We start from the raw sequence: 113,972 nt of genomic DNA, 5'->3' as shown, positions 1-113,972 counted from the left end.
GTTAGGATGAAACATGAATACGATGAGATAGCAAAGGGTATCAGGAAGGCTGCCATGATGCTGGTGGAGGAGATAATGAGTGATAGGGTTGTAACGGTGCACCCTGATGCATCCATCTCTGATGCAGCTGAACTCATGGACCGTCATGATGTAAAGAGGCTTCCTGTGGTTGAAGATGGTGAACTGGTGGGTATCATAACAAGGGGCGATATAATAGGCGCATTTGTTAAGTGATGAAATCTGAATCGGTGTCTTAATGAAGAGGATAGCGATCTATGGTAAGGGTGGTATAGGTAAGTCCACGATTGTATCGAATATGGCCGCTGCCTATTCCTCCGAGCACAGGGTACTCGTTATAGGCTGTGATCCAAAGGCTGATACAACCAGGACACTCTACGGTGAAAGGCTCCCTGCGGTACTTGATATACTCAAGGAGAACCGTAAACCTGACGCCTCTGAGGTTATCCATGAGGGTTTTGGCGGTGTCAGGTGTGTGGAGTCAGGGGGCCCTGAACCCGGTGTTGGATGTGCCGGGAGGGGTGTGATCGTTGCAATGAACCTCCTTGAAAAACTTGGAGTATTCGAGGAGGAGATTGATGTGGTCATATACGATGTACTCGGTGACGTGGTCTGCGGGGGATTCGCGGTGCCACTCCGTGAGGAATTTGCAGATGAGGTCTATATAGTAACCTCAGGGGAGTACATGTCCCTTTACGCTGCAAACAACATTGCAAGGGGTATAAAGAAACTGAGGGGTAAACTTGGAGGTGTCATATGTAACTGCCGTGGCATCAGAAATGAGGTTGATATTGTCTCTGAATTCGCCTCAAGGATAGGTTCACGTGTTGTTGGTGTGGTTCCAAGAAGCCCCCTTGTCCAGGAGAGTGAAATTGAGGCAAAGACCGTGATTGAGAGGTTCCCTGAATCTGAACAGGCAGAGGTTTACAGGAAACTGGCAGATGAGGTTTACCTTAACACTGAATTCTCGGTACCTGAACCCATGGACCCTGAGGAGTTTGAGGAGTTCTTTAGAAACTTCAAAGGAGATGATTGATATGGAGAGATATGTGCAGCTTGGACTCTTCCACCTTCTGGTGGGTGCTGTGATAATCCTAATGGGAGTCTGGGCACTGTACCCTGCAAGTACCCTTGGGTCTGAACCCGGGTGGCATGCAGCCCTTAAGATCATATTCGGAGTCCTCATGCTGGGGGCTGGAGTGAAGCTTTTGAGGTCCTAGATTTCATCCCATCTTTTCAGGTCAGCATGCAGGTCCCTGAAGGCCCTTTCAACGGCCTTTTCAGCTTCCTCCCTTGTTTCGAAGTGATGGAGGTGTGATCTGCATCTGCAGTCGGAGCATCCGAAACCCTTCACAGAGTGGTCTCCCTCAAGTTTTTCTGAAACTGCACATTCAAGTCTCCTCTTATCTGTGGAGTAGAGAACCCCCACAACCTCTGCATCACTCAGGAGGTGGTCTATGTGCCATCTCATCCTCTTTTCAGTCCTCAGATGTCTTTTTATTCTGGCCTCCAGTGAACCAAAACCTGATCCAACATACACGTAGTAGCCTGGAGGAAACCTTATCCTGCCGAGGCTTCCGATTCTGGTTTCAGTTCCGCTGCACCTTATGATAAGGCAGTAGGTACCCTTCATGGTGACTTGGCCTCCTAATATCATTCATAGAACCCCTCCATAAATAGGGCAGTAGGTACCCTTCATGTGACTTCATAATAATTTTAATATTTATTTTATCAATCAACGTCACTCATCATAGAATCCAGTAATAAATCCATCTGTTATTATCATTGCAAGAAATTTTTAGTAAAATTTATATTTTTTCATAATTTAATTATATTCTGGTTTCTGCAGGGCACCCAGGTATTGGGGGTGATACCATGGCAGTGGCAAAATGGTTGCTTTACATAATTGGTATAATACTCGTACTCATGGGCATACTGGGTTACCTTGGGATCCCGTACCCGGCCCTCAAGGACCCGGTATGGCACGCTGCCCTTAAAATCATCGTTGGGCTTGTAGCCCTATGGGGAGGTACCAAGGCAGAGTAGATTTTGCCATTTGAACTTTTTTTGCGGGGCCCTGCAGGGACCTCAAGTTCACGTGGTGGTGGAATGGCTGAGGTCAGGTACACTCTGAGGGCGAAGGGTCACCCCAACGTCACTGCAGAGCACAGGACAACATTTGAGGTCACAGCTGACCCTGAAATAGGTAAAACCGCAGACTGTATAATAGGTGTTTCATCATCGGATTCTGTTTCAACAATTCCTGATGAGATGAGGTCTGCCATAGCAGGGGAATCGTCGCGTGTGAGGGTCGTGCTGCGCACTGAAAATGGTTTTGATGAAATAATTGGTTACGGACACCCCGACCTCACTCTGGATCACCCAACGGATATCGTGTGCCGTAAAAGCAATTACATCTGTGGCAGAACACTCATGATAGGGGCTGATAAGGCTGCATGCGACCTTGACAGAAGGTTAGTGAAGGATCTAATGGAGGGCAAGGACCTCACTGTTGAAATAATAGTTGAATATGATGATTCTGATTAGTTCCGGTTGTTTTTTAACAAATAATAGTTGAATATGATGATTCTGATTAGTTCCGATTGTTTTTTAACAATTGCCAGTTTTCCAATGAATTGGAATTCAGATGGAATTTTAAAGTGCTAATCATGAAATAGGAGTGCAGGGGACGGGATTCGAACCCGCGAAGGGACTCCCCCACTAGGCCCTCAACCTAGCGCCTTTGACCGCTCGACCACCCCTGCATGGGAAAAATCAGTGCTTAACGGGGAGTGGAACAAATTATCTATGTTTTACTATTTAAACTTTGCGGTCTGATGGGGAAAAGAGAGCAAATCATTCTTTAAGGATGCAGTGAAAAGAAATCGTTTATGAGTGCAGCTTCAGAATCAATGGAGGTGATTATTTTTGTCCTGTCTTAGAGAGGTGGGAGATGATCTCCTTGTGGATATTGAAGTCTCCCCTGCTTCAGGTAGATTCGAGGTCAGATCTTACAATGAGTGGAGGAAGAGAATTGAGGTTAAGATAAGGGCACCCCCAGAGAAGGGCAGAGCCAACAGGGAGATAATAAAGGAGTTTTCATCTGCCTTTAACACGAAAACTGATATAGTATCAGGTCATAAAAGCAGACATAAAACATTGAAGATCCATGGAATGGATGCTGAGACATTCAGGGGTCTTCTGGAAGAGAAATTTGGACTTATAGTTCCATGATGATGTTAACTTTATATAAAAAAACCTAAAATTGGATTCATCTTTCCATAGATTGAAGATTTTAACTGTATAGAAAAACTTTATTATATTATCATAAAAAAATAAGAAGTTAAGGTTAGAAATAGAAAACTTTATTAATTACCATAAAAAAAGAATTAAGTGGAGGTTAGAAATGATTTCTACCGTTACAACGACAACAACCACCACCGTAACCACCGCTGATGTAATGACATACAGCATAATAGCAGTGATTGCACTGATCGGTTTCCTTGCTCTCAAGGAGATTTTAAGCTCGGACGAAACAGGAAACGAAACAATAAAGGCCATGGTTTCGGGGTCCAATGTGGCAATCCTGCCGCTACTCATAGTATTCGCAGCGATCGTAATATACAGGGTTCTAACAATAGTCTAGGGGGTTTAAAATGAACAGAAACGCTTTAATACTGGTAATTGTGGCTATTCTTGTCATAGTGGGCGCAGCAGCCCTTATGACCAGGAATCCAACGGTGGCACCCCCTGCAGCAGGCGACACACTTCTTGCAATGAGCAACCACGCTACTGACCACCAGGTACATGCCGTGGCAGTGGCGGAGAACGTATCAAAGGCTGATGGATCACTTACAAACATTTACATTGACTCATGGACCCAGCCTGGCGGAAAGGTCTCAGTGGACCTATCCAAGGAACTTGGCTACAATGGATCCTTACCCGCCGGAACAACATTCACCATGAAGATGTGGCTTGATCCGCACGGAAACAAAACAGGAAACGCAACACTCAATATGACAGTCAATGCAGGCACAGAGGATAAAATATCTGATGAGACAAACGCTTATCTCCTCACAGCTTCACACGTATTCTATTCATTATCCAGTATAACATCAAACCAGGTTAACATAACACAGGATCCCACAAAGGGCGCTGAGTTCCTCAAGGGTATAAGGTCAGTTTATGTTGAGCTTCTCATCACAGTAAACGCGGACGGAACCGTTACAATAACACAGCTGGCACCTCCGGTTCTATGCACACTTGCAGCGGGTGGTTAAAAAACTTTTTTTCTTTTTATTAAATGGAGGTTTTTTCATGAAGGCAGTTATACCAGCAGCTGGTCTTGGGACCCGTTTTCTTCCTGCAACCAAGGCACAGCCCAAGGAGATGTTACCGGTATTTGATAAACCAACAATCCAGTACGTTGTGGAGGAGGCTGTGGCTTCAGGCATAGACGACATCCTCATAATAACAGGTAAGGGTAAAAGGTCAATTGAGGACCACTTTGACCGGTCCTTTGAACTTGAATATTTCCTCAGGAAGAACAACAAAAAGGAGTACCTTGACGAGGTTGAGGCCATCTCGGACCTTGCAGACATATACTTTGTGAGGCAGAAGGAGCAGAAGGGACTGGGGGATGCGATATACTGTGCGAGAAAACACATAGATGGTGAGGACGCCTTCGCTGTTCTCCTTGGTGATACAATAACCTCATCTGATGTCCCATGCACCCGTCAGCTCATGGACATATATGAAAGGTACGGTGCCTCTGCCATTGCCGTTGAGGAGGTCCCAAGGGATAAGGTTGAAAGGTACGGTATCATTGATGGGAGGGAGGTCAGCGCTGGAATCTACAGCATAGAGGATATGGTAGAAAAACCCGCCGTCAGTGAGGCTCCATCGAATCTTGCCATAATGGGAAGATACGTTCTTGAAAGTGAAATATTTGATCACATAGAGAACGTTCCCCCAGGATTTGGGGGTGAGATCCAGCTGACTGATGCCATGAGGGAACTTAAAACAGTCTATGGCTGTGTTTTCAGGGGCAAAACCTATGATATAGGTAACAGGGTTGACTGGCTTAAGACATCCCTTGAATTTGCCATGAGGGATGATGAGATAAGGTCAGAACTGGTTGATTACCTCAGGGACCTCATTTCCAAGTACTAAAAAAAATATAATTTTTTAAGGTCCTTTTTTACTCATAGAAACGGCATTACAAGGAAGAGTATGGAATTTGATATCCCGTGTGATACCGTTATACCTGCAATACTCCTTGTTCTCTGGAATACAATACCATACACCAATGCAACGCTGAACACAAATATAAGGTCGTAACCGGATTTCCAGCCCACATGAAGCGCCGTGAATAGTAGTGATGCATAGAGGAGCCCTGGAACCTTTCCCATAACATCTTCGGCGTTCCTCTGAACAATACCCCTGAAGAGGAGTTCTTCAGCAAGTCCAGTCCCTATGAGCATAACAGTAAAGCCCAGAATAAAATTCTGAACTGAGAGATGGGGGATGAGGGCCTCTGGCCTGAGTATCTGGTATTCAATGTACCCCATTGGAAAACCTGTAAGTGCAACTGCAACCTGCCACCGTAACCTCCTTAAGTTCAATCCTGCATCGTCCCTTGTGAGTTTCTGGGTTCTCATGAGGGCTGCTGATGCTGCAAAAAGCGGAACCGCTATTATTATGTACCAGTAGAGGTGCTTTACAACTGTGAGGGGCATTGAAAGTCCCACGATCCTTATGATGGGAAGCATCATCATGGCGGCAAGGAGAACCTTCATCTTTTTCTTTGAGAGTGATGAGTGGATAAAGAGGGCAAAGAGAAGCACTGTGTGAATCACAAGCCCCAGTTTCATGCTTATAAAGGTTGTTGTGTACTCTGCAATAACGAGGATGGAAAGGTATAGGAGGAGCACCGAGGTGTTGTACCTGAGGAACTCATCACTGAGCTGATCCTCCAGCTCCTTCATCTTTGCATATGCAACAAGTACCTTGACCTTCTCCTGGTTCCTTAGACAGATCTCATTATAACGTTTATATGCATCAATCGCCTCATCATGCTTCCCGAGCCTTTCAAGAACCCTTGCACTGTGTAGAACAGCCTCTGATTCATTTTTGAGATCGCTTACCCTTCTGAAACCTGACGCTGCAAGGTTGTAGAACCACCCTGCCCTCTTCAGTTTACCCTTCCTCTCATAGATTTTACCCATGCAGAATGATACATCAGCCTCGCGCGGGTCGTGTTCCTCCCTGTAGAGTTCAAGGGCGTTCCTGTAACTCTCAAGGGCGAGATCAGTCTTCTGAAGTTTATGGTATTCTCTCCCCATTTTGAAGAGTGTATCAGCGGTTCTTTTCACGTCCCCTGCCTCTGCATACTCCTCGGCCCTTAGATTAAGGTACCTGATCCTGTCAATGTAATCCTCTGGTCTGAGAATCCTTCGCCTCTCCAAGTTACCACCTAATTCTTCATGACCATCCTCTGAAATAGTTCCCCATCAACGTGAAGGTCCAGCTGTCCGGCTGATGGAAGGGAAGCCTTTTCGAACTTCTTAACGTCCTGCAGCATGCTCATCTCGAGTATGGCCTCCATTGACCTCACACCATGCCTGTACTCTGGGATCCTGAGGAATGCATTCAGCACCCCATCATCGATCCTGAGGCGTCCGTCCCCATCAAAGAGGTGTGGGGTCTTCCTCTCAAACATGGACCTTAAGAGTATTGCCCTCCTCAGCATAAAAAATTTGTCTCGCCTGTGCTGTGGATCGGGGCCGATGATATTCACATAGCCCCGGAGCCTGCTTATGAAGTCCCTCACCTTGGCTTCCCTCAGAATTTCAGGGTCCTGTGACTCGAACTCCTGGAATGTGCTGCTTGTACCACCGGCAAATACAAGTATGGATTTACCCAGGGGGTGCATGCTGTCCCCCTCCCGGAACTCCCCGTCCTGCATGGGCGCCAGGAAGTACCTGATCCATCCAAGCCTTTTACCCATCATGGGTGAGTCGAATTCGTCAAAGAATGCCTGGGGAACCATACCCTCAAGAACCACATCCCTTATCTGATGAAAGGCGTCTATGAGGTCATCCTCATCCCTGAACTGGGATATGTTGAAGTTCAGGGGTTTTATTCTCTCAGGATCCACACTTGCAGCCAGCTGGCTCACAGCGAATGACTTACCAGCCCCTGGAGGACCAAAAACCCCGATACAGAGGGGTCTTTCAGGGTTCTCATTTTTCATGTATTCCATCAGGAGATTCCTTATGCTCTGATAACCCTCAATTTCCCTCCGGTCCGCTGTTATGAGTTTACCAAAGTGTGCAACAGGAAGTGGACATTTTCTTCTCCTGTAACCGTTTATCACGATGTACCTTGAAACGGCCTCTATATCAAAGAGTGGTGGTGAGTCGGCGATTGTCCAGAGACCCTTCGAGTGGTGGGGTATGTCAACGGCGCCGATATCCTCACCCCCTGAACTGAATATATCACCTATGGGGTAGTCAGGTTCCTCAGAAAACCCCAGGGAAAGGAGTTCAGCGGCAGCAGCCATCCCTCTTCTCACCGAGTTATCAATTCCGAGTCCTTCGCTCAGTGCCGATGTGAATCCCGCTGTGAATGCGCATCCACATCCCTGCATTTTACCTGGGGCCCTCTCGATGAGGTTGCCCTCGAATATCTGTGGGTGGTAGAATAACCTGGCATCACCCCTATCATAGTATATGGCGCCCTCCAGTCCAACGCGGACGATCATCCTGAGGTCCTGTATGTCCTTAAGTGTCGGGTTGTTTTTCATCTGCCACATGAAGTCCTCTGCTGTCCTCTCCCAGGAGAGTCTCCTGCTTATATTGGCACCGTACTCCCTGAGGTCCTCCATGGTTATTATGAGGATAAGGTTTTCTCGCTTCCTTTCAAGGAGGTGCTCCCAGAGGCTGCCGCTGAATAGGGGGGATGACATTTTGAGTACTGTGGTTGGGTCACCATCAATTATGGATGAGGGCCATTTTTCCTTCATTTCTCTGAAACCATTTCCCGCATCATCGATGACGACAATATCTGCATCATCGTCCCTGAATCTGAATGGCATCGATGGGAGACCATCATCTGGTCCTGTGTAGCCCATGAATCTCTTAACGTGGTAGCCGTCACCTGAGGGCTTTAACTCTGCAAATGAGTGTATGAACTCTGAAGGATCCGTTTTTTCAGGTCTGCACGATAGTGATGGGTGGTTGACATCCATAAGGCTCCTGAGCATCCTTGCGGTGAGGAGGGCACCACCCTCAAGTGCCCTTCTTTTGAAACCCAGGTGGGTTTTCCAGTTGAACATGGAACCCCCAGCGTCCTGCCTGACAGGCCACTGGATCCAGTCAACTGTTACATCCCCTGTTACGGTAATTTTCATCTCAATCACCTTGAGAATTATAAGGACACATCAAATCATTTTTTTGCAGTTCTATGCCAGTTCCATGCTGTTTTGATGATTTCCTCAAGTTCAGTGAAAACGGGCCTCCACCCGAGGATTTCAAGTGCCCTTTCTGAACTTCCAACAAGTTCTGGAGGGTCTCCCGGCCTTCTTTCATCCTCCACAGCCCTTATACTGGCACCTGTAACCTCTCTGCAGGTTTCTATGACTTCCCTCACAGAGAACCCGTTCCCGTTTCCAAGGTTGAATACGCCACTCCTTTCACCTTCAAGGTATTCAAGGGCTCTCCAGTGGGCGTCTGCAAGGTCCATAACGTGTATGTAGTCCCTTATGCATGTCCCGTCTGGTGTGGGATAGTCTGTCCCGAAGATCCTTACAGAGTCCCTCAGACCCATTGCGGCATCCAGTACTATGGGTATGAGGTGGGTTTCAGGGTCGTGGAGCTCCCCGATTTCCCCTTCAGGGTCTGCACCTGCTGCGTTGAAGTAGCGGAGTGATACATAGCTGAGGCCATATGCATCACTGTAGTCCCTGAGTACCTCCTCAACCATGAGTTTGGACCTTCCGTAGGGGCTTATGGGGTTGAGGGGGTGTTCCTCGGTTATAGGGATTTCGGATGGGTTGCCGTAGACGGCGCATGTTGATGAGAATATAAATTTGCTGACACCATTCTCCCGCATGGAATCAAGGAGGTTCAGGGTATTCATCACGTTGTTCCTGTAGTAGTCCCCTGGTTTCTGGACAGATTCCCCCACATCTGTGAACGCCGCAAAGTGCATAACTGCCTCAACATCGTATCTGGTTAAAATCCTTCCAAGAAGTCTCCTGTCGCCCAGGTCACCCTCAATGAATCTGCCCCACTTTACAGATTCTCTGTGCCCCTTTGTGAGGTTATCCAGGATGAGGGTTTCATATCCCCTCTCTGAGAGGAACTTATTGACATGTGAACCAATATAACCTGCTCCACCGACTATGAGTATCATTGTTACACCACACATCAAACATATCTGTTGGGGAAGCAGATAAATATTGATGCCGGGTTCTAATTAGGTTATGACTCTCTTATTGATTTTTTTCTGGTATTCTGCACTGTTTTTATCCATCCAGACTTTTCCTTAAAATTATTTTATTGGAAAATCCAACATATCTTTGAGTTACATATCCTCAGAGGTGATGTATTGAACTACGTGCTATTTGCGCTCCTTGCAGCATTGATGTTTGGTCTGGCTCCAATCTTCAGCAAGATAGGACTTGAGGGCGTTAACCCTGGTATCGCGCTTACAATAAGAAGTTCTGTTATAACAGTGGTCATGCTAGCATGGGTCATGTTCAGCGGGGGCCTGGATGCTCTCTCAGATGTGGGTCCAAGGGGATGGTTCTTCCTGGCACTGGATGGTATATCAGCAGCACTTCTGGGACAGCTATTTTATTACTATGCACTCAAATCAGGGGAGGCATCAATAGTTGTACCCGTGGTTGCGGCATTCCCCATATTCACCCTCATAGTTGCGGCTTTCCTGCTGGGTGAGAGGGTAACGGCGGCGAAGGCCATCGGGTTGTTAATGGTTGTTGGGGGCGTGGTGCTTGTCCGGATGTGAAGTGGAGTAACACATTTTAGATAAATTTTTATCATTTGACGCATAACTATAACTCAAGGGGAGGTCTTTTATGGAGATAACTGAGAAGATGGTTGAAGGGGTTCGGGTTGCCTACAGGGAGTGTTCTGGTAGCTATGACCGTATACCCCAGTACATAGCTGAGGTTGCAGAGTGGGTCATAGGGAATGGACTGCAGATGATGGGACGTGTATACGGGACCTACTATAACAGTCCAGAGGATGTAAGTGAGGATGAACTCGTCTATGAGATTGGGGTCTCCATTGCAGGTGAGGCGGAGCCGTCTGAAAAAATTAAGATAAAGAATTTACCTGCCCACAGGGTCCTTGCAACACTTCATGAGGGGCCATACACTGAGGTGGGTCCTGCAATCCATGCCTTAATCGATTATGCCACTGAAAATGGCTATGAAATTGCAGGTCCGGTAACTGAGATCTACCTCAACAGTCCACTGGAGGTGGATGAATCGGAACTTCTCACAGAGGTTCAGATTCCTGTCAAAAAACCTGATTGATTCATTTCCCCCCTTTTTTTATGATTGATGGGTTCTTTCTTTTTTATAAAATAAATTTTGGCCCTGATTTTAGAATGTTATAAAATAAATTAGATCTGGAGGGGTATCTCCACAGGATTGGAAGTTAAACTGTGTTTTCCCCTTAAGTCAGTGTAGGTTACGCCGAAACCACCTATGAAGTATGGGCTTGTTAGTCTGGCTTCTTCCCCGAATTCAATCTTAATCTCTTCCTCGGTGGGTATGTAGATCTGTGCCTCGAACTCCACCTCTTTTCCCGCGGCTATAACATCAAAGAACCTTTCAAAGTCCTGTGATGCGATCGTAACGTTCTTTGCTGGTCCTGTACCTTCATTTTTTATCCTGCATTTAATGGTGACATTTGTACCTGGCTTTGCAGACTTGGGGCCGATCTGGGTTGCAATGATTTTGGCTGCACCTGGGGTATTATTTTTTTTCTCACTCAAATTTTCATTTTCTTTAAGTCCCATGTTATGCGTGCTCCCTGTTGGGGTGAAGAGGTAAACACCTGCTGAGACACCTGCAATGAGAAGCACAGCAATTAAAGCAACGATTTTCGTATCCATCTTACCGTCTCCAATGTTAATAATTTGTAAAAGGGGCACATATAAGTGTTTTGATCTAGGTAAGGCTGATATGGTTGAACATACATACAGTGTAATGTGATTTAAAATGAAAATTGAAGAACCAATTAAAACAACAGTTGAAGAGCTCCGCAAGCTCCTGGATGTGAAGAACCTTGTGGGTGAGGCAATCGAGACAGAGGATAAGGTTCTAATACCACTCATGAAGATGGGCGTCGGGTTCGGTGCCGGTATGGGTGAGGGAACATCCTCTGAGTCTGAGGGGGGCTCTGGAAGCGGTGCAGGTGCTGCTGCTGGAGCTGAACCAGTGGCCATGATAGTTCTCCTTAAGGGTGTTGAGGGCCCGGAGGGTGTTAGGGTGATTGACCTCAGATCAGGGAGCACAGGGCGGATCATACAGGAACTTGGATCCACCGTTACAGATATAATACGGGAGATTTCAGATAAAAGTGAACCTGAAACTGAGAGCGAAGAATGAGATAGCCCATGAATATCCTCCTCATAATCATCTCATTTTCACTTGCAGCCGTTTTGCTGGCCCTTATATCAAGGTATACTGTTATCATGAGGATTGTCAGGGATGGGGGGAGAACCGACTTCAGAATAGGGGTCACTCTATGGAGGGTTAGAATTTTAACCAGAAGCTTTAATGGGGGAAGTAAGAAGGGGGATGGGGGTGCAGTGAAGCCTGCAGCCATGAAATGGATTTTCAGAAGTACCTGGAGGGCAAGGAGGTACATAATGGACCTTTTAAGGACCACAATATCCTCCATAACCATAAGGAGGCTCGGGATAAGAGTTTCAGTGGGAACCGGTGATGCATCTGACACAGCAATCATTACAGGTTACCTCTGGACCCTTTCAGCACTGACATCCTCCTTAAGGAACATTGAAATAAATGCGGTCCCGGATTTCCTCAGTGGAGATATGAACGGAAAAATCGAACTTGAAATGAGCATCAGGCCACTGAAACCTGTCCTGGTTTTTACCATGTTTCTCCTTAGGAAACCATTCAGGGACCTTGTTATGGGATTCAGGAAATTATAATGAACTTGTGAGATTTATGCGGATTTTTGATTGCTTTGTGGATTTACAGGAATTTCATGTGGTGGTGGTCAATGAAGATTGTTGATTTCACGTATTCGGCTGAGGCCCTGAACGTGGATGGAAGGGTTATTGTGCCTGTATTCAGGTTAACCTTCGCTTTAACCGGAAAAACTATAAATGCCGTATCAGTGGAACCTATAATGTGTATCTTTATTGAGGATGATCTGAGATACCCTGTTCTGTTAATGGATGACCTTTTAAGTCCAGGAGGAGATTGCATTGAAGAGTGAGCGTATATCAGACTTTTTAATGGTCGCCTTTCTGTTTTCATGGATACTCTGGATACCCGTTGCAATGATCTCAAATGGCTTCACATTTCCTGAACCCATTCAGTCCTTTCTCAGAAGCCCCTACAACCCTGCAGCCTTTGGGCCAACCCTTGCTGCAATCATCCTGACCTACAGGTACGGGGGAAGGGATGAGCTTGTCGCATTCCTGATGAAGGGAATTAAACGTGATTTCCCGAGGATCTGGTGGGCCATAATCCTCCTCCTCTTCCCGGTTATAACGGCTCTTTCACTTTACCTGGGTGTCCTCTGGGGTGACCCACAGCCATTCCTCTACTGGACCTCTAACCCCATACTTGTTCCCATGGTGTTCCTCTACATCCTCTTCCTTGGAGGTCCCCTGCAGGAGGAATTCGGGTGGAGGGGGTATGCACTTCCAAGGCTCCAGGAGAGGCACTCCCCCATCTACGCGGCAATAATAATTGGGATCATCTGGGGCCTCTGGCACATACCCCTGTTCTTTATACAGGGCAGTATACAGTCACAGGTACCATTCTGGAGCTTCATGATCCTTATAATATCTGCCTCGGTGATATACACCTGGGTTTACAACTCAACAGGGAGCATACTGGCTGCCATGATAATCCATACAACCGGTAACCTCTCCTACTTCCTCTTCCCTGTTCAGTCGACCATCGCAGGGGGAGTGTTCCTAATGATACTCAATGTATCCGCAGCCCTGGCGGTGCTCCTCTTTGCAGGATCAGAGCTTAAAACAGACTTCAGTTAAAACAAAAAAGGAATTTGGGGGTTTCAGTACGGGTTTGGACCTGTAACCGTTGGGTTGTCCTCTATCTGGGTCCACTCGGTGAATGAACCCTCATATATCCTCACATCGGGGTATCCAAGGTACCACCTGAAGAGCAGGAACTCGTTGGTGGCCTCCCTTCCGGTTCCACAGGTGCAGATGATTTTCTTGTCTGGTGTTGCCCCCACAGACTCCACTATTTCCCTTATTTCATCCTCTGGTTTCAGAAGTGTCTTGTTTTCATCGTCCATGAGGCTGGCCCATGGAAGGTTAACCGCACCCGGGATGTGGCCGGGTTTTATCCAGGGCCCCTGACCCTCATAGACCTCTGCTGGTCTTGCATCAAGTACCAGGACGTCATCATCATCCTTTATACTCTTGAACTCAGGGTACTCTATGTAGAAGTCCTCCTGCTCTCTAACAGCAAAATCTGATTCATCCACCTCAGGGAAGACCTTTGTAACCTCTCCCCCGGCTTTTTTCCACTCTGCAAATCCCCCGTTCAGTACAAGGACCTCTTCGTGTCCGAACCTTGCAAGGCTGTAGGCAACCATGGTCTGCTCGAGTCCGTCACCCCATCCCTTGACTCCGCCGGTGGCGGTGTATACAACGGTTTGTCTGTTTTCAACACCGGCCTGTCTGAATATTGCTTCTGCGGCTTTCCCAGGGATGTACATCGCAGGTGCAATACCGTGGGGCTCCCTGAAGAGGCCCTCGTTGAGGTAAACTGCCCCTGGTATGTGCTCAAGTATGTAGTCGTGGATGTTGGGCTGGCAGTCGATTACTGCAACATCCTTCAGGTTCTCCATGAGCCATGCGGGTGTCACCCACCTTACGCGGCCATCTCCCCCACCATATGGTTCCATATGAATCACTCCTAACATCTGATATGTAGATTATGTTGCATGGTGGATATACACCTTTTCATTGAAATTATGGAAAAATTAATGGAGATGCCGCTAAGGGATGAATAATTTTCAATCCCCATGGCAGTTTTTCAGTCCCCGAACCTTTTCCTGTAGTAGAGTAGACCTTCAGGTTCCCTCCCCATCAACCTCCCTGTTAAACCCTGATTCAGAAACTCGTCCACAACGCCCTCAAGAACCTCGAGCCTTTCCCGGGCATCGTCAAGGAGGCCCTTGGTTATCTCTATCCTGTGCTTGAGGCGGTTGTTCTCATCCTCGAGTTCCTGGATGTTCCTGAGCTTGAGGTCAAGCTTCATGACCTGGAGCCTGTTGACCTCCTCCTGCAGTTCCGACTTCTCGGACCTCAGCTCATCGACACGTCCCCTGCACTCGGCGAGCTTCAGTTCAAGTTCCCTTATCCTTTTATCCTTCTCCTTTATCTCAAACTTCAGTTCTTCAATTTTCTCTTCATGATCCATGAAAGGCCTCCTGTTACAGAAGTGATGATGCTGGCATAACTCCTCCACCTTCGCCACCCTACTAGTTAGAGGAGTGATGATGCAACACTCAGGTATATCAGTGTTGTTGTGAAGTCACTGAGTATGGTTGCAAGGGGACCTGTTGCAACCGCCGGGTCGAAGCCGAGCCTCCGGAATACCAGGGGGGATGCTGTGGATATGAAGACAGCTGCAAGAACACTGAAAAACATTGATATGAAGACGATCAACCCCAGTGAAGGGTTCATCCTTGTAAGACCCGCCATCAAACCAGCGAAGGCAGAGGAAAGAGCCCCTATCCCTGCCGCCACCATAACCTCCCTTCTAATATAGAGGAGAGGCCTCATTGAGGGGTCCACAGCGATCTTACGTATTATAAGGGCCTCTGACTGGGTTCCGACGGCGTCACTCATGTAAACCATTATGGGTATGAATGATGCCAGTGCTATGAACTCTGATAGGAGGTCCTCAAAGCTCCCTATGAGTGCCGCTGTGATGGTACCTCCTATGACCCCCACCACCAGCCAGGGTACCCTTGACCTCACCATGTTCAGTGCCCCTGGCTCCTGGTCGATGACCCTGTGGAATACTCCCCCGAAGTGCAGGATGTCCCGGTCGGCTTCCATCTTCAGTATCCTTATGATCTCATCATGGGTCACCACACCCATAAATCTGCCCTCATGGTCAACCACGGGAATGGCCTTAATTCCATGTGAAAGTGCCAGGTAGGGTATATCAAACGGGTCATCTTCGGGAGTTAAGGATATAATGTCCCTCCGCATGAGGTCACCGAGTTTTCCATCGGTGGAGAGAAGTTCCCTCATGGATGCGACACCCATGAGTTTACCATCCTCAAGGACGTAGACGTAGTCTATGCTGTCATATTCCCCAACTTTTTTCCTTATATTTCTGAGGACATCAGCCGTGGACATGTCTGGGGTGGCTGATGGGATCCTGTCTGTTATTCGAAACTTCATGATACCACTCAGTATCTTTCTGTGTATCCAAGCTCCCTGAACCTGAGGGTGACGGTTAAACCATCTTCTGTTTCAATGTTCATGTCGGCGTCAAGCTGGTCTGAAAGGGCCCTTACAAGGTACCATCCCATGTTACCTGATCCCTCAAGTACCTCTGGGGACTCAACTCCCCTCCCATCATCTGAGACCAAGAGTTCAAAGCATCCATTGAGGCCCCTCAACTCCACCCTTATGTTCTCTGCACCTGAGTGTTCCAGTGAATTGGTGACGAGTTCATTGACTATGAGTCCAACAGGGAGACTTGTCTCGAGGTTGAATTCAAGGTCCTCTATATCTGTCTCGATCATGATAGAGCCCTTCTCCACCTGCCCCTGGCTTATCTTTGAGATAAGGTTCATGAGGTAGTCCTTTATCCTTATGTTTGTGAGGTCTGTTGAGCGGTAGAGGTGCTCATGGACAAGGGCAATGGACCTTATACGGTCACGGCTCTCCCTGAGGACCCTTGAGAGTTCATCTGATTCAAGCTTTCGCTCTGTATGCTGAGGAGGCTTGAGATTATCTGGAGGTTGTTCTTGACACGGTGGTGTATCTCCCGTAGAAGCAGCTCCTTTTCCCTGAGGGACCTGATTATATCGGTCTGGTCCTCCACTATGAGGATGAGTTCATCCCCGACACGTGTAAGCTTGAGGTTTGCATATATGATTTCGCCATCGGCTTTGAGGAGGCGCCGGCTTCCCTCAACCTCTTCATCTGAATCCTCAGGGTGTATGAGTTTCCTGAGGTTTCTTCCCTCAAGATCCTCCTTCTGGTATCCCAGGATGGATTCCGCCCGGTTGTTGCAGTCCCTTATGGTGAGGTCCTCTCCCAGTGAAATTATTGGGCTTGGCGCCAGTTCGAATATCTCCCTGTATCTCTTCTCACTCATCTCAAGGGCTTTTCTGGCCCTTTGAATCTCTGTTATATCCTCACCTGAGATTATGCTCCCGGCGAACTCACCATTTTCCCTCAGGAACCTCACCTGCCATGCCGCGGTCTTTCTCTTACCATTACAGGTCATTATATTTCCTGTCAGGTGGTAACCGTCCTCACCTGAACTGATCTTACTGTTGTAGAGTTCCTCGCGCCACTTACGGTCCTCAGGGGGTACAAAGCCCGTGAACCAGTTTTTGCCCTCAACTTCTCCACGTTCACATTCAAGGATTTCAAGGCCCCTCCTATTTATGAGTTTCACCCGGTTCCTGGCATCCAGCACCATTATGAGGGAGCCGGCCACCTCAAGGTAATTCTCAGTCCTTTTCCTTTCATTCTCAACCTCATTCAGAAGGGTGAGGTTTTCCCTCATGGAGAGGTGCTGTCTTAAGACAAAGAGTACTATGATGACTCCAAGAGATAGAATGAGTTCATTCGAGTGATAAACACCAATTTCAAGGATGCTGTATACTGTTAAAAGGTAGAATAGCACTATAAATATGTGGGGGAGGTATGTGATAATTGAGAGCCTCCTCTCGACATAGACGGGTTTTGACCAGTCCTCCCTGAAGAACTCGTCCACCGCAATCAGGAGTAACAGGTAGCTCAGAGGCCAGAGTAGATCCTGAAGACCTCCAGATAAATCTCCGATCATGTTCTGGTAGACGAATGATATATCCGCAATGATAAGGACGATGACGCTCATGAGGAATATATAGACTGTTTTCGAGCGGAACTTTCCAAGCTTGTTTACAATTAGGTCCATGAGCATAAAAATTATGATAAGGTCACCGATGATGTAGAGTGTTGAGACAGCAAGCTCCAGGAGATTCTCCCCTGCAAGAACTGTTGGCTTCACAAGGAAGACCCAGGCCGCTGATAGGGATGCCACAAGGATTATCATGAGATCCGTGATTGATTTGAGGTCGGAATACCTCCTTACAGGCACACTGAAGATTCCAGCTGCGAATACGGGATAGTATATCAGGTAAAATACGTCGGCAGCTGATGGGAATGGTCTCTGCAGGAGTATGCTTTCAAGTATGAACCAGGTAAGGTCACCCAGGAAGGAGAAGAACTGGCCAGCGGATAAAAGTATCAGGGTAAGGTAGAGGTGGGGATAGACCTTTCTGGCGTAGATACTGGCGTATATAAGTCCCAGAAATGCTGCAAGGTTTGTTATTACAGTTATCAGGGATACAATGTCATTTTTGAAGGCTGAAAACTGTGATATAACCGAAAGAATGATCATTGCTGCGATGAATATCTTGAGGTTTCTGTCCATAGAACACCCCCATATAATAATACATAATAACACAGAACATTTAAGTGTATGTATATTCTGAGGCATCCACTTGCATGTGTCGCTGTTTTATGTGGAGATGGCAGGGTTCAGAGGATCTTTTTTGCATCTGAGGGGGATAATGGTACCTCCAGTGGCCAGGAATCTGAATTCATGGCGGAACTCACAGCTTCCATATGGAGGTTCCTTGATGGTGAGGACGTCCGCTTTGACCTCTCGGTACTTGACTGGGGGGTATGCACAGAGTACCAGCGGAGGGTCCTCCTTGTGGTATCTGACATTCCCAGGGGCTCCACACTCTCTTACGCTGAGGTTGCAGAGTCTGCAGGTGGAAGTCCAAGGAGCGTGGCAGGGGCACTGGCAGGTAACCCCTTTCCACTTATCATCCCATGTCACCGGGTTATAAGAGGCGATGGAAGCCCTGGGGGTTACCAGGGGGGCACCGATCTTAAGAGGCGGCTCCTTGAAATGGAGGGTGTCCGGCTTAATGATAAAGAAATGATTTGAATTGCCCCTAGAAGAGGAATATGATCATTGCAAAGAGGAACATCACCAGGGCTATGGAGAGGGACTGCCGCGCCTTCCTTGGCTTTTCACCGTACCATAGAAGGAATCCTATTAAACCGGCGAGGGGTGAGAATAGGAGTATGACTATGAATTCAAGGGCTGTGAGGCCTTCCATATTTTTGTAGGGGAAAGTACTGTAACCTTCCGCGACATCACCCTCAAGTTTCATACCGCATCTTCTGCAGTATACCGCGTCATCGGCATTTTCGGTACCGCAACGGACGCAGATTCTTCTTTTGAGGTGTCTTCCGCACCCTGAACAGAAGTTACTGTCCTTCGGGTTCTCTGCCCCGCAGTTTACACATACAATTTTCATATTCCCTCTGATGTTATCCAGTTTCTCCTCTCTGATATGGGGCCGGTGTTTTCTTCCGGGCACCTTAATCGCTTGGCACCTCCTATCCTTACTATTAACTTTGGGGTAAAAATTTTTAAAGAACCGCCATCTTCGTAATAGGTAAGTTTAACGCAGTTAATCCGTTCATTCATGTCGGGTTCCATGAGTAACCTGAACCACCAGAAAACTTATATATGATAATTATTTACTTTTTCACCTTTATTATGGGGGTTATGCAGCACACAGGTGGGCGGGGAGGCCCTATCAAAATTAAAGGAGGCTTTGGATGTTTCTGAGACTGGCTGAACTGGATAATGAGAAAAAGCAGGCAATCATGGAGAGGTACCTCAGGCATATAGAGGAGATATGGTTCCGTGATGAGTACATAACCGTCTTCAACACACTCTATGAGGCAGTATTCCTAGAAAAACTCCCCGAACTCATGGACCGTTTCGTAAGGGAGGCAATAGAAGAGAGGTACCATGAGCCGCACCGATCATTCATGTGGTGGATCTATGAAAAGAAGAGGGACTACCTGAGGGACTCGATCTCGGTTGATAAGGAGTACTTCATAGTCATCTCGAAGGCGTTCCAGGAACCGGGCTGGCTGGACGTGGACATGGTATTTGAATTCGTGGACCCCCTTGAAGCCGAATATGAGTTCACGGTGAATGTGATGGGGGCGGTGGTTGATAAACTCACAGAATTCGCAGATAACACATTTGAGGACTTTATGGAAAAAATAGAGCCTGACATATACGTCCTCCACATGGAAGACGATATCCTCCAGGAGATCTACCTCAACAGGGATATGATAAACATTGAACTGGACGATGAACTGAAATTCATATGTGTATGAGCCAGATAGGACGGCCCAGTCAGCAATGGCTTTGAAATATGATGAACTGAAATTTACATGTGAGAGAACTTCAGAAAATACTTTTTTTGAGGCATTCCTCTTTGCCCGGCACATAACTGCAGTGGTACAATCATAACCGCTCCTCATAATGTACGGCGGCAGATTCACTGATGGCCAAAGCTTAAGTTACCCAACCTATTATATTATGAGAGAGACAGATTCTTAGGTGAGGAGTGGTTGAATGGATTACTACCATGATGAGAAGATGCAGGAACTCTTTGAGCTGCTCAAACAGCCAAAGACACTGGATGAGATAGACCTCTCAGTTAACTTCATAAAAAACCTCCTTCTGAAGATCATAGCAACCTACGGTAGCATACAGGTTAACAGGATACATGAGATAACCGGTCTCCATGTGGACATACTTGAGGAGTGCCTCAAGGAGATGGAGAAGGATGAGCTCTGCGCCCCCACAGGCGGGGGCTTCCTCTTCCCCAGTGTAACCTACACCATCAAGAAACAGGGGAGGAAACAGGCAGATAAACTCCTAAGGGAGAACCCGTACATGGGGATGGCACCTGTAAGCTATGACAGCTACTTTGAAATCATGGGCAGGCAGCTTGAGGGAAGATTTCCGATAAGGATCCCCCATGAGGTCATAGATAAGGCCTTCAGTGACGTGGTGGGGAATGAAAGCGCAAAGAAGACACTCATAGAGGCCGCAATAGGTGGTAAGGGATTATTCATCTACGGGCCGCCGGGTACAGGTAAAACCTTCATAACAAGCAAGATGTCAGACCTTCTACCCCCGCTGGTCATACCAAGGTATGTGGAGTTCAGTGAACAGGTCATACAGTTCTATGACCCTGACTTCCACCGTGCATGCCCTGAACAGCCAGAGGACCCAAGGTGGGTTAAGATATACGCCCCCTTTGTCTTCACAGGGTCCGAACTTACAAGTGAGAAACTTGAAACCAGATTTGACCCCAACAAGGGTGTCTATGAGACATCCCCCATAATAAAGGCCAATGGTGGGGTACTCCTCATCGACGACCTTGGAAGGCAGAAGGAGGACCACAACGCCCTCCTGAACCGCCTCATCGTCCCACTGGAGAACAAGAAGGACATGATCTACGTTAAGGGGTCCCCAATAGTCGTCCACACTCACTTCATACCGGCATTTTCAACCAACCTTGACATAACAATAATGGACGAGGCCCACCTCAGGAGGGCACCGCTGCATGTACACCTTGAAAAACCCAGTGTGGATGAGATAGTGGAGGTCTTCAGGCGCAATCTTGAATCAATGGGGGAGGAATACGACCCCGAGGTCCTTGAAAGGTTTGCAAGGGTATACAGGCCGATGACCGAGGGAGGCGAGGGCCTCCAGCCAACATTTGCCCATGCAAGGGATATAGCCCAGATAGCCCAGGCCGTGAGGATAAGGAAGGGTGAGGACAGATTGACCCTTGAAACCATGGAGGAGGCCCTCCAGCAGCATGTCCTTATAGCACTCCAGAGGAGATTCACCCCCATGCTCTTTGAGAGGATAATAAGAAAGAAGGCATGAGTAACTCAGTGGCCCTTTGGGAAAAACTTTTATTGCATACCCCTTAATATATGAGAGGCAGAAATTTTAAGGAGAATCAGTATGACGTGCACCGTTTTAGTTGGAGGAGGATGGGGTGACGAAGGTAAAGGTAAATGCATAACCTATCTATGTTACAATGACAGGCCATCAATAATAGCAAGGGCAGGGGTGGGACCCAACGCGGGCCATTCAGTTGAATTCAGAGGTGATAAGTACGGACTCCGCCTCACACCCTCAGGTTTCTTCCATGAGGATGCAAGGCTCCTCATAGGTGCCGGTGTCCTGGTTGACCCTGAGGTCTTCCTCCATGAAATGGAGTACCTCTCAAAGTACAGTGTGGCAGAGAGGACAGGTGTCGACTACAGGTGCGCCATAATAGAGAAGAAGCACAAGGAGCAGGACCAGTCATCCAGTTACCTCTCCAAGAAGATAGGGAGCACGGGTACAGGGTGCGGACCCGCCAATGCAGACCGCGTCATGAGGACAGCGAAACTTGCACGTGAGGTGAGTGAACTGGAAGATTTCCTTACAGACGTCCCCCTTGAGGTTAACGAGGCCCTGGATGAGGGAGAGGACGTCTTTGTGGAGGGATCCCAGGGATTCGGTCTTTCACTCTACTACGGCACATACCCCTATGTTACAAGCAAGGACACCACCGCAAGCACAGCCGCGGCCGACGTGGGTATTGGACCCACAAGGGTTGATGAGGTCATAGCGGTCTTCAAATCGTACATCACAAGGGTTGGTGAGGGCCCCTTCCCAACTGAGATCAGCCAGGAGGAGGCGGAGGAGCTCGGCCTTGAGGAGTATGGGACAGTCACAGGCAGAAGAAGGAGGATTGGCCTGTTTGACATGGAGATGGCCAGGGAATCCTGCATGATCAATGGGGCCACACAGATCGCTGTTACCTGTGTCGACAGACTCTACCCTCAATGTGAACGTGTCAGGGAGTACTCTGACCTCTCAGCCGAAGTGAAACGTTTCATAGAGGAGATAGAATCCGAAACTGGGGTGCCAGTCACCATAATATCCACGGGTCCATCCCTTGAGGATACCATTGACCTCAGGGATGAGCTGCTCTAATTATTTTCTGGTTAAATCGAGGCTTTTTCTTCTGATTCTCACCCCACCCTTCTCATCCAAGTTCCAGATCATAGTATGACCTATTAATTACTCTGGTTTATGGAACTGGAATAAATTAGTTTACTTTCAGGTAAATTACTCCTGAGTAAATATTCAGTTTTTCCATGAAAGAGTTTGTGACGGGTATCTGGAATGATATGCTGGTTTCTGCCTTCCTGCAGATACACAGGCAGCTTCTACAGACTTATGTAATAGAAATAAAAATATGAAGCTTCTGAATCAGTCCTTCAGGTCTTCAGCACTAACATGTTCACTGTACATCCAGAACTGGTTGAGGGTACCATGGTGCCCGTATCTTATGGCCTCCCTTACAAAGTCCCCTGCCTTTTTAAGGGCATCAATCAGTTCAAGGCCCATCTCAAGGTATGCAGCGGTTGCAGCTGAAAATGAGCACCCGCTTCCATGGGTGTTCCTGCTCTCTACCAGTTCACCCTCAAGGACGGATACGTCACCATCAATGCAGAGCACATTATTACCACCCAGGTGGCCCCCGGTTATTATCACATCACAGATTTCACCCAGAACCCCAGCGGCCCTCACTGCGTCATCCAGGGTCCTTATGGAGACCCCTGAAAGCCTTTCTGCCTCTGCAACATTTGGTGTTGCTATGAGTGCTTCAGGGAGCAGATGATCTCTGAGCGCGTCAGAAAAACCACCTTCAGATAGGCTGCCTCCGGATGCCGCCACCATCACAGGGTCCACAACAACCTGCAGGTCGTACTCTTTGATCTTCTCTGCAACGGTCAGCACTATCTCCTCACTGTAGAGCATACCTGTCTTGGCGTGCAGTATATTCAGGTCCTCCATCACAAGGTCGATCTGCTCGGCAACAAATTCAGGGGGCATGGCCATTACACCCGAAACCCTCCTCACGTTCTGGGCAGTGAGTGCAGTTATAACCCCTGCACCGTAAACTCCAAGGGCAGAGAATGTCTTGATATCGGCTAGGATCCCTGCCCCGCCTGATGGATCAAAACCAGCGATTGAAAGCGCCATCATGGTCTCACCTAGAATGATCTTGAAACCTCAAGCCTGTCGGAACCCCTTGAGGGCCTCACGGTGAAACTGAGCTTTCTGAGGTACTCCCTTGCATGGGTCCCCTCTCCATGGAGTATTATCTCTCCGAGGTCCTCTGCTGTGTTAACGTCAAGTGAAAGGTAGAATGAGTCATACACTGAGACGCTGAGACCCCTACTCTCAGCTTCACTCACATGCTCAAAGAAGCTGCAGTCACCGAACCTCAGCCTCATGGACCCTGGCCTGAATATCAGGGTGTTGGTCCCACCACCCTTGGCAGGGGCTATCACAACATCAAAGTGGGATGCCCTGTGTAGGAGTTCAGTGATATCGGTTTTCCCTATGAGGGGTATGTCTGAGGGTGTTATCATGACCCTCTCAAATTCGGGTATGCAGAACTCAGCAGCCTGTTCCAGGGCACCGTTGAGGTCCTTTCTACCCCTCTCCTCAAGTATATCGACTCCAAGGCTGTAGGCGTATTCAAGGACATCTGCATCCGCACTGATCACCAGCACACGGTCAACGTGTCTCCTGAGGGCCTCTGAAACATCCATCAGCATGGCCCTGAGCAGCCCCTCCCGTTCTGACGGTGAAAGTGTGGGGGATAGCCGTGTCTTTGCATGTGCAAACCTTGAAACCGGTATTATGGCGCAGGTCTTCATTGTCTTGCTCCAATCTGGTTCTTCAGGGCATCAAGTACTGAGAACAGTTTAAAGGGACTTCCTGTCTGGTTGAGGATCGGGCTGGCGATGTTCAGCTCTGAGAGCTGTTCCTCTGTGAGCCCGTACTCATCCATGAGCTCTGACCTCACCGCTGTGATATTCTCCCTGAGCTGGTAGAACCTCATATCCCTCTTTTTAACCATGGCGTAAACCTCTCCACGGTATATGTTGAGTTCATCGCCCCTTGCAAGCACCCAGAGCTTGAGCTGTGTGTTGAACGCCTCAGCCGGATCTGAAGGGTTCGATGATGAGAGGACATCCACCATGAGCGCCGGGGCTTTACCGGCGGGTTCCAGTTTAACCCCCTGCAGGGTCCTCTCCTCGGGTTCCACCGAGTATGCGGGAACATCCTCTGCAGAGCCGGGACTCACATGGGTTTCTGTGGCAATTACAAGGTCACCCGAGGTATTTGAGGCCAGCAGGGTGCCGCTGTCAACCCGTACAGGTTTATTTCCTGTGTTCCTTATTTCCACAGTATTCGGAACGTCACCGGCGCTCCCCTTCTGTATCACCTCTGCACTACCATCGCTGACGGCCGATGCAAGGTCTGGGCCTCCCAGTGTGATGTAGCCTATCCCTCCGCTCAGAAATGCGAAGATGAATATCAGGCTGATGACAAGAAGGATTCTTGCGTTCATCCAATCTCCCATCTAGTAGGTTCTGGCAAGGTATGCCCTGTAGGGGGCGTCTCTACCACAGTTCATGCATTTACCGCTTCCACCCTCCTGTATCCCAAGGATATCCACCCGGACCTTTTCCTCAACATCCATGCCGCACTCCTCATCACCGCACCACATGAAGGATATTATGCCCCTCTTCTCCTCTATTATGTTCCTGGCCTCCTCTATGGTCCCTGCCTCACGGATCTCTGATTCCATCCTCTCCCAGGCCCTGCTCCTAAGGTTTTCGAGGATGTCATCCATGAGATCCCTGAGGGTGTCCTGGATACCTTCAAGGTCTGCTGTTATCTTCTCACCGGTGTCCCGCCTGGAGATGACGGCGGAATTATTTTCAAGGTCCCTTGGCCCTATCTCAACCCTCAGGGGGACGCCCCGCATCTCCCATTCATAGTATTTCCTCCCTGCCCGGAGGTCACGGTCATCAAGGTGCACCCTGAAACCTGCATCCTCAAGCATATCCCTGAGATCCCTGCAGGCCTCCATGACCTCATCTGCGGCCTTTTTGAAGATAACAGGCACGATAACCACCTGGTGGGCTGCAACCTCGGGGGGTAGACATAGACCTGATTCATCCCCGTGGACCGCTATAACCGAGGCTATGACCCTGTCTGATAAACCGTAACAGGTCTGGTGGACGTACTCATGCTCACCCTCAGGGTTTTCAAATTTTATCTCGAAGGTCCTTGCGAAGGTCTGCCCGAGGTTGTGGACGGTTCCTATCTGGAGGGTTTTGCCGTCGGGCATGAGGGTGTCGAAGGCCATTGTGTAGTCTGAGCCAGGGAATTTGTCCCAGGGGGGCCTCTTTGTTATGAGGTAGGGGATTCCCAGGGAGTCGAAGAATTCTCTGTAGATCTCTATGGCCCTTTCAACCTGTTCCTCTGCCTCCTCTGCGGTTGCATGTATTGTGTGGGCCTCCTTGAAGGTTGTTATCTCACGTACCCTTATTAGAGGCCTTGTATGTTTTGTCTCATACCTGAAGGTGTTAACTATCTGGTAGAACCTCATGGGTAGATCCGTGTGTGACCTGACCCAGAGTGCGAACATTGGGTACATGATGGTTTCACTTGTGGGCCTGAGGGCCAGTTTTCTCTGGAGTTTGCTGAGGCCCCCATGTGTAACCCAGTAAACCTCGTCCTCGAAGCCCTTTACGTGTATGGCCTCCTTTGCCAGTTCATCCTCAGGTACAAGAAGCGGGAAGAGAACCTCCTCATGGTCCCTGTCAAGTATCCTCTTCAGGATATTGAGGGTGTTTTTCCTTATCCTGAATCCATGGGGCATCCATACATGCATACCCTTGACCGGATACCTCTGATCTATAATCTCAGCTTCCTCTAAAATATTGTGGAACCATTCACTGAACTCTGTCATTTTTTCACCATGATAACAGTTAGGGTCTTTTCTGATAAATTTCTGCAAAAGTATATTTTCCTCTGGAGATAAACACCAATCAAAAATTATTTTATTACTCCTACTTAAATAATATACTCCATCAGAGGGTTAACATGGATCCAAGGAAAATTCAGCTACCAAGGGAGATACACACAGGGCCCGGTGTTATAGAGGATACCGGGAGGATATGCAGGGACCTCAGATTCGAGGGAAGGGTTATGGTGGTGACAGGCCCCAGAACCCTTAAAATTGCCGGTGAAACGGCTATTGAGAGTCTGCAGAATGCTGGATTTGAGGTTGACCAGGTCACGGTTGGGGATGCCACCATGGCCTCGGTGGCCCAGGTCCAGGATGGCCTCAACGGCACCTCCCTTGTGCTCGGTGTGGGTGGGGGTAAGGTCATCGATGTTGCGAAGATGGCCGCCACGCTTGAGGGCGTGCACTTCATAAGTGTGCCCACCGCGGCATCCCATGATGGGATAGCGTCCCCCAGGGCATCCATAAGGAACGGCGAGGGCACAGCATCCCTTGAGGCCTCCTCACCCATCGGTGTGATAGCAGATACCGAGGTCATAAGGAAGGCCCCCTTCAGGCTCCTTGCATCTGGCTGTGCAGATATAATATCCAATTACACGGCCATAATGGACTGGAAACTTGCCCACAGGCTTCTTAATGAGAGGTACAGTGAATCAGCAGCTGCACTTTCACTCATGACAGCCAAGATGATTATAAACTCTGCCGACGCCATAAAGGAGGGTCTTGAGGAGAGTGCAAGGCTGGCTGTGAAGTCACTCATAAGCAGCGGTATAGCCATAAGCATAGCAGGGAGCAGCAGGCCTGCCAGTGGCTCGGAGCACAAGTTCAGCCACGCCCTTGACATGGTGGCACCTGAACCCGCACTCCACGGCGAACAGTGCGGGGTGGGGACCATAATGATGATGCACCTCCACGGCGGCGACTGGAGATTCATAAGGGACGCCCTGGCAAGGATAAACGCCCCAACAACAGCAGCCGAACTCGGCATCGACCCTGAATACATCATAGAGGCACTTACAGTGGCCCACACCATCAGAAAGGAAAGGTACACCATCCTTGGAGACAGGGGTTTAACCCGCGAGGCCGCTGAAAGGCTTGCAAAGATAACGGAAGTGATATGATTGATAACTCTTATCGGTGAAAAACTTGCAAGGAAGGGGTCAAGGTTCCTCTTCTGTGGACCTGCAGAGGAATGTGAGGATTGCAGGTTCAGGTCAACATGTATAGGACCCCTTGAGGAGGGGAGGCTCTACAGGATAACCGATGTTAAGGACAGGTACCAGAAGTGCCCGGTTCACCTTGGGGAGAAGGTGAAGGTAATTGAGGTTGAAAAATCCAACGTTGAGGCACTCATAGACGCAAAGGGAGCATTTGAGGGATCAGTGATCTCATTCGAGTTCCCTGAATGTGACCTGGAGTGCAGCATGCATGATCTCTGTTTCCCTGAGGGTATCCTGGAGGGTGACAGGTGCAGGATTGTAAAAAATCTTGGAAAACCTGGAAAACAGTGCCCCGGGGGTCATGAACTGAGAAGGGTTCTTTTGAAACCCCTGAATAAAAAAATGAATGGAAGTTCACAATGAATCTCAAGAGGATGGCCGCCCTCAGGGCGGTTGAGGAAATAAGGGATGGAGATATCGTTGGCCTCGGCACCGGTTCAACAACCCACCACTTCATAGTGGAACTTGGAAGGCGCGTGAGGGAGGAGGAACTGGAGGTTATGGGTGTACCCACATCCTACCAGTCCATGTTCCTTGCAGCAGAGTCAGGTATAGGGGTTACAAGTCTTGCAGAACACGACGTTGATGTGGCTGTTGACGGTGCAGATGAGGTGGACCCTCAACTCAACCTTATAAAGGGTGGTGGGGCTGCCCACACACTTGAGAAGATAGTTGACTCCTCTGCAGGGCGATTCATAGTTATAGTTGATGAATCAAAACTTGTTGATAAGCTGGGGGCATTTCCCCTCCCCGTTGAGGTCATCCCTGCAGCCTGCAGACCTGTTATGATGAGACTTGAGTCCATGGGGGCCACTGTATCCCTCCGGTCATGTGAGGGGAAGGACGGCCCCGTTGTAACAGATAACGGCAACTTTGTCCTTGACGCGTCATTCGGTGCCATTGATGACCCGGCAGGCCTTGAGGTGGATCTCAACAGCATACCAGGTGTGGTGGAGAATGGTATCTTCGCAGGCCTTGCAGATATGGTTATCGTGGGGACTGCGGGTGGTGTTGAGGTCCTCAGGCCTAGAGGGTGATCGTTACAATATGCGCGAGGGGTATTATGACGGTGGTGGTTGTTTTACCACCCCTTAATTTTAGTTCAAGGCTTAGATAATCGGTTTCAACCCTCTTGACCTCACCGTAGTACGTCTTCCCGGTTATGAGTGTGATGCTGAGGTAGTCACCGATTGCTGATTTCAGCGTATCCCTGAGGTCTGATCCGCACTTCATAATCTAGGGTTTCATCTAATTCTTTAATGTATTTTTTGATATGCTTGCTGTGAATCCCTGGTTTTATCTAATTTGTATTTTTTTGATAGGATCATAGATCTGGTTCTTATGAACTCCTCAGGGACTTCAGTATCCGGGCCGCGCCAAATAGAAGTGTGAGTATAAGGACTATGACGGCCCCTGATGAGATATTGAACCAGTAGGAAACCCATAGGCCCAGCATAGCTGCAAATATACCTGTGATTGAGGCCTTAACCATGATGTCCCCCATATCGGTACTGAAGTCCCTTGCAACAGCCGCTGGAACCGTGAGCAGTGCCATCACAAGTATTATGCCCGCTGCCTTTATGAGCACAACGACACTTATGGCCACCAGTGAAAGCAGGTAAAGGTAAAAGGTGTCAGCGGGTACACCAAGAACCTCTGCGTACTCCTCATCGAAGCAGAGGGCCACAAATTCCCTGTTGAAAAGGAGGGCACTTGCTATTATGATGAGGTCAAGGAGGAGCATGGTCCAGAGGTCGGTGCTGCTTACCATGAGGATGTTACCGAAGAGGTAGCTGAAGAGATCTGGGGCATAACCAGGGCTGAGGTTCACGAATAGTATACCCAGGGCCATACCGGCTGACCAGAGCATGCCTATCGCGGTATCCTCACTTATATCTGTTTTTCTCGTGATTTTACCCATAAGGAGAGCGGCTGCAACGGTGAAGGGGATGGCCGCTGTCACCGGATTCACACCGAGTAGGTACCCCAGCCCCACACCACCGAATGCTGCGTGTGATATACCCCCGCTTATTGAGACTATCCTCTTGGTCACAACGTAGCTTCCAACTATACCGCAGGCTATGCTGACGAGTACCGCTGCAACCACCGCGTTCCTCATGAACTGGTACTGGAGGATTTCAAGCACTGCAATCACCCCTCCCTGTGTTCATGGAGCACCCTGTGGGGTATCCCATGTGCGATGAGTTCCACTGGACAGCCGTATGCATCCTCAAGGCAGCTGACGGCCTCCTCCACTGTCCCATGGACGAATAGCCGGTGGTTAAGGCACGCCACACTGTCCACGTGCTGGGCGACAGTCCCGATATCGTGGGATACCAGGATCACCGTCATCCTCTCCCTGAGGTCATCTATGAGGTTGTAGAATGAGGTCCTGAAGGCCGGGTCAACGCTTGCAGTTGGCTCATCAAGGAGGAGAAGATCAGGATCCCTTACAATGGCCCTTGCAAGGAAAACCCTCTGTAGCTCTCCCCCTGAGAGCTCACCAATTTTTCTATCCTTGTAATCCAGCATCCCCACCATTTCCAGGGATCTGAGGGCCCTTTTTCTATCATCATCTGTATATGCCTCAAATCTCCTGTATGTGCCCATGAGGACTGTCTGGAGGACGTTTATGGGGAAATCTGTTTTGAAGTGACTCCTCTGGGGGAGGTATCCGATCCTTTCCCGGGCATCCTCAGGATTTTTCCCCAGAACCTTCACAGTCCCTGAGGATGGCCTTATCTGTCCGGTTATGAGTTTCAGTAGTGTTGTTTTACCCCCACCGTTGGGTCCGATCACTGCAAGGATTTCACCTTCAGGTACCTCAAGGTTGATGTCCTCAAGTATGGGCCTGCCATTCACCTGGTAATTGACATCTCTCATCTCAACCGCCAGCATTTCCATCACTCCTTAAGAGCCCTAAGTACCTCCTCGATGTTTCTGGTGTAGTTTCCCCCCAGCGGGTCCACGACGGCAACCCTCGCCCCTATCTCTTCTGCAATGAGTTCTGCATTCCTCCTGCTGAACTGTGGTGATACAATTACAACCCTTATGTTCTCCCTTCTGGCCTCCTGAATTATCAGTGATAATGTTGCCGGGCCCGGTTCCTTTCCCTCCCTTTCAATTGCAACCTGTTTTAACCCGTATTCCCTGCAGAAGTATCCCCAGGCAGGGTGGTAGACCAGTATGCTCTCACCGGTTCTGTTTTTAAGCTCCATTCTGATCCTCATGTCCAGTTCATGCAGCCTTTCAAGGTAGGTGGCAGCGTTTTCCCTGTAGTATCTGCTGTGCTGTGGGTCAATCTCCTGGAGCCCCCTCAGTGTGTTGTTCACCATCAACATTGCGTTTCTGGGTGATGTCCACACATGGGGGTCGTATGGGCTCTCGGCTGATTCATGTGGATCTTCAATGGCTGATGGAATGAACTCTATCCCCTCTGAAGTGTTTATTATCCTCATGCTGGGGTTAAGTGTCCTTATTTTATCAAGGTAGTGGTTTTCGAATTCAAGGCCGGATCCAACAATGAAGTATGCCCTGGCCTCTGACACCCTCCTGAGTGTCTCTGGTTCAGGTTCATAGGTGTGGGGGTCGGCGCCCTCTGGCACCAGGACAACCACCTCTGCCCGGTTCCCTGTAACTGCCTCCACGAACTCCTTCTGTGGCATTACTGTAACCGCAACAATCAGTTTTTTCTGATCCGGTTCCTCTGATGCCTCTGATGTGAAGACGTACATTCCAGACACCGAGAGTATGGTTATGAGTGCAAGCGCACCTATCTTCCATCTTTCCATCCAACCACCCATTCAATCTATGTCCCTGAAAACATATAAAAATTGTTAATATCTGGAGCATAATTTAATAAAATTTAACATAAACTATATAAATTCTTATTAAAATAGAGTGATCCATGGTTGTGGTCAGTGTTTCACTCAGTGAAAAGCTCCTTGCGGAGATAGATGCACTTAGGGATGAGATGGGATTCTCAGGGAGATCCGATGTTGTAAGGGCTGCTGCAAGGCTTCTGATAGATGAGAAAAGAAACATGCAGGAATTGAGGGGAGATATAAACGCAGTTCTCTTTCTCATACACAAAAGAAATGACGAGGACATGGTCACAGAGATAAAACATGACTATGAGGATATAATCAGCACCCAGATACACAGTCACCTCAAGGATGGGAAGTGCCTTGAACTCTTCATAATTGAGGGAGAGTCCTCAAGGGTGAGGGAACTTACAGAGAGGTTCATGGCCTGCGGGAGAATGGCTCACATAAAGCTCTTCACGTTCTGATTTCAGGGGTAACCTAAAAAGAGAATAAAATCTGTGGGATCCGTGGCTGAAATCGGCCTCAGGAAGAATAATGTTAGGATAAGGTTTGGTCAGGGTCTGTATTCGTGGCTGAATCCGGCGTCATAGAGCTTGGAGGCTCTGAAATCCCCTGGATCGAGAACCCTTCCCACGATTATCATGGCTGTCTTTTTTATACCGGCCTCACGCACCTTCCTGGATATATCTGCCAGCGTGCCCCTCACAATCTCCTCATCAGGCCATGAGGCCCTTTTAACCACGGCAACGGGGGTGTCAGGTGGGTAGTGATTCATCAGCCTCTCTGCAACGTCCCCTATCATGTGGACACCCAGGAATATGCACATGGTTGAACCGTGTCTTGCAAGCTCTTCGAGGCTCTCTGAAGGCGGCACAGGTGTTCTCCCGGCAGGACGTGTTATTATGACGGTCTGAGAAATCTCAGGGAGTGTAAGCTCGGCCCCCAGGGCGGCTGCGGCTGCAAAAACGGAACTGACGCCAGGTATAACACTGTATGGAATTCCTTTCTCATCAAGAACCCTCATCTGCTCTCTGATGGCCCCATAAATAGAGGGGTCTCCTGTGTGAACCCTCGCCACGGTTTTACCGGCCCTGCAGGCATTCACCATGATTTCTGTTATCTCCTCGAGGTCCATATGGGCGCTGTTGTGGACCTCTGCACCTGGCGCGTATTCCAGGATCTTTTTGTTTACAAGTGAACCGGCGTATATCACAACGTCTGACCTTTTAAGAACCCGTATGGCCTTCAGTGTTATGAGTTCAGGGTCCCCTGGACCTGCACCTATGAATACAACCTTACCTGTAATTTTTTCCTTAACTTCAGGGTTTTCTGTACCTTTCAGATTATCATCTCCTCTGCATTATTCAGGGTTTACGTCGGGAGCATGGATGACCCTGTGGATCCTATCATGGCCGCGGGTTTATCATTTCTATGGCCCCGTGGGGACATTCCCTGGCGCACCTCTCACAGGCACCGCAGGAGAAGGGATCCACCTCTGCAGTCCCACCCTTCCTTATGGTATTCATTGATAACCTGACAAGTGGGCAGACATCCATGCAGAGGAAGCCACACTCCTCTCCCAGGCATTCCCGGGGGTCGACGCGGGCATGAACCCCGGGCACACCGGCAGCCCTCTTGAAGGCCTCCCTTGTGAGGTAACCTGCAACGTGGAGGTGGGTATCCCCCAGTGCAGGGTCAGCTTCCATGGATGCCAGGCAGGGGTAGTTGTGGAATCCTTCACCTGCAGTCACATCCACCTCAGGGAGGGGAACACCCCTTATCCTCTCTGCAACGTAGAAGGTGGAACCACAGGGGGCGCTTCTTTTAACCCGGACTGCAAGGACGCTCTCCTTCACATCCATCTCCACCTCAGGCTTCCCGAATCCTGATGCAAATGAGTCAATGAATGGGTTTTCTGTAGTATCAAGTGAACAGAAGGGTGATGGGAAGACGGCTGATTCAACCATCCCTGAAATTTCAGATTTAAGACCTTCAGGGAGCTGACCTGGCGCATGGGATTCCACTATGATGGCCTTCGATCCCGATTCAACTGCTATTTCAGCCGCGACGAGGTTAAGGTCACCGAAGAGTCCCGCAGCAACTGTGAGATCTGCATCAGGGATTTCTGGGGGAAGAAGTGATGATGGATCATCCAGAAATTCACCAGAATAATCATCATAATCAAATACAGCCACCATGTCCGGTGCCAGCCCATGGGAGGCGACGGTATTTACCACCCTGGCGCCGTATTCTCCACCGGCCACCATTATGATCCTCATGGAAGCACACCTATCTGTAGAAGAGTATGTATGCAACCACCATGAGGATCAGGGCAAGTACAACCCCTGTGATGGCCATGTTTCTGTCGCTGCCAAAGATTATGGGCACGGGCCCTATCATTACAACTCCCGCAGCCTTAACCTCCCCCTTATCCCTTGTCTGGGAGGCGCTGAGGGCTCCTCCAATGAATGTTAAGAGTATGCCTGTGATTATAAGGATTACTCCGGCGGTTATGAGAATCTCTCCCCTCATGATATCCTCCACTGAATTGTTGTACTCCTATTATCTGGTGTATCTGGTCTTAAAGCTATTGTACTCCTCATTTTATTTAAGTGGCATGTCATGTGTCAGTGGCTGCTAAACCCATGTCTCTGAATGAGATTAGCTGATGATTTTACTCTGGTTCCGCGTATTCAATGGACACGCATTCCCAGGGCTGGACCTCAGTATTTATTGTTGCATAGAGTTCCCTATCAGTGTGCCTGAAGAGGTCCTCACAGCTGAAACTGAGGTCGGGCGATACCTTAACCGGGTAGATCCTTCCCCTGTTACTCTTTACGATTATCTCTCCATCTCTGCTTATACCTATCACAAGCTGTTTTATTTCATTTGCCATATTAAATCCTCCAGCTCCTATACTAATCTGAAAGACCACCTACATAAATCTGGATGACATGGATCCTCTGATGCAGAACGGACCCCTAAATTTTTGTCAGCATAAAATCTCATAGCAGACGGTATTCGACCCTATGGCCCATCTTTCTTCTTTCAATGAGTTCCATGTCAACCATCTCATCAAGGAGGCCGTCATCGGCCACAATCTCATCTTCGGGGGTCCATGAGGGTTCTTCTGCAAGCCTATCATAGACCTCAAGAAGGGACTGTATCCTCTCAAGGACATCTTGATTAACATCTAGGCCCTCTATTTCCCCCTTTATCCTGCGGGCGGTCTCTCTGAGTGTGTCTTCATCTGTGCTGGGAATGATGCACAGGACTCTGACCTCATTTCTCAGGAAGTACTGGCCTCTGTGAACGCTGAATGTGTCCCTCTGGATTATAAGGCCACCGGCATCCTCAACAAATTCCTCAACTTCATGGAAGTTATGGGGTCCCCCGGTGAAGACCACTAGAGAATACATGTAAAGGTTTATGTGCATCAAACTATATCTATACACCAGTTAGTAATATTTATATATAAAAATTTATTAATTACTCTCATGGATTCACATGGAGTTCTGGCAGCTGACGCCGTAACATCAACCTTTTTCATGGTTTTGCTTTTATTCACCATGGTTGCCATTGCTGGTTCAAGGATTGATGGTGTTAACCATGAGGATGGACTTCTTGAACTCCGCATACTCATGGATGATGTGGCATGTGCCGTTGACCTTGCAGTTGCAGGGGGTCCGGGTCGTGAGGTTGTTGTTGAGCTCCCACCACGTCTCAACCACACAGCAGCTTACAGGCTGAGGATCAACTCAACAGGGGTCTATGGATGGGTGGATGGTTACAGGGGATTCTCAAATATGTCCAATGTTCTTATAGTGGACTCGAAGGGTACCCCTGCATCAATTAACCTTGAGGCAAGCAGGAAATATTCAATAAGGAACACCTGCAGGAATAACAGGACCCTTATCATGGTCTCGGAGGTGAGGCTCTGAGTTTAGATGTATCTACGAGGAGTCCCTGGGGGGTTCATCTGTGACAAATTTGAGGGCAGGTCATATCTATGGCTGCACTGAAGGGCAGGTACCCATTGAGTACCTGCTACTTACAGGTGCCGGGCTCCTCATTGCCACACTCATCTCTGTTCAGGCTGGAATGCAGCTTGAACTCCTGGCAGCCCATTCCGCTGCAAAAACCGGGGCCCTGGAGGGGGTTACTACTGACACCCTTGCAGTCTACCCTGCTGTTACCTTTGAGGAGTACCAGAATCAGAAGCCAGCCCTCCTCAGACCGTCTGATGTCAGGGTTCTAAGGGTTGAGATGATTGACGAGGGCTACAACAGCACATACGGACGGAGGAAGTTCCGTCTGAGGGCATGGCTCTCTGGCCCACCTATGGAGCCTTCCCTTAGGGAGTCCCTCTCTGACAGGGTGAACTTCTGCATGAGGAGATCCATCTCACGGACCTTCAGGACAGAGAACCTTACAGGTACCTACCACAACCCTGCCCTTTCAGATCACTACGTTTTCACAACATCTGAGGCGGTGTGGGTTCCTCCTTAGATTACACCGCAGCCAGATGTAAACTGATATAAAGGGTTAACAACATAATTAAACTGTAATACTCATCGCCGGGGACACTTTCTGATACCGGTTACCGAGTCACTGGGGTGTATTGATGGCCAAAACAAAGAAGGAAAAACTGGATGATGTGCTCTCTGCTTTTATGCAGGTCGGTCAGATAAGGGCTGCGGGTATTGTTTCAAAGGAAGGGCTGCTTATAAACGCACGGACACCTCCAGATGTTGATGCCAGGATATTCTCAGCCCTCTGTTCAACCATAATGGGTGCTGCAGAGGCGGCATCAGGGCAGATGAACACTGGCGGCGTTTCTGAGATAACCGTGAGGACCGAGAAGGGTATAATCATTCTCAAACCTGCAGGTGAGAAGGCCATATTCACGGCCCTGGCAGAACCGGAGGCACAGCTTGGTCTGCTGCTCTTTGAAATGGATTCAAGGGCAGCACAGGTCGATGAAATTCTAAGGGAGATGTGAACATGAAGAGGACTTACATCCCGAAACTCGACGACCTCCTGGGCGGTGGAGTGAGGGAGGGGGCTTCTGTGATGTTCTCGGCATCCCCCGGAGTTGACTATGAGGCATTCGGTTACCAGATGCTCAACGGGCGCCTTGATGAAGGTGAGAAGGGGTTTATATTCACCAACGTTGAGGAACCTGAGAGCATAATATATGAATTCAGGTCCTATGGCTGGGACATCGAGCCCCATATTGAGAACGGGGACATGTTCTTTGTTGATGGAAGTTCACCCTTCCTTGGAATGCCATCAGAGGAACGTTACACTGTCAGTGATTACTCAGAGATAAAGGAAACAGTTCTGAGTGCAATAGAGGATATTCCCGGTGGTGTGGGAGTAATAAACTGTCTCTCTGTAATAATAGATTATCTGGGGAACGGTGACACCCTTGAAATTGTAGAGACATGGAACAGGAGGGCCTCTGAACTGGATGTCAACCTTGTCTACCTCTTCACTGAATGGGACTATGAAAGGGAGCTTATGGATAAACTGAGATCACTCATGGACTGTGTCATTGACCTGAGGACCATTGAGGAGAGGGTCATAATAGGGCAGGGGTTCATGGTTGCCCATTCTGACTGGTCCAAGCCCCCTGAAACCATGGTCCTCTTCTTTGTTGTACAGCCAGGCGGCGTTAAGGTCTATGTGCCCAAGATACTGGTTACGGGCCCCTACAATTCAGGGAAATCCACATTCGTAAAGTCAATATCCACAAAGGCAGTTTCTGTTGACAGAAAGGCCCTCTCAGCATTCCCAACAACCATTGCAATGGACATAGGGCACCTCGAGTATAAGGGTTTCATGGCGGATATCTTCGGTACACCAGGACAGGAGAGATTCGACCTCATACTGGATGTCCTCTCAAGGGAGGCTGTAGGGGCATTTATACTTGTGGACTCAACCGCACCTGAAACCTTCGCCAGGGCCAAGGAGATGATAAGAAAGACAAGGGCAGAGGCGATACCTAAGGTTGTGGTTGCCAATAAACAGGATCTTCCAGGCGCACTCTCACCTGATGAGATAAGAACAAGGATGAAGCTTGGAGGTGATGTCCCCATAATACCTGTTTCACTCAAAGAGGGATGGGGAGTGAAGGAAGCACTTGAAACCCTCCTTGGACTTCTCTATGGTGGTTAAATGATTGTTAAAATTCCCTCAGGAATAAGGGGCCTTGATGAACTCATCGGTGGGGGGCGATCCCTGAAAATACTGTTACACTTGTCTATGGGCCCCCAAAGGTTGGTAAATCCATATTCAGTTATGGTTTCACTGCGGGGGGTGCTGAGAGGGGTGAACCCTGTCTCTATATATCCACAGACTATGGTCTGGCGGACCTCAAGAGGAACATGCAGGTTCTTGGTATGGATGCTGAGAGCTACATGGAGAATGAACTTCTATATGTGATAGATGCGATATCAAGCATCTCAGGGCCGGCATCTGATGCTGGCAACACCTACCTTTCATCATCTGTGCATAACCCCACAGATATAATGGTGAAGCTGGGGGTTGCCATAAGGAACATAACTGCAGGCTACAGCATGTTCAGGTCTGTCCTGGACTCCCTTACGACGCTAATGGCATTCAATGATGAGATGCTGATAGTCCGAGTCCTAACAGCATACATAATGAGGATCAAGGACGCCGGTGGAACCGCCATTGTCACCTACACCGAGGGATCTGCAGATCCAAAGGTTGAGACCATGCTCAAGGCGGTTGTGGATAACATAATACACCTCGATGGATCCGAACTCACAGTTGAGGCCATGATAGGAGTGGGAAGGGCCAGCGCCCCCTACACCATAGACGATAAGGGCCTTAAGGTCAACCCATGAGGGATATCATGAGTGAGAACTACACCACAGGTATAGCTGGACTTGATGATATCCTGGGTGAACTGGAGCCTGGTTCAGTTATGCTGGTCACGGGTCCCCCCAAGGCAGGTAAATCTGTACTTGCAACGGAGTTCATCTACAGGGGACTGCAGGCCGGAACCCCGTGCCTTTTCATAGCGGCGGAATATGGTTACAGGGATCTGCAGAGGAATACTATGGCCTTTAACTGGTTCATCCAGACCTTCAGTGATAAACTTCATGTAATTGATCTTCCAACCGGACTTGGGGGTGGTAAACCCCAGGATTCAGGGAACATAAGGTATTCAGCACTTCAGAACACCACAGACCTCATGGTCAAGGTCGGTATAGCCACAAGGAGCCTCTACCAGGAGTCAGGTATATTCCTTTCAGCCTTTGACTCCGCATCAATTCTACTGGCATTCAACCCCCAAGGCTTGTGCTGAGGGTGCTCAAGGCCTACAATAACCGTGTGAGGGAGGCCAATGGAATAGCACTGGTGGCGTATACAGAGGGGGTTGCGGATCCGGAAATAGAGAAGGGGATTCCTGAACTTTTCGATGTGCATATCCGCATGGATGGCTCAATGATATCTTCCAGCACCCCCTCAGGGACCAGGGAGGCGCCCTACAGGATAGGCGAACAGGGTCTTCTGGTGGGCTGATCTGGATCCTGAGGCCCTCCTTTACCTTGCGGAAGCTATTGCATGTGTTCATTAAACTGATGATCTTGATCAGAAGGTCTCTTTACTGATAGATATTTAAATTACGATTCCCATATATTTATCATAATGTCAGGGGCTGTGACGATGATATTAACCATTCTGAGCATATTTGATTTTCTCAAGGGAGATGAGGGTGGCGAATCACTGGAGAAGTACCTGCGTAAACTTGAGGAACTCCTTGAGGAGGAATTTGACACCCTCATAAGGATAGCCAGCTTTTATGCCGATGAAGGGGATAGCCGGGAGGCACTTGATTACCTTGAAAGGGCCTACAAGGTGGCCTCTGACATGAATGACGAGGAGCTCATGGCATTTGCCCTCGACTCCATGGGTGACGTCTACCTCAGTGATAGAAAAATCAAAACTGCAATGGAGTACTTTAAGGAGGCGCTCCGGATTTATAACTCTGTTAACTCACCCCTCAGAAAGGATCTCAGGGAAAAGATCAAGGAAGTCGAAAAGATCAGGGAGGCCATAGATATAGCAAGCCTCAACCGCCTCCAGGAGGAGGCCGAACCAGAAATGGCAGAGGTGGATCTTGGTGCCATTGAGCCATTCCTGGACAGGCTCGTGGAAAGGATTGAATCACTTACAATGTACCAGTCACAGTCCTACGAGGACTCCATATCCCAGATAAGGGAGGCCTACCAGATTGCAAGGGATATTGGCGATACAGCCACAGAGGCGTCATTGCTTCTGCTTCTGGGGGCTTATTCACTTAAAAATGAGGACTTCAGCGAGTCAAGGAAGTACATTAAGAAGGCCGAGGATCTTTTCAAAAAGACAAACAATGACATGGGACTTGCCGTTGCAATGGTCCTCATGGGGGTCCTCGAATTCATAGAAAACAACCCTGAGGGTGTTGCATCAGCTTTCAGGGGGGCTGTTGAAATCTTCCAGAAACTGGATGAGAGGGAGATGGAGTCCGTGACCCTTGAGCTCCTCAACAAACTCTACAGTTTCTGAGGCCAGAAAAGCAGATAATCTTCTCTGAGGTACTTCTCAACAAGCCCTAAAGCCCCTGAAGGATGACTTTGTACCTGAACACTTGAGGTTCTAAAGTTTCTCATTATAAAAATTCTTAGAAGGGGTCCAGAGGGAGTATGAATGCAAGTAGAACCCCAAGGGCCCCGAAGAATACCCCAATTGACCACACTATCATCACAACCCTCTTCTCGGTCATGGGTCTTCTAAGTATCCACCTTATGAGGGAGTTGAATCCCTCAGGGGGTGCTATGAGTTTACCGTCCTCTGAAATTTCTGTGGGCCTGTGCCTGTGCCTCTCAACGACACCTGCACTGTAGAACTTCAGGAGGCCATCTATGATGTTGGGGAGGAGGACGATGAGTGCTATTATCTTGATCCTACCTATAAATGCAACAGAGGCTATGCAGGCCCCTATTATGAGGGTTCCCACGTCCCCGGGGAATACCCTTGATGGGTACCTGTTGTAGATGAGGAACGCCAGGAGTGCCCCCAGCATTGCCATGGTTATTATGGAGACATTGTATTTGCCCATTATGATACATGAGGCGGTAAGGGCCGTCATTGCAATTGATCCAAGGCCAGATTCGATACCATTCAGGCCAGCAAGCATGTTTGTGAGGTTTGATGCTATTGAAACTGCAACTGGCATCATGATCATGTAGAGTATTCCGACGTTTGGGGGGGCCACCCATATTATGGGGAGACCTGCAAGGAATAGAAGGAAGAGTTTTTCACGTGAGGAGAGCCTCACAAGGTCATCAACCATCCCCACTATACCCACGAGTAGTATCACAAGGAGCGTCACCATGAGTTCATAGTGGAGACGCGGGAAGAAGTACATCCCCAGAAACATTCCTATCGTGAACCCAAAGAGTATCCCGATACCACCCATCTCTGCGACGATGGGCTTTGAGATTTTATGTATGTCGTTTCCAACGACGTTGGCATCCTTAAGCTTACTTATAAGCCTTGGCATAACGGTATATGTTGATGTAAATGAGATGATACAGCAGATTATTGATACGATAAGTACAGATGAATATTCAGGTGTAAAGTTCAGAACCATAAAATCACCGGATTTATCCTATAGTATTAACCGCCCACATTTATAAATTTTCAGATAATCAGCCATTCTTGAGTATATAGTATACTGTTCTGAGGGGTATCCCAAGCTCCTCAGAAATCTTTCTGGCTGGAACGCCCTTTCTGGCCATTTCACGGACCCTGAGGCGCGTGTTCTTATCATACTTTCTTTTCTTACCCCTCTTCAGTTTCATATCGCCCTTGAGGTAGTAGACAGTCTTCAGGGGTATATTCGTGATACCCGAAATTTGTTTTGGGGTTTTACCCTCCCTTAAAAGGTTCTGCACCATCTTAACGTCCTTTTCTGTGTACTTCCGGGGTCTCCCGATTCTCTTAACGGGTTCAACCTCCACTCCAAGTTCCTCAAGGGCCTCAAGGTACCTCTTTGATGTACGGTGATAGAGGCTTATGGGGCATGTGATCTTCTTGAGGTCAGGGTTCTTCTCAAGGATCTCAATTATCCGCCTTGAAGTAAGAGGCTGATTCAAATGGATCTTTTCTGCCATAAAACCACTCAATCACCTTTTATAAGGTTGAGAAACATTTTAGCCCTGTCGGTAGATGGCTTACCCAGGTTTTCAATGCTCCTCTCCTCCTCGGCCACGTCCTCCACACTCACATGGAAGAGTTCAGCGCATGTTTCAGCATCAATACCTGCCTCCATGTGCATCACAGCGGCACCAAATGCAAGGGGGTCAGGTTTCATGTGTAGACCCTTCATTTTCTCCTCAATTTCAAATTTTCTCATGAGAACATCCCCCAGGTTCTCAATGTAGACCATTCCACAGTTCCAGTACCCTCTGAGGAGTTCCAGGGCGTCTTCACTGAACTCATCGAAGGTCCTCACCTGTGTCCTGTCAAGTACGGGTCTGAGGTTGGGGAATGGGCCAGAATACTTGGAGCGGCGGTCCAGGGATGTTCCAAGGTAGTAAAAGGCAACGTCCCAGAGAATGAGGTTCACGGGAACATCCCTGAAGATCTCCCTCTTGAGTTCCTCCATTGTCTCAAGGTCCTCCTTTAGCAGGGGGTTCAGGTTACCGTTCTCATCACCAAGACCTGCTTCATGGATTAGCCTGTGCATCCTCTGCAATCGTACCTCACTGAGTTCATCCTCGGAAATCCTGAGATCAGGTGAATATGTTCTGGCATCAAAGACTATCTCCCGGTACCTCTCCACGGCATCGTAATTCCTGAGGTTCTCCCTGTAGACGGCATCCCGTATCTCATCTATTATCTTCTGGGATAGGCCGGCATATGCAAGTGCAAGGGCTGTCCTTGTGTACCTGTCATTCACTATGCTGGATTTTTTCCTGTGGAACTGTATCAGCTCCACCCTCACATTTGGCCCATACCTCTGCCTCAGCATCCTCTCGTAGTCATCGTCCTCACTGTCAAGGGTTATGCGCCTTCTGATCCACCTACCATCCTCAAGGACCCTTATAACCAGGGTGGCCGATCTTACAGCCCCCTTCTTTTCATTTTTAAGTAGCCTCATTATCTTCTTGAGGGCCTTTCTGGCCCAGAGGCTCAGCTCGGACATCTTCACCATGTAATCCCCTGAGAGGGGGAGGTGCGGTATTATCTCCGGCCTGCAGAGTGCCCGTTCATTGAACCTGACCTTCAGGCTATCTGATCCACAGGGGCATTCAACACTCCCCTCCGGGTCATGGAGCTCCACCTCCCCCAGCCGCAGGCTCCTTGAACATTCATGGCATTTGAGGAAAACGTACTCCTCAATGTTACCGAGGGCTATCCTGTGGGATGAGATTGCAGAGTTAACCCTGTCAAGGAGGTTCTTCTTTACAGATGCCTTCATGCGGAAGTACTGGGCGTGCCTCTTTATGTCATGGATGTCCTCAGCGATTTCAGGGGACTGGTGGGTGCTGTACCCGGATATTGACCTGAAGGGGTACTTGAAGCCCCTCAGCTCCATGGCCTCCTTCAGATCCTGAAGCTCCTCAAGGTTTCCCCGGAGGTAGATGTAAAGATTAAGGAGTGCTTCCGGCGACTTAAGATCGTCGTCAGAGATCCTTCTATCCTTTATACTCTCCAGAAACCTTTCTGACCTTGCAATTAGACCTGATTCGTTCATACTATTCTCCAGCCAGGCACAGCATACCGAATTATCAGAAGGTTGTATCACATCTACATTATCCGTTCACCGATACCCGCATCACCGGGGTCCAGTATGTTCAGTGATTCCCCGGTTGCAAGGACCATACCCTCGGATTTAACACCAAAGAGTTTGGCGGGTTTAAGGTTGGCAAGGACGGTAACCTTCCTTTCAAGGAGATCCTCGGGGCTGTACTTCTCTGCAAGGCCTGCAACCACCTGCATTTCCCTTTCACCCACGTCTATCATGAGTTTGAGGAGTTTATCTGACCCCTCTATTCTCTCAGCTGATCTTATAACACCCACCCTGAGGTCCAGGGCTGCAAAGTCATCGATTGTCACGGTTTCAGACACACTATCCTCCTCCTTGATGAGTTTTGATTTCTCCTCTTCAATTACCTCATCGGGTATCTTTGAGAAGAGGGGCCTGGCCCTCTCTATGACCCGGCCGGGTTCAAGTTCATGGAAGCCCCACGGTTCATCCTCCATGTTCATGATGGAGAGCACCCTTTCTGCTGAGGACGGCATGAAGGGCATTAGGAGTTTCCCGAGGTTGGCCGCAAGGAGGTTGCATAGGTAGAGGCATGTTGAGGCCCTCTCAGGTGACTCCTTAATGGCCCTCCATGGTTCCTGATCGTTGAAGTACTTGTTACCCTTCTTTGCAAGTTTAATCACTGACATCATGGCGTCCCTGAACTGGAAGTTCTCCAGGAGCTCACCCACAGTATCTGGGGCTTTTTTTATGGAGTTGAGGAACTCCTCGTCCTCTGCTGTGAGTTCTGATGGTTCAGGCACCCTGCCATCAAAGAACCTCCCTGTGAAGGAGAAGGTCCGGTGGAGGAAGTTTCCAAGGACATCCGCCAGTTCATCGTTGACCCTCCTCTGGAAGTCATCCCATGAGAAATCGGTGTCCCTGGTCAGGGGGGCGTTGACTGTGAGGTAGTACCTAAGAAGGTCCTTATGGAATCTTTCAAGGAAATCTGATGTCCAGACAACCCAGTTCTTACTGGTGGACATCTTTCTCCCCTCAAGTGAGAGGTACTCCCCGGCTATTATGTTCTCAGGGGTTCTGCACCCGTAGGCCATGAGGAGGGCTGGCCAGAATATGGCGTGGTGGTATATTATGTCCTTTCCTATGAAGTGAACTGCACCTGCATCCCAGTAGTCCCTCCAGGGCTTTCCGGTTTTTCTGCTCCAGGCTGCAGCAGATGATATGTATCCAAGGAAGGCCTCACCCCAGACATAGATTATCTTACCATCATTTCCCTCAAGGGGTACAGGGACCCCCCAGTCCATGTCCCTTGTGAGTATCCAGTCCCTGAGGCCCTCCTTGAGCCACTGCAGGGCGTAGTTCTTAACATTTGAGGGCATGTCTGATCCCTCAATCCATTCCCTGATCTCATCCTGGAACTGGCTGAGGCGGAAGAAGTAGTGCCTTGAATCCCTCACCACGGGCTCTGACCCGCACACCATGCACAGGGGATCCTCAAGCTGGAGGGGTTCAAGGTGCCTTCCACAGCTCTCGCAGTGGTCTCCACGGGCACCCTCACCTCCACAGTGGGGACAGGTCCCCTCAACGTATCTATCCGGGAGGAAGCGCTGACAGCTGTTGCAGTAGAGCTGTTTTATGTCCTTCTCGTATATGTAACCATTCTCATAGAGTTTCAGAAAGAAGTTCTGGGCTATCTCGTAGTGCAGATCATCGGTGGTCCTTGTGAAACTGTCAAAGGATATGTCGCATTCCTCAAGGTCACGTTTTATCATCTCATTGTACCGTGTGGCAACTTCAATGGGTTCCAGGCCCTCACTCTCTGCCTTGACGGCTATGGGTGTTCCGTGTTCATCTGTGGCGCACACAAACAGGACGTCGTCACCCCGCAGCCTCCTGTACCTTGCATATATATCCGCGGGTATGTAGGTTGACCTCAGATGACCGAGATGCGTTGGCCCATTGGCATAGGGAAGTGCGCAGGTGATAAATACTTTGCTCAACTCAACTCCTCCTTGAATCATGAAACGGATTAGAATAAGATGAGTAATATCATTAAGATACAGTTTAGATTTACGGTTTACCTCTATATAAATTTATGTGAGGGAATTTAAAACCATCTCCATTTTCATGGAACCAGTTCAGGGGCCCCTTCAGAACATCAAGGTTTATATGTGCCTTTTCATGGCTTCTGGGCTGAATCCTTGCTGAACTGCTATATTATGGGTAACTGTGAAGGATGGACCCATATCTTTATGGGCCACATAGGTAAACAGTTTAAACATGGTGTCTTCACTTTTCATAAACCCATTCTCAGAGGATGCCAGGGAAATTGTAAGAAACTATGGATCCCCTGATACGGTATTCGAGGCCAGCAGCGCACTCCTGGATACGGTTAAACGTACAAGGGGCCAGAACCTTGATGACAATTCACTTCTCCCTGTGAGCATAGGTGACCTTGCCATCAAGAGACTGGAATGGTACCTCAGGAGGCAGAGGAGGGGTTTTGATCATGGGGACTACGCATACCTCATGAACCCAGGGATAGAGGAGTACGATGTAATTGCATTCTATGTCCTTGCACAGGCGGCAGGGGCGGGTTTCAGAAGGGGGTCACGGGAGGTAAGACTGGTCGTTGAATCTGCAGGGGCCCTTGTGGAGGACCGCTTCAGGGTCCTTGGAAGTGAAAGGGATGAGATAATCGAGGAAGTCCTCATTGAACTTGGATCCCAAGGAACCAGCTGGATGGAACTCTCAGAACTCATTGGATCAGGTAAGCTGAGGCTCACGGACCTCATACTCCACAGGGGGAGAGTGGTGATTGATGAGGACGAATTCCTAATGACATTCCAGGATAGGATAACTGACAGGGACCCCAGGAGTCTCTACGCCGCACTTGTGGGTCTGGAACTCAAGGAGACAATGATATCCCGCATAATAATGCAGAGGACAGAGGACTACATTGCCAGGGTCTCTGAGATGAGCTCCACAGTGGAACCCCATCCCATCATCCTTGAAACAGCAGAAAGGATAAGGGAGACTGTTAATGAGGTCACATCATTCAGAGGTGGGCCGGTTAAATCTGCAGAGCCAGGTAAACTCGTCCCGGACGCATTCCCCCCATGCATAAGGGGAACCCTGGATGGTGTGAAGTCCGGTAACAGGAACGACGCCATCGTCCTCCTCCTCACCTCATTCATATCCTATGCAAGGCTATACCCATCGGTCTTCAGGGACCGGACACCCCTCAAGGTTTCAGACCTTGACCCCGACCTCAGGGTGATCCGGGAGGAGATACTCCCCATAATATATGAGGCAGCAGAGAGGTGTGAACCACCCCTATTTGAGGATGACCCCCAGGAGAAGCTGAACATAACCGCGAAGCTTGGTTTCGGTGTCCATGATGAACCTGAACCCGAACATGAGGGTGAGAGTAAATGGTACACCCCCATGAGCTGCGAGAAGATCAAAATACACCTACCTGACCTCTGCAGACCCGATGAGCTCTGCAGGAGGATCACCAACCCCCTCACCTACTACAACAGGAAAAGGTGGGAGCTCCACAGGGGGAAGTCAGAACAGGAAGGGGAGGATTGATAGGATCTTTGAGGCTGCAACACCCCTTGAGAGGAAGAGATACTACCGTGAAGAGTGGGATGTAAGGAAACTCCCGGACTTCATAGCCAGGAACATCCATATGAGGGAGTTTGGATTTGACCATACAGGCAGGGGCCCCAGCGACAGGTACAGGGTATTCGATGATGAGAAACGCCTTTCAAGGTTCATGAGGGCAAGGTTTCCATTTGCAGCCTACTCCTCCGTTGCATTCTACAGGGAGCCGGGTAAGAGGAGGGGCTGGCAGCGATCTGAACTCATCTTTGACGTGGACGCCAAGGACCTTCCTGTGAGGTCATGTGACTGTGATGGAGTCTGTGAGACGTGCCTTGATGAGGCAAGGGAACTGGTCCTCATGATGGTTGACACCCTCAGGGGTGACCTGGGACTGGGGGACGTGCACGTGGTGTACTCAGGGAGGGGCTACCATATAAGGGTCCTTGACCCTGGTGTCATGGAGCTTGGATCAGAGGTGAGGGCTGAGATCCTGAGGTACACCGCCGGTGCACGCAGGCCCAGGAGGAAATTTATACACAGCGGCCAATCCTATGAGATGGAACACTTCTCCATCCCCCTCGGGTACCACCGGGTCTTCACAGAGAGGGCGAAGCACGTCTTCCTCCATATGAGGGGTGATGAGAGGATAGAGAATGTAACAGCAAGGACGGTCCGTGAAGTTGTGAAGAACAGGGAGCTCCTCCTTGAGGACAGGTGGGGGGAGTTCAAGAGGAGGATAGGCCCAAGGGTCTACCCCCGGCTGGTTGCCGGGGTTGCCGGGATAAACATGAAGATGGTGGACGCCAAGGTCACAATTGACCTCAAGAGGATACTGAGGCTCCCCACATCACTCCACTCCAAGGTCAGCATGATATGCATGGAGGTTAAGAACCCTGAGACATTTGATCCCCTTAAGAGTGCTGTTCCAAAGTTTGTAAGCGAAAGAAAAAATGGAGAAGTATTCTAGAGTTTTCTGCGAACACCAAGGAAATATCCGGTGGCTACAAGGACAATAAATGATGTAAGCCCCAGTGCACCTACAAGAGCTGAATCATCGTTTCTGGCAATTGAACTGTGTTCTTTGTTTATTTCGTATGCTCTGGGTGACGATACTTCTGATATTTTAGAACTTCCTGCGGAGACTTCAAGGGGGGATTTACCTGGTTGTGAGTTAGTGTTTGAATGGTCAGCATCCTCCACACTACTGCTTAAGTCAGCATTGTTAGGTTTTCCGGGTTTATCCTGGTTTTCCTCTGGAATAGTACTATCACTGCATGGTGTCACACCCGCGGTTTTCGCGATAAAAGATGCTTCTGAGGCTGTTAAATGAAGCATGCCCCTACTATATGCCTGGTATAAAACATTAGCTATCATTTTTTGCTGGTCTTTGCTGAACTGGTTCCAAACATCTTTGTTGGAGAAATAGGTTTCCATAATCTCTCGCCATGTTTTACTGTCAATAACGTCTACTAAAGCGTCTGTGGATAAAAGTCCTCTTATTCTAAGTGCAATTGTCGCTCGCCCACTGTAACCCTCTCTAAGGAGCGAATTTTTCCATTCGGGATTGAAGAGTGTGGCTGCAAGATCATCGTATACGGCTTCTCGCATGGTTAAAACTTTTGGTATTCCATCGCCAGTTCTGATGATGTAACTTGTAATTGACTTTCCTGTTAGATATCTTACAACAAAGTTCATCACACCGGATCCTGCGTATAGTGGTGTTGGCAGGCCTGCGGTCACTCTGGGGGTTATGGTCATTGTAGTATCTACAGTTCTGATCAGTTTTTCAAAGATGCTTCTTCCAGCAAGCCCATTAATTCCATTTCCATAGATGTATGAGTTGTATTCAAGGAATGTTTCAGCCAGTTCCTTGTCAGTCCATTCTGTGTTCATTCTCATTAGACGTCCCACGCCAACTCCGTGTGGATCTGCTCCTGGTGGTAAACCGAATATTCTTGATCCTGCAAGGATATTTGCCTGTTCATCTGCTTTGCTAGGATTAATTCCAGTCTTTAATAACTCTGTTTTTATCTCTGTAAATACTGATAGGTAATGTTTTCTAACATAGTTCATCTCTGATGGTTCGTCCAGTAAAGCTATTTTTCTGATACCATCATCTATTATACCAATGACGTGGGGACATAGGTCTCTGAAACTTACTGATGCTTGAATAAGTACGTCTATCCTTGGTCTACCAAGTTCCTGTAGTGGTATAACTTCAGTCCCCACAAGGATTCCCTGGTTATAAATGGGCTTCAGTCCGAGGAGATAAAGTATACTTGCTATGCTCTGACCATTGGTCTGCATAATTTCCCCTCCACGAACATCTATTGCAACGGTTTCAGGATACTTTCCATTGTTAGATTCTTTGTAGCGTCTGAGCATTTCTTCTGTCGCATTTGATCCTATTTTCATCGCAACGGCGTCTGGAACTCTTCGAGGATCAAATGAATATACATTTCGCCCTGTAGGTAATGTGTCTGGTGATCTGATGGGGTCTCCTAGGGGCACCGGCTTGATATATCCTCCATTCAAAGCTTTTATGAGGGAGTTCATTTCAGCTTGGCCACTTGATAGTATTGCTGATTTTATACTTTCTCTCATCGCTGTCCTATTTTGGGGATCAAATGAAATTATAGCACTCACAAACCTCTCTAGGATATCTCCATGAGGACTTTCACCAAAGGTATGCAGACCACTGGATGCCAATGTTTTTTCAAGGGTAACTATGTACTTTTCTAGAGCTTCCAATAACATCTCAAAAGTTGTGGAGGCGGTCATGCCAAGCCTATCAATCAAACCAGTTTTTTTGGCGGTGTTTAATATCTCTGATTTCAATATATCTGCTCTGTTTGTATCATTATTGTTCATTGAGCTTTCATAAGATGAAATGAGATCTTTCAATAATACATAGTCGCCGTAGAGTCCTGCTTCAACAATTGGAGGTGTTAAGTGGGTTATTATAACGGCGTATGATCTCCTTTTGGCGGCTGTGGAGTCCTCTCCTGCAATGTTTCTGATATAAATATGGGGCATTGCTCCTATGAGTGTGTTTGGCCAGTCTTCATCTGTCATTCCAGCGCTGTGTCCTGGTAAAAGTTCAAGTGTTCCATGTGTTCCAAGCTGTATGTAGGCATCAGCTTTGAAATATTTCTGAAGCCAGAGATAGAACGCAATGTATTGATGGGTGGGTGGCAGTGTTTCATTATTAAGAATACTGTTTATGGTTCCACTCCATTTCCATACTGGCTGTGGTGCGACTAGAATATTTCCTAAGATGATTCCCGGAAGAACTATCCTGTTATTGTATACCATTATATTTCCTGGTGGAGGTCCCCACACACTTTCCACTTGGTTTCTTAGGTGCTGGGGGAGCTGCTGGTACCACTTCAAATAGGTATTTCTGTCAACGGTTATTGCTCCTCTTTCTATAAGTTTTCTGAGATCTTCTTGCGTTGGATTGATGATGTTTCTTCCATGAGAATTCATTAAGGCAAGAACAGTCTCATTGGTGAATTTTGTATCTGGAAGGGAATATCCTTCTGTTAAGAGTCTATTAAGTATATTCGCTAGACTTGATGGAAGATTTAATCCTGCCGCTGAAGGCATTGTTTCATCATGAGTATTGTCAATGTATACCAGCGCGATTTTCTTTTCATTATTTGGTTTTCTCCTTAGATTGGCCCATGAAATTGCCCTTTCTGCTAGCTGCCGTACTCCTGGTTCATATGGGGTGAATGTTTTTACTATGGCACCTGTAAGTGGATCCGCTGATGATACCTTTGAACCTCCTATGAGGATTGGTTCAATACGACCTTCGGTTTCTGGAGTTATAACCCATGATGATAATTCGGAGGATAGTCCATATGCATTTTTTAGATATTCCTCGAGTAACATGCTGGTATGAACTGGATTCAATACTGGGACATCAAGTTTCTCCAGCAGGTTCAGTGTTGAATTGAGATCACTTGCGTAACTTGCATGCAGGTGTGCGATTATGCAGTCAACTGATGTATTACCAGTTTCTGTAAAGAATTTTAATGTAGCGTTTGCCCTGCTGCCACTCCCCTCTGAAGCAACAGCAATTACATTGGCCCCTCTCACCTCCAGTTCCCTGATGAGCTTATTGTAAACCTCTAGGTCATTTCCTGTGTAGTACCATGCATGGAATATCAATCCAATCCAGGGGCCGTTGGTTTTATAGTGTCCTGAAGAGCAGTACCAGTTAATGTAATCGTTCCTGGTTGTGAATACACTTGAAATATCTGGATGATAGACAAAGTCCTTTGGCAATGGGATTATTTGAGTTTCATTTGCACTGATATTTATGTGACCTGTTCTTCTGAGAAGCTCAAGAAGTACCCTTCTAAGGTTTTCTTTACTAAGGTCCGATGAAAATACAGAGGAATAACCGAAATTGATGACGTTACATCCTTCGAACACGCCTGAGCATGATGTCTGAAAAATCGAGGATCCATTTTTCATGTTCCTTATCAGAGGGGATATTTGTGATGTTAGTGGATTGTTTACATGAAACATGTAGAGAATGTCGGCGTTTCTGATCTCTTTTCCAAAATTTTCGCGTATACTTGAATTTGCAGCAACATCGTCTGAAGTGAAAATTTTAAGCTCAAAGTTGTAACCATCATTTAGAAGTTCCCTGTACGCATTTTTCATTGGTTCAACGGCTTGCAGACGGGTTGCAAGAACAACAACCTTTGCCGGTTTTAACATTTTACTGTTCTGATTGTCCATAGAGATATTATGTGCTGTGCCATTTTCAGTTATGTTGGTGGCGTTCACTGATCCAACGGCGGCTAAGACAAATAGTAAGATAACCAGCGTAATCAGCATATTTTTCATTTCTTCACCTCCTTTAATTTGTATAAAAGATTAATTTTTAATATATATATAAAATTAATTATTACTAATTTTGATAAAATAAAAAATTTTTAATAAGATTAGAATTAATAATATTATATCTGAATGTTCTATCAGAGGTTTAGGCAGTTCTTGAAAGATAGTAACTACCTTTTAATGGCCTTCCAGGGATTCAGGAAGGCGTCAAGGAACATCAGAAATTCAGGGTCCAGTGATTCAATGGTATTCTCAAGGAAATCAACACTGAAGCCATTTATCAGTTCTTTGCGTATGTGTTTTCCCATTTTGAGCCTTTCAGGTTTTGATAGGAGCCTTTTAATGTAATCAACCGCATTCCTATCCTTCCTGGGGGATTCCACCACAAGCCTTGGGCCCTCAACCCATACTCTCTCATGCCTTTCTGTGAACCTCTCACTGTGTCGTCTGGACCAGACAGGGGGTCCGTATCTCTTTCTGTAGGATGGGAGCGTCCATACCTCCATTTCAATGAGCATAGAAGCGACACTTGATTCGTCGCTCCAGTAGTCGGCCCCAAGAACAGAGAACCCCTCATTCTCCAGGTTCCTGACTATGGAATCAAGGGTCTTCCTGAGCTGGGGGTAGAGGGCATCCGCCGGGACATCAGGCACCCCGGTGGATATCATGATGACCTTTGAGCCCCTTTTGTCAATGGTTTCAAGTATTTCACCGGGATCTGAGGTGTACTGCGGTTTCCTGAAGTATTCGGGTTTCGGGTCCCTCAGGAAATTCCTGGCTGCAGTTACAAATTCAGCCATCCGCTGCAGTGTGAGTGCCGCCGCAACGTTCCTGTTCCTGTCTACAGGGTCAACCACCACAAGGGGCTCCTGGAAGCCCCCACCGCTACCATGGCCCTCGATGTCTATGATGTACCCGGGCCTCCAGGTGAGGGCGCCTTTAAGCACCCCCTCGAAGTCCCCGTAGTGGAGAACCAGGAGCTCTGCAAGGTAACCTGCAAACCCTCCAACCCTGAACTCGGATCCATAGGTCCCTGTTGACTTCATGAACTGTTTGAGGAGAAGAACCTCGTCCATCTGCTCCTCCTTAAGGTTCCTCTGGATATACTCGGTGTGGAGTATGGTTCTGTCAACGGCGGATCTGAGTTCTGAGGCATTGGATATCCTGTAGCAGGGGACGAAGTCCACCTCATAACCATCTATGTGTCCTGTAACGTAGGGGTGTGACGCATACCTCTCCTCGGCATCTCCCCGGAACCTCTCTATGCACAGGTAGCCGAGTTTCAGGCCCTTCTCCTTCAGTTCATCCTCGGGGGTGTCCAGGGGGAAGTGGATGAATATGTCGATGTCGGCGCCACCTGAGAGCCAGGTTCCCTTGGCAACTGAACCCACAAGGAAGGCCTCAGCATCTATCCCCATCCTCGCTGCGAGTTCATTTATACATTCAACAAGGCTCTCTGATAATTCCATGACCCGCCGGTATTCTTCTCCTCTGGGTTTTATACTTTCAAGTATTTCACTGTAGTCCATGTTTATTCACCATGTTATTCCGTTTATACTCTCAGTGCACACTGTCGCATGTCCACCATATCAATTAAAATTAATCAGATTCTGAAGACCTCAAGGTCACTGTAGACTGGTCCCTCTGGTGTGAGCTCACTCCTTTTAAGTGAGACCCTGTCAACCCTCAGGGTCCCGGCATCCACATTCTCCAGCTCATCTATCAGGGCTGCAAGTTTCTCACGGTTCCTCGGACCCTTGACCCGCCCGATGGTCAGGTGGGGTATGTACTCCCTTTCCTTCCGAAATCCTATCCTGGCAAATTCCATGTCCAGGTTCCTCTGCAGCTCTGAGAATACCCCTGGGTTTTCAACACCAAGCCACACCACCCGGATGTAGCGTGGGTTAGGGAAGACACCTGCACCCATCACGTGAAGGTCGAATGGTTCATAGCCCTTCAGGGTTTCCTCAACTATCCCCCTTATCCTCCTCAATTTGCCCTCACCCACATCACCGAAGAATTTCAGGGTGAAGTGGAGGTTCTCAGGTTCAACGAACTTTATCTGGGCATCGGCGCCCCTCAGGATATCCTGTATCTCGCATACCCTTTCCCTTAGTTCATCGTCAGCATCAACTGCAAGGAAGGCCCTGACCTTCATTTTATGATCCTCCGTATTACCTGTCAAGTTTTTTCAGCCTTTCAAGGCTCCTGGCCGGTGTTTCAATGGTGTTGAGTATGTGGAGGTCCACCCTGCCCAGGAGTTCACTGAAGAACCTCCTGCGTAGCCCCATCTTTCTCTCATCCCTTACAAGCTGGTGGGGGTTGCAGAAGTCATTTTCCAGCAGATACTTCAGACCCTCCTCTGGATCCAGCCTCCTCATCGGGGGGTTATCAGGGTTTCTCTCAAGGAGAACAACCTTCTTGAGTGTGGTGGACTCCCTTATCCGCCCCCCGAAGAGCATCCCAACATCTGCAACTCCCCTGGATCTGGCATCCAGTTTCACAGATTCCAGGAGGGAGGAGTACTCCTTCCACACCATCCCTATATCGTCCCGGATGTAGGAGTTCTTCTCGGATGCATAAACGAGGACCCCGTTCTCAAGTAGGCGGGTGAAGAACCAGTCATCTGAAACATAACTGTAGGCCCCATCAAGGAGGAGGCCGTAGGTGAGGGTCGTCTTACCTGTACCAGGCGGCCCTATGATCGCAACTCCCTCCCCTTCACGGTCGAGGGCTGAGCCATGGACCGAGTAGCGGCGGTGCTCTGAATGGTACTCCTCAAAGAAGTCGGCAACCGCTGCAAGGGCTATGCTCTTAACCCAGCCATAGTAGTCACAGTTTTTGATTATGACCGTCTTTGAATTTGCCTCGTAGAGAACCTCCAGGTCACCACCATCTGACACAGCAAATACCTTTGCATGAGGCCTCACATCTTCGCTCATGAATCTGAAGTTGTCCTCCCACTCCTCCTTGAATGACACGTCATCTGTGAGGAGCTTGACGCAGGCCCCATGGAGGCTGGCCTTCCTCTCAAAGAGTCTGAGTCCGGAGAGTTCAGCCAGGATTTCATCCTTTTCGCTGGGGGTTATGAGTCTCACGCTGTACATAGTATCCCATTTTTGGGGGGTTGGTGGGCTGCTGATGGCGATTCAACCCACCATCTGCTGGATTCATTTCTCGATTATGGTCTCTGTTATGGCCATACCGAAGTGCCTTGCAGAGTCCTCAAAGTAGACAAGTACCTTATCACCCTCACTGAGCTCACTCACAGATACAGGCTCACCCCTATCATTCACCAGCCTTATTGTCTCGGCGTTCTGCAGGAGTGTCCTCACCTTCACGCCCTCGTACTCTGCCTCAACAAGCATCAGGGGCCTCTTCTCGATCTTAACCCGGCCGACAACCGCGGTCCTTGACCTCCCGCTCCTGTCAACGATGAGGACCTCATCACCGGTTTCAAGTTCAGAGAGGTACTTTGTCCTGCCACCGGGTATCATGACGTAGGCCTGGACAGGCCCGGCGTTCACTCGGAAGGGCCTTGAAGCCACATACTCGCTTTCAAGGGACTCGCTGTGCACCAGGAAGAGGCCCTGTGAGTAACTGCCCACCAGCATACCCTCACCGACGTCCATCATTGAGCAGGTGTCCACGCAGACCCTGTCACCGGAGCCTAGGGGCTCAACCCGGGTGACAGTGGCGGGCTTGAGTTCATAGGTTTCACTTTCAATCTCCTCGAGGAGCTCTGCTATGGCCTTTATCTGTGAGATGTCCACCGGTTCTATGAGTACACCGTCGGTTCCATGTTCAAGGGTTTCAAGGGCAACCCTTGCCTCATCGGCATCTGCCACCGCAGCCACAAGTTTAACGTCCTCTTCCTGGAGATCCGCTATTATGTTCTCAAGGGGGATTATCTTCCAGTCCTCACCAACGAGTATGAGGTAGTCCACGATACGGCCCAGTTTCCTTGCGAGTTCCTCGTGGGCCTTGCTCCTTATCTCAACGTAGGCCGCAACCTCCTTACCTCCGGATTTAAGCTCAGCTGCCATTTCAAGGTCCCTTGAGTAATCAAGGGTCTCGGGGAGTTCCAGGGTTCCGTCGCCCTCCCCATCCTTTCCAATGAGTACTATGTCCGCCTCGTCCTCAGGGGATATGAGGGTGAGGCTTCCAAGCTTCTTTATCCTCTCGGCATCGGAGGTGTCCACTATGTGGTCTATCCCTGATTCGAGGGCTGCTGTTATGAAGGCCTTCTTCTCATCCCAGTAGGTGTCGGGGGCCATCAGCCATGCGAATTTCATCTCAGTCGCCACCCCTGAGTATCCTGACGGCATCCTCAACTTCAAGGCCGTCATGGACTATACCTGCAATGGCCCGGGTCATATCTGCCGGGGAATCGGCCTGGAAGATGTTCCTTCCAATGGCTACACCGGCACCGCCTGCATCTACGGAGTCCCTGACCATCTGGAGGAGTTCCTCCTCTGTCTCAATCTTCGGGCCCCCAGCTATCACCACAGGGACAGGGCAGCCCTTCACAACATCCCTGAAGGTGTCAGGGTCACCGGTGTAGTTGGTCTTTATTATATCTGCACCCAGCTCTGCACCTGCACGTGCTGCAAGCTTAACAACCTCAGGGTCGTGCTCGTCCTTTATCCTGTCACCCCTGGGGTACATCATGGCTATGAGTGGCATTCCCCAGTCGTCACAGATCTCAGCCACGGTACCGAGCTTTATGAGCATCTCGGGCTCCCTCTCGGATCCCACGTTCACGTGGACTGATACTGCATCGGCGCCCAGCTTGAGGGCCTTCTCAACCGAGGTGACAAGCACCTTATGGTTGGGGTCAGGGCCGAGTCCCGTGCTTGCGGAGAGGTGTATTATGAGGCCTATGTCCCTCCCGTACCCCCTGTGTCCGCTCCTCACCATCCCCTTGTGCATGAGGACGGCGTTGGCTCCTCCGCTTGCCACCTCATCAATGGTCCCTGCCATGTCTATTATCCCCTTAACGGGTCCAATTGAGACCCCATGGTCAAGGGGTACTATGACAGTCCTGTCCGTCTTTCTGTTGATTATCCTCTCAATTCTAATCCTTTTGCCTATCATGGGCACCCTCCTTGTAGATTTTACTGGACCAGAGTTTAAATTCCCTGAGCCTTGGTGGGATTCCAGCGTCCCCACTTGACTCAAGCCATCCATACCCTGAGGTGAATGACTCTTCGGTGATGGATGAGCATACAAAGTCCAGGAGGCCCCGGTTCCTTATGATTGAGGCCCCTGGTTTGAGTGTGGATGACCATATGAAGTACACCTTGAAGGTTGTATCTGGATGATAACCCCCTCCAAGGTCAACGCTGAGCACATCACAGGATTCAATCATACTGCAGACCTCTTCAAGGGTTTCATGGAGGCGAACATCCCCAGATATGAATTCAACATTATCCCTCTCCCTGCTCAGGGCCTCCATAACATCAACCGCCTCTGGGCTGTTATCAACCGCCACCACCCTGCCCTCCTGCACAAGGTCAGATATTATGCGTGTTGAGTTTCCTATGTGACACCCCAGTTCAACAACGGTATCCCCGGGCCTCAGGACCTCCCTGAGGACGTCCCGGTAGATGTTTATATCATATACCAGTCTTATCATGGCCTCACCTGTCTGTCCCCTTCACACCATTCATCCGGGGATCCCTGATGCAGAGATGGGAACAGTGATTAATATAATCTTTTAATTTAAAGTATTTTCCCCCTAAATCCACAGATATGTTCATTATCACCCATAGAACCCCCCAGATGGTCTTCTACCCTTTAACTCCAGCATCACAGAAACCTTGCACCTGAAAAGTCAATTCCATACACATCATCGCCCCCGGCATCAGGGTCCTCTGACAGGGCGAATACCGTGTTACCCAGCATCGCCATGGATGCCCCCAGCGTCCCCTCAGAGAGGGCCTCCAGGGGTTCTCTGAGTTCAGGGGTTATGAGTGAGGTTCCTGTGGCAAACTCACGGGAGAGTTCCATGAACATCCTAGGTGTCGGCTCCCTGAGGAGTCTCCGGATCATCCCGGCACCCATCCGGTTTATCTCCCCAACCTTTGTTTCATCACGGATGACCGATGCCGTGTCAAGCTCCCCAAGGGTCTCTGTTAAGACATAGAGGCCCCTGTCAGTGATCCGGTCTGTCCTCCCGTATCCAGGCGGGCCCTCCCTGGTTCTTATGACTATCCCGCCGGTCATCTCGGCTATCAGGTCCCCCAGTCCTGTTCCAAGTTCCACCTCGGCCTTGTGGGCCACTGAACCTGCAGTGTTGACCGTGACAGGGAGTTCAAGTTCCCTTACAACTGCAAGGACACTTCCCAGGGCGCAGGCCGCGGATGCCCCGAAACCACACCCTATGGGGACATCAACCCTGTGGTGTATGCTCACACCCTCCCTGAATCCTGTTATTTCCCTTAGTATTTCAAGGGAACGCAGGCTAACTGATTCCCCGTTTTCTTTCTTTCCGTTGACCCTTACAACCGTTTTATCTTCGGAACCCCTGACCTTTATGGAGGTTTCAACTCCACGGTCAAGGACGACCCCGGCGCCCCTGGAACCTGTTCTCAGGGGATCATCGACCCTTACAACCTCAAAGAATCCGGTTATATGTGCTGGGACAAAGACTGAGGGCTTCATTTAAATACTTCCCTGGACATACTCTAACTGTTCACTGGTATATTGTAACATAAATATAATGATTTTTAAGGAGGACCTGACATCAGAAAGAGGATCGATCTTCACACCCACAGCCTCCTGAGTGACGGTGAGCTCCTGCCATCTGAACTTGCAAGGAGGGCATGTGTCCTGGGACATGAGGCCATAGCCATCACAGACCACATAGACGCCTCGAATATAAACACCATAACATCCCTAATAGACGCGGTTGAGGATATCGGAGATAACTGGGACATCAGGGTCATACCGGGGGCTGAGATAACACATGCGCCTGTTGAGATAATTGAAAAGCTTGCAGTGAGGGCAAGGGGCCTGGGGGCTGAGATCATAGTTGTGCACGGGGAAACAATCGTTGAACCTGTGATTCCCGGCACCAATCATGTGGCTGTTAGCTGCCCGGAGGTTGATATACTGGCCCACCCTGGCCTCATAACGGTGGATGATGCTGAACTTGCCCGTGAGAATGGTGTTACACTTGAGCTAAGCGCAAGGAAGGGGCACTGCCTGGGTAACGGGCATGTTGCAGGTGTTGCCCGTGAGGTTGGGGTTCCAGTTGTCATTGACACCGACACCCATGCACCTGGTGACCTCCTTGACTATGACATGGCACGCCGCGTGGGTCTTGGAGCTGGACTCGATGAATCAGAGGTTGAGGAAGCCCTTGTTAAGAACCCCAGGAAACTTCTTAAGGGTAATGGCATTATATGAGCTATTATTTTTAATAAATTAATTTTTCTGAGCTTTCCATTTTTCAGTATTGGAAAAACGCGTGAATGATTGGTAAATTAAGGGGATTTAACGGATCTAGAAAAAAGAATTTAATAAGTGAATTTAATGTGTCTTCACCTTCGCCCCGTTCTGAACTTCAGGGTCCATCTCTTCTGGGGGGAATCCACCAGTGCTGCAGCGGGCACCACGAGGGTGTACCACCTGTTTCCTGAGAGTCTGGATAGGGGTTTCACATTGAGGGTGTTGCCACTCACCCACTTTTTAATCCTCACGGTTTTCCCGAACTGGTTCCTGAGTGTTATGCTGTTCCAGTATCTGCCCGGTGTTATGCGACCAGAGAATGTGACCCTGATGAGGGGCCTTCTTGTGGTCATACCCCCCCATCTGGGATTGCTTGAGGTTACACTGGGCCCGGTTGCCGTGTATCTCTGGAGGCTGTCAAGTGCTTTTACCAGAAGACCCGCGTCGCTGAGTTTCCTTGAGTAGGTGTCATAGAAGTATGTTTCATAGATCACGGTATTGTAACCCTGTGACGCTATTGGTATTGTAACATACTGGGGGCTTGTTGGTTTTGGGGGTCTGTAGATTTTCAGGAAATTCATGCGGGCTATTATCTGGTCAGTGTAGTTGATGGTTGCGGTGTTCTCTGATATTATGTCCAGGAATCGTGGATAGGCGTATCCACTGTCATGGTAGTGGTTCTCATGGCAGTCTATGACGAGCATGGGTTTCTCGTTCTTTATATCAGGCACTACGAAGTCCCTTGCAAGGAGCTGGCCGTTCATACGGCCCCTTGAGTAATCATTCACGTCTCGGGTTACGTGGACACTGTAGAGGACATACCTCTTTGTGAGGTTAGATGTCTGGATCTTCTCCCTCACTGCGTTGTGTATACCTGACTCCTGGGGGTGGACGCCTATGATGACTGCAATGGTTTCGTTTGAGTTGAGATCCCCATAGTAATCCTTTTCGACATAGCCGTAGGTCCTGTTTCCAAGATGCACGGCCTGTGAGGATCCCATGAGGGCAAAGACCATTAAAACAATTAAAAGTTTCCATAGATGCTTCATATTGATCAACTGGAACTCATTTAATGAAAAATATGTCAAAGAAGATATATAAATACTGTGATAATGATTAGATCAGCGACCAGATAACATCCTCCCAGAGAAGGAACACAACACCGTGAGCTGTTACCCTAAAAATGTCTTCTCACCAAATACCTTCTGTTACCCGCCATCACAGTATGGACCGTTGACCGTTGAAATAAAAGTAAGGGATAAAAGGAATGATGGCAAATTAATAAGAATATTTCTAATTAGCTGCACCTCTGGAGTTTATATATCTGCACCCATATAACTGAACGCAGTGATCCGACTTTTAATAATTTGATGTCAATAAATAACAAAAAGTTTATATCCTCTCAGAATAAAATAACTCATTGTAACTAATACCATGATGGAGGAAAAAGCCAAAATGAGAAAACTCAGCACATGGAAACTGAAGCTAAGGATGTTCCTGGCAACAGCACTTTTATTTGGTATAATCTACGCCATACTCATAGCAATAGGGGCCCTCATGGGCTTCGGCGGTCCGCTGTTCTATGCCCTGCTTGGTTTTGGCATAGTGTTCCTTCAGTACCTCCTCTCCCCCAAGATAGTGGAACTCACAATGAACGTCCACTACGTCAGTGAGGCAGAGGCCCCCAGACTCCACGCCATGGTGGATGAACTTGCAAGGAATGCAGGAATACCCAAACCCAGGGTTGGAATTGCAGAGATTGCAGTGCCCAACGCCTTTGCCTTTGGGAGAACAAAATCAGACGGCAGGGTATGTGTAACAAGAGGTATACTGAACCTCCTTGATGAGGAGGAACTCCGGGCCGTCCTTGGACACGAGATATCCCACATAAGGCACAGTGACATGATAGTCATGACCCTTGTGAGCGCGGTTCCACTCATCTGCTACTACATATTCTGGAGCACCATATACAGCAGGGACGACGATGCAACCCTGGTTGGAATCGCGGCACTCATAGCGTACTTCCTTGGCCAGCTGATAGTCCTCTTCATATCAAGGACAAGGGAGTACTATGCGGACCAGGGCAGCGTGGAGATCGGCGGCCAGCCACACAAACTTGCAAGTGCACTCTACAAACTGGTTTATGGCTCCGCTGCATTTGACAGGGATGATCTGAAGCAGGTTGAGGGTGTTAAGGCATTCTTCCTCAACGATGTATCCGACGCCAGAAATGAGATAAATGATCTCAGCCAGCTTGACATTGACATGGACGGCACCATAAGCATGGCCGAGCTTCAGAGAGTGAAGTACAGTGGAGTAAAGGTTGGTGTGGGCGCAAGGATACTTGAACTTCTCTCAACACACCCAAACATGCTCAGAAGGATTGAGAGGCTCTCTGAGTTCACCTGATTAATTTTTTATCTTGGAATTCAACTTTTTTTGCAATATGATCTGATTCTTGCAGGGGGACTGTATTCGGTTCTGGAACATATAGCGGATCGGCAGGAAATTGTGAATAAAGCTGTGAGTTCAGCAATGATGCAGACGTTCAAAACAACTTCACTGATGTGAATAAAGCTGTGAGTTCAGCAATGATGCAGACGTTCAAAACAACTTCACTGATGTGAATAGAGCTGTGAGTTCAGCAATGATGCAGACGTTCAAAACAACTTCACTGATGTGAATAGAGCTGTGAGTTCAGCAATGATGCAGACGTTCAAAACAACTTCACTGATGTGAATAGAGCTGTGAGTTCAGCAATGATGCAGACGTTCAAAACAACTTCACTGATGTGAATAGAGCTGTGAGTTCAGCAATGATGCAGACGTTCAAAACAACTTCACTGATCCTCATGACAGGTTTCTTCATCAGCATCATCGTTCCAGGCAAGTAGAAAACGTAGAAAGGTTAGGGAGGAGGTTTGGGGTTTCAGTATTGTAGAAAAGGTAGGGAGTAGGTGTGTGGGTTTTCAGTACTTCTTCACAACACCCACAATGGCTGACTTCGGAACCCATGTGTTGAGTGGTGTCCTGACGATAACCGATGTTGGTGTATAGATGCGCTCAACCTTCTTGTTGTCACTCATTAGGTACACCCTGGTGGGTTCTATCTTACCCACCCTCTTCACGATGAGGCCATACTCTGGGTGCTTGGCTATAACTATATCCCCAACCTTGTAGTCGTCTGTCTTGAGCACTATGAGTTCCTGCCCATCTCTGAGCGTCGGGTACATGGAGTCACCGCTCACAACGGCTGGCATGGGGAGCTGGTCAACACCGAACTGTGACTCAATGGTCACATCAACCTTACTGTAGCCGTAACTCTTTGCTATCTCTGTGACATTGGCCTTTATCGTTTCAACGGTACTGTCAGGGTCGTTGATGACGTCCGCCATGTATTCACCGATCTTCTGCTCCATTTCAGGTGGAGTTTTCTGGAAGAATATGGTGTCTGCCTCGACCGTGATGTTAACCCCGTCAGTCTTTATTGTGATATCAACCGAATTGGCGTTCTCAGTATAGTAAAATGCACCTGCAAAAGCGATGACAAGCACTGCAAGGATAATCAGAACCTTCTTCATCTTCAATCCTCCGGCATGAGTTCATCAATCATTTTCCTGGTGATACGGACGTCCATCTGTCCTGGTGCTGTTGAACGGTCCGCTGATGCAAAGGTTATTGGGGCACCGAAGAGGGCAGCTGCGACCCTCGTGTATTTCCCGGCTTCCCCCATGGATATTGCTATTGTATTGTCTTCCACCGAGAGCAGCTGGAGAACCACGATGGTGTCTGCCATGTTCCGGGGCATGACCGCCACCTTTGCAATGTCCCCAAATTCCTTCTCCATCCGGACTATCCTCAGAAGGGCCTCAAGTGATGGTGTCCCGGTGAAGTTATGGTAGGATATGATGCTCCCGGCGGCAACTGCCGTGACCCTCTCGATGTACTCAGGGTCGGTGCTGAGTTCAACATCAACATAGCGGGCCACCTCGGCAGCGGAGCTCAGGAGTTCTATCCTTTCAGTTTCAGTGCCACTGAAGTGGCCCCCCTCCGTGGGGGACCTGTTTGTTGCTATTACAGGAAAGCCAATATCCTCTATGACCCCTTTCACCTCAGCCCCCGATGCCCCTTTGAGGGCGTCTATTCTGAGCTCCAGGATATCGGCTCCGGCCTCTATGGCCCTTTCTGCGGATTTGATAACAGCTTCACATGTCCTTTCAAAGATGGGGACACAGATCATGGTTTCCATTAATTATTTCTCCTTAGTTTGTGGAGTCTCGAGAACCAATAGTTTACACTAACTTCTATATGTTATTTCTGGTAATTAAATTTTGCATGGGTGAGGTGCGTCTATTTCTATCATAAGCGGCAGTACTCAGGAACTTCCACATTCCACAGGGTTCTGCTGTAACCTATTTATTCCCGCACCTCAAATTAGGTATCAGGTGATTGATTTGAGGATAACTTCCATAGGTGCAGATATATCAGATAATGATACAAGCTGCAGCAGGGAACTTATAAATGCACTGGAGGCCTCGATACCGGGTCTTCTTGACGCGGGTGCAGAGAGCGCAGCACTCACAAACATAACAGGCGACGATGTGGTTATAAGTGCATTTGTAGAGGATGATATGCTGGAGGACGTGAACAGGGCAATAGTTGAGATACTCAGGGACTCATCAGAGAGTCTTGGCGACCTTAAGGGTATATCAGATGAACCTGACGGTGCAGGTGAGGGTATATCCTATGCAGAGGCACTTGTGAGGCAGGATCGTTACCCTGATGCGGTTATACTGGCATTTGACACCTATGGTGGTGAGGAATTCGTGGCTGATGTTGCAAATTCAGCCATACAGGCTGCCGGTGGGATGGATGGCGTTACAGATGTGAGCCAGGAGATCAAACCGGGGGTCCGCAGGATTCCAGGAGTGGGTTACGTTTCAGATAAGACCGATGACCCTGTTGTTGTGGCGACGATAGAGGACATGGAGAGTGTCGGGGTCGTGGCAGGGGCAATGCTGGGGGCAGCCCTTGGACACAAGAACGTGTACCTTGTAAAGAGGGGCTCACCCTCACATGTGATACCCGGAAGTGTAATAGTCTCTGCAACGGCATTCCTCAACGGAAACCTCATCGACCTTTCGGTGCCATTTGAGGAGAGAACAAGAATACTCATGGTCTGAACCTGTGCCTCCCAGGGATTACGATGGGGCTGGAATTGAGGCTTTCAGGTCCAGTGGGTGGGTTGACTGATCACCAAGTATTTTAGATTTCACCAACATAGTATTGAGGGGATTTATCATGATACTGCTTGATGAGGATACCAGATGCCTGGTTCAGGGCATAACAGGTAAACAGGGATCATTTCATACAGAACAGATGCTTGAATATGGAACAAGGATAGTGGCCGGTGTCACACCGGGTAAGGGCGGCCAGGAGTTCCTTGGCCTCGGCGTCTACAACTCGGTTGAGGAGGTCAGGGAGGAGATGGATGTCAATGCATCCATAATCTTCGTACCCGCGCCCTTTGCCAAGGACGCGGCCTTTGAATCCATAAGGCACCTTGACCTTGTGGTTATAATAACGGAGCACATACCGGTCCACGACTCAATGCAGATAATGGAATACGCTGAAAGGATGGGTAAGACAGTTATAGGGCCCAATACCCCGGGTATAATAACACCTGGCGTTGGTAAACTGGGTATAATGCCCACAAACATCTTCACCGAGGGCAACATAGGCATAGTCTCAAGGAGCGGGACACTGACCTATGAATTCGCTGCCCAGCTCACAGAGGCGGGCTTCGGCCAGAGCACCTGTGTCGGGATAGGGGGCGACCCTGTCACTGGCCTGGGATTTGTGGATGTCCTTGAGAGGTTTGAGGAAGACCCCCAGACCGACGCAGTTGTCCTCATAGGTGAAATAGGAGGAGACGCCGAGGAGAGGGCCGCAGAGTACATAGGTGACCACATGTCAAAGCCTGTCTTTGCCTTCATCTCAGGCTCAACTGCACCTCCAGGTAAGAGGATGGGTCATGCAGGGGCCATCATAGAGGGCGGTGCAGGAACCGCGCAGAGTAAAAGGGAGGCCCTTGAAGCCGCAGGTGCGGTGGTTGTTGACAGGCCATCCGCCATTGTCAGGGAACTCAGGCGCATGGAGGGGGCTCTCTGATGTCACTCATGGATGACCTCCTTGAGGGTAAGATAAAGCTCTATGAAATTGAAAGGCACGTACCTGTTGATGAGGCTGTCAGGATAAGAAGGGAGTTCATTGAGAGGGTCTCAGGTGCCAGACTTGAGCATGTATCCCACTATACAATTGACATGGATAGGGCGTCAAGGAGGAACATTGAAAACCCCATAGGCGCCATTCAGATCCCCCTCGGGGTCGCCGGGCCACTGCTGGTTAAGGGTGAACATGCAGACGGCGAGTACTATGTACCCCTTGCAACCTCAGAGGGTGCACTGGTGGCCTCTGTGAACAGGGGCTGCTCTGTGATCACAGGGTCCGGGGGCGCATCTGTCAGGATAACCGGTGACTCTATGACAAGGGCCCCTGTAATAAGGACTGGTTCTGCTGTTGAGGCTTTAAAGCTCAGAGAATGGATCCAGGAGAACACTGATATACTCAGGGAGGAGGCGGAGTCAACAACTAGGCACGGAAAACTCATAAAAATAGATCCCATCATCGTGGCGGGGCCCTACGTTTACCCCCGGTTCGTATACACAACAGGGGATAGCATGGGGATGAACATGGTCACCATCGCCACAGAGAAGGCCCTTGAACTCCTCACAGAGGAAACAGGCGCCCATGTGATTGCCCTGAGTGGAAACCTCTGCACAGATAAGAAACCCGCATCCATAAACCTGGTTGAGGGCCGGGGTAAGAGCATCAGTGCAGAGGTGACTGTACCCGGGGAGATGGTTGAGAGGGTGCTCAAGACAACACCCGAGGCTGTTGTTGAGGTTAACACCGCAAAGAATCTCCTGGGATCAGCCCTCGCTGGGAGCATGGGATTCAATGCACACTACGCCAACATAATAGGCGCCATATTCCTTGCAACTGGCCAGGACGAGGCCCATATTGTTGAGGGTAGCCTCGGGGTTACCGTTGCAGAGGAGAAGAACGGTGACCTTTACTTCTCAGTCAACCTTCCTGATGTGCCCCTTGCAACTGTTGGGGGCGGCACGGGACTTGAGACGGCATCCGAGTGCCTTGATATCATGGGTGTCCGGGGTTCAGGGGGTGTCCATGAGTTTGCAGAGATCGTGGGGGGAGCTGTCCTTGCAGGTGAACTATCCCTCATGGGTGCCCTTGCAGCCGGTCATCTTGCACGTGCGCACAGTGAACTGGGGAGGGGTTAGCCCTCATTGACTGAAATGATGGATGATCAGAGATGGATATACGTGAATTTCTTCATGAGTACATCAACATGAGCCGCTATGTGGCTCTCGGGACACTTGACGGTATACTGGCTGTGATGGGTGTTACACTCACCGCCAGTGGAGTTGCAGGTGCCGGTGGTCTCAGTGTGGACAACCACCTCATAGCCCTGACAGGACTCAGCGGGGGCGTGGCCCTTGCAATGTCCAATGCCTTCGGTTCATTCATAGGTGAGAGGGCTGAAGAAACAAGGACAATGCGTGAGCTTGAGAGGAAGATGATGATGGATGAGGGTAAACTGGATGACACCATCATCCACCAGCAGGCAAGGCGCCGCGTGTACATGAGCATGTTCACACATGGATTCTCAAGCTTCCTCGGCTCCTTTGTACCTGTACTCCCATTTCTTGTGTTATCTGAGAGGATGACAGCAACCATTGTGACCGTTGTACTGTGCCTTGCGGCCCTCCTGGTCCTTGGCGTTTACCTCGGGAGGGTTTCAAGGGAGAACATCTACAGGACGAGCCTTGAGGTTGTTGTGATAGGGATCCTGATAGGTCTTGTCAGCATCTTCCTTGGGGGATCCCACTGAAAAAGATTTTTTGGTAGATGCAGAAGGTTATTAACAGATTTTATTTTTCCTGAAATGCTTTATCCATAAACAATTAACTGTTGGGTCAGAACTTAGCGATTTATAAACCGTAGGCGAGGACGTGATATATGATTTCATTGAGTACCTCTGAGGTCAGAACTTAGCGATTTATAAACCGTATACCCTTTCAACGGTCTCCTGGTGTATCCTGTAGGCGTCCTCCTCGGTGAAGATCCCCTTATTCAGGAATTCAATTGTCCTCCTCGGGACGGTCCTGGGTCCGAGGACCGCGCCTGGTCTGCTGCTATCATCCAGGTAGTCGGTTTCCATGAGGAACCCTGACCCCTTCCTGATACCCTCCCTTATGACATCCCCGGATGCAATGAGGGATGGTGTGAGTCCATGGTTCTCATCCCTTCCTGTCAGGGGACCTGAGAAGTGCTTTATAACCATATGCTTCTTTATACCTGCTTTAGAGGCCATCCCTGCGAATTCCCTGAACTCTTCAGGTCCTGAGGTCTCGGTGTGAAGCTGCACAGGACATGAGGCCTCTGCTGCAAGTTCCATGGCATACACCATCAGCCTGTTGTGGATGGCCATCTCCTCAGGGGGGACAGGGTAGTGGGGTCTTCCAACCTCACCTATTGCAACGGCCCTCCCCTCAAGGACCAGTGACTGGGCATATTCCAGGCCCTCCCTTATCATCTCCTCGGCCCTCTCAGGGTCGTGACCGGCCTCAAGGAGCCTTGATAGCTCCGCCGGGTGGAGTCCCACCACAGCATATGCTTCAACCTCTGTCTCATGGTTGATGATGTCAGCGTACTTAAGCACCGTATCCATGGTTTTACGGTAATCTGTCCCGGCGTTTATGGTCCAGGATGGCTTGTTGGGAATTATCATCCTCCTACCACCGGACCTCTGAAATTTAAGGGCCACGGCTTTCGGCCCCTCACCGTTGATGGGGTCAACGTGTATGTGGTTATCGGTGATTGGTATGTCCAATCTATCACCGCTCCAGGGTTTTCTCGGGTACCTGGTTCATGCAGCCTCTTGGTCTTCTCATCTCACCTTCAAGGCCCATCTTCTCAAGGACGGCCCTGAAGTCCACCTTTGTCTTGAAGCACCCGTCCCTGAGGAGGGGGACACCCTGTGGTGTGAACCTTGAGAGCTTCATCATGGCCAGGTTGAGGTCCTGGTAGCAGGCCACCCCGAGGACCGCCTTGAACCTACGCTCCTCCATTATCTTCTTTATGAAGGTTGACCCCGGTATCACGAATACTGTGTACCCTATGCTCTCGGCCCGCTCCTTGATCTTACCTATTATGCAGCGGTTGCACCCCGTGCAGACAAGCCCTGTCCTGTCAAGCCTTGCCTCACATTTTGGGTTTCTGAGGCAGTGGGGCAACACGAGTGCCTTTTCATGGGGGTCTATTGACCGGAACCTCTTCTCGTTGATCTTGTTCCTCACCTCAACCCCTATCTGGTCCACTATGCGGCTGTTGAGTCCCAGTGTCTCTGAGAACTTCTTGAATGGACCGTAGAACATGTCCACTGTGATAAGGAGGAGTCTGGGAAATATCAACCGGTCCTCATTGAGAAGGAGCCTCCCAAGGAATAGGCTTGAGGCTAGCATCACAATGAGGCCCAGACCCGCGATGAATACCAGCTGCCCGAATATCTGATAGAATTCGTTGATCATAATCATTCACGTTCATGGTTTATGTGCGTGTACTTAAAAATAGTTTCCCTGATAGAATTCGTTGATCATAATCATTCACGTTGATGGTTTATGTGGGTGTACTTAAAAATAGTTTCCCTGATAGAATTCGTTGATCATAATCATTCACGTTGATGGTTTATGTGGGTGTACTTAAAAATAGTTTTCCCGCCTCACCACTCAAGTTTTGTCACCCGCGACCTGATACCCGGTGGCGTGTTTAAGAGTTTAACCAGGCCATTCTCCGAGACTATCTCCATCCCTGAGAGTTCACTCACCGAGCAGAGCAGGTGGTGGTCCGGGTGGGTGCCAGGGGTTATCTCGCAGCTCAGTCTTATTGTATCTGAGGCAGAGACCACCATCTTCAGCCTCCTGGACCCTGGATGGTTCTCAGGGAGAACAACAAGGGGATTTTCTATCTCAAGGAGGAGGTAGGCGAGGGCCATTATACCCCTCCTTGCCTTTTCCCCTGAGCTGAATGCGGATATGACTATGAGGTCATCTGGTTCAAGAAACAGGGCGACCTCGTCATCTGGGGTATTCATGAAGAGGGTTCTCCTCCTGCCGGACGGTATTATGCCAAGTGTACCTGAATCCGACTCCACAAAGAGTATCCTGTCATCCCTCAGATTGAATTCCAGACCACTCACCCTCTAGCCTTCACATTCAACATTATCTGACTGGCATGATGGGCAGATTATCCGCCTTCCAACACCCTTGAACTCGTTTCCACAGTCAAGGCACTTACATTTACGGGTCTTCATCTTCTTGATGTCAATATCAGCCATTGGACCTCCAACAGTGCACATATCTATCACCAGCTCAATTTATCTTTGGCATCCCTTATCTACTTTATCCAGAGGGATTCCTACCCCGGACCCCTATTTTAATACCATCATCCACCATATCCAGATTGATTCCTAAACCAGAACCCCATTTTAATACCATTCCACGTAAAAACTTATTATTGAGAATAAAGATAGAATTATATGGTTATAAAAACCAGGTGAGTTAATGAAGAACCTTATTTTTCCATTCACAGCTATAGTTGGACAGGAAAGGGTGAAAAAGGCCCTTATACTCAATGCAATAAATCCCAGGATAGGCGGTGTACTCATAAAGGGTGATAAGGGGACAGGTAAAACAACCGCCGTGAGGGCCCTGGCAGACCTTCTTCCATCGCTGCGGACAGTTAAGGGCTGCCCCTTCAACTGTGACCCTGATGAACCTGAAGAGGCATGTGAGGTGTGCCGTTCAGGTGACCTGGAGGTGGAGTACCGGAAGATGCGGGTGGTTGAGCTACCACTGGGTGCAACAGAGGATCGAGTGGTGGGTTCCCTTGACATAGGGAAGGCTCTCACAGAGGGTATAAAGGCCCTTGAGCCGGGTATACTTGCAGAGGCCAACAGGAACATACTCTACGTTGACGAGATAAACCTACTGGACGACCACCTGGTGGATGTCCTGCTTGATGCGGCTGCCTACGGTGTGAACACAGTTGAGAGGGAGGGAATATCCCTTCAGCACCCATCAAGGTTCATCCTGGTTGGGACCATGAACCCCGCTGAGGGCGAACTCCGGCCCCAGCTCTCAGACAGGATAGGTATACACATAAATGTTGGCACGGTCACCGACATCAGGCAGAGAATCCTCATAATGAAGCGGAGGGATGAATTCGAGGATGACCCTGAGGGATTCGTTGAGAGGTTCGCTGAAAGTCAGCGGGAACTCAGGGAGAGGATAATGGAGGCCAGGAAGCTCCTTCCAGCGGTCACCATTGACGACGACCTCCTTGAGCTGATAGCAAGGGTCTGTGTCGATGCAGGGGTCGATGGGCACAGGTCCGATATTGCAATCGTGAGGACCTCAAAGGCCATAGCGGCCTTCAACGGCAGGAGGAGGGTCCGTGAGGAGGACGTCGAGGATGCAATAATACTGGTTCTGGGGGAGAGAATACCTGGAAGGACCTATAACCGTGAAAACACGAGAAGGGAGATGCAGAGGGCCCGTGAGGAGATGGAGCGTGAAAGGGAGTCGGAGGAGTCTGAATCAGAAAGTGGTGACTCAGGCAGTGGCCCAGGTGAGGGTGAAGAGGATGAAACCCCTGCAGAGGGTTCACCGGGGGAAGGTAGCAGTGGAGATTCAGGTGCTTCACCTTCGGCATCATCCCTGGGGGCCCTTGCCGCTGACGTGGAGGGCAGGGAACCTGAAACCCAGGACATGGACGTTGATATAAAGAGGCTCCTCAGGATCAGGGGTAAGAAGAAGGAGCGCCTCTACGGTTCAAGGGTTGAGTCAAAGACCACCAAGGGCAGGTACGTGAAGAGCAGGTTCCCCAGGGGCTCAGGTGACGTTGCTGTTGACGCCACACTGAGGGCCGCCGCCTCAAGGGGGGAACTTAAAATAGAACCCGGCGATATAAGGGAGAAGATACGCAAACACGGTGCAAGGGCATCAATCGTCCTGGTGGTGGATATAAGCGGGTCCATGTTCTCTGAGAAGAAGGCCGCCAGGGTCAAGGGCCTCATAGAGAGGTTCATAGAGGACGCCCAGAGGCATAAGGACAGGATAAGTGTTGTGGGTTTCCGTGGAAGGGACGCGAAGGTTATAATACCCTCAACAGCCCGGGCATCATCATTCAGGGATACGGTTGACAGCATAAGGGTTGGTGGTACAACACCAATGGCACAGGGCATAAAGAGGGGCCTTGAGATACTCAGGGAGGAGAAGAGACACAGCGAGTACGTCCCGTTCATGGTTATCCTCAGCGACGGTATGCCAAACGTGGGGGTTGAGAGGAACCCCAAGAGGGAGGCGGTTGAAGCAGCAGCCAGGCTCAGGGAGGAGGATATACCCTCCGCTGTCATAAACTTTGAGCAGGGCTCAAGGGGTGGAAGGGACCTCAACATGGAGATAGCCCTGGCCTCAGGTGGCAGTTACTATGACCTCCATGACCTTGAGGACCCATCCATAGCTGTTCCAAGGATAATGGAGCATGAGAGGGAGATGTTCTAGCAGAGGTTACTTCGGAACACCATCTGGAGCATGAGAGGGAGATGTTCTAGCAGAGGTTACTTCGGAACACCATCTGGAGCATGAGAGGGAGATGTTCTAGCAGAGGTTACTTCGGAACACCATCTGGAGCATGAGAGGGAGATGTTCTAGCAGAGGTTACTTCGGAACACCATCTGGAGCATGAGAGGGAGATGTTCTAGGACAGACCACTTAGGATCCCCTATCCATCCAAATTATTTATACATGGACATTCCAATATCACCCTGATGAGAATCGTGGTATACCATGCAGAGGAGTGTGACAGGAAGAAGTGCACCAGCCTCAAACTGGGGAGGAAGGGAAAATTTAAAATAGTAAATAGTCTCAACCAGATACCCAGAGGTGCACTTGTCCTCAACCCTTTTTCTGAGAAGGCAGTCTCACCCGAGGACCGTGACATGGTCATGAGGAGGGGCATCGCAGCCCTGGACTGCTCATGGAAAAAGGTCAGAAAGTCATCGGTCATATTCCAGACCGCAGGGAACCACAGGTCGCTGCCGTTCCTGGTGGCCGCAAACCCCACCAACTATGGAAAGCCCTGCATACTATCAACTGCGGAGGCTGTGGCGGCAACCCTTTATATAGTTGGACTGAAAGATATAGCGTCTGACATCATGTCCTACTTCAAGTGGGGTCCACACTTCCTGGACCTCAACCGTGAACTTCTTGAAGCTTACTCCCGGGCTAGGGATAGCCGTGAGGTTGTTGAGATTCAGAACAAATACATAGGAGGCTAATTATGGCAAGATTTGAGGAAGCAGAAAACAGACTATTCAATATCAAGATCTGCCTTAAATGTAACGCCAGGAACCCACCAACTGCAAAGACATGCAGGAAGTGCGGTTACAAGGGATTAAGGTACAAGGCAAAGGAACCAAGGGGCTAAACAGCCCCACTCCCCCATTTATTACTTTTCTGAGTGTTCAAAATGAAGGTTGAAGATTATTTCCATGATATTCTTGGGGAGAGGAAGATACACCTTACCCTCATCGACCCTGAGGAGCAGACCCCTGAGGAGGCCGTTGAAATCGCAGAGGCTGCCATAAGGGGCGGTACCGATGGTATAATGCTCGGGGGGTCAACCACCGATTCCAGTGAACTTGATGCCACCGCAGGAGCTCTGAGAAAGAACATAGATGTCCCGATAATACTTTTCCCTGGGAACACCACAGGTGTCAGCCGCCACGCAGATGCGATATTCTTCATGAGTCTCCTCAACTCAAACAACCCCTACTGGATCATAGGTGCCCAGGCCCTGGGTGCGCCAGCCGTTAAGAAGATGGGGATAGAGGCCCTCCCAATGGGTTACCTTGTGGTTGAACCAGGGGGTACGGTGGGCTGGGTTGGAGATACAAAGCCTGTTCCCAGAAACAAGCCGGACATTGCGGCAGCATATGCCATGGCCGCAGAGTTCCTTGGTATGAGGCTCTTCTACCTTGAGGCGGGTTCAGGTGCCCCACAGCATGTGCCTGAGGAGATGATATCCCTTGTTAAGAGGTGCACAGACCAGATACTCATAGTGGGCGGCGGTATAAGGACCGGTGCAGATGCCGCAAGGGTTGCAGGTGCAGGTGCAGATATCATAGTCACGGGTACTGTGGTTGAGAACAGCTCAAACGTTGAGGATAAGATCCGTGAGATCGTTGAGGGTATGGGGTCCCTCTAGTCATATTTTATCTTTTAACTGATCCAGAGTATAGCTGGCATCTAAAATTCAGTTTTTTGATGTTCTTTTCCCAGTAATCCAGGAACTCTAAATTTTGGCCTTTCATTTGATTTTACTGATATTTCGATGGATCAGAGGTCTTCTACTTAAATGGTCCAATCATCAATTCATAAAATGCTTTTTTTAATTTCCCAGGGTGGTTTCTTCAAACTAGATGAATCTCTTCACCACAACTCAGATTCTGCATCTTAATCTGCATTTAAACCATCTATTCACCCAACGAGAATACGGCTGTATTGAGGGCCTTGCCATTTGCCTGAAAGCAAAAACGGTTAACTAATATGCACAATATATATGCCCTTATGAAGAACCATCTGGTGGCCCATATTCTGAACCGTGTTGCTGACTACATGGAACTCAGGGGCGATGAATTCAGGACAAAGGCCTACAGGAGGGCTGCGAGGACGGTTGAATTTCTCGGGGAGGACATAGAGGATGTGGCAGCCCAGGGAAGACTCAGGGAACTCCCCGGTATAGGGGAGAACATCGCAGCAAAGATAGAGGAGATACTATCAACAGGTTCACTCTCACTCCTTGAGAGACTTGCAGGGGAATACCCGGTGGACCTTGACTCCCTGCTCTCGGTGGAGGGTGTGGGTCCAAAGACGGTTAAACTCCTCTACGAGGAACTGGGGATAAAGACACTGGACGACCTAGAAGAACAGGCAAGGAGGCACCGTATAAGGAGACTCAGGGGGATGGGTGAGAAGAAGGAGGCAATGATACTCCGTAACATTGAACTTGCAAGGTCAAGGATCTCCAGAAGACCCCTCGCCTACGTGGTACCCCTGGCATCCATGATAAAATCAGAGCTCCTTGAACTTGAGGGTGTCAGGAGGGTTGAGGTGGCAGGATCCATAAGGAGGGGCCGGGAGACCGTCGGGGACATCGACATACTGGTGACAGCCACCGACCCCCATAGGGTCATGGACCACTTCACCTCCATGGACCTGGTGGAGGAGGTAGTGGTTAAGGGCCCCAAGAAGTCAACCGTGCGCCTCAGGGAGGGCCTTGACTGTGACCTCAGGGTCTTCGACGACGAGGTCTTTGGCGCGGCACTCCTATACTTCACAGGCTCATGGGAGTTCAACGTGGAGCTACGTAGGATAGCCATTTCCTCCTCGATGAAGCTCAGTGAATACGGCCTCTTCAGGGGGGATGAGAGGGTCGCCGGGAGGACAGAGGCCGAGGTTCTGGAGGCCCTTGGCCTCACATACATTGAACCTGAACTCAGGGAGAACCGTGGCGAGGTGGCCGCTGCAGCGGAGGGAAAACTCCCGGACCCTGTAAATCTGTCAGATATCAGGGGGGACCTCCACATGCACAGCCTGTTCAGTGACGGCATCGATGCAATGGAGTACATGGCAGAGTACGCATCCATCCTTGGGAGGGAGTACATTGCCTTCACCGACCATGCAAGGTACATCGACGATGTGGATGCATACCTGAGGGCCGCCGAGCGTATAGAGGAGGTGGAGGTCCTTGCAGGTGTCGAGGTCAACATACTCTATGATGGGAGCCTAGAGGTCCCTGATAAAATCCTGCAGGACTTTGACCTGGTTGTTGCAAGCATCCATGACTCCGGGAACATCACAGAGAGACTACTCAGGGCAATGGAGCATGACCCTGTGGATATAATAGGTCACCCCACCGGGCGCATACTCGGGTCACCTGACCCCCTGGTTGACATGGAGAGGGTGGTTGAACGCGCCTCTGAACTGGGAGTCGCCCTGGAGGTGAACTCCAACCCCCTCCGCCTGGACCTCAGGGACACCCATGTCAGGATGGCGGTTGATGCGGGCTGCAGGATCGCAATAAACAGTGACGCCCACTCAAGGGGTGCCCTTGAGAACATCAGGTGGGGTGTTATAACCGCAAGGCGCGGCTGGGCAGAGCCAGACGATGTGATAAACACCATGGGCATCAGGAAACTCAGAAGGTGGCTTGGTAACTGAAGGTGAGGACATGACGTCAATTCTGATAGTGGAGGACGAGGCACTCATAGCATCGGACCTCCAGATGAGACTGGAGGATATGGGCTACAGGGTCGTTGGGGTTGCAGCCACAGGTAAAGAGGCCCTCAGGCTGATAGCAGAGAAGAGGCCGGACCTTGTGCTCATGGACATAGTCCTGAGGGGTGAGATGGATGGTGTGGATGTGGCCCGGAGGGTGAAGGAACTCAGGGTCCCGGTGGTGTTCCTCACAGCCTACTCTGACCCCGAGACCATAGGGAGGGCCAGGAGGGCCGGAGCCTACGGTTACCTCCTCAAACCCTACGATGACCGGACACTCAAGGTGACGGTTGAAACAGCACTCAAACGGTACCGGGCTGATATAAGGGACCTACTGAAGGTTCCGAAGGAGAGGAAGACAGGGGCAGTCCCCGGTGTCCTTGTGGTGGAGGATGAGGCGATCGTCGCAGCCGACCTCTCCCATAAACTGGAGGATGCAGGGTTCAGGGTAGTGGGGGTTGAGGATACAGGTGAGGGCGCTGTATCAGCGGCCGCGGAACTCCAGCCCGACGTTGTCATCATGGACGTCTACCTCCGTGGTGAGATGGATGGTATAGAGGCCGCCGAGGTGATACAGGGTGAACACGGGATCCCTGTAATATACCTGACAGCCTACTCAGATGACTCGACCCTCGCCAGGATACTGGAGACGGAACCCTACGGTTACCTACTCAAGCCCTTCAGCACCGAGCAGCTGAGGGCCGAGATCGAGGTGGTACTACAGAACATCAGGGACATGGAGGACTACTCAAGGAGGATGCACGAGGTCATCGTCACCAAGGCAGAGGAGATGAAGATAGAGAAGACCGGCGTCTTCTTTGTATCATCGCTGATACTCGGCCTTGCAGCCTACGGCTTCATAACACGGAGCATGACCTGGCTCATGTACACACTCTTCATACCGGTGGTCTACAGTCTCCTGCATCTTTCATTCAGTTACAGGAAACCCGAAAGGCCTGTTTCAGATTCAATGCCCATGGTGAGCATTATAGTCCCCGCCAACAACGAGGAGAACACCATTGAGAGGTGCGTTGAGACCCTCTCATCCCTGGACTACCATGTAAACGGGAGGAGGAACTATGAGATCATAGTTGTGAACGACGGGTCAACGGACCGTACCGGTGAGATCCTCGAGGAACTGGTGAAGAGGTACAGGCACCTGAAGGTTGTGACAAGGAGGGCCCCCTTCGCCTTCAACGGTAAGGGGTACGCCCTCAATGATGGTGTGGCACTGGCCGATGGTGACATCATAGCGGTCTTTGATGCCGATGCCAGGGTTGAACCGGACTTCCTGAGGAATATAGTCCCCTACCTTGATGGTGATGATGTGGCCGGCGCCCAGTCCAGGGTGAGGATGTACAATGCAGATGAGAACCTCCTCACCAGGATGCAGGACCTTGAGTTCGCCATATTCGGCAACGTAATCATGAGGTCAAGGATGAACATGGATGTCCCGGCCTTCCTGGGGGGCAACGGTCAGCTGGTTAAGAGGAGGGTTGTTGAGGAGATTGGGGGCTGGGATGGCTACGCGGTTACAGAGGACCTGAACCTCAGCGTCAAGCTGATGCTCAGGGGCTACCATGTCAGGTATTCCCCGGAGGCGGAGGTCTTTCAGGAGGCCGTGAGTGAGTGGCCGGCCTTCTTCAGGCAGAGGACCCGCTGGCTCACAGGTAACCTGGAGACACTCTTCGTATACCTTGCCCCGATGATTGATGCCCCCATAGCACTCCACAGGAAGCTTGACGCAATATTCTACCTCTTCTCCATGATCTTCATAGGGTTCGTCATGCTGGGGTACATTGTATTCATTCTGAACCTTGCTGGTTTCGGATTCAAGATGGAGGCCCCGTTCATAATAGGCCTCATATCAACCGTGGCGTTCTTCCCCCTCACAATGAGCGGTATAAGGATGGACGGCTACAGCATACCCCGTACCATCCTGTTATCCATTGAGTACTGGGCCTACTGCCTATACCTAATCCCGCTCTTTGTGGCTGCGACAGTTCACATGCTACGGAGGCGCGAGAGGCGCTGGGCCAAGACTGTCCACAGGGGGGAGGGTGAAGGTTCAGAATAATAGTATCAGAGCATTGCGGAGTTTATTCCAGGGAGGGGGACAGGGAATCCTTAAGCCACCATTTATATATTATTAATATTTGAATATGTATTATGAAGAGGGTCATGCTTGCAGTTGCCGAATTTCTGGTGGGGTGGGGTGCCCCTGAGAGGGCCCTCCACATTGCCAGGAGGGTTACAGAGGCTGACCCTGAAAACCTGGCGGCATGGATGCTCCTGAGTAACATAAACCAGAAGATGGGAAGATACAGGGATGCCCTGAAGGCCCTTGAGAGACTGACGGAAATAAGTCCCCATCCACGGGTCTGGCATAAGATGGGCTACATCCACAGTATCCTCGGGGAGGATGAGGAGAGAGACGCATGTTACCGGAGGGCCCTTGAACTCTATGAATCATCCATCAATGAGAACCCCGGTAACGCCACCCTATGGTATGGAAGGGGTCTGATACTTCACCAGTGGGGCGAAGATGAAGGGGCACTGAAGTCATTTGAAAAGGCCACAGCCATTGATCCACTCCACGCCCAGTCATGGGTCTACAGGGGGTTCTCCCTGAATAAACATGGGAGATACCGGGAGGCACTGGAATGCTTTGATAGGGCCATCAGGCTGGATGCAGGGAATGCCCCGGTATGGATCGGTAAGGCAGAGGCTTTTGAGGCACTCGGGAACCAGTGGGCCTCTGAGAAATGCCTTAAAATAGCACTTGATACAGCTAACGGTGTCCCCATCGAGGAGGACCTCCCTGAGTCCATCTACCCATACCCCTTCAGGGCACTCACAGTCATCTCATACGCCTTCACGGCAATCACCCTCGCCCAGTTCGTACTGATAATTTTCAGAGCTGAGTTCGCGGGCACCTTGGTAATGGGAGCCCTTACGGCTGCAGCCATATACATATTACTGAAGGAAAGGCCACGGAGTGAACTGCCAATGGTCCTGGGGGCCCTGATTTTCACCCCATTCGCATTTCTGTATTTATCAATCCGGCAACTGATAAACCCTGAGGATTCAGGGGATCGTATCCTGGCAGCAGTATCCCTTCCCATCCTCTTTGGGCCGCTGATTCTTCTCATGGCGCTTATCCTGCCATACCTGGCACAGGAGAGTAGCAGGGTCATGTACACCCTCACCATGACATGGAAAACCAGAGACCCGCATTTACTTTTCGACTGGACCCTGGAACACATTGATGGGTTTTTGAGTTCCATCCTTTTTGTTCTTGGGCCATGCTACCTGCGTGTAAATGGTGGACATCCACGTGCCCTGAGACACTCCACAATAATGATCTGTGTACTGTTAACCTACGTTTTTATCCTGCTACTCCTTCCACACATCATTTAGTGGTACTGAACATCATCAAAAACAAACTCACACGCAAGGATAGCCTGACTTCCACACATCATTTAGTGGGTACTGAACCCACAGCTACTTCAGATTCTTTTTTCTGAAGATCAGGTAGAGGGGCACACCCCCCATGATCAGGAGTAAGCCGGCGATGATGGTCCCCGGTGTTGTATTCAGGAGGAGGTAAATACAGATAAGGACACCCAGGACACTCTTCACAGGAACCCTAGCGCCATCTCTCCTTCGAAGTATCCCCAGTGAAACGCAGGTTGCCGCGTAGGGGAGCAGAAGGGTTAAAACTGACAGTTCAATGAGTCCAGCCGCCGTACCGGTGAGTGCGGCTGCAAGGGCCGTGAGGTTCTGGACCAGGATGCTGACGTGGGGTGTGCCGAACCTCCCGTGCACCCTGGAGAGGGCACGCGGAAGGAAACCATCCCTGGACATGGCAAAGAGCAGCCTTGCGGTTGAGAGCATCCCGGCCTCCTCTGAACCGGCAATTGAGAACACGGCACCTGCAGTGAGTATCAGGGCCCCAATTCCACCCATAAGGCTGTACCCGGCAACCGTGAGGGGCGCGTTTGAGGCCGCAAGGACACTCCAGGGCACAAGCCCAAGGATAACAGCATTGGTGAGGAGATAGAATAGCATCACAAAGACCATCCCCAGGGTTATGGCCAGGGGTATGTTCCTCTCAGGATCCTTAACCTCATCTGCAGGGACCGTTACAAGTTCAAATCCAACGTAGGCCCAGAACACAAGGACGGTGACACCGCCAAGGGCCCCCAGGCCCATGGGTGCCAGGGGGGTGTAATTACCTGCAGGGGTTGATGGGTTGAGGGCGAGGTACACCGCCCCCAGGATTGCAAAGATGAGTACCGGCGCCACCTTGAGGACCGTCAGGACATCGTTCACCTTACCGGCCCTCCCAACACCGGCAATGTTTATGAGGGTGAGTGAGACTATGAAGAGGACCTTGATGACGGCCTCCCAGATGGCATTCAGGGGGATGAAGTATTCAAGGTAGTAGACGAAGGCGATGGGGAACACCGCTATGGCTATCCACGAGGAAACCCAGAGGGACCATCCGGTTATGAAACCCGCGAAACGTCCAAGGGTCTCACCTGCATAGGCGTAGGGTCCCCCGGTCACAGGGAGTATCCTGGAGGCCTCAGAGAATACAAGTGCAATAACCAGGGCCATGAGGCCGGCCAGGAACCAGGCCAGTATGGAGGCCGGGCCAAGGCTACCCGCACCATAGGCAGCCACGATGTAGATGTCGGCCCCCACTATGGTCCCGATTACAAGGTTAACCGTGTCAAAGAGGGTCAGCTCCCTCCGCAGCCGGGGTTTCATGGATTTAAATTAGAGTGGTTCCACCTTAATATCTTGTTCCCAAAAACCGGATGGAAACATTTATAGATGCAGGGAATAAATGAAAAAATTGGACACTCTAACCTTGAGCTTAAGGTATTAAGATATTACATTTACAGGGGTGGTAGTCTGATAGAGGAGGGATCTGTAATAAGGGGCCCTTTCTGGCCGGAACCGGTCAGGGTGCTGAAGGCAGTGGATGAGGGAGAAAGCATAATAATCTACGGGGTTACAACCAGTACCGGGTCCCCTGTAGCCACCATACTGACCATGGATGACCTTGAAAGGGTTGAATCCGTGAGAACAGCGGACTTCAGGGCCGAGCCCCACGAATTCTTCATGGGCATAGAGGCATACCGCCTCAGAAACGCCTCACTCTTTGACGGCTACCTTGCAATGAACACCTCCCGCATAGACCCCCTCCCCTTCCAGCTTGAGGCCGTATACAGTTACGCCCTCAGGATGCCCCGCATGAGGTTCATGATAGCCGACGACCCCGGCGCAGGCAAAACCATAATGGCCGGGATGATCATAAAGGAACTGAAACTCCGGGGGGCCACCAGGAGGGTCCTCATAGTAACACCGGGCCACCTCAAGGCCCAGTGGCAGCGTGAAATGAGGGAGAAATTCCAGGAGCACTTCACTGTCGTGGACCGATCATACCTTAGGTCAAGGCAGGGCGAAAACCCATGGATGGTTGAGAACAGCTACATAACCTCCATCGACTTTGCAAAGCAGGATGACGTGATGGCATCACTATCATCAACAAGGTGGGACCTTGTGGTGGTTGACGAGGCCCACAAGATGAGTGCAAGGGTCAGATCAGAGAACAGGACAGATGCAACAAGGAGGTACAGACTCGGGCAGATACTCTCCAGGACATCAGACCACATGCTGCTTCTGACGGCAACCCCACACAGCGGGGACCCCGATGCCTTCAGGCTGCTCCTGGACCTCCTCAGACCCGGATTCTTCGCCAACCCTGAACTCATACAGGAGTCAAGGAGGAACAGGGACAACCCCCTCTTCATAAGGAGGGTGAAGGAGGAGCTCAGGGACTTTGATGGGAAGCCCATATTCCCCAGGAGGTACACCCACACCCACAGCTTCAACCTCAGCGACAGGGAGATGGAGCTCTACAATGAGATCTCACGCTACATAACAGAGCAGTACAACCGGGCCATCTCAACCGACAGGAGGGCACATGCCTTTGCAATGATGCTTCTCCAGAGGAGGATGGCATCAAGCATATACGCGGTTATGATGTCCCTCAGGAGGAAGAGGGAAAGGTGCCTCCAGCTCATGGAGGACCTTGAATCCGTCTCCAGGATAGATGTCCCCGGCGACTACAGCGACCTGGAGGAGAGGAAGATCTGGGAGATCGAAAGGACCCTGGAGGGAAGCACACTGGCAGACTCCCTCCCTGAACTCAAAGCAGAGGTGAGGACCCTGGAGGGACTGATAGAGGATGCAGAAAGGCTCCTGAAATCAGGGACCGAGACCAAGCTCAGGGAGCTTCAGAGGATCCTGGAGGAGATAGGCGATGAGAAGATACTCATCTTCAGTGAATCAAAGGACACCGTCGACTACCTCCTTGAGAGGATAGAATCCTGGGGGTACAGTGTGTGCACCATCCACGGTGAGATGAGCATGGATGAGCGCATAGCAGCCGAGGATGACTTCCGGAGGAACCGGCAGGTCATGGTTGCAACCGAGGCCGCGGGTGAGGGTATAAATCTCCAGTTCTGCCATATAATGGTCAACTATGACATCCCCTGGAACCCCAACCGCCTGGAGCAGAGGATGGGGAGGATACACAGGTACAAGCAGAGGAGGGACGTCCACATATACAACCTGGTGGCAGGAAACACCCGCGAGGGCCTCGTGATGAGGAGGCTCCTTGAGAAACTTGAAAGCATCCGCCAGGACATAGGCTCAGATAAGGTCTACGATGTAATCGGTGAGATATACACCGAACGTGACATTTCAGGCATAATAGAGAAGACCCTCAGGGGTGAACTTAGGGACGAGGAGATAGATGAACTCCTCAAACCATCAGAGGATATCCTTGAGAGGATAATGGATGAGCAGCTTGCAGTTGAGGTTGACTACACCCGCATGAAGGACATACAGCGCATAATAAAGGAGCGGAAACTCGCACCGGAGTACGTTGAGGAATTCTTCAGAACGGTATTCAGAAGGATGGGCTGGAAGTACACCGAAAGGAAGGGCCTCTACACCCTCAGAACACCCCGGGAACTTCTCCGCACCTGGAACGATGAACTCAGGAGGAGGTACGGTGCACTGAGGAGGGAATACAGGAACCTCACCTTCAACCCGGGGACAGATGAACACGAGTTCATATCCTTCGGCCACCCCCTCCTGGAGGCCACCATAAGGTACACCGGTAAGAGGTTTGGAGACGCGCTCCTCCAGGGCTCAACCTTCAGGGACCCATCAGGGAGGTACCGGGGAACCATATGGTTCTACCGGGGAAGGGTCACAGATGGAAGGAACGAAACCGCAGGTGAAAGGGTCTTCGCCCTCCACGACACCGGAGAGGAGGTTGTGGAGGTGAGCCCAATGATCCTCTGGGACCTGGTACCAGACAGCCACCCGGTGGAGGATGATGTCAGCGAGGATCGGGCCACTGCAGCCGCAACCAGGGCCGTGATGAGGTACATGGATAAACTGAGGGCCGAGAGGAAGAAGAAAACAGGTATAAAGAGGAAGTACGGCCTGAGGTCCATACAGTACCTCATAGACACCTCCCAGGCAAAACTCATCGAATACTACAGGCGCCTGGAGGAGGGGGAGGACATGGCCCTGGCCATAAGAAACGAGGAGGAAAGACTGGAGGAGTACAGGCACAGAAAGAGGGAACTCGAAAGGGAGATGGAGATGGAGGAGACCCTCACAGCCTCACCCCCCGAACTCCTTGGAATGATACACGTGGATGCCCCTGAGATCCCTGGCAGGGAGGACATAGAGATGATAGGCATGAAGGTTACCATGGAATATGAGAGAAGAAATGGAAGGATACCCGAGGACGTATCAGGTGAGAACCTTGGATTCGATGTGAGGTCAACCTCAGAGTCAGAGGTTAGGTACATTGAGGTCAAGGCCAGGAGTGGAAGCGATAACATTGAACTGACACAGAATGAGTGGCTCAAGGCCAGGAGGTTCAGGGAGAACTACTGGCTCTACGTGGTCTACAGTGCCAGTGAGGACCCTGAACTCATCACCATACAGGACCCCTATGCTAAACTTGACCCTGTGAGGAGAGAGGAAGTCAGGTACATTGTACCTGGTGAACAGATAAGGAGAATTGAGGAGTAGTTTTTCGTATCACCACTGTGAGGAGATAATGGAGGATTATTTTATGGATGAGAGGTTTATTGAGAGGACTTTTCCTGTTGGGAGGGTGAGTGAGAATTCTGCCCGTGAGAAGAATATAAGGCATGGTCATATTTCCACGCTTCATATCTGGTGGGCCCGCCGGCCCCTTGCAAGCAGCCGGGCCACCATCTACGCCAGCCTGATCCCCACTGCCAGTGATGGACTGGAGGAGGTCCGGGTTAAGAGGTTCATTGAGGAGTTGAGTGAGTGGGAGAACAGTTTGAATCAGGGGATGATTGAGAGGGCCCGGAGGGATATAAGGGAGTATAATGGTCGGCCGCCCCGTGTACTGGATCCCTTTGGTGGGGGTGGCAGCATACCCCTTGAGGCCCTCCGTCTGGGGTGTGAAACCTACAGTATGGATCTCAACCCGGTGGCTGTCCTCATCCAGAAGTGCACACTGGAGTACCCCCAGAGGTACGGGTCCAGTGATTCCTGGTCTGACAGTGAACCCCGACTGCTGAGGGATGTTAAGAGGTGGGGTGAATGGGTCCTCAGGGAGGCCAGGGAGGAGCTTTCACGTTTCTACCCGGAGGATGATGATGGCTCAATCCCCGCGGCCTACATCTGGGCCAGGACACTCCCCTGCCAGAACCCTGACTGCGGGGCAGAGATACCACTCATGAGACAGTACTGGCTCGCCAGGAAAAAGAACAGGAAAATAGCCCTCCAACCGCTGGTCACAGGTGAGGGGGTGGAATTTGAGATCGTGGAGGACCCTGACTTTGACCCCTCCAGGGGGACCATCTCAAGGGCCATCGTAACCTGTCCGGTCTGCGGTTCAACCATACCCGCCAATGACACCAGACGACTGTTCCAGGAGGGTGAGGCCGGTGAGAGGCTCATCGTCGTGGCACTCACACACCCCCAGCGGAGGGGTAAAACCTACCGCCTCGCAACAGAAAAGGATCTGCAAGCCTACATGGAAGCCCAGGAATACCTGGAAAAGAAAAGAGATGAACTCATGGACCAGTGGGGAATAGACCCGGTCCCAGATGAGGAAATCCCTTTGATGAGCGGAACTTTTAATGTCCCCATTTATGGCCTTGACACCTGGGGTGATCTTTTCAATGCCCGGCAGAAACTTGCCCTCATCACCTTCACCGAGAAAATCCGCCAGGCCCACCAGAAGATGCTGGGGGAAGGATACCCGGAAGACTACGCAAAGGCCGTGGTAACTTATCTCGCTTTTTTACTGGGAAAACTATCAGACTGGAATTCAAGGTTATCAAGATGGCGCCCTGAACAGGAAAGAGGGGAAGGAACATTTTCAAGACAAGCATTACCAATGATATGGGATCACGCTGAACGCAACCCCTTTTATGGCAAACTTTTTTCGACTGGTGCTATTGGGCGTGTGATTGAAAATTGTTCCCGTATCCCAAGGCTTGATTGGTTTAAACCCATCCCTGAGGTTGTTCAGGGTTCTGCGGTTTCTCTTCCTTTTGATGATGAATATTTTGATGCTGTTTTCACTGACCCACCATATTATAATAATGTACCTTATGCTGATCTTTCGGATTTCTTTTATGTATGGTTGAAGAGGGCATTAGGTGATTTTTATCCTGATTTATTTTTAAGTCCTTTAACTCCTAAAAAACAAGAGATATGTGAAATGAAGTCCTGGGATAAAAAAAGATATGCCTATAAGGACAGAGCATTCTTTGAGGAAAACCTGAAAAAATCTTTCAGGGAGATACACCGTGTCCTGAGGCCCGGCGGCATAGCCAATATCGTCTATGCCCATAAGACCACCCATGGCTGGGAAACCGTTATAAACTCCCTCCTGGATTCTGGTCTGGTGGTGACCGCGTCGTGGCCCATATTCACTGAACAGAAACATAGACTTAGGGCTCAATCTTCAGCGGCCCTTGCCTCTTCTATTTATATTGTGGCCCGTAAGCCTGATTTTGAGAAGAGCACTGGTTATTATGAGGAGGTTCTGGGTGAGTTGAAGGAGGTTCTGGGGGAGAAGCTGGATTACCTGTGGGGTGAGGGTATAAGTGGCCCGGACTTTTTCATCGCGGCCATAGGGGCTGGCCTGGAGGTTATAGGGAAGTACAGTGAGATTCTCAAGTACAATGGCGAGGTGGTCCGGGGTTCCCGGTTACTGGATGATATACGCGCGGTTGCAGCGGATTTCGCCATAAGGAGGATACTGGATAATGGATTCGCCGAGGGCCTCTCATCCCTCACAAGGTTCTACCTCTTCTACCGGTGGAACTTCGGGAACTCCAGCGTGGACTTCGACGAGGCCAGGAAACTCGCCGGCAGCCTCGGCATAGACCTCCAGAACACCAGATCCGGATTCATAAGGATACAGAGGGGTAAGGTCACAGTCCTCGGCCCCGACAAGAGGGGTGAGGACCATGACACCACAGAACTCATAGACGCACTCCACCTCGCAGCCAGACTCTGGAGCCAGGGCAGGAGAGAAGAACTCCAGGACTTGCTCCTTGAAACCGGCTACGGAACCGATGAAAAATTCTACCGGGTAGCCCAGGCCATAATAGAATTCCTGCCAGACTGCAAGGAAAAACAGTGGCTCGAAGGCCTGATTGTGAACAGAGACACCATGATAAAAACCCTCAAAGAAAAAACCAGCCAGAAAACACTCAGGGATTATTAATACATGAAAAACTCAGGATTACTGATAAAAGGAGGATGTTGAAATGAAACCATTTGTGAGTATTGCTGAACCCCATGAGGATATAATGAGGGAAAGAATTCCCCTGGACGTGTTTGCAGCCAACCTGTGGAGCGTCCACATGGGGGATGCGCCGGCCGAGTACGGGGACCCTGAGGTCTTCTTCAGGAAAACCTACATGACCCGTGGACTCAGGAACATAATGGATATCGTTGGTGACAGACTCGAGGGTAAGGGCGGCGACCCCGTGATACAGCTCCAGACACCCTTCGGTGGGGGTAAAACCCACACCCTCATATCCCTCTACCACAGGGCAGGGGAGATAGGTGCCAGGACGGTTGTACTGGCAGGTGACGCCCTGGACGCAGGCGAAACCACACTCTGGGCTGAAATGGAGAGACAGCTCCGTGGGGAGGTGAGGGAACTCTCAGGGATGACCGCCCCGGGTATGGATAAGATAAAGAGGCTCCTGGAGGAAAACCAGCCCGTCCTCATACTCATCGATGAACTCCTGCAGTACACCGTGAAGGCAAGTGGAGTAACTGTAGGGGAGTCCACACTTGCCGGCCAGTTACTGGCATTCATGCAGGAACTCAGCCAGGCGGCATCAGCCCTTGAAAGGGTTGCACTGGTGGTGACACTCCCATCAAGTTCCCTTGAACACTACGATGAAGCGGCCGAGAAGATGTTCCACCAGCTCACAAAGATCCTGGGGAGGACCGAGAAGATCTTCACACCGGTGGAGGACGATGAGATCTACTCGGTCATAAGGACGAGGCTGTTTAGGAGGATAGATGAATCAGCCGCCGGTGAGGTGATAGAGGCCTTCATTGAAAAGGCGGAATCTGAGGGGATACTCCCTGAGGGCATTGATGCGGCAGAGTACCGTGAGGTGTTCAGGAAGAGCTACCCCTTCCAGCCAGAGGTCATAGACGTCCTCTATGAGAGGTGGGGTTCATTCCCCGAGTTCCAGAGGACAAGGGGGGTTCTCAGACTCCTCGCCATGGTGGTGAACCAGCTCAGATCATCCAACATACCGGTCATAAGGCTATCCGACTTTCCACTGGAATCAGGTAACCTCAAGAGGGAGTTCCTCAGGTTCACAGGCAGCAACTTCGAGAGCATAATAGCCTCAGATATAACATCCCCCGATGCCGGCGCAAGGATAATCGACGACAAACTCAAGGGATACGAGCCCTACAGGATAGGCACAAGGATAGCCACATCAATCTTCCTCTACTCCTTCTCAGGGGGCGGGACAAGGAACGGTGCAACCATAAGGGACATAAAGATGGCCTGCCTTGAACCCGAGATACCCATGTCCATCATAGACGAGGCCCTCAACAGCATGATCGAGAGGCTATTCTACATACACAGACAGGTGGACCTCTACTACTTCTCAGGGGAGGCCAACCTCAACTCCATAGTCCTCAGGAAGAAGGAGAACATAAAGGACGAGGAAGTCAGGGAGGAGGAGAGGAGACTCCTGGGTGAGATAACAGGTAAGAAGATATTCAGCGTCTACATCTGGCCTTCATCAACATCCGATGTCCCGGATGACATGAAACTCAAACTTGTTATACCCGGGAATGCAGAGGAATGCAGCACCTTCCTGGAGTACAAGGGTGAAAATCCAAGGGTCTACAGGAACACCATGATATTCCTGGTGGAGGACGACGCCCACAGGCACCAGCTAGTTGACCACATAAAGACAAGACTTGCATGGATGGCCGTGGAGTCAGACCGGCAGCTATCCCTCACAGATGAACAGAAGAGGGAGGTTAAGGATAAGATAAAGGCACTCACAGAGGAGAATCGGGAGAAGATAAGGAACCTCTACAGGATAGTCCTTGTGCCATCATCACGCTCAGGACTCGAAAGGCTGGACCTCGGAATGCCAACTTACGGTGCAGACATCAAGGTGGACTATGAGATAAAGAGTAAGCTCATGGAGGAGGACAAGCTCCTTGAATCCATGGAGCCAGTGATAATCGAGAGGAGGTACCTTGAGGGTGACTACATTGAGACTGAGAGGATACTGAAGAGCCTCTACACCACACCCGGCGCCATGAGGATAACCTCCCCTGAGGTACTGGCTGAAGCAATAAGGAGGGGTGTGAAGAGGGGACTCTTTGGTCTCGGAGTCCTTGACGGCGAACCCCAATGCACCCATCTCGGTGAGGACTGCACTGTATCCCTTAAGCCACCGGAGATAATAGTGAATCCAGAGCTCTGCGAGAGGTGCCCCCCTGACACCATAGAGGTGGATGTCAGTGAACTTGAAAAACTGGCCCGGGAGGAAAGGACAACACGTGAAATACTCGAGGAGTATACAGAGAAGTACAGGGAGAAGGGATGTGAACCTGAAAAGGTTGAGGAGAAACTCAGGGAGACCATAGCTGAGGGTGTGAGGGCCGGCAGATTCAGGGTCGACGGCAGGGAAGTACCAGAGTTCACACCGGATGAGAAACTGCAGCCCCTGGAAGGGGATGAAGAAGGATCAGATAGAGAAGGACCTATCAGGGAAATTGAACTGGAATTCAGCACCTCCCTCGACAACATGTTTGATATCATCAAGATCAAGAAGGCCATCAGTGAGGACTTCATCAAACTGGATGCGGTGGCAGAGATAAGGATAGTGGCCAGTGATGGGGAGATGAATGAGGAGAAGTATGGCAAGATCCTTGAAACATTTGAACAGCTGGGAATCCAGTTAAAGAAGAGTATAAGGAGGTAGACATCCTGGTGGACCTGGAAAATCCACCATCAAATTATTTTTTGATCAGTCAGATTCCCTTTTGTAGATTTTTGTTTTTGCATAGAATCATAGGGATCTATAACATCCAAGGTCCTGTTTTTCAGGTCCCTTACAACAAACCTTCCATTTTCCTCATAGACATTCACATCCTGAAATGTCTCATGGAATCCAGGTGGGGGCCATAGCGACCACTGGAGACCCTCCTGCCGGTCATCCAGGCAACCTCATCTGCAACTGAACCCGAGGCCCACACCACATGATGCTCTAAATACGTGAGGAGTATCTGCAGCATGCACATGATGGAATGGGCAAACCTGACATCACCCAGGGTTCAGAGCCCCGCAAGTATAACATGAAGCAGGGGAGGATGGCCGAGGGCCTCCCTGGTAGGTACTAGACAATGTAGTCCCATATGAGACCTTTGAGCGACTCAATCATTATCTAACTGCCCTCACAAGGTGAAAGTCAATTTCGCCATGGGTTGGAAAGAGGTAGTGTGGTTTGAGGATGAGGAGCACCGCTATGATGATGAGGGGGGATGTATGGGAGAAGCCAGTCTGGAATATACCATAGGAACCCTCTGCTACCATCCTCTGGGATGGCGGACTTCATGGTAACCTTATTATACGTCTGCAATAAAAATAATTATGGTGTTATTATGGTTACAAGTGAGGAGATGAAGAGGAGACTGGCTGAGAGGAGAGGTGGCGCTGTTTCAACCCCCACAAAAGCGGCATCAGCAGAAAAATTCTGTCCAAACTGCGGGAAGGAGTATGGAGCTGACTCAAACTTCTGTGACGAGTGCGGTACGAGGCTTGAGGAGCGAAGAGAAGCTCCTGCAGTGGAAAAGCACGGCGACATTGTATACGTTACAAGCAACTATGTCCCGGGATACAAGGCTGTTGAGACCCTCGGATTCGTTTATGGGCTGACAGTGAGGAGCAGGGGACTCGGGGGTCAGATAGGCGCAGGCTTAAGGTCCATTGTGGGTGGTGAGATCAAGGAGTACGTCACCATGATGGAGCACTCAAGGCAGGAGGCCCTTGAGAGGATGCTTGACCATGCCCGTGAACTCGGGGCCAATGCGGTTATAAGTGTCCGTTTCGACTCAGACTCCATATCCGACATAATGCAGGAGATCCTTGCCTACGGTACAGCCGTTATCGTTGAGCCAGAGGAGTAGGCACGGCCCGGGATATCCCTGAAAAGGTCAGATGACCCGGTCATTCAATTAAAAACCACAAATTATTTATAACATTTATTTCTTATTCAACATTAAACATTTACATGGGGGATTTTTTATTGGACATTTTTGATAGGATTGCACAGACCCTTGAGAACAGGGTGAGGTCAGGGATCGGAAGACCCTACTTCAGGTCAGCGAAATACATGGCGCATGAATTCAGCACCGCTAACTTCAAACCCATTGAGGGGGGAGATGAACGGCTCATTGCCTTCATAGACGGCGGCAACAGCCCCATACTGGAGGGGCCGGGCATCTCAGTCCAGCTCAACAGGGTTGCCCTGGGCCTCTTCAGGGGGAGCCAGAGGGTCCAGCCCGAGATGCCATCGAGGATTGAGTTCTTCTCTGTCATGACCATGAACCCTGAGGAGGAGATATGCAGATTCCAGATACACCCCATCAGGGAGGAGTACCTGGAATTCCTCCCGGATGAGGATGACATGCACCTTGAACTGAAAGACACCGACACCGTTGATGAGTCAACCCTCAAGGGCCTTCCCAGGAGATTTGCAGAGTGGAGCATGGCACTTGGTGCCCTTGATGAACTCGATGCAGGGGATTTACTGGTTAGGGATGGCTCACTGCAGGCGTCATTCGAGAAGGAAAACAATTACATAAATGAGCTCGGGGATAGGGCAGGGAATATCCACGTGGTAGGGCTCTCAAAGACCTGCACCCTCTACACCACCACTTCAATTTCACTCCTTTCAGCCATCGGAAGGCTCGCATCAGAGGGTGACGTGAAGGGGACATGGTGCTACGACCCCATAGCCATCAGGACGGACAGGCCCACAATCCTGGCGGCGGTTAAGCTGAACCCGGCAGGGAGGATATTCCGCATGGACATCCTGGGAGATTATGAGGGATATAAAGCACTGGACGTGGCATCAGCCCTTGCACTGAACGCGGGGGACGCATGCTTCCCTGGCTACCCCTACGGGCTGGTGGACGTGGACATGAGGGCCCGTGTCTCAGGGGATGAAGTTGAAATCTACAGGAGAAGAGTCCTGTCACAGATCAGGGATGGTGAAGTCCTTAGGGGCATAAAATATGAGACAGAAAGTCTCGATTACCACGATACACTTAACAGGTATGCAGGTGAGGATTGATGGAAATCGCAGGACAGATAATAGGTGGCGAAACAGCCGCGGTACTCATAAGACAGAAATCGGATGAACCAGTGGAACTGGGAGACCTCCTTGTGGCTGAGGGGGAAGGCTACACGATACTCCAGGTCAAGGACCTCAAATACAGGTCCCAGATACCCCAGGGGATGAGGGAACTTGCATCAGGCTTCAACCTTGAGGGTTACAGGGGGGACGTGGAGTTCCTTGAACCGGAACTACGGAACTACATCATCGCAGAGGCCCGCCCAATACTCCATGTGAGGGATGGGGAGCCAATGCTACCCAAACGCCTCCCGGGCTTCTTCAGGGAGGTCCGGAGGATAAGGGATGGGGATCTGGCCTTCCTTGAAAAGCCCCGCAACCCTGTATTCCTAGGGAATGTGAGGAGCGGCTCAAAGGTCCTTGAGACACCTGTCTACATAGACGCACTGGACGCCATAACCCACCACATCCTCATACCTGCAACCACGGGTAGGGGTAAGAGTAACCTGGTGAAGGTCATGCTCTGGAGCCTGGCAGATATGGACCGTGTGGGCATGCTGGTGCTGGACCCCCACGACGAGTACTATGGCAGGAACGAGGCAGGACTCGGAAAGCACCCATCAGGTAACGTGGTATACTACTCCCCGGATGCACCGGTCGGCGGGAACACCCTCTCAATAAACCTGAGGGCCCTGAGACCGGAGCACTTTGAGGGTATAATACCTTTCACACAGGCCCAGGAGCAGGCAATTGCAAAGTACCACAACTGCTACAAAGAGAGATGGATCATCAAAATTGTTGAAGGGGAGAAGCTTTCCGATGTCAAATCTGTGACACTCAGTGTACTTAGAAGGGTCTTCGATGTTATCCTTGGAGTCTACCTTGATGAGGACACAGGTGAGATAAAGTCCCGTGGAGGAGTATTCAGGGATGTGGGTGGTGAGTCAACCATAAAGGACATAGCAGGACACCTCGAGGATGGAAAGATAGTCGTGGTGGACACATCCCGGCTCATGGGCGAGGCGGAACTCCTCGTTGGGAGCGTGATATCCGGTGAGATCTTCAGGAGGTACCAGAACTACAAGTCCACCGGGGAGCTCAGGCGAAAACCCGTCATAGGGATAGTGATAGAGGAGGCCCCCCGTGTCCTTGGAAAGGAGGTCATTGAGAGGCAGGGAAACAACATCTACAGCACCATTGCAAGGGAGGGCCGTAAATTCAACATAGGCCTGGTCGCCATAACCCAGCTTGTAAGCCTCATCCCCAGGACGGTCCTTGCAAACATGAACACCAAGATAATCCTGGGGAATGAGATGGCTCAGGAGAGGGCTGAGATAATAGGAAGCGCCTCCCAGGACCTTTCAGATGATAACAGGGCAATAGCAAGCCTTGATAAGGGTGAGGCCATAGTGAGCAGCATATTCACAAAGTTCGCGGTACCCGTGAAGATACCACTCTTTGAGGAGTTCATTGAATCCACTGATTATGAGGAGGATGATGAGGACATCGAATTCATAGGATGAGGTGAAACTGATGTACAGATTCGCACACCTATCAGACTGCCATCTGGGGGCCCAGAAACAGCCTGAACTCCGGGAACTGGAATTCCAGGCCTTCAGGATGGCATTGAATGATGCACTGGAGAATGACGTCGACTTCATGATAATAGCAGGGGACCTCTTCCACTCCAACATACCCAACATGGAGACCGTCAAGAGGGCCACACTTGAACTCAGGAGGGTCAGGGATGAGGGGGTCCCAATCTATGTCAACTATGGTAGCCACGACTACAGCCCATCAAACACCTCCATGATAGACATCCTGGAAACCGCGGGGGTTATAGAGAAGGTTGTGCGCCCCATCCCCGGGAAGAAGCTGGGACTGGAGTTCACAGTGGATGAGAAGACCGGGGCAAAGATCACGGGTTTATCAGGGAGGTCAAGGGCACTGGAGGTTGACTACTTCAGGAACCTTGACAGGGAGGCCCTTGAGGCCGAGGACGGCTTCAGGATATTCCTGTTCCACAGCGCCATAACCCAGTTCAAACCCGTTGATTTTGCAGAGATGGATTCCATTGACCTCAACCTCTTCCCCCGTGGCCTTGAGTACTATGCAGGGGGTCACGTCCACAGGAAGGGCTGCTACATGGAGGAGGGCTACGGTCCAATAGTATACCCCGGGGCACTCTTCGGTTCATATGCAGGGGACCTTGAGGAGAACGCCAGGGGAGAGGAGAGGGGGTACTACCTTGTTGAATTCAGGGAAAAGGCAAAAACTCCCCAGTTCAGGACAATAAGGCCAGCTGAATTTGAATACATGGAATGTGATGTGACAGGTAAGAACTCCCAGGACGCATCCCTTCTCATAGGTAGGGAAATGGGGGAACACGATGTTAAGGGAAAGGTTGTGATGTTCAAGATCAGGGGTGAGCTCAGCTCAGGCAGGACCTCAGACATAGATTCGGCATGGATAAGGAGGGAACTTGAATCCAGGGGGGCCCTTGTTGTCCAGATCAACAGGCACGGCCTCAGCACCCGTGAGATGCAGAAGGTGAGGGTCGCTGAGAGCGACATCCCCGCACTTGAGAGGAGGATCTTCAGGGAGAAACTCGCCGGACTTGACATCAGAAACAGAAATCTCATGAAGATGGGCGATTCCCTTGCTGTTGAACTCCTCAGGAAACTTGAGAATGAGATTGCCCCCGGTGAGAAGAGGGAAGAATATGAGAGGAGGATCATTGAGGAAGCAGAGGCTGTCATGGGGGTTAATCTGGATGATGATAACCGATGACCTCAGGAGAGATGATGGTGTTGACCTGCTCTCGGGTGAATCCAGATAACTGATATCGGTGGTGATACTCTTTGATTATCAATTCACTTGAACTCAGGAACATAAGGAGCTATGAATCAGGAACTGTCGAGTTTGATGATGGGGTGACCCTATTTGAGGGGGATATAGGTTCAGGTAAGACCACGCTTCTACTTGCAATAGAATTCGCGCTCTTCGGGCTGGGTGACCAGAGGGGTGACAGCCTTCTGAGGGCCACAGCGAATTCAGGTTCAGTCAAACTCACCTTCACGGTTGACGGTGCAGACTACACCATCTACCGGGAACTTAAAAGGGCCGCCTCAGGGGTGCAGCAGGGAGAACTCTACATCAGAACACCCACAGGGAGAAGGAAACTCTCTGCAAAGGAACTGAAGGCTGAGGTACTTAACATCCTGGGTTACAGGGAACCCCTGAATCCAAGGGCCAGGAGCAGGATATACCGTTACGCGGTCTTCACCCCACAGGAGCAGATGAAGAGCATAATAGAGACCGGAAAAAATGAGCGGCTTGAAAGGCTCAGAAAGGCCTTTGACCTTGAGAAGTACAGCAGAGCAGCGGATAATGCCAGGTTGCTTTCACGGAAAATCAGGAGATCCGCAGAAAGTCTTAAGGATAGATCCTACGACCTTGAGAATAAGAAAAAGGAGCTCCAGAATATTATCACTGAGAAGGGGAAACTGGAATCTGAGAGGGAAAATCTCGAAGCTGAACTCAGAGGAATCGAGGATGAGATCAGCAAACTCAAACTGAAACTCGAAGAACTCGAAAAGGAGGAAAAAAGAATCCAGGCTGCTGAAGATAGGATAGAATCCCTCAATAATGAAATTGAAAACCTGAGTTCATTCTCAGATAGTCTCAAGAGGAAAAACAGGAACATAGAGGAAGAATATAAGAAATCCATGGATGAACTTCAGAAGTGCAAGGATTTGAGGAAAAAGCTTCAGAAGAAACTTGATTCCATCAAAAAAGATATTGAAGAGATGGAAATTAAAAAAGAATCCCTCGAAAAGGACTATGAAAGGTTCAGAGATGCTTCTAACAGGCTTGAAGGCCTTATGAATCAACTTGAGACCCTTTCAGGTGTCAGGGACAATGTGAAACGTGAAATCACCACAATTAAGGGTGAGATTGACGACCTCAAATCAGAGATAGGGAAACTGGAGTCCCTTGAGGATCCAGGGTACACTGAGGATGAATTGAAAACTGAGATGGATAAACTTGAGGGCGAGGTATCGAATCTCCAGCATAAGGTGGGCGCCATTTCCGGGAAGATAGAGGACTACATGTCCATCAAAGATGTTAGTGTCTGTCCCACCTGTGACCAGAATGTGGATCCTGAGTACATAAACGATAAACTCAAAGATGCCCGAAAGAGGGAAAAGTCATTTAAATCCAGGATAAAGGAGCTTAAAGCGAACATCAAAAATAAAGAAGAACTCCTAAAACGTGTAATAGAATACATGCGGTCCAGGGAAGAACTCACTAGACTCAGGAAGGACCTTAAGAAGAAGACAGACGAATGTGGGGGAAAAAAGAATGAACTTGAGAATAAGGAGGAAGAAATCAGAGGCATTGAATCAGATATAAAGAAAAATGAAAGGATAATCAGTGAACTGAAGGATGCGGAATCCCATTTCAGAAAAATTGAGGAGGACCTGAAAACTCTCCTTGAAAGGGAGAAGAACTGTTTCAGCAAACTTTCAGCATCAGATTCGAAGATAGAGGCCCTTGAAAAAAGAATTCATGAACTCAATCCTGAAACCAGCAGGGAATACAGAGAAAACCTCCAGAAGATTGAGGAAAATGCTACAATCATCGCTGAAAAGAAAGAGGAAATAAAGAAAAACCAGGAGGCACTCAAAAACAGGGATAAGGTGGAGGCCAGTATACAGGAGGTAAGTGAAAAGCTTCATGAACTTAAAACCTCTGAGAATGAAAAAAGAAAGAGTCTGGGATCAGTTGGGGGGAGAATCAAAGAAAAGGAGAAACAGATCCGTAACCTTGAGAATGAAATTGATGAAAAGAAGAAACTGAGAAAACGTGCCAGTGAACTGAAGGATCATGTGACCTGGCTTGAATCATACTTCATCCCTGCACTCGCTGACATTGAGACCCATGTGATGGCACAGATAAACCATGAGTTCAATGAGAGGTTCCAGAAATGGTTCAGGGTCCTGGTGGACGACCCGGATAAATCAGTGCGGATTGACGAGGACTTCACACCCATCGTGGAGCAGGACGGCTACGAACAGAACCTTGAGTACCTCAGTGGTGGTGAGAGGACCAGCATAGCACTTGCCTACAGACTCGCCCTCAACATGGTGGTCCAGAGCCTCACCGATGTGCGGTCCGATATACTCATACTGGACGAGCCAACCGATGGGTTCAGCAAGGAGCAGCTCTACAAGCTCAGAGACATCTTCGATGAACTTGAAGCCAGACAGATAATCCTGGTATCCCATGAGGAGGAACTTGAAAACCTTGCAGACCACATATACCGGGTTGAAAAGTCCGATGGAGCATCAACCATCCAGAAGGCGGGCTAATTTTTTAAAAGCCTGCAGATAATTTTATTTCCATTTTTGACACTTTAAATCGTTTTTTAGATTTATATAAGCCTTTAAAATCATTTTAAATTCAAATTTTCATTTTAATGTTGCTTTTAATTTATTGAGCATTCTAGTTCTTCTTTTAACAGAAATAAGCCCTGTAAGTGACTCTTTATACAGGATTTACCTTCTGAATCTCCATTGTATCGGGGAGCCCCTCTGCCCCTAAACTCCAAGGGGGATTCCATGGTGGCCCCTATCTTCAAATAAAATGGGATGGATTCTCAGAGAATATCTGAATATTAGAAAAGGATTCTGGTGGCTTTTTTTGATTAAAGGAGCTCTCAGAGCTTTTATTTTATGGAAACATTTATATACTATGATGATGTAACCATTGACTCAGTGTCCTAAGCGACCTGAAGGGTTAGTATTGGACATGGAGGCGATAGAATTACGCGATTCAAAGCAGTCACAGTGCTCTTTGCACTGATGTTCACTGTGGGTTCAGTGCCCATCAGTGAGGCAACAAATACTGGAACAGAAAACGCAAAAATAGTGGCAAAAACACAGACAATAAAGGCGGAACCTGTGAAGGTTGACGCCGCATACAAGTACAAGAAGTACAAGAAGTATAAAAAGACCTACAGGAAAAAGGTCAAGGCTACATACCGTACCAGTGTGAAGAAAAGGTACTACAAGAAATATAAGTACTACAAGAAGAAGAGGGTACGGGCGGCCTACAGCACCAGCACGTACCGCTATGATCCAGACATAGGGGACTGCTGGGCTATGAGTGAATACTTATATAAAAAACTCACATCAGCCGGGAAGAAGGTGCGTATAATACAGTACGCCACGAGCATGTCACCACGACACCGCACAGTACAGGTGTACAGCGGTGGAAGCTGGGTTGACTATGACTACAGTGGCTACAACAAGATATACCACCCCACATCAAGGAAACCCGGCATGTTTGTGGTTAAATCATCGGCCTAAAGAGGCCAACCCCATTTATTTTTTTCATTCAGGCTTAATTCTTATTCTCTGGATTCACCATATCATGATTTCATAACTTTGATTTTCATCTGTGATTAACTGCATCAATTTTCAGGTTTGATTCCTCTCCTCTGGATTAAGTGCATTCTCAATGGCTTCCCCTATGCAATGGGGGTTCCATCCAACAATCTCGGAACTCACTTCTTCAAGTTCCACAGGCACGTTCTCAAGGCCATAGGGCCTCACCGTTATTATGGGCTTGGAGAGTTTTAGGGCCCTTTTAACATCATCCATTATCTTTTCTTTCATGGTTCCCCAGAGGCCTGCAAGGATTATCACAGCATCTGCATCCTCGAGGTCAGTCTCTCTCCAGCTGAGACCCGAAAGGCTGAGTTTCTCCCTGAAGACATGGTGGTCCTCAATGTCACCCTCTGTTATGTAAAGCCTGATTTCCATATCATGATTCTCCAATGCAATGATTAAAATTATGGTCAATTAAACTGCAGGTTAAAGCATCCTCTTTGATTCAAGGAGGGCCTTCAGCTTACCAGGATCATGCCTCCTCCTCCACAGTGGAGTTGCATCCCTATGGTATATACTGAGGTTCTCCTCAAATGTGGCTCCACCATCAGCACGGTAGATTATACCCAGCGGAAACTTCCCTGAACCGTAACCCTCAAGGGACTTCTCAAAGGCAAGCATCCTGTCTGAGGTGTCATGGTCGGTGTAGTAGGTGTTCTCACGGAACCACTGGAACGTGTTGACACGGTTGAAGGTCACACAGGGCTGGAAGATATCCACGAGGGCATACCCATGGTGCCTGATGGCCTCAGCTAGAATGTCCCGGGTCCTCTCAATATCACCTGCAAAGGCCCGGGCAACGAAGGTGGCCCCAAGGGCAATGGCCACTGCAAGGGGGTTGAAGGGCTCCTCAAAGACACCGTGAACCTGCACAGGGGTCCTGAAACCAGGCTGGCTGGTGGGGGATGCCTGCCCCTTTGTGAGACCATAGACCATGTTGTTATGGACGATGTTTGTTATATCAGGGTTCCTCCTTATGTTGTGGATGAAGTGGTTGCCGCCCTCACCGTACATGCAGCCATCACCGCTCACATCGATAACTGTGAGTTCAGGGTTCACAGCCTTTACTGCCACAGCAGCCGGGAGGGACCTCCCGTGAAGGCCGTTGAAGTAGTTACACTTGAGGTACTGGGGGAGCTTGCCTGCCTGACCTATACCTGAGACAAGCACCAGCCTCTCAGGTGGTATATCAAGGTCTGCAAGGGCCATCTTGAGGGCCCGGAGAATCGAAAAGTTACCGCAACCAGGGCACCATGCCACGTCTGCCTCAAGGTCGTAGTCCTCGGGTTTCATACAAAAACCTCCCCTATGAATTTCCTTATCTCCTCAACACTGAAGGGCATACCATTGTACCTGTTGAGTCGATGGTCAACCTCAAAGCCGGCCTCAAGTTTAAGGAGATCAGCAAACTGTCCCCGGTAGTTGTTCTCAATGGCAGCTGTCACATCAAATGACTCGAGAAGCTCAAGGGTATCAGGTGCCAGGGGGTAGACCTGACTGAAGTGCACCATGGTGACCTCGGCATCAGATGACTCAATGGCCTCCCTCACAGGCCAGTAGGTGGAGCCCCAGCATATCACCGCACTGGAGTCGTCACCCCAGACCTCAGGTGGGAGTGCATCATCCCTGAGCATTTCAAGGCGCAGATTCCTCTTCTCGACCATTCTCCTTCTTATATTGAGGTCCTCTGTTATGAAGCCGTCCTCGTCATGTTCATCTGAGTCAACACGTACAAGTCCAGAGCCGTAGCCGGGAATCCCCCGGGGGGAGATACCGTCCTCTGTGAGGCTGAACCTCCTGTAGCTGGCATCCGTCTCTATGATATGATACTCTGGCTCCACACCGATTTCAGGTGCCGGGAGGTTGTAGTAGAGGTCTGCCAGGTACTGGTCTGATAGTATGAAGACGGGTATCTGGTACCTTTCTGCAAGGTTGAATGCATGGGCCGCTATTTCAGGGGCATCCTCCAGTTTTCCAGGGGCGAATATGGCCCTTGCAAACTCCCCTGGTCCCGAGTAGAGAGCCAGGTTCAGGTCCTCCTGGGCTGTCCTCGTGGGTAGACCAACCGCCGGCCCGGGCCTTTGACCAATGTATATGACAACAGGGGTCTCTATCATCCCTGCAAGGCCCACGGCCTCCTCCATGAGGGCAAAACCACTCCCTGAGGTTGCAACAAGTGACCTGGCACCTGCATATGAAGCCCCAAGGCACATGTTTATGGCCGCAATCTCGTCCTCAGCCTGCTCAAATACCATGTCAAATTCATCGGCATTCTCTGCAATGAATATCTGGAGTGGACTTGAGGGGGTCATGGGGTAGGATGACATGAACCTGCACCCCCCTGATATACACCCGAGACCCACGGCCTCAGTACCGTTGAGGATTACGTGTTTCCTGACAGAGGGGTCCGGTTCAACAGAGACTTTCAGGTGCTCTTTTAGTTCCTCACCAACTTCATACCCCTTTCTGCCAGCCTTAAGGTCTGCATTGAGGATCTCAGGCCCTTTACGCTCAAACAGTGACCTTACGGCATCATCGAAAACGCTCTCCTCTACCCTGAAGAGACGGGCTGCGGCGCCTGCAGCCACAACATTAGCGAATATCCGCCCCCCCAGCTTCTCAGCCTCCTCAAGTATGGGGAGGTCAATGGCGTCCTCCTCACCGAGGCTCTTATCTGCAATAATCAGCGTCCCATTGATTCTCTCCCTCAGGTGGTCCACCGCCCCCGGGCTCAGGGCAAATAGAACATCGATACGGTCCACAAAGGCCCTCACAGGCCCTGATGAGACCCTTATCAGGGTGGAGTTTTCACCGCCACGCACACGGGACATGTACTCCTTGGAGGAGAATATATGGTAACCTGTGGCCCTGAAGGCCCTTATAAGGAGTGCCTCAACGGTCTGTATCCCCTGCCCTGCCTCACCGCAGAGGACCAGTGCAACATCATCCCTGACCTCCTTCATTAGAGATTCACCCCCTTTCTATTTTCACATTCTCTTTCAGTGCAGTGCCCTCAGATTAGTCTCCTGAGGTAGCACCTTTGCTCCCTGTTCTTTTCGAGGTACTGCTGGTGGTAGTCCTCGGCCTCATAGAAGGTACCTGCCGGTTCAATGGCCGTCACGATCTTCCCAGTGAACCTTCCGGACTCCTCAAGCTTTCTCCTTGACTCCAGCGCCAGCCTCCTCTGCTCATCGTCATGGTAGAATATCACCGAACGGTACTGCTCACCCACGTCCGGCCCCTGCCTGTTGAGGCTGGTGGGGTCATGGATGCTCCAGAAGACATCAAGGAGGTCACTGTAGCTTACAAGGGCAGGGTCAAAGGTGACCTCAACAACCTCGGCATGCCCTGTAAGTCCGGTGCAGACATCCTCATAGGTGGGGTTTTCCATGTGGCCCCCCATGTACCCCACACGGGTGGATACAACACCCCTGACCCTCCTGAAGGCATCCTCAACTCCCCAGAAGCATCCGGCACCGAAGGTGGCCTTCCTGTATTTTTCCATCCCTAGCACCTACCTTGATACGTTACCCCGCACCTGGGCCTGGTCTGCGGTGAACTTGAAGGGTGCGCCGCCGCCCCCTGCTATGGAGAATGACATGAGGACACTTCCGGTGGGGTTCTTACGGTAGTCAAACGGGCCGCTGATGGTCCAGGAGTAGGTCTGGTTTCCTATCTTCAGTGTCCACCTCCCCATCTGGCCTATACCCCTAAGGTCAGCAGTACCCCCCTTGGGGTCACCGACACCACCCTCAACCGTGAAGCTGGTGCCGGCACTCATCCGGCCAAGGTCAAAGGTCCTGCTTGACCCTGGCTGGAGGAGGAAAAAGCGATTACCAGGGTCCCCCGATACGATGTGCCTGCTACCACCACCGGTGGTGTTATTGGCCTCATAGATGAACTTGCTCTTTGATGGGCCGATGTTGGTTATTGTGAGTTTCACCTCAACTGTCTCGTTTCCCGGGATTTTGAAGTAGGAGCTGTATATGTAGAGGGCTGCAACCGCGATTATTATGATGGCTGCAAAAAGAAGTATGTACTCTGCACCCCCCTGTCCACATCTATCCTTCATTATCATGTAAGATATATATTGTATGATTATTTATATAAAACTGAGGTGTGGTAATGGGACCCGGGGCAGCTTCTGAAACTCCGCCTGTGAGCATGGAGGTTATATTGACTGCGGTGGCTGTGACCCTTGCGGTTGTAGCGGTCATCCTATTGATTGTATTTATAGGTAAACGTAAGAGGTCAAGGGAGGAAGAGGAAAAACCTCTCAGGCCAGAGGTTTCAAAGAACGAGGATATAATAGCCCAGCTCAAGGAGGAATACGGGGTTTCTGATGATGAGGATTCAGGAGACGATTAACAGTTAATATCGGTGAACCAATGAGGGTTGCGGTGCTGGGACTTGGAGCTGAGGGTTTAAGGGCAGTTGAGTCACTGAAGAGAAGGGGTCACAGCGTATACGCCAGTGACATACGGCGCGAAATCCCTGCAAAACCTGAGGGAGTTGACCTTGACCTTGGATTTCATGACACGGAAAAGATAGAGGCTGCAGATGCGGTTGTAATCAGCCCGTCAATGATAAAAACTGAATTCATGGAGCGGTTCAGGGATAAACTCCTCTGCAGGGTCCTTGAGGGCCACAGGAAGCCCAAAACCATTGTGGTCACAGGGACCAATGGAAAGACCACAACAGCCACAATGATAGCACACGTACTTGAATGTGCAGGTGAAAGGGTGCTTCTTGGCGGAAATGCTGGCGGCGGATTTGAGGGTTACACAGAACTCTTTTTAAGGGCATCTGAGGAGGAATTCGACTACCTTGTGGTGGAGGTCTGCGATATGACCCTGGAATTCGCATCAGAGTGCTTCAACATTGACCTCGTGGTCCTCACAAACCTTGGCGAGGACCACATGGACTTCCACGGGTCAATGGAGAATTACAGGAGGACGATGGCAGAATTCCTGAAGGGAAGGGATGCTGTAGTCGGCCCCGGGGAGTCAGATGGAGAACTCAGGGAGGCCCCCCGGATTCTCAGGACCTACAGCGAGTACACCGGGCCCCTGAGGGTTGAGGGCGGATTCAACAGACTGAACGCAGGGGCCGCATCAGAGGCCCTGAGGTATCTTGGGGTTCCAGAGGATATCATAAGGGAAGGACTTGGCAGTTTCGAGCCTGTGAGGGGCCGTATAAGGTCCTTCATCATCAATGGAGCATCTGTTGTCGCAGGTAAAACCGACAACCCCCATGCCCTGAGGGCAGTGCTCTCAGAATCAGACTTTGATGTCATGTTCATCGGGACCCCCAGGAGGTCAGAGAGGTGGCGCCTCCATATCCTTGATGAGGTTGCAGAGTCACCCCCGGAGGTCCTTGTGATATTCCCGGGCCTTGATGACACGGTTGACATGGTACTGGACTACCTCGAGGGCCTTGAAATCCCATCAGAGGTCATTACGGTTGATGACCCTGATGAAATCCCAGGTATGGTCCTTGAGTTTTCCAGGAAATACCGGAGAATCTTCGTGGGCGGAAACGGTCAGGACAGGATAATCAGGGTCCAGGAAAAACTCGAGGAGATCTCCTCCTGTGAATGAACAGCATCACCTGCGTAAGTGGTATATATGGATAACCCATAATAATAACTGGACCGCATATTCTTTAGCATCCGGGAAAATCCTGGATTGATAATAACCATTACTTCATGAGCATGAATACTTTTAACTTAAAACAGATCTATGGGTGCATAAATTGATCAGGAACATGAACGTGCTTGTGCTTGGAGCTGGAAACGCTGGTAGACCCGCCGCAAGATTGCTGAGACACCTTGGAAACAGTGTGCTTGTGAATGACCTCAGGGAACTGGATGAACTGCCCCCCAAGGCCAGAAAGAGAATAGATGAGATGAAAAGGGAGGGTGTAAGGTTCAGGTTCGGGGGTCACAGGATTGAGGACATGCTCTGGGCCGACGCCGTCTTCGTATCACCCAGCATACCCTCTGATGCACCGGTACGTGGGATGCTGGAGAGTGTGGAGAAGGATCTTATTCACATAACAACATCAGACATAGGGAGGGCCCTGAACCAGCTCATAGGCATCCCCATGGTGGGAGTTGCAGGGACAGACGGAAAGACAACAACCACCAACATGATAGACCACATACTCTCATCACGCTACAGGACGGTGTCATTCTCATCGATCCAGGACTCACTGGTCATCGAGGGACTCGTTGAACTCGTGGTGAATGGTGATGTGAGTAACAGGGACATGGCTGTGTTTGAACTCCCACATGGAACCATAAGGATGGCTGATGGCCTTGAAATAGTGGCTGGTGTTGTGACAAACCTCACACCAGACCACATGGATGAGTTCAGGGACTACGACGAATACATTGAGAGAAACTTTTCAATAAAGAACCTCATAGCCCTGGGGGGTATTCTGGTGCTCTGTGGAGATGATCCGGTAATTGCGGGGCTCCTGGATGACCTTGAGGTTAAAAGTGTGGTCTATGGTCTGGGGAATGAAAGGAAGGTTGAGTTCATGGATAGAACCTTCAGTGGCTCGGCAGAACCACAGGTCAGCGCAACAGACATAGACCTCAGGGGTCTTGAGGGCTCAGAGTTCACCCTCAAGGTATCAGAGATACCTACTGCCCTCTGCAGCACCTGCGGATCTTTAAACTGTGGGGAACATGATGGGGTGGTCCATGTCGGCCCCCTTACAGAGAGGATAAAACTCAGGGTACCGGGTCTCTTCAACGTGGAGAACGCCCTTGCAGCCATAACCGTTGCACTGGTACTCGGATTTGACATTAAGGATATTAAAAATGCATTAGAGGAATTCAGGGGTATAAAGGGTAGATTTGAATTCATAGATCAGGTTGATGGTGTGTCTGTTTATATGGACGCAGCCCACAACCCTGAGAGCATGGAGAAACTCTTTGAAGGCATTGAATTCAAGGGAAGGCTGATAATAAGCCTGGACAACCCCGACACCCTCACAGTGAGGGACAAGTACAGGATAGGCCAGATACTGGGTGAAAGAGCTGATGTATTAATTGTGAGCGCCAAGAATGAGACAACAGGTAAGATTGACATTGAAGCGGCCTCTGAAGTTGAAAGGGGTGCCGGCAGGGATAAAACCATAAAGACTGAGAGTGTATATGATAGCATAAGGAGGGCCCTTGAAATCGCAGAAAAGGGGGATACGGTACTACACCTGGGTCCCGGGGTTGTCAACGCCTATGAAAATGTGAGGAATGATATTGAGAGGGCTATAGAGTCAATGAGGGACTCCATAGTTGTTCTTGGAGGCTGCGGAAATGTGGGAAGCCTCATGGCAAGGAACCTCAGGGCGAGGGGTTACCGGGTAATAGTCTCGGATCTCAAGGAAAGCACACCCCTCGAGGATGTCTTCAGGGAGGAGGGAATAGAACTTGACCTTGGGGGTCACAGCATGGAGGTCCTCAGGCGCGCTGGCACCATAGCCATCACACCAGCCCTCGAGAATAACAGGAAGGTTCTTGACCTTATCAGGGGACTTGACGCTGATGTGATAGGCGTTGAGGACGTCCTCAACATGTGCCCTGTTGAGAAACCGGTGGTTGGAGTTACAGGGACCAATGGAAAGACCACGACCACCGGTATTCTCAAATCCATAATTAGGGCTGCTGGAAAGACTGTGCCAGAGCACCACCTCAACATACAGGGCAACACCGAACTGGTACCGGCCCTCCAGGCAAGACTCCCTGGGGACGTGGCGGTGGTTGAGATAGGGACATTCGGGCGGAGGGGTGAGATAAGGCAATCAGCCCTTCTCTCAGGGGTCTCAGTGGGCGTCATAACCAACATATCAAGGGACCACCTTTCAGGTGGAAGGAGGTTCTCTGATTACATTGAATGCAAGAGGGAGATCATTGATACAGCAGAGGTCATAGTACTCAACGCCGATGACCCCATCGTCGCATCATTCGCAGAGGGACTGAGGGAGGAGAGAGCGGTGCTCTATGGTATCCAGAGTATGGAGTCGGCCCCGGTCATGCCAGAGGGGAGGGAATGCCCCAAATGTGGCAACAACCTCAAATATACTCGCAGGACCATGGGGCACCTGGGGGACTATCAGTGTGTCTGCGGCTACCGGAGACCCCAGCCTGAGGTTATGGCACTGGAGGCATCTGCAGATGGATTCAAACTGGTGATAGGCTCCGAGATGAGGAATGTGAAACTCAGGACACCAGGGATCTTCAATGTCTACAATGCACTGGCAGCCGCTGCCGCTGCATGGTCACTTGGCGTGGACATGGATGATATAGTGAGGGGAATTGAGTCATTCGGTGGTGTGAGGGGAAGGTTCCAGAAGCTGATGGACTCACCAAGGGTCATACTTGACTACGCCCACAACCCTGCCGGTGTGAGGGCGGTGATGCAGGAACTTAAAGGTACCGATGGAAGGCTGATGGTCGTAAACACCGTGGCATCTGAGAGCGGAATAGATGGTGATCTGGAAATCGCATCGCTCCTGAAGGATGCATACACAGTTATACCGGCATCCTATGCTGCAAGGAGAGCCTCCCGTATCCTGGGTAAGAGGGTGGTCCATATAGAATCCAGCAGAAAACGTGCTGGGGCGGGGACCCTTGGAGCGAGCCGTGAACAGGTTGAGGAGGCCGTCGGTAAGGCCCTTGAAATTGCAGAACCAGATGACACCGTACTCATAATCGGTGAGGGGGGATTCAGATATGCAGAGGATTATATCAGGTAAGCACATCATTTTACTGGTTATTTTTGCAGCCATCATAACAGCATCAGGTGCATACATCGAGGGAAGTGTTGAACCCCAGCACCCGCTGGAGATAGCAGCCCTTGAGCCTGGAAGCACGGTACTGAAGGGCCAGGACGTCATCGATGAGTCCAGGGTGAGGAGCGTCCCTCTCATACTCCACCCGGACTACATACTTGATGAATTCAACTACATGGACCCTGGAAACCTCCTCCAGGCTGTCCTCACAGGGGCTGTGCATGTCCCGATATCCGAGATGACCTCCGGGATAGACCCCTCAGGAAGATCCACTGTGGATGGTCCGGGGGTACTGAGGGTTTCAGGGGGTAAACTGGTGGTGCAGGAGCCACCTGTCTTCCTCTGGGCATACAAGACACCCTACACCTATGGGGTGAAAAGAGAGAATGGTATGGATATCATTGAGAACGGAAGGAAGGTTAGATTTGTCCCTGCAGATAGTATAAGCAACAGCACCGTCCCCACAGGTACAAATCAGTTAACAGAATAAAGAGGTGGTTCAGAAGGGCTGATGAGGGTGAAGAGATAGTTCTGGACTACCAGCTCTCCAACTTCAGCGATGGCAGGCTCCCTGTTCCACCAGCGAGGATAGAGGAACTCTTCGGTGGGGATGTCCTTGAGTACATGGAGAACTACCCCTCAGGGTCGCCTGTCATGGTGTACACGGGGGGCTACAGGAAGGTCCTGGTATCATCTGCAGTGAGCTACCTGGGCTCATATCCCCAGTACGATGATAACAAGAGGGCCTTCAATGCAAGGGCATTCGCGGCGGCATGGAATGGCACTGTGATTCCACCGGGAAGTGAGGGTTCAGGTAAGGAGACCGTCAGGTTCACTGCATCAAGGGACCCCAAGGCCCCAGGTGGATACGCGTCCCACGGCTCATGTCCACCTGCAAGGGCCCTCAGGGCCGTTGTAACTGACGCAGGGATGCCACTCCCCAGGGGAATGACCTGGGAGTTCCATGCGGTTCTATTCGGATTCAACCCGGCAACCGGGATAAAGGTCAGAAACACAGGAAGGTACCCGGTACTCATTGAGATGTGGACGACGGGTTCAGGTGCAGGTACAACCATATACGCCAGAATCTACAGACTTGAACCGGCATAGGTGGTGGAGTTGATCTCAGCGGTTGTTACAGCGGCAGGGAGGGGTAGCCGTATGTGCAGGGACATGCAGGAACTCGGCCTTGAGCCGGTCCACAAATTACTGCTCCCCCTCAACTCAGTTACTGTAATAGAGAAAACTCTGGATTCCGTGCTCAGGGCGTGTGTGGATGAGTGCATCGTCGTAACAGGCCACCATTCAGGGGAGGTGGAGGCTGCCATAGCAGGTATGGATGTGGAGATCGTGAGGAATGATCCTCCTGATGTTCCACTCTCGGCATCACTCCTCAATGGTGTTCTATCTGCTTCCGGCGAAATCATACTCTGTATCGCCGGAGACCAGCCTGCAGTATCCCCTGAGACCATGGGGAGGATCAGTGAACACGCTGACCCTGAGACGGTTTCGGTACTTGCAAGGGGAAGGAGTGGCTGGCTTGATAGCGCCGAGGGCCTCGGGATGCCCCTTGCAGCGAGCTCAGAGCTCCTTAAAAGGTACCTTCCAATGGGTGATGGAAATATAAATCCTCTGCTCCGTTTGATGGTGGATGATGGCATCAGGCTGTACGGTGTTGAGGCATCAGACCCCATTGAACTTGTAAATATAAACCACTACAGTGATTACCTCAGAATAAGGGGATATTTTGGAGTTAAAAGGAAATAGGTGTAGCAGGGTCTGGAACTATTCATTTAAAAGAAAAAATAGGGGGGACACTGCGCCTAGAATTCTTTTTCCTCGGTCTCCTCTTCAAGAAGATCCAGCCTATCCTCAATCTCCTCAAGGAGCTTACCCACACTCCTGAGGATCTCAAGGGTGTCATAGATCCAGTTTATAACAAGCTCCTGGTCCGCCTCACTCTCATACTTTTTTATCTTCTCCTCGAGGTCAGCAACATCCTCGAGGATCCTGAAGGTCTTTGTCTCAACCACAATCATCACCCCACGGTTTTATGGATTGATCCTACTGGCTTATTGCCTCAAGAGCGTTGACAACACAACCTATGTTCTCACCGTTGAGCCCCACGATGAGTTCATCATCCCTTACACCGGCGTACTGCCTTGAACCGCTGCACCCCATGGTTATGTTTGCCCTCTTCCTCATGTAGGGGCCTGCAACTGCGTCTGCACAGAGTGACTGTATACCTGAGAAGTCTGCCTCAACGCGGCCACCCAGGGTGTAGACGAGGGCCTGTGAGATCTTCATTGCCTGGGCAGGGTTGCAGATGATGACTATGACGTCAGGGTCAAAGGTTGCATCCTCAAGGGGCGCGTATACTGCGGCGTAGAACCTGAGGTCAACGGATGGTATCTCATCAAAGGTTCTCTTGGCGGATGCAAAGCTTGCAAAGCGGCCAAGGTTGTAGTAGAACTCCCCTGTTTTGACCTTCTCTGGTGCCTCATCTATTCCAAGGGCATCTGCACCACCCTTGCATGCCTGGGCCTCTGCAGTTGCATAGAAGGATTTTCCTGCAGCGGCCATCTGGACCATTTCACAGTGCCTTGCAGGTTTATCTATTTTTTCAACGCCCTCAGGAAGGTCATCCTCCCTTAGAACGAGTTTTATAGCCACCGGGGACTTTTCAAGTCCAAGGAGGGTCTTCAGTTTTTCTGATATCACATCATATCCATTCGCAGCGCATACATCAACCACAAGATCACCTCAATCAATAATCTTCACGGGTTTACCGTACTGTCGTTTCTCGAGATGGCCGCAGTCGCGGCACCTGTAGATCACCAGGATGAAATTTCCTGATTCAGGGTATGTCTCCTCAACCTCATCTGCAACTCCACCGCAGACACTGCACCTCACCCTATCTGGTTGATCCATTCTGTAGTGTATCATCAGAACCACAGTGTAATATATGTAAAAAAGAGTATATTAATTTCTCGGTTCTGTCATCCATTCATGCTGATCTCCCGTTTTTTCAGGGTTTCTCTGGCACTGATTGTGGATGGTCTCTGTCAGATTTATGAGGGGATGTCAGTGGAGTCAAGGGTTATTACAAACTCCCTGGCATGTTCCAGGGTTCTTGAGTAGTCCTGGTACATGTAGTTCTCATACAGTATGGCGGGTATTCCCCCCTGAATTATGGGTTCCGTTACGTAGGCGGGGCTTGTCTGTGACTCAGGGAAGTAGTAGGATAGCCAGCTGATCCTGGATGCTAGTTTCAGGGCTATTATCCTGCTTTGCTCATGGGGGAGTGGAGTGAAAACGAACCTCCTCATACCATAGTTGCCCCTGTTGGAGTGCACATCAACTGCCAGGCTGTAGTTACCCCTGGATACATCGGGAACCACGTATCTTCGTGCAAGGAGCTGTCCTGCCATCCTCCCCTTTTCATAGTCCTCCGGCTTAAATGTAACGTTGACCCTGTATACGAAGTACATGTACCTCAGTTTATCCTGGTTCTCCTCAATGGCCTGCAGCACTGCCCTGTGGGAGTCCCCCTCAAGGGGGTGGACCCCTGTTATGTAGGCTATCTTCACCTCTGAGTCCCTGTTCCCGTAGGGTCCAAGTTTCTCAACTGTGCCCATCTTATCAGAGCCCAGAACCACAGCTTCCTTCCTATCTGTGCTGTGGAATGAGGGGTTCAGCAGGTAAACCGTGATTAGGGCTCCTATGATTATGAGTGATAGGATCAATTTTCTCTGCATACTGAACTTCCATTAGTACACTATTTTCCCATTTGATAGTTTGAGGATAAAAGTTTGTTTATTCAACAATGGTTATTAGTTTTCTATAAAAAGAAAAGGGTATTCAGGCACTCACCACTTCAGGTAGAGTCCCTGTCCTCCTGTATTCAACCAGAACCTGTCTGAAGATCTTCCTTGCAAGGGATGGGGTTATGTCGGGGGATCCCTCAACATAGATACCAACATGGTTGGGGCTTCTGCCATTGGCATCCATCCATGTGTATGTGCGCTCCGCCATATCGGTGTATTCGCTCCTTGTAAGGGTAACGGTATCCATGAATCCATAGGGGTCCTCAGGGCCACTGTATTCACCCACATGGATCTTTCCTGTATCATTGAGTTCCAGCATCACAACCCCCCTTGCAAAGATGTACAGTAACTGGGGACCTGTAAAGTTGAATCCCCTGTAATTCACTGTACCGTTACCTGAGTCCATCTCCGCAAGTTCAAGGACAGCCTGAAGGTTCAGCTGGTATCCATCTGAGGTTTTTTCAACTGTTGCCGCTTCACCTTTATCGTCTGCAACACTGCTACCCCTGAGTAGCTGCAGTGCACCGGCTGTCAACAGAAGAGCCACCATAACCGCTGCAATAACCGGAATCATCCTGTCGGAATCCATATCACTCAACCCTGAAACTCCTTATAATTGTGTCTATATCATCCTGTATAAGTGAGATGTCATCAGATGTGAAAAGCAAGGAGTATTCATATGTGCCGTCTGTGAATACAATGTACTCATGCTCTCCGCATCCATTTGAATAATAAAATGATTTTATGGCATATGCCCGGTTGCCATCAACCTTGATTTCCTTCACATATTCCACGGTGTCCCCTTTTTCATAACATACCTCAAGCCAGATGTCCCTTAGTGCTTCAGCATCAAGGGTGTAAGGTTTTTTATAGACGGTCATGATGGAGTTTATACCCATATCATAAGATTTAAGATCAACGACGGCATCTGAACTCCTATCTTCTGGTGTGTAAATAGTCCATGTCTTGGGGTAACTGAATGAGATTCCATTGCCCTTGAACTTATTGAGGTATGATTCTGTTAACGATGACCCTCCAGTTGCATCGACACCATCATAACTGGATTCAGTACCGTAATCGCTAAATACGGTTGCTGAAATCGCAATGGCAATAATCAGGATAAATGGGATTGTAATCGCTATTAGGACCTTTGATGTCTGGCTCTGCTTTTTCCACCAGCTGTTACTCCCCCCTGAGTTAAGTTTAAACCCGCAACTGGAACAGAAGACAGCATCTCTTCTGTTTTCTGATCCACAGTTTGAGCACCTTTTCAAATGCACACCTCCAGTTAAAAAAATAAAATGGGGGCTATCTTATCAGCCCTAGAATACCTGCGATACCAAGGAAAACTGTTCCGGGGATTGCATAGGCAGATATGCTTATAAGAAGCCAGATAGCACTGACTATTAGGATCACACCGCCCCTTCTGGGGTTGTTCCTCACATATACTGATCCTATGATCCCCACAATGGAGGCCAGTATTGCACTGATACCCAGATAGAGGAGTTCAGAGCCGAAAACCGAAAGTACAATGGCAAAAAGACCTCCCAGCAAACCGAAGATCGCCCCAATTATCCCGAGGACAAGTTCAAGTGTCCTTGATGTTTCTACAGCATCACTCATTACAATTCACCTCCATCAGACATTCAGGGTTGTTCTGTATATGGCCGAGTCATCGTCAGCCGCCAGATCAGTGAATATCAGCAGTTCAACCTTCACGGGGGTTCCTGAGTCAATGAAATCAATGGTGCTGAATTTAACTGGCTGACCCGATTTCGCATCATTGATGTTCCATGCGAGTGGATTGTCGTAAAGCAGGTTTCCCTCTGAGTCATACCACTTAAGGTGCATCTCAAGGTAGGAGAAGTCCTTGAGTGGCGTGATCTTTCCCTTCACAGAGTAACTTCCATAGCCCTCTGAGACGACTTCAATATCCTCAACCCTGATTTCAGATTGGGCCTGTGTGTTTGATTTTTCTGCACTGGGCGCTTCAGTAGCGGTGTTGTCTGGCGACATCATCCCGCCTATTGCAACAACAAGTATAAAACCAAGACACAGTGCTCCAATGATAACACCTGCCCTGGTTGCTGAACTCTGTTCATCCCACCAGCTCATTTTATCAACCTCTTTTTTGATCCAGAATTGTTCAGAGATGGAGTATGAAGTATTTCAGTGCCTTTGTGAGTACACCCAGCCCCACACCGGCTGCAAGACCTGTTGAAAATCGCAGAAGATTGTTGCTTTCCCTGTAACCAAGCAGCTGCGTGAATCCGTCTAGAAAGGTTGGCACCATCATAAGTAACGCCACTATTATCAGTGTGATGTCATATTCAATCACTGTGAGGTATGCGTATAGGAAGTATGCAAATGCACCCGTATATATGCCCGTACACCTTGAACATACAGGAAAATAGTGACCTCTTACTGAAAATGTTCTCTCTGGTTTTCTGTGGCACAGATACTTCAGTTTCATATGGACAACACCATCTCTAAAATGTCAATCAGGACAATTAATTAATCAGTACCTCATTATATTTAAATGTTAATGTTTTTCATTTACATTAATAAATTTTTTAAGAATTGTGGTACAATTTTTCATCATGAATTTTCTGCATTCACCCATTAACTTCATTATACCTCATGACATATGATGGCGCAATCATCATAAAGCACCCATCATCTGAATGGTATGAGCAAATTCGGTGTAATGTAAGGGGGGATATCCCTCTTTTAACTGACACCTTACAAGATATCCCATGATTCATGATAAAAAAGGAGTCATTTCTGAATGTCAATCTGTATAGAGGAAAATATATATAGAATAATCAGAATAAGATAACCCCATATGTAATGAATTGTTTTCCCTGAACAAATCTTTGTGATAGGAAAACTTAAGGGACGTGATAATAATGGATACAACGCTGATATCCACAATATACTCCATTGAGCCGGTGATGTTCTGCATAACACAGTTCTCACCAAAGAAGGTTGTACTGCTCAAGGAGGATAAGGCGCCAAGGGAGAAGGAACAGGTCGAACAGGTCCTCAGAGACACCCTGGGCAACTTCGTTGAGATAACGACGTTTGAGACAAGCCTTTATGATGTTGTCACCATTGCAAAGGACATGGTTGAGATCATAGATGAGGAAAGGGCCAACGGAAGGCGTGTTGTGGTTAACATAAGCGGCGGCAGAAAGACCCAGGCACTAGGCGCACTCTTCGGCTGCTATGCCAGGAACCACGATGTCCAGCGCATAGTGTACGTGACCGAGGAGGACAGTGAACTCATAGACCTCCCAATACTGAGCTTCGGGATCTCCAAGACCAAAAAACAGGTCCTTGAGGAACTCAAGGCCGGTGAAACATCGGTTAAGAACCTTG

Annotated in this window: 121 protein-coding genes, 1 tRNA gene and 3 pseudogenes (2 of these 125 cut by a window edge); 63 read left to right on the top strand and 62 right to left on the bottom strand. The window is 49.7% G+C overall.

The genetic code is table 11. The features are described from left to right. The 3 genes in view from AB9H23_RS03775 to AB9H23_RS03765 are tightly spaced (at most 22 nt apart) and all read left to right on the top strand, a layout consistent with a single transcriptional unit that may run on beyond the window. On the top strand, positions 1–234 hold the 3' portion of the coding sequence (locus tag AB9H23_RS03775) for a CBS domain-containing protein (RefSeq protein ID WP_147671836.1). It extends 237 nt beyond the left edge of the window; only the last 234 of its 471 coding nucleotides appear in the window; the start codon falls outside the window, past its left edge; the stop codon is at positions 232–234. 22 nt (positions 235–256) lie between these two features. Beyond that, entirely contained in the window at positions 257–1,054 is a 798-nt protein-coding gene (gene cfbC / locus AB9H23_RS03770) for a Ni-sirohydrochlorin a,c-diamide reductive cyclase ATP-dependent reductase subunit (protein ID WP_321212049.1), read from the top strand. Position 1,055: 1 nt separating this feature from the next. Then, on the top strand, positions 1,056–1,238 hold the full coding sequence (locus tag AB9H23_RS03765) for a hypothetical protein (RefSeq protein ID WP_321212048.1): 183 nt from the start codon (positions 1,056–1,058) through the stop codon (positions 1,236–1,238). Here AB9H23_RS03765 and AB9H23_RS03760 read toward each other — a convergent pair. Then, positions 1,235–1,675, bottom strand: coding sequence for a GIY-YIG nuclease family protein (locus AB9H23_RS03760; RefSeq protein ID WP_321212047.1), 441 nt, complete (start codon positions 1,673–1,675; stop codon positions 1,235–1,237). The genes AB9H23_RS03765 and AB9H23_RS03760 overlap by 4 nt on opposite strands. 218 nt (positions 1,676–1,893) lie before the next feature. Between AB9H23_RS03760 and AB9H23_RS03755 the strand changes: the two genes are divergently transcribed. Both AB9H23_RS03755 and AB9H23_RS03750 read left to right on the top strand, forming a co-directional pair. Next, complete coding sequence (locus AB9H23_RS03755; RefSeq protein ID WP_187239630.1) at positions 1,894–2,064, top strand: hypothetical protein; 171 nt, start codon at positions 1,894–1,896, stop codon at positions 2,062–2,064. A gap of 63 nt (positions 2,065–2,127) precedes the next feature. Beyond that, the gene (locus AB9H23_RS03750) at positions 2,128–2,565 is read left to right on the top strand and encodes a DUF371 domain-containing protein (protein WP_370005662.1); all 438 of its coding nucleotides are present in this window, start codon (positions 2,128–2,130) and stop codon (positions 2,563–2,565) included. 134 nt (positions 2,566–2,699) lie between these two features. On the opposite strand, the gene AB9H23_RS03745 is transcribed toward AB9H23_RS03750, so the two are convergent. Continuing rightward, positions 2,700–2,783, bottom strand: a tRNA-Leu gene (locus AB9H23_RS03745). A gap of 163 nt (positions 2,784–2,946) precedes the next feature. Between AB9H23_RS03745 and AB9H23_RS03740 the strand changes: the two genes are divergently transcribed. The 4 genes from AB9H23_RS03740 to galU all read left to right on the top strand — a co-directional run bounded on the left by AB9H23_RS03740 (position 2,947) and on the right by galU (position 5,190). After that, positions 2,947–3,252, top strand: a complete 306-nt coding sequence (locus tag AB9H23_RS03740; protein ID WP_321212045.1) for a DUF167 domain-containing protein — start codon at positions 2,947–2,949, stop codon at positions 3,250–3,252. 172 nt (positions 3,253–3,424) lie between these two features. Further along, positions 3,425–3,664, top strand: a complete 240-nt coding sequence (locus tag AB9H23_RS03735; protein WP_013295836.1) for a hypothetical protein — start codon at positions 3,425–3,427, stop codon at positions 3,662–3,664. Between the two features lie 10 nt (positions 3,665–3,674). Continuing rightward, on the top strand, positions 3,675–4,298 hold the full coding sequence (locus tag AB9H23_RS03730) for a hypothetical protein (RefSeq protein WP_321212044.1): 624 nt from the start codon (positions 3,675–3,677) through the stop codon (positions 4,296–4,298). Positions 4,299–4,335: 37 nt separating this feature from the next. Beyond that, complete coding sequence (gene galU, locus AB9H23_RS03725; RefSeq protein ID WP_321212043.1) at positions 4,336–5,190, top strand: UTP--glucose-1-phosphate uridylyltransferase GalU; 855 nt, start codon at positions 4,336–4,338, stop codon at positions 5,188–5,190. Between the two features lie 32 nt (positions 5,191–5,222). On the opposite strand, the gene AB9H23_RS03720 is transcribed toward galU, so the two are convergent. Genes AB9H23_RS03720 through galE form a run of 3 tightly spaced genes read right to left on the bottom strand, consistent with a single transcriptional unit; the run spans position 5,223 to position 9,435 of the window. Continuing rightward, entirely contained in the window at positions 5,223–6,485 is a 1,263-nt protein-coding gene (locus AB9H23_RS03720) for a type II CAAX prenyl endopeptidase Rce1 family protein (RefSeq protein WP_321212042.1), read from the bottom strand. 8 nt (positions 6,486–6,493) lie between these two features. Further along, on the bottom strand, positions 6,494–8,431 hold the full coding sequence (locus AB9H23_RS03715) for a hypothetical protein (protein ID WP_321212041.1): 1,938 nt from the start codon (positions 8,429–8,431) through the stop codon (positions 6,494–6,496). A gap of 35 nt (positions 8,432–8,466) precedes the next feature. Then, positions 8,467–9,435, bottom strand: a complete 969-nt coding sequence (gene galE, locus AB9H23_RS03710) for a UDP-glucose 4-epimerase GalE (RefSeq protein ID WP_321212040.1) — start codon at positions 9,433–9,435, stop codon at positions 8,467–8,469. A 204-nt stretch (positions 9,436–9,639) separates the two neighbouring features. Between galE and AB9H23_RS03705 the strand changes: the two genes are divergently transcribed. Together AB9H23_RS03705 and AB9H23_RS03700 are read left to right on the top strand one after the other, a co-directional pair. After that, entirely contained in the window at positions 9,640–10,050 is a 411-nt protein-coding gene (locus AB9H23_RS03705; RefSeq protein WP_370005934.1) for an EamA family transporter, read from the top strand. A gap of 70 nt (positions 10,051–10,120) precedes the next feature. Next, on the top strand, positions 10,121–10,582 hold the full coding sequence (locus tag AB9H23_RS03700; RefSeq protein WP_321212039.1) for a GyrI-like domain-containing protein: 462 nt from the start codon (positions 10,121–10,123) through the stop codon (positions 10,580–10,582). A gap of 89 nt (positions 10,583–10,671) precedes the next feature. Here AB9H23_RS03700 and AB9H23_RS03695 read toward each other — a convergent pair whose 3' ends face one another. Then, complete coding sequence (locus AB9H23_RS03695; RefSeq protein ID WP_321212038.1) at positions 10,672–11,166, bottom strand: hypothetical protein; 495 nt, start codon at positions 11,164–11,166, stop codon at positions 10,672–10,674. A 106-nt stretch (positions 11,167–11,272) separates the two neighbouring features. On the opposite strand from AB9H23_RS03695, the gene AB9H23_RS03690 reads away from it, so the two are divergent. From AB9H23_RS03690 to AB9H23_RS03675, 4 genes are all read left to right on the top strand, one after another. Beyond that, positions 11,273–11,662 (top strand): spore germination protein GerW family protein, encoded by a 390-nt coding sequence (locus tag AB9H23_RS03690; protein WP_321212037.1) that lies wholly within the window; start codon positions 11,273–11,275, stop codon positions 11,660–11,662. Positions 11,663–11,670: 8 nt separating this feature from the next. Beyond that, complete coding sequence (locus tag AB9H23_RS03685; protein WP_321212036.1) at positions 11,671–12,231, top strand: DUF2953 domain-containing protein; 561 nt, start codon at positions 11,671–11,673, stop codon at positions 12,229–12,231. A gap of 71 nt (positions 12,232–12,302) precedes the next feature. Next, complete coding sequence (locus AB9H23_RS03680; RefSeq protein ID WP_321212035.1) at positions 12,303–12,521, top strand: hypothetical protein; 219 nt, start codon at positions 12,303–12,305, stop codon at positions 12,519–12,521. Further along, positions 12,511–13,308, top strand: coding sequence for a type II CAAX prenyl endopeptidase Rce1 family protein (locus tag AB9H23_RS03675; RefSeq protein WP_370005657.1), 798 nt, complete (start codon positions 12,511–12,513; stop codon positions 13,306–13,308). The genes AB9H23_RS03680 and AB9H23_RS03675 overlap by 11 nt, the downstream gene beginning before the upstream one ends. Positions 13,309–13,331: 23 nt before the next feature. On the opposite strand, the gene AB9H23_RS03670 is transcribed toward AB9H23_RS03675, so the two are convergent. The 6 genes and pseudogenes from AB9H23_RS03670 to AB9H23_RS03645 form a co-directional block, all read right to left on the bottom strand. Further along, the gene (locus AB9H23_RS03670) at positions 13,332–14,192 is read right to left on the bottom strand and encodes a sulfurtransferase (RefSeq protein WP_370005655.1); all 861 of its coding nucleotides are present in this window, start codon (positions 14,190–14,192) and stop codon (positions 13,332–13,334) included. 131 nt (positions 14,193–14,323) lie between these two features. Next, entirely contained in the window at positions 14,324–14,710 is a 387-nt protein-coding gene (locus AB9H23_RS03665; protein ID WP_370005653.1) for a hypothetical protein, read from the bottom strand. A 65-nt stretch (positions 14,711–14,775) separates the two neighbouring features. Continuing rightward, the gene (locus AB9H23_RS03660; protein ID WP_370005651.1) at positions 14,776–15,705 is read right to left on the bottom strand and encodes a magnesium transporter; all 930 of its coding nucleotides are present in this window, start codon (positions 15,703–15,705) and stop codon (positions 14,776–14,778) included. Positions 15,706–15,713: 8 nt separating this feature from the next. Then, on the bottom strand, positions 15,714–16,052 hold the full coding sequence (locus AB9H23_RS03655; protein WP_370005649.1) for an ATP-binding protein: 339 nt from the start codon (positions 16,050–16,052) through the stop codon (positions 15,714–15,716). Between the two features lie 84 nt (positions 16,053–16,136). Next, positions 16,137–16,237: pseudogene (locus AB9H23_RS03650) on the bottom strand (histidine kinase dimerization/phosphoacceptor domain -containing protein); the annotation flags it as partial. Positions 16,238–16,399: 162 nt separating this feature from the next. Then, positions 16,400–16,960, bottom strand: a pseudogene (locus tag AB9H23_RS03645) (PAS domain-containing protein); the annotation flags it as partial. A gap of 1,047 nt (positions 16,961–18,007) precedes the next feature. On the opposite strand from AB9H23_RS03645, the gene AB9H23_RS03640 reads away from it, so the two are divergent. Then, on the top strand, positions 18,008–18,484 hold the full coding sequence (locus AB9H23_RS03640) for an MGMT family protein (protein WP_321212029.1): 477 nt from the start codon (positions 18,008–18,010) through the stop codon (positions 18,482–18,484). Between the two features lie 7 nt (positions 18,485–18,491). Here the strand turns inward: AB9H23_RS03640 and AB9H23_RS03635 are convergent, their stop codons facing one another. Both AB9H23_RS03635 and AB9H23_RS03630 read right to left on the bottom strand, forming a co-directional pair. After that, positions 18,492–18,860 carry a zinc ribbon domain-containing protein gene (locus AB9H23_RS03635; protein ID WP_370005646.1) on the bottom strand — a complete coding sequence of 123 codons (369 nt, stop codon included), beginning with the start codon at positions 18,858–18,860 and terminating at the stop codon, positions 18,492–18,494. After that, positions 18,857–19,045 carry a hypothetical protein gene (locus AB9H23_RS03630; protein ID WP_321212027.1) on the bottom strand — a complete coding sequence of 63 codons (189 nt, stop codon included), beginning with the start codon at positions 19,043–19,045 and terminating at the stop codon, positions 18,857–18,859. The genes AB9H23_RS03635 and AB9H23_RS03630 overlap by 4 nt, the downstream gene beginning before the upstream one ends. A gap of 122 nt (positions 19,046–19,167) precedes the next feature. Here AB9H23_RS03630 and AB9H23_RS03625 point away from each other — a divergent pair, with 122 nt between their 5' ends. The 3 genes from AB9H23_RS03625 (at position 19,168) to AB9H23_RS03615 (ending at position 22,414) form a co-directional block, all read left to right on the top strand. Beyond that, positions 19,168–19,740: a hypothetical protein gene (locus AB9H23_RS03625; protein ID WP_370005644.1), complete on the top strand. Its 573-nt coding sequence runs from the start codon at positions 19,168–19,170 to the stop codon at positions 19,738–19,740. Between the two features lie 241 nt (positions 19,741–19,981). Further along, positions 19,982–21,310, top strand: a complete 1,329-nt coding sequence (locus tag AB9H23_RS03620; protein ID WP_370005642.1) for an ATP-binding protein — start codon at positions 19,982–19,984, stop codon at positions 21,308–21,310. Between the two features lie 81 nt (positions 21,311–21,391). Beyond that, positions 21,392–22,414, top strand: a complete 1,023-nt coding sequence (locus AB9H23_RS03615; RefSeq protein ID WP_321212024.1) for an adenylosuccinate synthetase — start codon at positions 21,392–21,394, stop codon at positions 22,412–22,414. A 279-nt stretch (positions 22,415–22,693) separates the two neighbouring features. Here AB9H23_RS03615 and thiD read toward each other — a convergent pair whose 3' ends face one another. From thiD to proS, 4 genes are read right to left on the bottom strand one after another with little or no spacing between them, the layout of a single operon-like run. Continuing rightward, the gene (gene thiD, locus AB9H23_RS03610) at positions 22,694–23,473 is read right to left on the bottom strand and encodes a bifunctional hydroxymethylpyrimidine kinase/phosphomethylpyrimidine kinase (protein ID WP_370005641.1); all 780 of its coding nucleotides are present in this window, start codon (positions 23,471–23,473) and stop codon (positions 22,694–22,696) included. Between the two features lie 8 nt (positions 23,474–23,481). Then, positions 23,482–24,153, bottom strand: a complete 672-nt coding sequence (gene cofC, locus AB9H23_RS03605) for a 2-phospho-L-lactate guanylyltransferase (protein WP_370005639.1) — start codon at positions 24,151–24,153, stop codon at positions 23,482–23,484. Then, on the bottom strand, positions 24,150–24,851 hold the full coding sequence (locus AB9H23_RS03600; RefSeq protein WP_370005637.1) for a hypothetical protein: 702 nt from the start codon (positions 24,849–24,851) through the stop codon (positions 24,150–24,152). The genes cofC and AB9H23_RS03600 overlap by 4 nt, the downstream gene beginning before the upstream one ends. A gap of 12 nt (positions 24,852–24,863) precedes the next feature. Next, the gene (gene proS, locus AB9H23_RS03595; protein WP_370005634.1) at positions 24,864–26,261 is read right to left on the bottom strand and encodes a proline--tRNA ligase; all 1,398 of its coding nucleotides are present in this window, start codon (positions 26,259–26,261) and stop codon (positions 24,864–24,866) included. Between the two features lie 134 nt (positions 26,262–26,395). On the opposite strand from proS, the gene AB9H23_RS03590 reads away from it, so the two are divergent. From AB9H23_RS03590 to rpiA, 3 genes are read left to right on the top strand one after another with little or no spacing between them, the layout of a single operon-like run. Next, complete coding sequence (locus AB9H23_RS03590) at positions 26,396–27,439, top strand: NAD(P)-dependent glycerol-1-phosphate dehydrogenase (RefSeq protein WP_370005633.1); 1,044 nt, start codon at positions 26,396–26,398, stop codon at positions 27,437–27,439. Next, positions 27,440–27,901, top strand: coding sequence for a UPF0179 family protein (locus AB9H23_RS03585; RefSeq protein WP_370005631.1), 462 nt, complete (start codon positions 27,440–27,442; stop codon positions 27,899–27,901). Continuing rightward, positions 27,898–28,575, top strand: coding sequence for a ribose-5-phosphate isomerase RpiA (gene rpiA / locus AB9H23_RS03580; protein WP_370005630.1), 678 nt, complete (start codon positions 27,898–27,900; stop codon positions 28,573–28,575). The genes AB9H23_RS03585 and rpiA overlap by 4 nt, the downstream gene beginning before the upstream one ends. Here the strand turns inward: rpiA and AB9H23_RS03575 are convergent. The 4 genes from AB9H23_RS03575 to AB9H23_RS03560 form a co-directional block, all read right to left on the bottom strand. Further along, the gene (locus tag AB9H23_RS03575) at positions 28,565–28,771 is read right to left on the bottom strand and encodes a hypothetical protein (RefSeq protein ID WP_013295805.1); all 207 of its coding nucleotides are present in this window, start codon (positions 28,769–28,771) and stop codon (positions 28,565–28,567) included. The two genes, rpiA and AB9H23_RS03575, sit on opposite strands and share 11 nt — an antisense overlap. Before the next feature lie 106 nt (positions 28,772–28,877). Continuing rightward, positions 28,878–29,684: a metal ABC transporter permease gene (locus tag AB9H23_RS03570; protein ID WP_370005628.1), complete on the bottom strand. Its 807-nt coding sequence runs from the start codon at positions 29,682–29,684 to the stop codon at positions 28,878–28,880. Between the two features lie 5 nt (positions 29,685–29,689). Continuing rightward, positions 29,690–30,436 (bottom strand): metal ABC transporter ATP-binding protein, encoded by a 747-nt coding sequence (locus AB9H23_RS03565; protein ID WP_370005626.1) that lies wholly within the window; start codon positions 30,434–30,436, stop codon positions 29,690–29,692. 5 nt (positions 30,437–30,441) lie between these two features. Beyond that, positions 30,442–31,329 (bottom strand): metal ABC transporter solute-binding protein, Zn/Mn family, encoded by an 888-nt coding sequence (locus AB9H23_RS03560; RefSeq protein ID WP_370005624.1) that lies wholly within the window; start codon positions 31,327–31,329, stop codon positions 30,442–30,444. Between the two features lie 116 nt (positions 31,330–31,445). Here AB9H23_RS03560 and AB9H23_RS03555 point away from each other — a divergent pair, with 116 nt between their 5' ends. Next, on the top strand, positions 31,446–31,829 hold the full coding sequence (locus AB9H23_RS03555) for a CopG family ribbon-helix-helix protein (RefSeq protein WP_370005623.1): 384 nt from the start codon (positions 31,446–31,448) through the stop codon (positions 31,827–31,829). 89 nt (positions 31,830–31,918) lie between these two features. Here the strand turns inward: AB9H23_RS03555 and cobM are convergent, their stop codons facing one another. The 5 genes from cobM to AB9H23_RS03530 all read right to left on the bottom strand — a co-directional run bounded on the left by cobM (position 31,919) and on the right by AB9H23_RS03530 (position 34,802). Next, positions 31,919–32,671, bottom strand: coding sequence for a precorrin-4 C(11)-methyltransferase (cobM, locus tag AB9H23_RS03550; protein WP_370005932.1), 753 nt, complete (start codon positions 32,669–32,671; stop codon positions 31,919–31,921). Positions 32,672–32,771: 100 nt separating this feature from the next. Next, positions 32,772–33,644, bottom strand: coding sequence for a DUF166 family protein (locus AB9H23_RS03545; protein WP_370005621.1), 873 nt, complete (start codon positions 33,642–33,644; stop codon positions 32,772–32,774). 10 nt (positions 33,645–33,654) lie between these two features. Further along, positions 33,655–33,897, bottom strand: a complete 243-nt coding sequence (locus AB9H23_RS03540) for a TIGR00304 family protein (protein WP_013295798.1) — start codon at positions 33,895–33,897, stop codon at positions 33,655–33,657. A gap of 142 nt (positions 33,898–34,039) precedes the next feature. Then, positions 34,040–34,261: a hypothetical protein gene (locus AB9H23_RS03535; protein WP_370005619.1), complete on the bottom strand. Its 222-nt coding sequence runs from the start codon at positions 34,259–34,261 to the stop codon at positions 34,040–34,042. A 109-nt stretch (positions 34,262–34,370) separates the two neighbouring features. Next, positions 34,371–34,802, bottom strand: coding sequence for a methyl-coenzyme M reductase family protein (locus AB9H23_RS03530; RefSeq protein ID WP_370005617.1), 432 nt, complete (start codon positions 34,800–34,802; stop codon positions 34,371–34,373). Positions 34,803–34,862: 60 nt separating this feature from the next. Here AB9H23_RS03530 and AB9H23_RS03525 point away from each other — a divergent pair, with 60 nt between their 5' ends. The 8 genes from AB9H23_RS03525 (at position 34,863) to AB9H23_RS03490 (ending at position 39,948) form a co-directional block, all read left to right on the top strand. After that, positions 34,863–35,306 (top strand): hypothetical protein, encoded by a 444-nt coding sequence (locus AB9H23_RS03525; protein WP_370005615.1) that lies wholly within the window; start codon positions 34,863–34,865, stop codon positions 35,304–35,306. 40 nt (positions 35,307–35,346) lie between these two features. Beyond that, a complete protein-coding gene (locus AB9H23_RS03520) occupies positions 35,347–35,874 on the top strand; it encodes a hypothetical protein (RefSeq protein WP_321212007.1) in 528 nt (175 codons plus the stop codon). A gap of 115 nt (positions 35,875–35,989) precedes the next feature. Further along, positions 35,990–36,367: a roadblock/LC7 domain-containing protein gene (locus AB9H23_RS03515; RefSeq protein ID WP_013295793.1), complete on the top strand. Its 378-nt coding sequence runs from the start codon at positions 35,990–35,992 to the stop codon at positions 36,365–36,367. A 2-nt stretch (positions 36,368–36,369) separates the two neighbouring features. Continuing rightward, positions 36,370–37,545 (top strand): ATPase domain-containing protein, encoded by a 1,176-nt coding sequence (locus tag AB9H23_RS03510; protein ID WP_370005612.1) that lies wholly within the window; start codon positions 36,370–36,372, stop codon positions 37,543–37,545. 59 nt (positions 37,546–37,604) lie between these two features. Further along, positions 37,605–38,240: an RAD55 family ATPase gene (locus AB9H23_RS03505; protein ID WP_370005930.1), complete on the top strand. Its 636-nt coding sequence runs from the start codon at positions 37,605–37,607 to the stop codon at positions 38,238–38,240. Beyond that, positions 38,237–38,704 (top strand): RAD55 family ATPase, encoded by a 468-nt coding sequence (locus AB9H23_RS03500; RefSeq protein ID WP_370005610.1) that lies wholly within the window; start codon positions 38,237–38,239, stop codon positions 38,702–38,704. Before AB9H23_RS03505 ends, AB9H23_RS03500 begins: the two co-directional genes overlap by 4 nt. 2 nt (positions 38,705–38,706) lie before the next feature. Next, positions 38,707–38,922 carry a hypothetical protein gene (locus tag AB9H23_RS03495; RefSeq protein ID WP_370005607.1) on the top strand — a complete coding sequence of 72 codons (216 nt, stop codon included), beginning with the start codon at positions 38,707–38,709 and terminating at the stop codon, positions 38,920–38,922. A 144-nt stretch (positions 38,923–39,066) separates the two neighbouring features. Further along, positions 39,067–39,948, top strand: a complete 882-nt coding sequence (locus AB9H23_RS03490; RefSeq protein WP_370005605.1) for a tetratricopeptide repeat protein — start codon at positions 39,067–39,069, stop codon at positions 39,946–39,948. 115 nt (positions 39,949–40,063) lie between these two features. Here the strand turns inward: AB9H23_RS03490 and AB9H23_RS03485 are convergent, their stop codons facing one another. From AB9H23_RS03485 to metG, 4 genes are read right to left on the bottom strand one after another with little or no spacing between them, the layout of a single operon-like run. Next, the gene (locus tag AB9H23_RS03485; protein ID WP_013295788.1) at positions 40,064–41,035 is read right to left on the bottom strand and encodes a glycosyltransferase 4 family protein; all 972 of its coding nucleotides are present in this window, start codon (positions 41,033–41,035) and stop codon (positions 40,064–40,066) included. A 58-nt stretch (positions 41,036–41,093) separates the two neighbouring features. Next, entirely contained in the window at positions 41,094–41,558 is a 465-nt protein-coding gene (locus AB9H23_RS03480) for a resolvase (RefSeq protein ID WP_370005603.1), read from the bottom strand. Between the two features lie 8 nt (positions 41,559–41,566). Beyond that, the gene (locus AB9H23_RS03475; RefSeq protein ID WP_370005601.1) at positions 41,567–43,144 is read right to left on the bottom strand and encodes a DUF530 domain-containing protein; all 1,578 of its coding nucleotides are present in this window, start codon (positions 43,142–43,144) and stop codon (positions 41,567–41,569) included. A gap of 53 nt (positions 43,145–43,197) precedes the next feature. Further along, complete coding sequence (gene metG, locus AB9H23_RS03470) at positions 43,198–45,156, bottom strand: methionine--tRNA ligase (protein ID WP_370005599.1); 1,959 nt, start codon at positions 45,154–45,156, stop codon at positions 43,198–43,200. Positions 45,157–45,436: 280 nt separating this feature from the next. Between metG and AB9H23_RS03465 the strand changes: the two genes are divergently transcribed. Continuing rightward, on the top strand, positions 45,437–46,750 hold the full coding sequence (locus AB9H23_RS03465) for a DNA primase (RefSeq protein ID WP_370005597.1): 1,314 nt from the start codon (positions 45,437–45,439) through the stop codon (positions 46,748–46,750). 4 nt (positions 46,751–46,754) lie between these two features. Then, positions 46,755–47,732: a DNA primase catalytic subunit PriS gene (priS, locus tag AB9H23_RS03460; RefSeq protein WP_370005928.1), complete on the top strand. Its 978-nt coding sequence runs from the start codon at positions 46,755–46,757 to the stop codon at positions 47,730–47,732. Here the strand turns inward: priS and AB9H23_RS03455 are convergent. The 8 genes from AB9H23_RS03455 to AB9H23_RS03420 form a co-directional block, all read right to left on the bottom strand. Then, the gene (locus AB9H23_RS03455; RefSeq protein WP_370005595.1) at positions 47,729–51,628 is read right to left on the bottom strand and encodes a cobaltochelatase subunit CobN; all 3,900 of its coding nucleotides are present in this window, start codon (positions 51,626–51,628) and stop codon (positions 47,729–47,731) included. The genes priS and AB9H23_RS03455 overlap by 4 nt on opposite strands. A 164-nt stretch (positions 51,629–51,792) precedes the next feature. Further along, entirely contained in the window at positions 51,793–53,151 is a 1,359-nt protein-coding gene (cca, locus tag AB9H23_RS03450) for a CCA tRNA nucleotidyltransferase (protein WP_370005593.1), read from the bottom strand. Between the two features lie 74 nt (positions 53,152–53,225). Then, on the bottom strand, positions 53,226–53,780 hold the full coding sequence (gene thpR / locus AB9H23_RS03445) for an RNA 2',3'-cyclic phosphodiesterase (RefSeq protein WP_370005591.1): 555 nt from the start codon (positions 53,778–53,780) through the stop codon (positions 53,226–53,228). Positions 53,781–53,796: 16 nt separating this feature from the next. Beyond that, a complete protein-coding gene (locus tag AB9H23_RS03440; RefSeq protein ID WP_370005589.1) occupies positions 53,797–54,729 on the bottom strand; it encodes an HPr kinase/phosphorylase in 933 nt (310 codons plus the stop codon). Positions 54,730–54,792: 63 nt separating this feature from the next. Then, on the bottom strand, positions 54,793–55,899 hold the full coding sequence (locus tag AB9H23_RS03435) for a 3-dehydroquinate synthase II (protein WP_370005926.1): 1,107 nt from the start codon (positions 55,897–55,899) through the stop codon (positions 54,793–54,795). Between the two features lie 19 nt (positions 55,900–55,918). Then, complete coding sequence (locus AB9H23_RS03430) at positions 55,919–56,719, bottom strand: 2-amino-3,7-dideoxy-D-threo-hept-6-ulosonate synthase (protein WP_370005587.1); 801 nt, start codon at positions 56,717–56,719, stop codon at positions 55,919–55,921. Next, on the bottom strand, positions 56,700–57,260 hold the full coding sequence (locus AB9H23_RS03425; protein WP_013295777.1) for a class I SAM-dependent methyltransferase: 561 nt from the start codon (positions 57,258–57,260) through the stop codon (positions 56,700–56,702). Before AB9H23_RS03425 ends, AB9H23_RS03430 begins: the two co-directional genes overlap by 20 nt. A 173-nt stretch (positions 57,261–57,433) precedes the next feature. Further along, a complete protein-coding gene (locus AB9H23_RS03420; protein ID WP_370005585.1) occupies positions 57,434–58,288 on the bottom strand; it encodes a pantoate kinase in 855 nt (284 codons plus the stop codon). Positions 58,289–58,369: 81 nt separating this feature from the next. Here AB9H23_RS03420 and AB9H23_RS03415 point away from each other — a divergent pair, with 81 nt between their 5' ends. After that, complete coding sequence (locus AB9H23_RS03415) at positions 58,370–59,035, top strand: histidinol phosphate phosphatase domain-containing protein (RefSeq protein ID WP_048901196.1); 666 nt, start codon at positions 58,370–58,372, stop codon at positions 59,033–59,035. Positions 59,036–59,169: 134 nt separating this feature from the next. On the opposite strand, the gene AB9H23_RS03410 is transcribed toward AB9H23_RS03415, so the two are convergent. After that, entirely contained in the window at positions 59,170–60,126 is a 957-nt protein-coding gene (locus AB9H23_RS03410; RefSeq protein ID WP_013295774.1) for an Ig-like domain-containing protein, read from the bottom strand. 406 nt (positions 60,127–60,532) lie between these two features. Here AB9H23_RS03410 and AB9H23_RS03405 point away from each other — a divergent pair, with 406 nt between their 5' ends. Next, positions 60,533–61,486 carry a zinc metalloprotease HtpX gene (locus AB9H23_RS03405; protein WP_370005582.1) on the top strand — a complete coding sequence of 318 codons (954 nt, stop codon included), beginning with the start codon at positions 60,533–60,535 and terminating at the stop codon, positions 61,484–61,486. 559 nt (positions 61,487–62,045) lie between these two features. On the opposite strand, the gene AB9H23_RS03400 is transcribed toward AB9H23_RS03405, so the two are convergent. Both AB9H23_RS03400 and aroD read right to left on the bottom strand, forming a co-directional pair. Continuing rightward, positions 62,046–62,657 carry a S24/S26 family peptidase gene (locus tag AB9H23_RS03400; protein ID WP_013295772.1) on the bottom strand — a complete coding sequence of 204 codons (612 nt, stop codon included), beginning with the start codon at positions 62,655–62,657 and terminating at the stop codon, positions 62,046–62,048. 2 nt (positions 62,658–62,659) lie between these two features. Then, positions 62,660–63,325, bottom strand: a complete 666-nt coding sequence (gene aroD, locus AB9H23_RS03395) for a type I 3-dehydroquinate dehydratase (RefSeq protein WP_370005581.1) — start codon at positions 63,323–63,325, stop codon at positions 62,660–62,662. Positions 63,326–63,530: 205 nt separating this feature from the next. Here aroD and AB9H23_RS03390 point away from each other — a divergent pair, with 205 nt between their 5' ends. The 4 genes from AB9H23_RS03390 to AB9H23_RS03375 all read left to right on the top strand — a co-directional run bounded on the left by AB9H23_RS03390 (position 63,531) and on the right by AB9H23_RS03375 (position 67,051). Then, positions 63,531–64,259 (top strand): hypothetical protein, encoded by a 729-nt coding sequence (locus tag AB9H23_RS03390; protein ID WP_370005579.1) that lies wholly within the window; start codon positions 63,531–63,533, stop codon positions 64,257–64,259. A gap of 118 nt (positions 64,260–64,377) precedes the next feature. Further along, positions 64,378–65,247, top strand: coding sequence for a succinate--CoA ligase subunit alpha (sucD, locus tag AB9H23_RS03385; protein WP_013295769.1), 870 nt, complete (start codon positions 64,378–64,380; stop codon positions 65,245–65,247). Continuing rightward, positions 65,247–66,440 (top strand): hydroxymethylglutaryl-CoA reductase (NADPH), encoded by a 1,194-nt coding sequence (hmgA, locus tag AB9H23_RS03380; protein WP_370005577.1) that lies wholly within the window; start codon positions 65,247–65,249, stop codon positions 66,438–66,440. The genes sucD and hmgA overlap by 1 nt, the downstream gene beginning before the upstream one ends. 32 nt (positions 66,441–66,472) lie before the next feature. Beyond that, positions 66,473–67,051: a TIGR00267 family protein gene (locus AB9H23_RS03375; protein ID WP_013295767.1), complete on the top strand. Its 579-nt coding sequence runs from the start codon at positions 66,473–66,475 to the stop codon at positions 67,049–67,051. Between the two features lie 168 nt (positions 67,052–67,219). Here the strand turns inward: AB9H23_RS03375 and AB9H23_RS03370 are convergent, their stop codons facing one another. The 4 genes from AB9H23_RS03370 to AB9H23_RS03355 form a co-directional block, all read right to left on the bottom strand. Then, entirely contained in the window at positions 67,220–68,053 is an 834-nt protein-coding gene (locus AB9H23_RS03370) for a TatD family hydrolase (RefSeq protein WP_370005575.1), read from the bottom strand. A gap of 4 nt (positions 68,054–68,057) precedes the next feature. Then, entirely contained in the window at positions 68,058–68,750 is a 693-nt protein-coding gene (locus AB9H23_RS03365) for a DUF116 domain-containing protein (protein WP_013295765.1), read from the bottom strand. A 191-nt stretch (positions 68,751–68,941) separates the two neighbouring features. Then, on the bottom strand, positions 68,942–69,418 hold the full coding sequence (locus AB9H23_RS03360; RefSeq protein ID WP_013295764.1) for a hypothetical protein: 477 nt from the start codon (positions 69,416–69,418) through the stop codon (positions 68,942–68,944). A 3-nt stretch (positions 69,419–69,421) separates the two neighbouring features. Further along, positions 69,422–69,577, bottom strand: a complete 156-nt coding sequence (locus AB9H23_RS03355; protein ID WP_013295763.1) for a hypothetical protein — start codon at positions 69,575–69,577, stop codon at positions 69,422–69,424. A gap of 205 nt (positions 69,578–69,782) precedes the next feature. Here AB9H23_RS03355 and AB9H23_RS03350 point away from each other — a divergent pair, with 205 nt between their 5' ends. The 7 genes from AB9H23_RS03350 (at position 69,783) to AB9H23_RS03320 (ending at position 78,980) form a co-directional block, all read left to right on the top strand. Beyond that, a complete protein-coding gene (locus AB9H23_RS03350) occupies positions 69,783–71,783 on the top strand; it encodes a VWA domain-containing protein (RefSeq protein WP_321211986.1) in 2,001 nt (666 codons plus the stop codon). 266 nt (positions 71,784–72,049) lie between these two features. Beyond that, the gene (locus tag AB9H23_RS03345) at positions 72,050–72,559 is read left to right on the top strand and encodes a DUF367 family protein (protein ID WP_013295761.1); all 510 of its coding nucleotides are present in this window, start codon (positions 72,050–72,052) and stop codon (positions 72,557–72,559) included. A gap of 2 nt (positions 72,560–72,561) precedes the next feature. After that, entirely contained in the window at positions 72,562–72,708 is a 147-nt protein-coding gene (locus AB9H23_RS03340) for a 50S ribosomal protein L40e (protein ID WP_010876192.1), read from the top strand. Positions 72,709–72,750: 42 nt separating this feature from the next. After that, positions 72,751–73,488 carry a geranylgeranylglyceryl/heptaprenylglyceryl phosphate synthase gene (locus AB9H23_RS03335; RefSeq protein ID WP_370005571.1) on the top strand — a complete coding sequence of 246 codons (738 nt, stop codon included), beginning with the start codon at positions 72,751–72,753 and terminating at the stop codon, positions 73,486–73,488. A gap of 362 nt (positions 73,489–73,850) precedes the next feature. Next, positions 73,851–75,503, top strand: coding sequence for a DNA polymerase/3'-5' exonuclease PolX (polX, locus tag AB9H23_RS03330; RefSeq protein ID WP_370005570.1), 1,653 nt, complete (start codon positions 73,851–73,853; stop codon positions 75,501–75,503). A 10-nt stretch (positions 75,504–75,513) separates the two neighbouring features. Further along, entirely contained in the window at positions 75,514–77,637 is a 2,124-nt protein-coding gene (locus tag AB9H23_RS03325) for a response regulator (RefSeq protein WP_370005568.1), read from the top strand. A gap of 92 nt (positions 77,638–77,729) precedes the next feature. After that, complete coding sequence (locus tag AB9H23_RS03320; RefSeq protein WP_370005566.1) at positions 77,730–78,980, top strand: tetratricopeptide repeat protein; 1,251 nt, start codon at positions 77,730–77,732, stop codon at positions 78,978–78,980. 84 nt (positions 78,981–79,064) lie between these two features. Here AB9H23_RS03320 and AB9H23_RS03315 read toward each other — a convergent pair whose 3' ends face one another. Then, positions 79,065–80,336, bottom strand: coding sequence for an amino acid permease (locus tag AB9H23_RS03315; protein ID WP_370005565.1), 1,272 nt, complete (start codon positions 80,334–80,336; stop codon positions 79,065–79,067). Positions 80,337–80,549: 213 nt separating this feature from the next. Between AB9H23_RS03315 and AB9H23_RS03310 the strand changes: the two genes are divergently transcribed. Genes AB9H23_RS03310 through AB9H23_RS03300 form a run of 3 tightly spaced genes read left to right on the top strand, consistent with a single transcriptional unit; the run spans position 80,550 to position 89,137 of the window. Further along, complete coding sequence (locus AB9H23_RS03310) at positions 80,550–83,693, top strand: helicase-related protein (RefSeq protein ID WP_370005563.1); 3,144 nt, start codon at positions 80,550–80,552, stop codon at positions 83,691–83,693. 28 nt (positions 83,694–83,721) lie between these two features. After that, positions 83,722–86,382, top strand: a complete 2,661-nt coding sequence (locus tag AB9H23_RS03305; RefSeq protein ID WP_370005561.1) for a DUF1156 domain-containing protein — start codon at positions 83,722–83,724, stop codon at positions 86,380–86,382. A gap of 43 nt (positions 86,383–86,425) precedes the next feature. Beyond that, positions 86,426–89,137, top strand: a complete 2,712-nt coding sequence (locus AB9H23_RS03300) for an ATP-binding protein (RefSeq protein ID WP_370005560.1) — start codon at positions 86,426–86,428, stop codon at positions 89,135–89,137. Positions 89,138–89,595: 458 nt separating this feature from the next. Here AB9H23_RS03300 and AB9H23_RS03295 read toward each other — a convergent pair whose 3' ends face one another. Then, on the bottom strand, positions 89,596–89,748 hold the full coding sequence (locus AB9H23_RS03295; protein ID WP_370005997.1) for a hypothetical protein: 153 nt from the start codon (positions 89,746–89,748) through the stop codon (positions 89,596–89,598). Here AB9H23_RS03295 and AB9H23_RS03290 point away from each other — a divergent pair. The 7 genes and pseudogenes from AB9H23_RS03290 to AB9H23_RS03260 all read left to right on the top strand — a co-directional run. After that, positions 89,697–89,945 (top strand): annotated as a pseudogene (locus AB9H23_RS03290) (hypothetical protein); the annotation flags it as partial. The gene AB9H23_RS03295 and the pseudogene AB9H23_RS03290 overlap by 52 nt on opposite strands. A 54-nt stretch (positions 89,946–89,999) precedes the next feature. Continuing rightward, complete coding sequence (locus tag AB9H23_RS03285; RefSeq protein WP_370005924.1) at positions 90,000–90,341, top strand: heavy metal-binding domain-containing protein; 342 nt, start codon at positions 90,000–90,002, stop codon at positions 90,339–90,341. A gap of 119 nt (positions 90,342–90,460) precedes the next feature. After that, a complete protein-coding gene (locus AB9H23_RS03280) occupies positions 90,461–91,510 on the top strand; it encodes a DNA double-strand break repair nuclease NurA (protein ID WP_370005558.1) in 1,050 nt (349 codons plus the stop codon). After that, complete coding sequence (locus AB9H23_RS03275) at positions 91,510–93,033, top strand: ATP-binding protein (protein WP_370005556.1); 1,524 nt, start codon at positions 91,510–91,512, stop codon at positions 93,031–93,033. The genes AB9H23_RS03280 and AB9H23_RS03275 overlap by 1 nt, the downstream gene beginning before the upstream one ends. A 10-nt stretch (positions 93,034–93,043) precedes the next feature. Further along, entirely contained in the window at positions 93,044–94,300 is a 1,257-nt protein-coding gene (locus tag AB9H23_RS03270; protein WP_370005554.1) for a DNA repair exonuclease, read from the top strand. Between the two features lie 71 nt (positions 94,301–94,371). Next, entirely contained in the window at positions 94,372–96,885 is a 2,514-nt protein-coding gene (locus AB9H23_RS03265; protein WP_370005552.1) for an AAA family ATPase, read from the top strand. Positions 96,886–97,362: 477 nt separating this feature from the next. After that, positions 97,363–97,884 carry a hypothetical protein gene (locus AB9H23_RS03260; protein ID WP_160323091.1) on the top strand — a complete coding sequence of 174 codons (522 nt, stop codon included), beginning with the start codon at positions 97,363–97,365 and terminating at the stop codon, positions 97,882–97,884. 111 nt (positions 97,885–97,995) lie between these two features. Here the strand turns inward: AB9H23_RS03260 and AB9H23_RS03255 are convergent, their stop codons facing one another. Genes AB9H23_RS03255 through AB9H23_RS03235 form a run of 5 tightly spaced genes read right to left on the bottom strand, consistent with a single transcriptional unit; the run spans position 97,996 to position 102,043 of the window. Continuing rightward, positions 97,996–98,340, bottom strand: coding sequence for a hypothetical protein (locus AB9H23_RS03255; protein ID WP_370005550.1), 345 nt, complete (start codon positions 98,338–98,340; stop codon positions 97,996–97,998). Between the two features lie 51 nt (positions 98,341–98,391). Next, the gene (locus tag AB9H23_RS03250; RefSeq protein WP_370005548.1) at positions 98,392–99,258 is read right to left on the bottom strand and encodes a thiamine pyrophosphate-dependent enzyme; all 867 of its coding nucleotides are present in this window, start codon (positions 99,256–99,258) and stop codon (positions 98,392–98,394) included. Continuing rightward, the gene (locus AB9H23_RS03245; RefSeq protein ID WP_370005547.1) at positions 99,255–100,928 is read right to left on the bottom strand and encodes a 2-oxoacid:acceptor oxidoreductase subunit alpha; all 1,674 of its coding nucleotides are present in this window, start codon (positions 100,926–100,928) and stop codon (positions 99,255–99,257) included. Before AB9H23_RS03245 ends, AB9H23_RS03250 begins: the two co-directional genes overlap by 4 nt. A gap of 50 nt (positions 100,929–100,978) precedes the next feature. After that, entirely contained in the window at positions 100,979–101,470 is a 492-nt protein-coding gene (gene msrA, locus AB9H23_RS03240) for a peptide-methionine (S)-S-oxide reductase MsrA (protein ID WP_321211970.1), read from the bottom strand. 9 nt (positions 101,471–101,479) lie between these two features. Beyond that, complete coding sequence (locus tag AB9H23_RS03235) at positions 101,480–102,043, bottom strand: class III signal peptide-containing protein (protein WP_321211969.1); 564 nt, start codon at positions 102,041–102,043, stop codon at positions 101,480–101,482. A 47-nt stretch (positions 102,044–102,090) separates the two neighbouring features. On the opposite strand from AB9H23_RS03235, the gene AB9H23_RS03230 reads away from it, so the two are divergent. The 6 genes from AB9H23_RS03230 (at position 102,091) to AB9H23_RS03205 (ending at position 108,531) form a co-directional block, all read left to right on the top strand. Continuing rightward, entirely contained in the window at positions 102,091–102,333 is a 243-nt protein-coding gene (locus AB9H23_RS03230) for a hypothetical protein (protein ID WP_321211968.1), read from the top strand. 20 nt (positions 102,334–102,353) lie between these two features. Beyond that, positions 102,354–103,565, top strand: coding sequence for a Mur ligase family protein (locus AB9H23_RS03225; protein ID WP_321211967.1), 1,212 nt, complete (start codon positions 102,354–102,356; stop codon positions 103,563–103,565). 154 nt (positions 103,566–103,719) lie between these two features. Beyond that, entirely contained in the window at positions 103,720–106,728 is a 3,009-nt protein-coding gene (locus AB9H23_RS03220; RefSeq protein WP_370005545.1) for a Mur ligase family protein, read from the top strand. Continuing rightward, positions 106,706–107,254 carry a hypothetical protein gene (locus AB9H23_RS03215; protein ID WP_370005543.1) on the top strand — a complete coding sequence of 183 codons (549 nt, stop codon included), beginning with the start codon at positions 106,706–106,708 and terminating at the stop codon, positions 107,252–107,254. The genes AB9H23_RS03220 and AB9H23_RS03215 overlap by 23 nt, the downstream gene beginning before the upstream one ends. Before the next feature lie 134 nt (positions 107,255–107,388). Further along, a complete protein-coding gene (locus AB9H23_RS03210; protein WP_370005541.1) occupies positions 107,389–107,874 on the top strand; it encodes a hypothetical protein in 486 nt (161 codons plus the stop codon). 3 nt (positions 107,875–107,877) lie between these two features. Continuing rightward, the gene (locus AB9H23_RS03205; protein WP_321211964.1) at positions 107,878–108,531 is read left to right on the top strand and encodes an NTP transferase domain-containing protein; all 654 of its coding nucleotides are present in this window, start codon (positions 107,878–107,880) and stop codon (positions 108,529–108,531) included. 56 nt (positions 108,532–108,587) lie between these two features. On the opposite strand, the gene AB9H23_RS03200 is transcribed toward AB9H23_RS03205, so the two are convergent. From AB9H23_RS03200 to AB9H23_RS03160, 9 genes are all read right to left on the bottom strand, one after another. Next, the gene (locus AB9H23_RS03200) at positions 108,588–108,803 is read right to left on the bottom strand and encodes a hypothetical protein (protein WP_242451117.1); all 216 of its coding nucleotides are present in this window, start codon (positions 108,801–108,803) and stop codon (positions 108,588–108,590) included. Positions 108,804–108,828: 25 nt separating this feature from the next. Next, positions 108,829–109,518: a DUF169 domain-containing protein gene (locus AB9H23_RS03195; RefSeq protein ID WP_370005539.1), complete on the bottom strand. Its 690-nt coding sequence runs from the start codon at positions 109,516–109,518 to the stop codon at positions 108,829–108,831. Positions 109,519–109,527: 9 nt separating this feature from the next. Further along, a complete protein-coding gene (locus AB9H23_RS03190) occupies positions 109,528–109,710 on the bottom strand; it encodes a hypothetical protein (protein ID WP_300478357.1) in 183 nt (60 codons plus the stop codon). Between the two features lie 125 nt (positions 109,711–109,835). Next, positions 109,836–110,522, bottom strand: coding sequence for a hypothetical protein (locus AB9H23_RS03185; protein WP_370005537.1), 687 nt, complete (start codon positions 110,520–110,522; stop codon positions 109,836–109,838). A 103-nt stretch (positions 110,523–110,625) separates the two neighbouring features. Then, the gene (locus AB9H23_RS03180) at positions 110,626–111,180 is read right to left on the bottom strand and encodes a pseudomurein-binding repeat-containing protein (RefSeq protein WP_370005535.1); all 555 of its coding nucleotides are present in this window, start codon (positions 111,178–111,180) and stop codon (positions 110,626–110,628) included. A 1-nt stretch (position 111,181) separates the two neighbouring features. Further along, the gene (locus AB9H23_RS03175) at positions 111,182–111,865 is read right to left on the bottom strand and encodes a PsbP-related protein (RefSeq protein WP_370005533.1); all 684 of its coding nucleotides are present in this window, start codon (positions 111,863–111,865) and stop codon (positions 111,182–111,184) included. A 34-nt stretch (positions 111,866–111,899) separates the two neighbouring features. Further along, positions 111,900–112,214, bottom strand: coding sequence for a DUF4064 domain-containing protein (locus AB9H23_RS03170; RefSeq protein ID WP_013295728.1), 315 nt, complete (start codon positions 112,212–112,214; stop codon positions 111,900–111,902). Positions 112,215–112,229: 15 nt separating this feature from the next. Continuing rightward, positions 112,230–112,706 (bottom strand): hypothetical protein, encoded by a 477-nt coding sequence (locus AB9H23_RS03165; protein ID WP_370005531.1) that lies wholly within the window; start codon positions 112,704–112,706, stop codon positions 112,230–112,232. Positions 112,707–112,737: 31 nt separating this feature from the next. Beyond that, entirely contained in the window at positions 112,738–113,064 is a 327-nt protein-coding gene (locus tag AB9H23_RS03160) for a DUF2085 domain-containing protein (RefSeq protein ID WP_370005529.1), read from the bottom strand. Positions 113,065–113,500: 436 nt separating this feature from the next. On the opposite strand from AB9H23_RS03160, the gene AB9H23_RS03155 reads away from it, so the two are divergent. Further along, positions 113,501–113,972: the 5' portion of a CRISPR-associated transcriptional regulator Csa3 gene (locus tag AB9H23_RS03155; RefSeq protein WP_013295725.1), read on the top strand. 122 nt of this gene lie beyond the right edge of the window; the window shows 472 of its 594 coding nt (coding positions 1–472); its start codon is at positions 113,501–113,503; its stop codon lies beyond the right edge, outside the window.

This window comes from Methanothermobacter sp. KEPCO 2, assembly GCF_041228365.1.
GTDB classification, from domain to species: domain Archaea; phylum Methanobacteriota; class Methanobacteria; order Methanobacteriales; family Methanothermobacteraceae; genus Methanothermobacter; species Methanothermobacter marburgensis.
This window is presented reverse-complemented; position numbering and strand designations above follow the sequence as displayed.

Excerpts from the sequence above, each read along its gene's own strand:
- cfbC (WP_321212049.1), top strand. The coding sequence starts at position 257 with ATGAAGAGGATAGCGATCTATGGTAAGGGTGGTATAGGTAAGTCCACG.
- AB9H23_RS03765 (WP_321212048.1), top strand. The coding sequence starts at position 1,056 with ATGGAGAGATATGTGCAGCTTGGACTCTTCCACCTTCTGGTGGGTGCT.
- AB9H23_RS03760 (WP_321212047.1), bottom strand. The coding sequence starts at position 1,675 with ATGATATTAGGAGGCCAAGTCACCATGAAGGGTACCTACTGCCTTATC.
- AB9H23_RS03755 (WP_187239630.1), top strand. The coding sequence starts at position 1,894 with ATGGCAGTGGCAAAATGGTTGCTTTACATAATTGGTATAATACTCGTA.
- AB9H23_RS03750 (WP_370005662.1), top strand. The coding sequence starts at position 2,128 with ATGGCTGAGGTCAGGTACACTCTGAGGGCGAAGGGTCACCCCAACGTC.
- AB9H23_RS03735 (WP_013295836.1), top strand. The coding sequence starts at position 3,425 with ATGATTTCTACCGTTACAACGACAACAACCACCACCGTAACCACCGCT.
- AB9H23_RS03730 (WP_321212044.1), top strand. The coding sequence starts at position 3,675 with ATGAACAGAAACGCTTTAATACTGGTAATTGTGGCTATTCTTGTCATA.
- galU (WP_321212043.1), top strand. The coding sequence starts at position 4,336 with ATGAAGGCAGTTATACCAGCAGCTGGTCTTGGGACCCGTTTTCTTCCT.
- AB9H23_RS03715 (WP_321212041.1), bottom strand. The coding sequence starts at position 8,431 with ATGAAAATTACCGTAACAGGGGATGTAACAGTTGACTGGATCCAGTGG.
- galE (WP_321212040.1), bottom strand. The coding sequence starts at position 9,435 with ATGATACTCATAGTCGGTGGAGCAGGTTATATTGGTTCACATGTCAAT.
- AB9H23_RS03700 (WP_321212039.1), top strand. The coding sequence starts at position 10,121 with ATGGAGATAACTGAGAAGATGGTTGAAGGGGTTCGGGTTGCCTACAGG.
- AB9H23_RS03695 (WP_321212038.1), bottom strand. The coding sequence starts at position 11,166 with ATGGATACGAAAATCGTTGCTTTAATTGCTGTGCTTCTCATTGCAGGT.
- AB9H23_RS03690 (WP_321212037.1), top strand. The coding sequence starts at position 11,273 with ATGAAAATTGAAGAACCAATTAAAACAACAGTTGAAGAGCTCCGCAAG.
- AB9H23_RS03685 (WP_321212036.1), top strand. The coding sequence starts at position 11,671 with ATGAATATCCTCCTCATAATCATCTCATTTTCACTTGCAGCCGTTTTG.
- AB9H23_RS03680 (WP_321212035.1), top strand. The coding sequence starts at position 12,303 with ATGAAGATTGTTGATTTCACGTATTCGGCTGAGGCCCTGAACGTGGAT.
- AB9H23_RS03670 (WP_370005655.1), bottom strand. The coding sequence starts at position 14,192 with ATGGAACCATATGGTGGGGGAGATGGCCGCGTAAGGTGGGTGACACCC.
- AB9H23_RS03665 (WP_370005653.1), bottom strand. The coding sequence starts at position 14,710 with ATGGATCATGAAGAGAAAATTGAAGAACTGAAGTTTGAGATAAAGGAG.
- AB9H23_RS03660 (WP_370005651.1), bottom strand. The coding sequence starts at position 15,705 with ATGAAGTTTCGAATAACAGACAGGATCCCATCAGCCACCCCAGACATG.
- AB9H23_RS03655 (WP_370005649.1), bottom strand. The coding sequence starts at position 16,052 with ATGATCGAGACAGATATAGAGGACCTTGAATTCAACCTCGAGACAAGT.
- AB9H23_RS03640 (WP_321212029.1), top strand. The coding sequence starts at position 18,008 with ATGTATATTCTGAGGCATCCACTTGCATGTGTCGCTGTTTTATGTGGA.
- AB9H23_RS03635 (WP_370005646.1), bottom strand. The coding sequence starts at position 18,860 with ATGAAAATTGTATGTGTAAACTGCGGGGCAGAGAACCCGAAGGACAGT.
- AB9H23_RS03630 (WP_321212027.1), bottom strand. The coding sequence starts at position 19,045 with ATGGAACCCGACATGAATGAACGGATTAACTGCGTTAAACTTACCTAT.
- AB9H23_RS03625 (WP_370005644.1), top strand. The coding sequence starts at position 19,168 with ATGTTTCTGAGACTGGCTGAACTGGATAATGAGAAAAAGCAGGCAATC.
- AB9H23_RS03620 (WP_370005642.1), top strand. The coding sequence starts at position 19,982 with ATGGATTACTACCATGATGAGAAGATGCAGGAACTCTTTGAGCTGCTC.
- AB9H23_RS03615 (WP_321212024.1), top strand. The coding sequence starts at position 21,392 with ATGACGTGCACCGTTTTAGTTGGAGGAGGATGGGGTGACGAAGGTAAA.
- thiD (WP_370005641.1), bottom strand. The coding sequence starts at position 23,473 with ATGATGGCGCTTTCAATCGCTGGTTTTGATCCATCAGGCGGGGCAGGG.
- cofC (WP_370005639.1), bottom strand. The coding sequence starts at position 24,153 with ATGAAGACCTGCGCCATAATACCGGTTTCAAGGTTTGCACATGCAAAG.
- AB9H23_RS03600 (WP_370005637.1), bottom strand. The coding sequence starts at position 24,851 with ATGAACGCAAGAATCCTTCTTGTCATCAGCCTGATATTCATCTTCGCA.
- proS (WP_370005634.1), bottom strand. The coding sequence starts at position 26,261 with ATGACAGAGTTCAGTGAATGGTTCCACAATATTTTAGAGGAAGCTGAG.
- AB9H23_RS03590 (WP_370005633.1), top strand. The coding sequence starts at position 26,396 with ATGGATCCAAGGAAAATTCAGCTACCAAGGGAGATACACACAGGGCCC.
- rpiA (WP_370005630.1), top strand. The coding sequence starts at position 27,898 with ATGAATCTCAAGAGGATGGCCGCCCTCAGGGCGGTTGAGGAAATAAGG.
- AB9H23_RS03575 (WP_013295805.1), bottom strand. The coding sequence starts at position 28,771 with ATGAAGTGCGGATCAGACCTCAGGGATACGCTGAAATCAGCAATCGGT.
- AB9H23_RS03565 (WP_370005626.1), bottom strand. The coding sequence starts at position 30,436 with ATGCTGGCGGTTGAGATGAGAGATGTCAATTACCAGGTGAATGGCAGG.
- AB9H23_RS03560 (WP_370005624.1), bottom strand. The coding sequence starts at position 31,329 with ATGGAAAGATGGAAGATAGGTGCGCTTGCACTCATAACCATACTCTCG.
- AB9H23_RS03555 (WP_370005623.1), top strand. The coding sequence starts at position 31,446 with ATGGTTGTGGTCAGTGTTTCACTCAGTGAAAAGCTCCTTGCGGAGATA.
- AB9H23_RS03545 (WP_370005621.1), bottom strand. The coding sequence starts at position 33,644 with ATGAGGATCATAATGGTGGCCGGTGGAGAATACGGCGCCAGGGTGGTA.
- AB9H23_RS03540 (WP_013295798.1), bottom strand. The coding sequence starts at position 33,897 with ATGAGGGGAGAGATTCTCATAACCGCCGGAGTAATCCTTATAATCACA.
- AB9H23_RS03535 (WP_370005619.1), bottom strand. The coding sequence starts at position 34,261 with ATGGCAAATGAAATAAAACAGCTTGTGATAGGTATAAGCAGAGATGGA.
- AB9H23_RS03530 (WP_370005617.1), bottom strand. The coding sequence starts at position 34,802 with ATGCACATAAACCTTTACATGTATTCTCTAGTGGTCTTCACCGGGGGA.
- AB9H23_RS03525 (WP_370005615.1), top strand. The coding sequence starts at position 34,863 with ATGGATTCACATGGAGTTCTGGCAGCTGACGCCGTAACATCAACCTTT.
- AB9H23_RS03515 (WP_013295793.1), top strand. The coding sequence starts at position 35,990 with ATGGCCAAAACAAAGAAGGAAAAACTGGATGATGTGCTCTCTGCTTTT.
- AB9H23_RS03510 (WP_370005612.1), top strand. The coding sequence starts at position 36,370 with ATGAAGAGGACTTACATCCCGAAACTCGACGACCTCCTGGGCGGTGGA.
- AB9H23_RS03500 (WP_370005610.1), top strand. The coding sequence starts at position 38,237 with ATGAGGGATATCATGAGTGAGAACTACACCACAGGTATAGCTGGACTT.
- AB9H23_RS03490 (WP_370005605.1), top strand. The coding sequence starts at position 39,067 with ATGATATTAACCATTCTGAGCATATTTGATTTTCTCAAGGGAGATGAG.
- AB9H23_RS03485 (WP_013295788.1), bottom strand. The coding sequence starts at position 41,035 with ATGGTTCTGAACTTTACACCTGAATATTCATCTGTACTTATCGTATCA.
- AB9H23_RS03480 (WP_370005603.1), bottom strand. The coding sequence starts at position 41,558 with ATGGCAGAAAAGATCCATTTGAATCAGCCTCTTACTTCAAGGCGGATA.
- AB9H23_RS03475 (WP_370005601.1), bottom strand. The coding sequence starts at position 43,144 with ATGAACGAATCAGGTCTAATTGCAAGGTCAGAAAGGTTTCTGGAGAGT.
- AB9H23_RS03465 (WP_370005597.1), top strand. The coding sequence starts at position 45,437 with ATGGTGTCTTCACTTTTCATAAACCCATTCTCAGAGGATGCCAGGGAA.
- AB9H23_RS03455 (WP_370005595.1), bottom strand. The coding sequence starts at position 51,628 with ATGAAAAATATGCTGATTACGCTGGTTATCTTACTATTTGTCTTAGCC.
- cca (WP_370005593.1), bottom strand. The coding sequence starts at position 53,151 with ATGGACTACAGTGAAATACTTGAAAGTATAAAACCCAGAGGAGAAGAA.
- thpR (WP_370005591.1), bottom strand. The coding sequence starts at position 53,780 with ATGAAGGTCAGGGCCTTCCTTGCAGTTGATGCTGACGATGAACTAAGG.
- AB9H23_RS03440 (WP_370005589.1), bottom strand. The coding sequence starts at position 54,729 with ATGTACAGCGTGAGACTCATAACCCCCAGCGAAAAGGATGAAATCCTG.
- AB9H23_RS03435 (WP_370005926.1), bottom strand. The coding sequence starts at position 55,899 with ATGGCCCCCGACACCTACTGGGATGAGAAGAAGGCCTTCATAACAGCA.
- AB9H23_RS03430 (WP_370005587.1), bottom strand. The coding sequence starts at position 56,719 with ATGATAGGCAAAAGGATTAGAATTGAGAGGATAATCAACAGAAAGACG.
- AB9H23_RS03425 (WP_013295777.1), bottom strand. The coding sequence starts at position 57,260 with ATGATAAGACTGGTATATGATATAAACATCTACCGGGACGTCCTCAGG.
- AB9H23_RS03420 (WP_370005585.1), bottom strand. The coding sequence starts at position 58,288 with ATGAAGCCCTCAGTCTTTGTCCCAGCACATATAACCGGATTCTTTGAG.
- AB9H23_RS03410 (WP_013295774.1), bottom strand. The coding sequence starts at position 60,126 with ATGAAGCATCTATGGAAACTTTTAATTGTTTTAATGGTCTTTGCCCTC.
- AB9H23_RS03405 (WP_370005582.1), top strand. The coding sequence starts at position 60,533 with ATGAGAAAACTCAGCACATGGAAACTGAAGCTAAGGATGTTCCTGGCA.
- AB9H23_RS03400 (WP_013295772.1), bottom strand. The coding sequence starts at position 62,657 with ATGAAGAAGGTTCTGATTATCCTTGCAGTGCTTGTCATCGCTTTTGCA.
- aroD (WP_370005581.1), bottom strand. The coding sequence starts at position 63,325 with ATGGAAACCATGATCTGTGTCCCCATCTTTGAAAGGACATGTGAAGCT.
- sucD (WP_013295769.1), top strand. The coding sequence starts at position 64,378 with ATGATACTGCTTGATGAGGATACCAGATGCCTGGTTCAGGGCATAACA.
- hmgA (WP_370005577.1), top strand. The coding sequence starts at position 65,247 with ATGTCACTCATGGATGACCTCCTTGAGGGTAAGATAAAGCTCTATGAA.
- AB9H23_RS03375 (WP_013295767.1), top strand. The coding sequence starts at position 66,473 with ATGGATATACGTGAATTTCTTCATGAGTACATCAACATGAGCCGCTAT.
- AB9H23_RS03365 (WP_013295765.1), bottom strand. The coding sequence starts at position 68,750 with ATGATCAACGAATTCTATCAGATATTCGGGCAGCTGGTATTCATCGCG.
- AB9H23_RS03355 (WP_013295763.1), bottom strand. The coding sequence starts at position 69,577 with ATGTGCACTGTTGGAGGTCCAATGGCTGATATTGACATCAAGAAGATG.
- AB9H23_RS03350 (WP_321211986.1), top strand. The coding sequence starts at position 69,783 with ATGAAGAACCTTATTTTTCCATTCACAGCTATAGTTGGACAGGAAAGG.
- AB9H23_RS03345 (WP_013295761.1), top strand. The coding sequence starts at position 72,050 with ATGAGAATCGTGGTATACCATGCAGAGGAGTGTGACAGGAAGAAGTGC.
- AB9H23_RS03340 (WP_010876192.1), top strand. The coding sequence starts at position 72,562 with ATGGCAAGATTTGAGGAAGCAGAAAACAGACTATTCAATATCAAGATC.
- AB9H23_RS03335 (WP_370005571.1), top strand. The coding sequence starts at position 72,751 with ATGAAGGTTGAAGATTATTTCCATGATATTCTTGGGGAGAGGAAGATA.
- polX (WP_370005570.1), top strand. The coding sequence starts at position 73,851 with ATGAAGAACCATCTGGTGGCCCATATTCTGAACCGTGTTGCTGACTAC.
- AB9H23_RS03325 (WP_370005568.1), top strand. The coding sequence starts at position 75,514 with ATGACGTCAATTCTGATAGTGGAGGACGAGGCACTCATAGCATCGGAC.
- AB9H23_RS03320 (WP_370005566.1), top strand. The coding sequence starts at position 77,730 with ATGAAGAGGGTCATGCTTGCAGTTGCCGAATTTCTGGTGGGGTGGGGT.
- AB9H23_RS03315 (WP_370005565.1), bottom strand. The coding sequence starts at position 80,336 with ATGAAACCCCGGCTGCGGAGGGAGCTGACCCTCTTTGACACGGTTAAC.
- AB9H23_RS03305 (WP_370005561.1), top strand. The coding sequence starts at position 83,722 with ATGGAGGATTATTTTATGGATGAGAGGTTTATTGAGAGGACTTTTCCT.
- AB9H23_RS03300 (WP_370005560.1), top strand. The coding sequence starts at position 86,426 with ATGAAACCATTTGTGAGTATTGCTGAACCCCATGAGGATATAATGAGG.
- AB9H23_RS03295 (WP_370005997.1), bottom strand. The coding sequence starts at position 89,748 with ATGGTAGCAGAGGGTTCCTATGGTATATTCCAGACTGGCTTCTCCCAT.
- AB9H23_RS03275 (WP_370005556.1), top strand. The coding sequence starts at position 91,510 with ATGGAAATCGCAGGACAGATAATAGGTGGCGAAACAGCCGCGGTACTC.
- AB9H23_RS03270 (WP_370005554.1), top strand. The coding sequence starts at position 93,044 with ATGTACAGATTCGCACACCTATCAGACTGCCATCTGGGGGCCCAGAAA.
- AB9H23_RS03255 (WP_370005550.1), bottom strand. The coding sequence starts at position 98,340 with ATGGAAATCAGGCTTTACATAACAGAGGGTGACATTGAGGACCACCAT.
- AB9H23_RS03250 (WP_370005548.1), bottom strand. The coding sequence starts at position 99,258 with ATGAAACCCGAGGACTACGACCTTGAGGCAGACGTGGCATGGTGCCCT.
- AB9H23_RS03245 (WP_370005547.1), bottom strand. The coding sequence starts at position 100,928 with ATGAAGGAGGTCAGGGATGATGTTGCACTGGTCCTCTGCGGTGAGGCA.
- msrA (WP_321211970.1), bottom strand. The coding sequence starts at position 101,470 with ATGGAAAAATACAGGAAGGCCACCTTCGGTGCCGGATGCTTCTGGGGA.
- AB9H23_RS03235 (WP_321211969.1), bottom strand. The coding sequence starts at position 102,043 with ATGATAATGAAGGATAGATGTGGACAGGGGGGTGCAGAGTACATACTT.
- AB9H23_RS03230 (WP_321211968.1), top strand. The coding sequence starts at position 102,091 with ATGGGACCCGGGGCAGCTTCTGAAACTCCGCCTGTGAGCATGGAGGTT.
- AB9H23_RS03225 (WP_321211967.1), top strand. The coding sequence starts at position 102,354 with ATGAGGGTTGCGGTGCTGGGACTTGGAGCTGAGGGTTTAAGGGCAGTT.
- AB9H23_RS03215 (WP_370005543.1), top strand. The coding sequence starts at position 106,706 with ATGCAGAGGATTATATCAGGTAAGCACATCATTTTACTGGTTATTTTT.
- AB9H23_RS03210 (WP_370005541.1), top strand. The coding sequence starts at position 107,389 with ATGGAGAACTACCCCTCAGGGTCGCCTGTCATGGTGTACACGGGGGGC.
- AB9H23_RS03200 (WP_242451117.1), bottom strand. The coding sequence starts at position 108,803 with ATGATTGTGGTTGAGACAAAGACCTTCAGGATCCTCGAGGATGTTGCT.
- AB9H23_RS03190 (WP_300478357.1), bottom strand. The coding sequence starts at position 109,710 with ATGATACACTACAGAATGGATCAACCAGATAGGGTGAGGTGCAGTGTC.
- AB9H23_RS03185 (WP_370005537.1), bottom strand. The coding sequence starts at position 110,522 with ATGCAGAGAAAATTGATCCTATCACTCATAATCATAGGAGCCCTAATC.
- AB9H23_RS03180 (WP_370005535.1), bottom strand. The coding sequence starts at position 111,180 with ATGGATTCCGACAGGATGATTCCGGTTATTGCAGCGGTTATGGTGGCT.
- AB9H23_RS03170 (WP_013295728.1), bottom strand. The coding sequence starts at position 112,214 with ATGAGTGATGCTGTAGAAACATCAAGGACACTTGAACTTGTCCTCGGG.
- AB9H23_RS03165 (WP_370005531.1), bottom strand. The coding sequence starts at position 112,706 with ATGAGCTGGTGGGATGAACAGAGTTCAGCAACCAGGGCAGGTGTTATC.
- AB9H23_RS03160 (WP_370005529.1), bottom strand. The coding sequence starts at position 113,064 with ATGAAACTGAAGTATCTGTGCCACAGAAAACCAGAGAGAACATTTTCA.